Below are 114229 nucleotides of genomic sequence, written 5' to 3'. Positions count from 1 at the left end.
TGTCCGGGGGTGTTTCCAGGAGGTCACGGGGTACAACGCAGTCCCCCTCGCGGCAGACCGCGGCTGTCCGCACTGCTGCTGACAGCAGGAATGTGGACCGGTCCACCGCCGCCCGGCGCGCAACAGCAGCCGATGACGGCCCGGGAGGCGCGGCTCACCAGTGCAGGAAACCCCAGGTCGAAGGGCACGTACCCCCGTCCGGGGGGTGTCTGGTCGGGGCCGCTGCTGCCCCGGTCCGCAGCCCCCGATCACGGTCCGGTCACGACGGGTGGGCCCGTGCCGGTCGGGGTACAGAGCGGCAGCCGTCGGGGGACGGCGGACGACATCAGGAATTCATCGACGACGACGTGTCACGTTCCCCCGCGGACGTCGGTCCGGGCGTGTCGCCCCACCCTCAGGCGCCGTAGAACTCCCGCTCGAAGACCTGGCGAGCGCGCCGTGTGACGCCGAGGTAGTCGTCCTCGAGCCGGGACGCCGATCCGGGCGGGTACTCCATCAGGCGCGCGATGCCCTCGAGCTGCACCCGGTCGACGGGCAGCACGTCGGTCGTCTTCCCGGACCAGAGGACGAGGGCGCTCCGGGTGCGGGACGCGAAGCGCCAGGCGGCGCCGAGGCGGTCGGCGTCCTCCGCCGCGACGAGCCCGGCGGCGGTGGCGGCGTCGAGCGCCTCGAGCGTCGAGGTGGTCCGCAGCCCGGGCACCGTCGTCGCGTGCTGCAGCTGCAGCAGCTGCACGAACCACTCCACGTCGCTGAGGGACCCGCGGCCGAGCTTCAGGTGCCGCGCTGGGTCGGCTCCGCGTGGCAGCCGCTCGGACTCGACGCGGGCCTTGATGCGCCGGACCTCGCGGACCGCCTGCTCGTCGATGTGCTCCGGGTACCGGGTCCGGTCCGCCAGGTGCTCGAAGTCCCGCAGGAGTCCGTCGTCGCCGACGGCACCACGGGCCCGGAGGAGCGCCTGCGCCTCCCACGTCAACGACCACCGGGCGTAGTACGCGCCGTACGACTCGAGCGTCCGCACCACCGGTCCGTTCTTCCCCTCCGGACGCAGGTCGATGTCGAGCTCGAACGGGTGGATGGCGTCGTCGGTCAGCCGCGACAGCTCACGGACGATGCGCTGCGCCGCCCGCGAGGCCTGCTCCGACTCGAGGCCCTCCGGCGCCCGGTACACGTAGAGCACGTCGGCGTCGGACCCGAAGCCGAGCTCCCGGCCACCGAAGCGTCCCATCGCGACGATGCCGAACGCGAGGCCCTCGGGAGCGTCGCGCCGCGCGAGGGTGAGCGCTCCGGTCAGGGTCGCCTCGGAGACGTCGGACAGCGCCGGACCGAGTGCGTCCACGTCGAGGTGGCCCAGCACTGCGGCCATGCCGAGCCGGAGCGTCTCGCGACGTCGGGCGGACCGGACGAGGGCGGCGGCACCGTCGACGTCGTCACCGTGTCGGGCGGTCGTCGCGGCGTGTTCGGCGAGCAGGGACGCCAGCGGTCGGGGCCGGAGGAGCGTCTCCGGTTCGTCGAGCCACGCGACCGCTTCGGGGAAGCGCTCGAGCAACCCGGCGAGGAACGCCGACTCGGACAGCACGGTCGTCAGGGAGTGCGCGGCGCCCGACGAGTCGCGGAGCATGCGGAGGAACCAGCTCGACTCCCCCAGCGTGTCGCTGAGGCGCCGGAACGCCAGGAGCGCCCGGTCCGGAGCCGGCCCCTCGGCCATCCACCGCAGGAGCACGGGGAGCAGGTTGCGCTGGATCGCGGCCCGCCGGCTCGTGCCCTGCGTGAGCGCGCGGATGTGGCCGAGCGCGCCCGAGGGGTCCGCGAAGCCGATCGCGCCGAGGCGGTCGGCCGCCTGGTCGTTCGTCAGGACGATGTCACCGTCGGTCGCGGCCACCGCCGAGAGCAGCGGTCGGTAGAAGAGCCGCTCGTGGAGCCCGCGGACCTCGAGCTTCACGCCGCGCCACCGCTGCTCGAGCGCCGACGCCGAGGTCGCGAGCCCGGTCGAGCGTGCGAGCACCCGGAGCTCGTCCTCGTCGGAGGGCATGAGGTGCGTGCGCTGCAGTCGTCGGAGCTGGATGCGGTGCTCGAGGAGGCGCAGCAGGGCGTAGTCGGGGCCGAAGCGTGCGGCCTCGGGTCGGCCCACGTACCCGGCGGCGGCCAGGGCGTCCATCGCCTCGAGCGTCGAGCGGACCCGCACGGTGTCGTCGTCGCGGCCGTGCACGAGCTGCAGGAGCTGCACGGTGAACTCGACGTCACGCAGCCCGCCCGGCCCGAGCTTGATCTGCCGGTCGACCTCGTCGTCCGGGATGTGCTCGGTGACGCGTTCCCGCATCCGCTGCACCGACTCGACGAACCCGGGCCGGCCGGCGGAACTCCAGACGAACGGGGCGACCGCTGCGGCGTAGCGCTCCCCCAGGTCCCGACTGCCGGCGATCGGCCGCGCCTTGAGCAGCGCCTGGAACTCCCACCCCTTCGCCCAGCGCTCGTAGTACGCCACGTGCGAGTCGAGCGTCCGGACGAGCGCGCCGTCCTTGCCCTCCGGCCGCAGGTTGGCGTCGACCTCCCACAGTGCCGGTTCGGCCGCGAGGTCGGTGATGGCGTGCGTCGCCGCGATCGCCAGCCGCGTCGCGATGAGGACGGCGCGGTCGGTTCCGACGCCGGAGCCGGTCTCGTCGTCACGGGTCGACTCGGTGACGAAGATGACGTCGACGTCGCTGACGTAGTTGAGCTCGCGTGCGCCGGCCTTCCCCATGCCGATCACGGCGAGCGGGGTGGCCTCGACGTCGGCGGCGGGGAACGGGACCTCGCGCCGGGCGACGGCGACCGCCGCCTCGAGCGCCGCGCCGGCCAGGTCGGCGAGCCCCGCGGCGACCGCCGGGAACGCCTCGGTCGGGGCGGGGTGCAGCACGTCGAACAGGGCGATCTGCGCCAGGTGCCGCCGGTAGCGCACCCGCAGCCGGAGGCGGGCGTCCTCACCGGTGGCGTCCGCGACCGCGTCGGCCAGCGACTCCGTGTACGCCTCCTGCGACCACGGCGGGGTGACCGGCTCGAGCAGCAGCGCGATCTCCGCCGGACGACGGTGGAGGAACTCCCCGAGCCCCGTCGACGCACCGAGCAACCGGACGAGCCGCTCGGTGGCCGCCCGGTCCGCCAGGACCGGCCGCAGCTCGTCCGGCGCACGCTCGAGGAGCCGCTCGAGCAGCCGGAGCGCACCGTCGGGATCGGCCGTGGACTCCCACAGGGCCGGGGCGTCGGCGACCGGCACCCGTAGGTCGGGGCCGAACCGGGCCTCCAGGCCGGCGATCCGCTCCAGGCTCTCCGACAGCTCCGCGAAGCCCAGGCGGGCCATCTCGGAACGGGACGTCTTCGTCCGACCGGTCATGGGTGGCGCACCGGGCGGCTGCTAGAGCGCGCCGAGGTTCGTGCGGAGCTCGAACGGCGTGACCTGGTCGCGGTAGGCCTTCCACTCCTGCCGCTTGTTGAGCAGCACGAAGTTGAAGACCTGCTCGCCCAGGGTCTCGGCGACGAGCTCCGAGTCCTCCATCAGACCGAGCGCGTGGTCGAGGCTGGCCGGGAGCTGCTTGTAGCCGAGGGCCTTGCGCTCGGCGTCGGACAGGCTCCAGACGTTGTCCTCGGCCTCCGGCGGGAGCTCGTAGCCCTCGTCGATGCCCTTGAGGCCCGCCGCGAGGAGCAGCGAGTACGCCAGGTACGGGTTCGCGGCGGAGTCGATGCCGCGGTACTCGACGCGGGCAGACTGGCCCTTGTTCGGCTTGTACAGCGGCACGCGGACCAGGGCCGAACGGTTGTTGTGGCCCCAGGTCACGAAGGACGGGGCCTCGTCACCGCCCCACAGGCGCTTGTACGAGTTGACGAACTGGTTCGTCACGGCGGTGATCTCCGGCGCGTGCCGCAGCACACCGGCGATGAAGTGCTTCGCGGTCTGCGACAGCTGGTACTCGCCGCCGGCCTCGTAGAAGGCGTTCTGGTCGCCCTCGAAGAGCGAGACGTGCGTGTGCATGCCCGAGCCGGGCTGCCCCGACAGCGGCTTCGGCATGAAGGTCGCGTAGACGCCCTGCTCGATCGCGACCTCCTTCACCACCGTGCGGAAGGTCATGATGTTGTCCGCCATCGTCAGCGCGTCGGCGTAGCGGAGGTCGATCTCGTTCTGCCCGGGGCCGGCCTCGTGGTGGGAGAACTCCACCGAGATGCCGAGGTCCTCGAGCATGCGCACCGAGCGGCGGCGGAAGTCGTGGGCGCTGCCGCCGGGGACGTTGTCGAAGTAGCCGGCCTGGTCGACGGGCTGCGGGCCGCCGTCCGCCCAGTCGCGGCTCTTCAGCAGGTAGAACTCGATCTCGGGGTGCGTGTAGAAGGTGAACCCACGGTCACTCGCCTTCGCCAGCGTCCGCTTCAGCACGTTGCGAGGGTCGGCGACGGCGGGCTGGCCGTCGGGCGTCGTGATGTCGCAGAACATCCGCGCCGTCGGGTCGACCTCGCCCCGCCAGGGCAGGATCTGGAACGTCGAGGGGTCCGGGTGCGCCAGGACGTCGGCCTCGTAGGAGCGCGTGAGGCCCTCGATCGCGGAGCCGTCGAACCCGATGCCCTCCGCGAAGGCCCCCTCGACCTCGGCCGGGGCGATCGCGACGGACTTCAGCGTGCCGATGACGTCGGTGAACCAGAGTCGGATGAACTTGATGCCCCGCTCCTCGATGGTGCGGAGCACGAAGTCCGTCTGCTTGTCCATGGACGCCCTTTCCGTGGTGCTGCTGGGGCTCCCAGCCTATTGGTCCGCGTCGTCCCAGCGCTCGTTGTTCGCCTTGATGCGGTCCAGGGCGTGTTGCGCGTCCTCGCGGGTGTCGAACGGGCCGATGCGGTCGCGCTGCGGCGACTGCGGGCCCTGCTCCACCTCGTGCGTCTTCTCGTTGAACCACCACTGGGACTCGATGCGTTCGTCGCTCATGGCGCCACCGTACCCACGGCGGTCGGGCGGTGCCCGCGCGCGACGGGTGCGGGGTCGGACCGCGCTCGCGCGCGGCGCGCGGCGGGTGCGCAGCCGAGTCTCGGGCTGCGCGACAGTCTTCGCGCACCGGGGCGCGCGATCGGTCGCTCAGCTCGAGACTCGCGGGGTCGCGGACCGGGAACGGTCGCGGGGAACGGCCGGGCGGTGGGGGTGACCGGCCTGGAGGCGCGGTGCCGGTCCGGCGGGCGGGCACCGCGCCTCCAGGCCGTCGCGGCGGGCGCGGGGCGCTGGGCGGGCGGTCCTGAGGGCGGGTTCGAGCCGGGGCGTCGCCGGTGCCCCGCGCGGCGCCGCGAGACGCCGGCTTCACCGCCGGACGCCCTCGACACCGCGAGACGCCGGCGTCACCGCCGGACGCCCTCGGCACCGCGAGACGCCGCCGGATCTCGCGGCGTCTCGGCACGGACGGGGCGTCTCGCACCGACGCCGGTGTCTCGCGCACGTGTCGGTCGGCGCGGCGTCTCGGCATCGGCGAGGCGTCTCGCACCGACGCCGGCGTCTCCCGCACGTGCCGCGCCTCGCGCACGTGCGGGGCGTCTCGCGCGGCCGCCGTCGTCTCGGCGCCGGCGTGCGGCGGGACGGCGGCCTGCCGCACCCGGTTAGAGTGGTCGGCATGCCCCGGGACGAACACGGACACCTGACCGCCGGCCGGATCTCCCCCCAGCGCCCCGTGCCGAAGGACATCGAGCGTCCCGAGTACGTCGGGCGCGTCGAGCCCCACGAGCACGGACTCGGTGACACGTACACGCCGGACGAGGTCGAGCTGATCCGGGCCGCGGGACGCATCGCCTCGCAGGCCATCGACGCCGTCGGGGACGCCATCCGCCCCGGGGTCACCACCGACGAGCTCGACCGCATCGGCCACGAGTTCGTCGTGTCCCACGGGGCCTACCCCTCCACGCTCGGCTACCGCGGGTACCCCAAGTCGCTCTGCTCGAGCCTGAACGAGGTCATCTGCCACGGCATCCCGGACGACACCGTGCTGCAGGAGGGTGACCTGGTCAACATCGACATCACCGCCTACAAGGACGGCATGCACGGCGACACGAACCGCACGTTCGTCGTCGGGCAGGCGTCGCAGGAGGTGCAGGACCTGGTCGATCGCACCCGCACCGCGCTCGAGCGCGGGATCAAGGCCGTGGCCCCCGGACGGCAGGTCAACGTCATCGGACGAGCGATCGAGGCCTACGCGAAGCGCTTCGGCTACGGCGTCGTCCGTGACTACACCGGTCACGGCGTCGGTCGGGCCTTCCACTCCGGGCTGATCATCCCCCACTACGACGCGCCGCGCTTCGACGACGTCATGGAGCCGGGCATGGTGTTCACCATCGAGCCCATGCTCACCCTCGGCGGCATCGAGGCCGACATCTGGTCGGACGACTGGACCGTCAGCACCCGCGACAAGTCCTGGACCGCACAGTTCGAACACACCCTCGTCGTCACCGAGCGCGGCGCGGAACTCCTCACCGTCTCCTGACGGACACTCTCGAAAGGCACCGCTTCTCATGACCTCCCTCGCAGTCGGCGTCGACATCGGCGGTACGGGCATCAAGGGCGCGATCGTCGACGTCGCCACCGGCGAGCTCACGACCGACCGGATCAAGAAGGCCACCCCCGAGGGCGGCAAGCCGCACGACATCGTCGCGGTCGCGAAGTCGATCCTCGACGAGCTCGCTCCGGCGGCGGACGTGCCCGTCGGGGTCTGCTTCCCCGCGATCGTCCGTGACGGCAAGACCATGTCGGCTGCGAACGTGTCGAAGAAGTGGATCGGCTTCGAGGCCGAGGCGCTCTTCGAGAAGGAGCTCGGTCGTTCCATCCACTTCGTCAACGACGCCGACGCCGCCGGGTTCGCCGAGCAGCAGTTCGGCGCGGCGAAGGGCAAGGACGGGCTCGTGGTCGTCACGACCCTGGGGACCGGGATCGGCACGGCGCTGATCAACGACGGCGTGCTCATCGTCAACTCCGAGCTCGGCCACCTGGAGATCGACGGGCACGACGCCGAGACGAAGGCCTCGTTCGCGGCCAAGGAGCGGGACGAGCTGTCCTGGAAGCACTGGGCGAAGCGCCTGCAGAAGTACTACTCGACGCTCGAGGCCCTGCTCTCCCCCGAGCTCTTCGTGGTCGGCGGCGGTGTGTCGAAGCACCACGAGGAGTTCCTGCCGCTGCTCGACCTGCAGGCGGACATCATCCCCGCGACCCTCCGGAACAACGCCGGCATCATCGGGGCAGCGACCCTGGCGGCGCGCAGCAAGTAGGCGGCGCTGCCGACAGCGCTGCTCCTGCCCGTCCGCCGGCGGCCGGCTCCGGCTGTCCGGCGAGCGGGCAGGACATGCCGCGCGTGCTCCGACGAACGGGTGCGATCGGTCGGGTGTCAGCGTCGAGCGTGACAGATCTGGCCCGCTCGGCGAACGACGGCGGGGCACGAGGAGGCCGGACGCCGGAACCGTCGGCAGCAGGCGGGCGCGGGACGGGGGTCGGCAGCGGTAGACTCGGGGGTGCGAACGGGTCGGTGAGACGGTCGCGTCACTCCCCCGGGAGTGCCGAGGAACGTCCGGGCTCCACAGAGCAGGGCGGTGGGTAACACCCACCCGGAGCAATCCGCGAGACAGTGCCACAGAAAGCAGACCGCCGGCGGCGACGTCGGTAAGGGTGAAACGGTGGTGTAAGAGACCACCAGGGGTCCGGGTGACCGGATCCGCTCGGTAAACCTCGCCCGGAGCAAGGTCAGACAGAGGACGACGAGGCTGCTCGCTGAGTCCTCGGGTGGACCGCTGGAGGCCGGCGGCAACGTCGGTCCGAGAGAGATGGCCGTCACCGCGAGAGCGGGACAGAACCCGGCGTACGGCCGGCCCGTTCGCACACACGACACCACGAGCGCGCCCCGCGCGTCCCCACCGACGACGGACGGGAGGCTCGTGGCGGTGTCGCCACGAGCCTCCCGTCCGGTGGTCCCGCGTCTACAGGCCGGACTCGGCCGTGCGCACCAGGATCGCGTCGCTGTCGGGGCAGAGCACGACGTCGTCGGGCGCGGCCCGACGGATGTCCTGCAGGTCCGAGTTCGTGAGGGTCACGCCCGAGGCGGTCGAGACCCCGCCCTGCAGCAGCGACGCACCGAAGCCGTAGCGGGCACGCTGCCGGTCGTACAGCGCCAGCAGGTCCGCGGGCACCTTCGTGGCGACGGCCGCACGGCTCTGGACCGCCGACTCGCGGTCGGCCTCGGCACGGGCGATCTCGGAGTCACGTTCGGCGACCAGGGTGGCACGGTCCGCCTCGACCCCGGCGAGCTTCGCCTCGATGTCCCCGACGCGAGCGCGGTGCACGTCGAGCTGCTCCATCACCTCGAGCTCGGCGGTCTCCAGGTCGCCGATGCGGCGACGGAGGGATTCCATCTCGCTCTCGAGCCCGGCGGCGTCCTTCGCGCTGGAGACGTTCTGCAGCATCGTCGTGTCGCGCTCGATGCGGGCCTGCGCCGTCGCGGTGTCCGACTCGAGGCGTGTGCGTTCCCGTTCGGCGTCCTCGACCTGGCCGGTCGCGGCGGCGAGTTCGGCGCGCAACGAGGCGGCGGTCGTGCCGAGCTCCGTGAGACGGTCGCCCTTCTGCAGGGCGGTGATGCGGTGCGACAGACGGGTCACGTCGTTGTCGAGGCGCTGGAGGTCGAGGAGGACGACCTGGTCCTCGGGTGCTGCCTTCACGGTCGGTCTCCTTCGGGGGCGGGGGTGGGAGCGGCGGTGCCGGTCGAGCCGGAGCCGTCCGCAGCGGTCGGTCCGGGTGTCGGCTCGGCCGCGGGCAGGACGGCGAAGTCCCAGGGGTCGGTGCGCAGGTCGCTGACGGTCACGCGGACGCCGGCGAGTCGTCGGAGCTGCTCGGCGGCGACGTCGAGCCAGAGCCACTCGGTCGCCCAGTGCGAGGTGTCCACCAGCGCCGGGCCGTCGACGAGCAGGGCCTGCTCGCGGAACTCCGAGGCGGGGTGGTGCCGGAGGTCGCTCGTGACGTAGACGTCGGCGGTGCGGACCGCGGCGTTGCCGAGGTAGGCGTCGCCGGCCCCGGCGCACAGCGCGACCGTGCGGACGGGCCGGTCGAAGTCGCCCGAGACCCGGACCCCGGTCGCCGTCGGCGGCAGGAGGTCGACGAGCTGCCGGGTGAGCGCGCCCAGGGTGGTCCCGTGCGGCAGGACCCCGACACGACCGATGCCGGTGCCGGGATCGGCGCCCGGCTCGAGCGGCCGCTGCTCGGAGAGGCCCAGCCGGTCCGCGAGCACGGCCGAGGTACCGGTCGTCACGACGTCGGCGTTCGTGTGCGCGGCCAGCAGGGCGGTCCCGCCCCGCACGAGTGTCGCGAGGACCCGTCCCTTGGCGGTCGTCTCGTCGATCGTGGTGACGCCGCGGAGCAGGAGCGGGTGGTGGGTGAGGAGCAGGTCGGCACCCACGGCGACCGCCTCGTCTGCCGTGGCCGGCACGGCGTCGACGGCGAGGTGGACGTGCTCGACCGGCTGGTCCGGGTGCCCGGAGACGAGCCCCACGGCATCCCAGGACTCGGCGCCGGCGGAGGGCCACAGGTCCTCGATCACGGCCTGGAGTTCGCGGAGCGTCGGCATCCCGTCAGTCTACCGAGCCGCAGGCGGGGTCCGGGTCGCTCAGCGGCGGCCGAACAGGGACCGCAGACGTGCCACGAGGCGAGCCCACCAGCCGGGTCCGGTGCTGTCCGTCGCCGGCGCGTGCTCGTCGTCGTGGCTCGCCGTGGTCTCGCTCGCGGGCAGGGCCACCGCCTCGGGCAGCACGACCGGCGTGCTCGCCGTCGCACCGGTGTGCGCGGTCAGCGCGGCCGCGAAGGCAGCCCGGTCGATGACGGTGGGCCCGGTGGCCGGCTGGACGAGCGGAGCGGGCCGGGTCGCGGCCGACAGGGGCGAGCCGACCGGGAGGCCCAGCACCGGCCGGACCGGCAGCTCGCGGCCCGGGGTGGTCGCCGCAGCGTCGACGGCACCCGAGCCCGTGGTCGCGAGGACCCCGGTCGTGGTCGGTGCGGTCGTGGCCCGCTGGACGGGTCGCGTCGGGGTCGCGACGTCGGTCCGGGGTGCGGCGGCGCGCGGGGCGGCTGCTGCACGCACCGGCGTCGGCACCGGTGCTGTGGCGGCGCGTCGGGCGGCGGCACGATCACGGCGCGCGACCTCGTCCGCTGCGTCGGCGAGCAGGTCCGCGAAGACGGCGCGGGCGAACGCGCGCGCGGCGTCGACCTCGGCGTCGTCGAGGTGGGCGACGGTGGCCTCCCAGGCGGCGAGGCGCGCGAGGTCCTCGTCGCGGCGGCGGACCTCGTCCTCGAGCAGCACGATGCGGTCGATCGTGGTGCGGCCGCTCGTGGCGGAGACCTCGACCGCCAGGTCCTCGATGCGCAGGGCGATCCGGGCGGGCGGCTCGGGGAACGACGGGGCGCAGGCCGCCACGTGTCGTGCACGGTCACGACGACGGAAGGCGGTGGGCTCCGAGTGCTCGGCGGCGGGCGCGGCAGCGGCGGGTACGAGCGCGGGTGCGGGTGCGTCCGACGCCGACCCGGGCTCGGGCTCGGCAGCAGCCGTACCAGGGCCGACGGGCACGGCGGGCTCGGCGACGGCGTCCGTGGTCACCGGGCGCTGCACCGGACCCGTGACCGGCGGCACCACGAGGTCCGCCAGGTACGGCGTACGGGTGGCCGGGACGTCTCGGAGCCACTCCTCGAGCTCACGACCGAACGGGTCGACGAGGGGGGTGCGCGCACCGGGCTGGGTCTCCATGTGACGCAGGATAGATATCACGCGCGCCGGATGCGGGGAGATCCGCGGTGTGTCGCGCATCCCGCACTCTCGGACGTGACGTACCGGGTCGGAGATGAGCGGCGTGTCAGGGCCTCGGGAGCGACTCCGCGAAGTCGTCGAGCAGGCGCCGACCCTCGTCCCAGGCACCGACACCGCTCGCGACGTTCACGTGCTGCCGGTCCCCCACCCGGACCACCCGGGACCCGAGCGTGCCGGCGAACGCGACGGCTCGGTCGACGGAGCAGTACGGGTCGTCGTCGCTGACCACGAGCACGGTCGGTACCGCGACGGGTCGGCGCGGAGCACGGAAGCCGGCGGCCTCGGCGGGGAACACCGACGCCTCGGGGTCCGGGGCCGCCACCAGGAACGCGCCGACGACCCGCTCGTGAGCGCCGTCGACGACGTGCTCTGACAACCAGTCGGCCACCGCCAGGACGCCCAGGCTGTGCGCGACGAGCACCGGCGGCCGGGAGCAGGCGTCGACGGCCTCGGTGATCGCCCGGCTCCAGTCGCCGGGCTCCGGGTCCGACCAGGACCTCGGTGCGATGCGCACCGCGCCGTCGGCGCGCTCGTCCTCCCAGCGGGACTGCCAGTGCTCGGGGTCCGACCCCCAGATGCCCGGGACGACGACCCAGGGGTGCCGGTCCGCCGGGCGCAGCTGCTCCTCCATCCGGGCAGCGTAGCGGGCATCCGGGCAGCGGAGCGGGCATCCGGGCAGCGGAGCGTGCATCCGGGCAGCGGAGCGGGCAGCCCTGGCGGCGACGGCCGTCAGCTGTGCAGGGTGTCGCGCGGGTACTCGCCGAACCGCGCCGAGTAGGCAGCCGAGAACCGACCGAGGTGCGCGAAGCCCCACCGGACCGCGACCGCGGCGACCGTGAGCTCCCCCGGGGTTCCCCGGTGGAGCTCCTCGCGGACACGGTCCATCCGGATGCCACGGAGCATGGCGTTCGGGGCGGTCCCGACCTGCCGCTGGAACGCCTGCTGCAGCCCGCGGACGCTGAGTCCGACGTGTTCGGCCACGTCGGTGGTCGTGATCGGGGTGTGCGCGTAGGCGTGCATGTACTCGACCGCTTCGCGGACCCGGCTCGTCGCACCCTGCGGCATCGGGACCTCGGGCGCGATCTGCTCGTGCGGGAAGGTCCGCAGCATCGCGAGGGCGGTCTCGCGTGCGGTCTCGGCCATGACGAGCGGTGAGGGAGCCGCGGGGCCGAGGACGACCTGCGCGGCCCGTCGGACCTGTGCGTTCCACACCCGCAGGTCCTCGGCGTGCGGTCTCGCGGTGTGGTCGAAGACGATCGCGCCCGCCTGCCCGCCGTGCTCCTCCGCCGCGATGCCCTCGAGGAACCTCCGGTCGAAGTGCACGAGGTTCTGCCGGACGTCCTCGACCTCGAAGACGAAGGGCCGACCTGCCGGGAACACGAGCGCGTGCCCGGGAGCGAAGGACGCCTCGTCCCGACCGACGTCGACCGTGCCTCCGCCGTCGGTCGTCCACATGACGGCGTAGTCGTCGCCGGAGGACGCCTCACCCGTCGCGTGCGCGTCGAAGTGGGTCGACCGGAACGACATCGACGCGTCACCGACCGCCTTGAAGCGGTACCCGAACGACCGCGCGGTGTGGCGCGCAGCGAAGTGCGCGCCGTCGTACGCGTCCGAGAAGAGCTGGAGCGCCGCGCCGAGGTCGGTCCCCACGGCTTCGTAGCGCATCCGGGTGTCAGCGCGCGTCTCGGTCGTCACCGGACCGAGCGTGGCACGACATCGCCGGTCCCGCATGCGCACCGTCCCGGGGTGCGCGGACCGGCTCCTCCCGTGCGGGAAACGGATGATGCGCGGGCCGGACGCGGAGACCGGTCAGCGGCGGCCGGTCAGCGGCGGCCGCGCCGGACGACCCATCGGTTCCGGTCGTCGACCCGCTCGTAGCGCAGGTCGTCGACGACCATCTGCACGAGCGCGAGCCCGCGGCCGCCCTCGGCCAGCGCGTCCGGCAGGTGCGCCGCCGACGGGTCGACCAGGACCGGCACACCGTCGTCGGACAGCGATACCGTGACCTCGTCCGGGCCGACGTCCATCCGGAGCGAGCAGGACACCGGACGACCGCCGGCTCCGTGCTCGATGACGTTCGAGGCGAGCTCGACGAGGGCGAGTTCGAGCGCCATGCGGTCCTCGAGGGACAGCTCGGGCTCGTGTGCCCACACCGAGGACAGGAACGTGTGCACCGCCGTGACGTCGTCGGGCGGGCAGGCGAGGTCGAGGACGTGCTCGCCGGTGGCCACGGTCATGCCCAGTTCGTCACCGCGGCGTCCCCGTCCGGGTACGTCCGCAGGATCTTGTCGATGTTGGAGAGCTTGAGCACCATCTGCACCTGCTCGGAGGGGGCGGCGAGCCGCAGGTCTCCCCCGGCCTGGCGCGCGGTCTTCAGGCAGCCGACCAGGGCGCCCAGTCCGGACGAGTCCATGAACTCGACGCCGGAGAGCTCGACGACCAGACGCGAGCGCCCGCCCTCGACGACCTTCGCCACGGTCTCGCGGAAGGCTCCCGCGCTCACCATGTTGAGTCGTCCGCTGCACTCGAGCACGGCGGTGTCGTCTGTCGCCTCGTGTACGACGATGTCCATGCAGGGGCCTCCTCGGTTCGGTGCGGGTGCACCCTGCAACCTACCGGGTCTGAGCCGTCAGGCGGTACGGCCTCGCCGCGTCGCGAGGACCTGGACGACGACGGCGGCCGCCATGAGCGTCACCATCACGGCGCCCATCGCGGTCGCGGTCCCGCCGAGCGCACCCGCGAGCGGCGTCCCGAGCCCGCCGAGTCCGAAGGTGAGACCGCCCTGCAGTGCGGCCGCGGTCCCCGGGTGGGCAGCGCCGACGTGCTGCGTCCGGGTCATGGCCACGGGCAGCACGAACCCCCAGGCCCCGGTGACCACCGCGAGCCCGCACCAGACCGGCACGGGTCCCGCTCCGGCGAGGGCAGCGACCAGGACGACCGCGCTGCCGAGGGTCCCCGTGGCGAGCCCCGCGGTCAGCAGGGAGTCCTCGGAGAACCGGCCGACGACGCGGCGGAACACGAGCGTCGTGACGACCATCACCGAGGCGTTCGTCGCGAACACGAGCGTGTAACGCTGCTCCGAGAAGCCGTACTGCTGCTGGAACACGAACGAGCTCGTCGCGATGTAGGCGAAGAAGCCGATCGTCGAGAGCACCCCGGTCAGGACGTAGGCCCGGAAGCGCCCGATCGCGAGCAGGTCCCGGATGCGACGCCCGTTCGCCCGGAAGCCGGTCCCGCCCCGGGCGGCCGGCGGGAGGGTCTCACCGAAGCGCAGGACGACCGTGACGGCGAACGCCGCCCCGAGCACGGCGAGGACGACGAACATCAGGCGCCAGGACCCGACGGTGAGCACGGCGCCGCCGGCCAGCGGTGCGACGACCGGCCCGACGGCGTTGATCGCGGCCAGGGTGCCGAACACCGTCGCCGCCCGTGGCCCCGAGGTCGTGTCGGAGACCATCGCACGACCGGCGACGGCTCCGGCCGCACCGGCGAGTCCCTGCAGCACGCGGGCGGCCACCAGGGTGCCCGCGTCCGGTGCGAGCGCACAGCCGACGGACGCCAGCGCGAAGCCGACGGTCCCGACGAGGAGCAGCGGTCGCCGTCCGGTGCCGTCGCTCACGGGCCCGGCGAGGAGCTGGCCGACCGCGAACGCGACGAGGAAGGCCGTGAGCGACAGCTGCACGACCCCGGGTGTGGTGTCGAGGTCGCGGGCGATCGTCGGGAGCGCCGGGATGTACATGTCGGTGGCGAAGGGCGAGACGCCGACGATCAGTGCCAGTGGGACGATCGGCGGCAGCCGGGTCGTCGCGGTCGTCGGTCCGGTCCCCGCGCGCTCCGTCGTCACCGACGCCACGCTACGCCTGCGCGGACCGATCCGCGACGGCCGTCGGGCACCACGCAGACCCGTGACGGACGGGAGGCGCGGTGCCCGCCGGCACCGCGCCTCCCGTCCGTGACGTGGTCGTTGGCGGATCAGCCCGTGTTCTGCAGACCGGCCGCGACCCCGTTGACGGTGAGCAGGAGCAGGCGGTGGTCGCCGTCCGTCGGGTCGGTGCTGCCGGAGGTCCGGATCGCCCGCAGGGCGCGCAGCTGCAGGTGGGACAGCGCGTCGACGTACGGGCTGCGCAGCCGCACGGCACGCGCGAGCACCGGACGGTCCTCGAGCACGTCGCTCCCGCCGGACACCCGCAGCACCCAGTCGCGGGTGCGGAGCATCTCGTCGAGCACCTTGGCGGCCAGGTCGTCGCGGTCGGCGAGCTCGAGGTAGCGGCGGGCGATCTGCTCGTCGGTCTTCGCGAGCGACATCTCGACGTTCTTGATCATCGCGCCGAACAGCGGCCACTCCGCGTACGCGGCGCGCAGGGCATCGACGTCGCCGACGGCCTCGAGCGCGGAGCCGAGGCCGTACCACCCGGCGAGGTTGATGCGTGCCTGCGTCCACGAGAACACCCACGGGATCGCTCGGAGGTCCTCGAGCGACTCCACGCTCAGGCCGCGTCGGGCCGGGCGGGAGCCGAGCGGCAGGAGCCCGATCTCCTCCATCGGGGTGACGCGGGCGAACCACGGCGCGAAGCCGTCCGCCTTGACCAGGTCGTAGAACGCGCGGCGCGAGACGTCGTCGAGCTGCTGCGCGAGGTCGGCGAAGCGGGTCGCCGCGACGGCCGTGCGCTCCTCGTTCGACGGCGACGACGCGAACAGCGTCGCCGAGGCCATCTGCTCGAGGTGCCGTGCCGCGATGTCCTGGTCGCCGTACTGGGCGAAGATGACCTCGCCCTGCTCGGTGAGCTTGAGTCGCCCGTCGATCGACCCCGGCGGCTGTGCGAGGACCGCCTCGTTCGCCGGGCCACCACCGCGGCCGAGCGATCCGCCGCGGCCGTGGAACAGCGTCAGCTCGACGTCCTGCTCGCGCGCCCAGTCGGCGATCCGTGCCTGTGCGTCGTAGAGCGCCAGGTTCGCCGAGACCGGGCCGACGTCCTTCGACGAGTCGGAGTAGCCGAGCATGACCTCGAGCCGACGCCCGGTCGCCGCGAGCCGCCGCTGGAAGGGCTCGGTGCGCACGGCCTCGTCGAGGATGTCGACGCTCGCGTGCAGGTCGGCGAAGGTCTCGAACAGCGGGATGACGTCGAGCACCGGGGCAGCGTCACCGCAGGCGGCACGGGCGAGCTCGTGCACGTTCGCCAGGTCGGCGGCCGACTGCGTGAAGGAGACGATGTAGCGGTGCGCGGCACGGACGCCGTAGCGCTGCTGCAGGTCCGCGACGGTGCGGAACACCGCGAGGACCTCCTCCGTGGTCTCGCTCAGCTCGCCGCCGGCCCGGATCTCCGCCAGGGCGTTCCGGTGCACCTGCGAGTGCTGACGGACCTCGAGCTCGGCGAGGTGGAACCCGAAGGTCTCGACCTGCCAGACGAGGTTCTGCAGGTCGCCGTTCGCGGTCCGGACGGCACCGGCGGCGACGAGCGACGCCTGGATCACCCGGAGGTCGGCGAGCAGTTCCTCGGGGTCGCCGTACGCCAGGCCCTCCTGGCCGCGGCGCGTCGCGCGGATGCGGGCGGCGACGAAGAGCAGTGCGCGACGGTGCGTCTCGTTCGGGGCACGGACGCCGATCCGCTCGGCGATGCCCGGGTCGAGCTGCTCCTGCGCTGCGACGAGGGCCTGCAGTCCGGCGTCCGCGGGGGTCTCGGCGGCGTCGAGCGTCAGTGCCGAGCCGATGCGGGTGGCTGCGCGGGAGAGGCCGAGCAGGATGTGCTCGGCGGCGATGTCGGCGGCCTGCTTGGTGACGCCGGCGGTGACGTGCGGGTTGCCGTCGCGGTCGCCGCCGATCCAGGTGCCGAAGCGCACGAAGGCCGGTGCGGTCGCCGGGACCCGACCGGCGTCGTCGCCGAGCAGCCGGTCGTCGAGCAGGCGGTAGACCTGCGGCACGATCTCGAACAGGGTCTGGTCGAACACGCTCATCGCCGTGCGGACCTCGTCGAGCGGGGTCGGCCGGGTCGTGCGCAGCGGTGAGGTGCGCAGGAGCGTGGTGATCTCCTCGAGCAGCCGCCGCTCGTTCTCGGCGCGGGCGGTGGCGTTGCGGGAGCGGTCGCGCTCGTCGATGAGGTCGGTGATGCGCCGGACGGCCGTGGTGACCGCGCGACGGCGGGCCTCGGTCGGGTGGGCGGTGAGCACCGGGTGGAACCGCAGGTCGGCCAGGCGCGCGGCGGCCTCGTCGGCGCCGACCTGCTCGACGAGCGAGGCGTACGTCGCGGGGAACGAGTCGCCGGGCAGGCCGCCGTCGTCGCCCCGGGCACGGAGGACGCGCACGCGGTGGTGCTCCTCGGCCAGGTTCGTCAGGTGGAAGTACGTCGTGAACGCCTGGGCGACGGCCTCGGCCCGCTCGGCGGACATGCCGGCCACGATCGCCTCGGCACGGGCGGCGCCCTCGGCGTCGGAGCCCTCGTAGGCGTCGATGACGGCGGCGCGCAGGCTCTCGACGTCGTGCAGCAGCTCGTCACCCCCGGTCTCCCGCAGCACCCGCCCGAGCAGGTTGCCGAGGTACCGGACGTCCGCGCGCAGGTCGCTGTCGACCGCGCCGCTGACGTCGTCCCGTGCGCGCCCGTGGCGCGTCGATCCGTCGATCGCCGTCATGGGTTCCTCTCACGTTGCGCCGGGACCGCGTCCCGGGTCCCCAGCACTGTACCGGCGGACGCGGGCACGTGACGACGACCGTCCGGACGGACCGCGGACCGCCCAGGGCACGACCGGCCAGCGCGCCGACGGACGCGGCGGCGGGCGCAGCGGCGGTCGCGGTGGCGGTCGCGGCGGCGGTCGCGGCGGCGGTCGATCTGCCCCGTCGTCACCGGATCCCGCTCAGGCGGGGAGCACCGGCACGGTCAGGCGGGGAGCAGCGGCACGGTCCGGCCGTCGCCCGCCGTCGGGCGACGCACCGAGGCCACGAGCGCCCGGTCGAGGCCCGCGGCCAGCTCCACCTCGGCCAGCACGGCCTCGCGCTCGGCGTCCGACCACGGGGCCGCGTCGAGCTGGGCCCGGTAGGTGTCCTCGAAGGCGGCGGGGTCGGCCACCTGGTCGAAGATCGTGAAGAGCACGCCGTTCGTGTCGAACCCGAACCGGTCCTCGAGCATCCGGGCCAGGGTGGGGCCGCCCGTCAGGTCCCCGAGGTACCGCGTGTAGTGGTGCGCGACGAACGCCCCGGGCGAGGTCGCCGCGACGGCGCACAGGCGACGGACGTACGCGGTGGTCGCCGCGGTCGGACAGCAGAGCTCGGACCAGTCCGGACCGACGAGGTACTCGAGGTCGGCGCGGATCGCGGGCATCCGGGTGAGCTGCGTCGTGACGAACGGTGCGGCGACCGGGTGGTCCGCCATCCGCTCGGCGGCACGCTCGAGGGCGTCGTACACGACGGCGTACTGGCCGAGCAGGTCGGCGTAGTCGGCGACGTCGCACTCCCCCGCGAGCAGGTCGTGGGCACCGCCGGTCCACACGGCCGGGTCCGCAGCGGTGCGGGAGCGCCGGCGCAGGAGCTCGGAGAACGGCGTCACGGTCGGACTCATGAGGTGAGGCTAACCTCAGTAGCTGGCAAGGTCGAGCACCGGAAGAGGAATCCCAGGATGAGTCCCAAGCGCACCCAGCACGTCTTCGTCGTCGACCGCACGGAGCACCTGTCCCCGCACATGGTGCGCGTCCACCTCGGTGGTCCGGCCTTCCGGGACTTCGTCGACGGGGCCGACCCGGACCGCCTCGCCGCCACGGACAAGTACGTCAAGCTCCTGCTCGCGCCGCCGTCGAGCGGCCTGACCCCGCCGTACGACCTCGAGGCGCTGCGCGAGACCCTGCCGAAGCACCAGCGGCCGGCGCGCCGCACCTACACGGTCCGGTCCGTCGACCACACCGCAGAGACCATCGCGATCGACTTCGTGCTGCACGACGACCACGGGCACGACGACCACGGGCACGACGACCACGGGCGAGACGACCACCGGCCCGAGGACGGGCCCGGCGACCGGGGCCTCGCCGGCCCGTGGGCCGCCGCCGCACAGCCCGGCGACCTGCTCGCCCTGTCAGGGCCCGGCGGCGGGTACGCGCCGTCGACGGACCCGACCGTCACCCACGTGCTCCTCGGCGACGACAGCGCACTACCCGCGATCGGCGCGGCCCTCGCCGCGATGCTCGACGACGCCCGCGGCGTCGCGCTCGTCGAGGTCGGCGGCGCAGCCGACGAGCAGCCGCTCGAGCACCCGGACGGGGTCGACCTGCGGTGGCTGCACCGCGACGCCACCGGCGCCGAGCCGGGCACGCTGCTGGTGGCCGCCGCTCGGGCGCTGCCCCGTGCCTCCCGACCGGTGCAGGTCTTCGCGCACGGCGAGCGGACCGCGGTGAAGGCGCTCCGCCGCGTGCTGCAGGACGAGTGGGGCCTCGAGAAGGCGGAGATGTCCCTGTCCGCGTACTGGGCGCTCGGACGGGCCGAGGACCGGTTCCAGGAGGAGAAGCGCGAGCCGGTCGGCGTGATCTTCGCGGACTGAGCGACCCCGCTCCGTGCGTCGGCCGGGAGGCCCGGTGCGCGTCGGTGGCGCACGCTAGCGTCCGCCGGGTGGTCACCCCTCCTGCCGTCCTCGCCTGCTGCGTCCCCGGTTGCGACGCGCCGTCCGCGGACGGCTTCGCCGCCGTCCTGCCGCTCTGCGGCGGACACGTGACCCTGGTCGCCGAGGTCGCGGCGGAGCACGTCGGAACGGAGGACGCGCTGCCGGGCCCGTGCCCGGTCTGCGGGTCGCGCGTGGGCGTGCGCTGGCCGAGCGCCGTGCTGTGCGGGACGTGCGAGTGGCGGTGGGGCGACGTGCCGGACGGTGAACTGCCACCGCCGCGCGTCGACGTCGTCTACTACCTGCGGCAGCGCGACGACTTCGGCGACCGGGTGAAGATCGGCACGACCGCGAACCCGCGGCGACGGCTCGCAGCGGTGCCGCACCAGGAGCTCCTGGCGTTCGAACGCGGCGACCGGTCCGTCGAGCGACGACGGCACACGGCCTTCGCGGACGACCGGTTCCCGAGGACGGAGTGGTTCCGGACCACGCCCGCGCTGCTCGAGCACGTCGCACGGGTCGCCGCGGGCGTGGACGACCCGTGGGCGCTGCACGCCCGGTGGACGAGCGAGGCACTGGCGCTGCGCGGCTGAGGCCGGCTCCCGGTCCCTGCGCGGCAAGGACCGGCTCCCGTTCCCTGCGCGGACGTGTGCCGTGCGCGACGCGGGTCGTGGAGGTGCTGCGCGGCGGTGCCGCGCAGCACCTCGGGTCAGGCCGCTGCGGCCGTCGCGCGCTGCCGGTCTGCTGCCGGGTCGTCCCGCAGGAACCGGTCGGCGGTGCGCAGGGACAGCGCCATGATCGTGAGCGCGGGGTTCGCGATGACGGCACTCGGGAACACCGAGTTGTCGCACACCCACAGGTTCGGCACGTCCCACGACCGCCCCGCCGGGTCGACGACGGACGACCCGGCGTCGGAACCCATGCGCGCCGTGCCGATCGTGTGGGCGGTGCGTTCGAGCACCCGGACGTCGGTCCCGCCGGCGGCCTCGACGATCGCGGTCATGGTGCGGACGGCGTGGGCGCGGATCGCGTCCTCGTTCGAACCCGGCGAGAACGTCACGCGGGCCCGGGGCACGCCGTGCTCGTCGAGGTCGTCGGAGAGCACGAGCCGGTTGTCGTCGTACGGCAGGCACTCGGCGTTGATCCCGACGCCGGCCGTCCGCGGGTAGTCGCGCATGGCATTGACGAGCTCGGCACCGCGCAGCCCTCCGCCGCGGACCAGCGTGGTCGCGAAGGTCAGCGGCTGGACGCCGAGGCTCTGGATCAGGTACCCACCGGCGAAGTCGGCGTCCGCGGGCCGGACGAAGTCCTCGGTGATGATCGACGACGGGTAGCCGCGGTACGACCGCATCGACTCGTCGAAGGTCGCCCACACCTGGGTCGCCCCGTGCGCCGTGAAGTTCCGACCGACCTGGCCGCTGCTGTTGGCCAGCCCGGTGTGCAGGAGCAGACGCGGCGTCTCCACCCCGCCCGCGGCCAGCACGAGGGACCGGCACCGCTGGCGGCGCTCACGGCCGTCGCGCGTGTAGAGCACGGCGCACACCCTGCCGTCGGCGTCGAGCTCGATGCCGTGCACGAACGACTCCGGACGGATCTCCGCGCCGAAGGCGACGGCGGCGGGCAGGTAGGTCGTGTCCATCGACACCTTCGCCCCGTTGCGGCAGCCCTGGTGGCACGACCCGCAGGACACGCACGCCTGGCGCAGCCCGTGGTGCTCCTGCACCCGGTCCTCGGTGGTCAGGGCGACCGGTGCGTCCGTCGCGGTGATGCCGAGCGCCGCGGTGCCGCGCATCATCATGTCCGACGAGGCGTTCCGCGCGGGCGGACCCATCCGGTACCGGCGGTCCGGGTCCCACGGGTAGTGCGCGGGGCCGGCGACGCCGACCTCGTGCTCGACGCGCTCGATGTACGCGGTGAGCTCGGCGTGGTCGATCGGCCAGTCCTCGCCCTGCCCGCTCTCGGTGCGCAGACGGAGGTCGTGCGTGCTCGGGCGCGGGGTGAAGGCACCCCAGTGCAGGGTGGAGCCGCCGACGCCGGTCCCGCTGTTGTTCGGACCGAAGGCCGTCGGAGCGGCACCACCGCTGATGCGTTCGTCCATCCAGTTGATGTCCGCCGGTGCCTCGACCTCGTCGGGCGTGTGGTCGCCGGGCTCGGTGTTCCGACCAGCCTCGAACGCGACGACGCTCAGGCCCTCGCGGGCGAGGCGAGCGGTCAGCGGGGCGCCGCCGGCACCCGTCCCGACGACGACGACGTCGACGACCTCGTCGTCCTGGTGGTGGCGCTGTGCGTCGAGTCTCATCGTCCTGCTCCCTCGGGTTCCCACGCTTCCCGCTGCCCGGCTCCGAGCAGCTGGAAGCCCTGCTTCCGGACGCCGTCGCCACCGTTGGCGAAGCCGTCGTAGTCGATCTCGGACATCGTGGCGGGGTGGGCGAGCCACTGCTTCACGAGGTCCACGCTGGCGTCCTCGAACCAGACGCGCAGCTGTTCCGCCCCGAGCGGGCCGTCCGACCGGTACCGGCCGGCGGCGACGTCCTCGAGCACCGCGGGCAGGTCGTCGGAACCGACCGTCGCGAGCACGTCCAGCGCGCCGCGGTAGGCGTCGGCGTCCTCCGGCATCCCGTCGGGCCGCCATCCGTCGCCCTGCCCGGCGGCGAGCTGACGGTCGACACGGAGCGCGACGTCCACCTCTCCCGGCCCTGCCTGCGGGACGACGATCCGAGCCACCGCCCGGAGCACGTCGAGCTGCTGCGGGGACAGGGCGTCCGGCGTCGCGGCGGGGTCGTCGGGCAGCGCACGCACCGCGAGCACGCCCCGGGTCCGAGCACTCACCCGCGGCGAGGCGATCACCCGGGCCTGGTCGGCGGGGACGACCGGTCCGTGGGCGACACGCCGCTCCCAGAAGCTGCGCACGAGCGCGGCGACCTCCTGCGGGCGCTCCCACGGCAGCAGGTGCGCGGCGCCCGGTACCTCGTGCAGCTCGGCGGCGGGCCAGTGCGGCATCGTGAGGCGACGCTGCGCTCCGGCCGCCAGGTCGCCGTCCTCGGCGCCGGCGAGCACGAGCGCCGGGACGGGGTTCGGCTCGGCCGTGGTCGACCAGTCCTCCCGACTACCGCGGAGCAGCCAGTCGCGCCAGGCGCGCGGGTCGGTGCGGCGCACGTCCTGGACGGCCTGCTCGTGCCGGTCCGGGGACAGCACGTCGGCGGTGTTCGCGTCGACGAACTCCGCCGCGTGGTCCGGCTCGATCGGCCCGTCCGCGGCCCACGAGAGCATCGCGTCGCGGCGGTCCTCGTCCATCGGCTCGGGAGCGAGGGGCGAGGCGGCGAGGAGGACGACGGCGCGGAGCCCGAACAGGCCGTTCGCGCCCGAGACCGTGCGGTCGGCGACGACCGTCGCGACCTTGCCGCCCATCGAGTGGCCCACGATCGCCCACTCGGTGGCGCCGCTCGCACCGATCGCCCGCTCGACGAGCACGGCCATCTCCTCGACGGTCGTGCCGCCGGAGGCGGGGCTCCGCCCGAAGCCCGGCAGGTCGATGCCGACGAGGTCGAGGGTGCCGGCGAGCTCGGAGCGGAGGAGGGCGAACTCCTCCGAGCTCGAGCCCAGCGCGTGCAGGCAGAAGGCGGTCGCTGTCATCCTTCGTTCCTACCGTCCGGATCGCGCGGGACCCAGGCTCCTGTACCCCTGCGACGTACCCCGGCGGGCGATGTCAGGAGGACGTGCGCGGTTCGTAGACCGAGAGGAGCATCGCGGCACCCAGGCGAGCCACCCGTGCGGGCTGCGCCGACCGCTGCACCGCGGACTCCACCCGGGCACCCTCGACGAGCAACGAGAGCGCCTGCGCCACGTGCGACGGCACGCCGGCACGCGTGCAGAGCTGCGTCAGGTGTGCCTCGACGTCGGCGAAGTGCGCTCGCGCGAGCTCGGCGATCGCCGGGTCGGTGCGCCCGAGTTCCGCGTGCCCGTTGATGAACGCGCAGCCGCGCCAGCCCTCGTCGGCGAAGCACTGCTCCAGGTACCCGAACACCCCGAGGACCTCGTCCCGCGGATCGTCGGCGTCCCGAGCGATGCCGTCGAGTGCCCGTCGCCACGCGCCGTGCCAGCGCTGGAGCACGGCGATGACGAGCTCCCGCTTCGACGGGTACGCGGCAGTGAGCTCGTCGCGCGTGAGTCCGGCCTCGTCCGCGACGTCGTCGAGCGTCACCGGGGTGACGCCGTGCCGTGTGAACAGGGTGTCCGCCGCGGTCGACGCCCGGCGTTGTGCCGGGGACTCACGGACGGTGGGGGTCAGGGTGAGGAGGGTCATGTGCCTTCTGCAGGGTCGGGACCGCGGGTGGCGCGAGCCTACTGGCCCGACACGCGAGCGGCGTCGAGGGCCTCGGCGAGCAGGGCTCGCATGTCGATCGGCTGCGTCGGTGCGTCGGCGGCGGCCGACCGTCGGACCGGCAGCACGGTGTCGGCGACCGAGTGGTCCGCCCCGGGCAGCGCGCGGGTCCCGCGGGAGAGCCGCGACCCGCGGATGCCGAGTTCGTTGCGCGGGATGCTCATGCGGACAGTCCCAGCAGGATCGCTGCGGACGCGGCGACGGTCACCGAGAGCAGACCGGTCGACACCGCGGCGATCTGGAGGCCACGCTGTCGGCGGGCCTCCACCACCTCGGCGAACCGCGGGGTCGTGCGACCGATCCCGGCGGCGCGGGCGGTGGTGGGTCCGGTGTCCAGGTCGGTGGCGATGATGGTCACGGTCGTCGTCCTCGGGTCTCCGGGGGGCCGGCCGATCCGGCACCCGTCCACCGAGGACGCTAGGAGACCGCGGCGCCGGGCGGACGCCGACCGGGCGACGACGACGAAAGACGGACGTCCGGCAGTCCTCGTCCGACGATCTCCGGACATCCCTGCTGTGCGGACCACGTCGTCCACCCCCGGACCGGGGACACCGGTGTCCGGACAGCGCCGCGTCCGGCGGACAGAATGCACGGGACCCATGAACCCGATCACGCCGCCACGCATCGACGTCGAGACCCAGAGCTCCGACCTCGACGAAGCCCGCGACTTCCTCGCGACCGCCTACGCGGGGAACGAGTGGAGCGCCGACGCGACCGGACAGCCGTTCGCGTTCCGCTACTCGGCGGTGGGGGACGCCGCGATGTCGCTGCGGTCGATCCGCTTCGACGGCCACCTCGAGGGCGTCATGACGCCGTCCGACGACTTCGTGGTGCAGTGGACGACCCGCGGCACCGCTGCGATCGGGTCGGGAGACGCCCGGATCGTGATGGAGCCCGGTCGACCGCAGCTCTGGCCGCAGCAGGGCGCCGCGTTCTCGTACGACGACTACGACCAGCGCATCGTCCAGGTCAACCGGAGCGCCCTCGAGGAGGTCGCCGGTGAACGCGGGACCGCGCCCGGGCAGCTCGTGCTCGACCACACCGTCCGACCGGACGAGCGGGCGATGCGCGTCTGGCGGAGCAGCGTCCAGCTCATCTCGCACACCGTCCTCGACCGCCGTGCCTCCCCGCTGCTGCAGGCCGAGATGGGTCGGCTCGGGGCGCTGGCACTGCTGGAGCTGTACCCGATCGTCGACGCCTCGCTGCCGGACGAGCTGCTGCTCCCCCGCAACGCGCACGTCCGACGAGCCGTCGAGTACGTCCACGAGCACGCGCACCTGCCGATCACGAGCACCGACCTGGCGCGGGTCGCGTCACTCAGTCTCCGCGCCCTCCAGACGGCGTTCCAGCGGACCTTCGAGCTCTCGCCGAACGCGTACATCCGACAGGTCCGGCTCGACCGCGTGCGCGAGGCGCTGCTCGCCGGCGACCCGGCGACGACGAACATCGCCGAGGTCGCGCGCGAGTGGGGGTTCGCCCACGCGGGCCGCTTCTCCGCGACCTACCAGCAGCGCCACGGCGAGTACCCGCGTCAGACCCTGCGCCGATCCGGCCGTCAGCGCGCGTAGGCGTCGACGAAGAGCGCTCCGCGGAGGTCCCGCAGGGTGTCGACGAGCCGCTCGATCGTGCGCCCGGAGATGCCGGACACCTCGAGGTCGTACGGACCGAGCGCCGGCAGGCGGCCGGTGCGGATCCGTACGACCTCCCACCCGACGGCGCGGACGGCACGGTCCTTCCGCCGGTCGGTCTCCTGCCGGGGTCCGACGTGCTCGAGCCCGTGTCGGCCCGTGCTGTCGTACTCGATCGCGACGCGCAGCTCCGGGAGCACGATGTCCGGCCAGGCCTCGACGTGGTCGAAGAACGGGCGGTCGAGCCGGATGGCCGTGTGGTCGAACGTGAAGGCGAACTGGTCGCGCAGCGCCTGCCGCAGGTCGGCCTCGACCGCCGACGCCGGCGCGGGGGCGCACACGCTCGTGAAGGAGTCGCCCGACGGGACCCTCGGGGTCTTCGGGCAGATCGACCGCGGGACCGGCTGCGACGACCGTGCACCGCTCGCCCGTGTCGAGCGTGCGCCCGACCGTCCCGCAGCACGAGCCCCCGATCGGGACGACGCCACCGCACCGGTCGGCACCCGGCCCACGCCGGGGACCGGGCCTCGCCCCGGAGCCGACGGGAGCGTCCGGCGGCCGCTGACCCGCTCCGCCCGCTGCGGCGGCGGGACCGCTGCCGGCCAGTCCTCGGGGAGCACCGGCCACCGCTGCGGTGCCGCCTGCAGGTGGCACTCGGGGCACCAGACGGACCGTCGGCGCTCCCGCCCGGGTCGCGACCGCTGCTCGGCGGGCGTTGCGACGAAGACGTGACCGACGTCGCACTCCCACGTCAGCAGGACCTCGGCCGCGGGCGGCACCTGCGTGAGCACCACGCCGTGGTTCCACTCCGGGTGGTACTGCCGCACGAGCACGGGGTACGACGCCCACGCCGAGCGGAACTCGCCGACGGCGTACGGTACGGCGGTGCCCCGCGACCACTGTCGCCGTCGCCACCACGCGTCCACCGGTTCGACCACGCCGTCACCGTAGGGAGCACCTCCGACACCGCGACTGGCGAGCCGTCGGGCGCCCGGGCCTGGTCAGCCGTCGAGCGCGTTCCGGACGTACCCGACGACCGCGTTCGCGTGCCCGTGGCCGAACCCGTGCTCGTCCTTCAGCCAGGCCACCACCTCCGCGTGCCGGTGCCCGTCCAGCTGCTCGGCGACCAGGTCGAGCCAGTCCTGCACGGGGCGCCCGTAGGTCCGCTCGATGCTCGGGAAGTACGAGGCGGGGCCCTTCGGCTTCGACCCGTCCTCCGGCGGCTCCGGAGCGGTCACGCGGCGTGTCGTCATGGCCGCCAGGGTAGCCGTGGTCGCAGGACGTGCGGACGCCGGCGCCGCCGCCGTGGCCTCAGCGGAACCCGTCGTCCCGCCGGCTGCGGTGCAGGGTGTCGCTCGGGTGCTCGCCGAAGCGGTCGGCGTACGCGGCGGCGAACCGACCGAGGTGCGCCCACTGCCACCGGCGCGCGACGTCGGCCACCAGGAGGTCCCCGCCGGACGTCTCGAGCTCCCGTCGGGCACCGTCGAGCCGCTCCGCCCGGAGCCTGGCCATCGGCGACTCCCCGAACCGACGGTGCATCGCGTTCTGCAGTCCCCGCTCGCTGATCCCGACGGCGTCCGCGATGTCCCGGAGCGTGACCGGCTGGTCGGCGTGCGCGCGGATCCACTCCGCTGCGCGCGCGGCGGAGCCACGGCCGGTCGGCGCGACGGCCGGCAGGACCGGGAAGGCCGCCACGACGGCGTCGGCGATCTCCGCGTTGATCGTCTGTCGGACGGCGTCGGCGAGCGCGGCGTCCATGACCGGTCCACCGTGCGCACGGATCACGGCACGCAGGGCCCGCCGCGCGGACTCGTCCGGGGACTCAGGCGCGAGGACCACCGGCCCGGTCGGCAGGTGTCCCCTGCGCACGAGCGCGCGACGGAGCACGCGGTCCGACAGGTGGACCATCGTGATCGTGCGGACGTCCGCCGTGAAGGCGTAGCGACGCGAGGCGGTGAGCAGGACCGGTGCACCCGGCTGCACGGCGAGCGGGTCGCCGCCGTCGAGGTCCTCGATGGTCGCACTGCCGTCCCCGATCCAGAAGACGATGTGCTCGTCGCGCGGCTGCATGACGCCGGCCCGCGTGCCCTGGACCTCGGCCCGGCGGACCGAGACCTCGGCGTCGCCCGCGCCGAGGTAGCGGAAGGTGTCGAGCGCGCTGTCGATCCCGCCGGCGGTCCCGTAGATCTCGTCGAGTTCGTCACCCCGGTGCTCGCTGACCGCCTCCACGCGGAAGCGTCGGAACGTGGGGTGCTCCGTCCCTCGTGCCTGCCCAGTCACGATCGCATGGTCTCAGGACCGGCGGCCGGTGTGCGCTTCCCGGACAGCGTGTCACGGTGTCGGAGTCGCCGTCCGTGCACCTCCGGACGGCCGAGGGCGGACGGCGGACGGCGGACGGCGGACGGCGGACGGCGGAGCGTGCGGACGGGTCACCACCGGATGCGGGCGAACTCCTCGCGCAGTCGCCGCGCGCGACCGGGGTGCACCTGCTCGACCCAGCCGATCCGGCCGAGCAGGTGCGCGCGGAGGTCGGGGTGCCCGGCGCGGTCCTGCGATGCCGGGCCGTGGACGACGCAGTTGTGCAGGACGGCGTGCAGCCGGTCGACCTCACGGCGACCGGGCGACGGCCGCTCGTTGACGACGACCCCCGTGACCGACTGCCGGCTCCCCCGCCTCCGGACCCGGCTCTTGCGGGGGTTGAGCCGGTACCCCTGCTCGGTCACGATCCGCTCGACGCCGCGCAGGAAGGCGTCGGGTCGGGCGGCCAACCGGTGGTCGCCGCTGAAGGTCAGGTCGTCGGCGTAACGGGTGTACCGGGCACCGGTCGCTCCCGCCCAGCCGGCGAGGCGGGCGTCGAGGTGCCGCAGCGCCGTGTTGGCGAGGGCCGGCGACGAGGGCGCGCCCTGTGGCAGGTGGGCGACGGCGAGGGCCTCGCGCAGCGCGGCTCGTTCCTCGGGACTCCCGCCGGCGGGCATCGCGGTGAGGACGTGGGGCGGGACCCGGTGGGTGCAGAGCCCGGTCAGGACGTGCGCGAGCGGTTCCGCGTAGCCGGCGGACCGGAACACGCCGTAGACCGTCGGGGCGGTGACGCTGGCGAAGAACGTGGTCAGGTCGGCGCTGAGCACGACGTGCTGCCCGGTGTGCACCGCGGCGCCGGTGACGACGCTCCGTCCCGCCACGAACCCGTGGGCGGCGTCGTGCACCGGGAGCCGGACCAGCAGGCCGTCCAGGACGGTGCGCTGCGTCCGGCGGAGCAGGTCCATCGGCTTCTCGAGCAGGCGCGGTACCCGTCCGGGCCGGACCACCCACTCGTGCCGGACGTGGTGGAGCGGACTGCCCGCCGGGGCGTGCCGGTTCCACGCCCGGGTGTCGGCGAGCCAGAGCAGCCGACCGACGGTGACGTCGAGCGCCCGGGCGAGCTCCGGGAGCGTGTCGACGAGCAGCGGGCTCTCGGTTGCGGGGCGTGCGCGGACGGCGGTGACCGGACGGGCGAGCACGCGGACCGGACGCCGGGCCTCGCGGGAGCGGTGCAGGGCGGCGAGCCGGGGCGCCGCGGCGAGCACCCGGGCGAGCTGGCGGGGTGCGTCGACGGGCGGTCGCGGGTAGGTGTCGAGCGCCGCCCCGACGGCTCGTCCCACGTAGGCGCGGTCGACGCCGACCACGGCGTAGCCGGCGGCGGTCAGGTCGTCGACGGCCCACGAGTCGGCGGTGAGGAAGGCGTCGGCGAGCGCCGTCGCCACGACCTCGAGGGGCGTGGGGTTCCCGGAGGACCCGTCGGTGCCTCCGTGCGGCGTCGCGCGCGGAGCGCGCCGTCCCGCTCGGGGCGTGTCGTCCTGCTGGTCCTGCGTGCCCCGGGGTGACCCCGGAGAGGTCGACGCGTCGCGCGCGTCGGCCGCCTCCCCCGGGAACTCCACGCGGTCACCCTACGGTGTGCGACCGACGGACGGGAGGCGCGCGGCCGGACCGCCACGCGCCTCCCGTCCGGCTCCGGTCCCGCTAGCGACGTGGGCGGCCGAGCAGGACCGTGCCGACCACCGCGGCGATGCCCGCCCAGACGAGCGGACGCGTCACGCGGCGGCGCTTCGCCACCCAGCCGCCGTCGGTGGCGTTGTGGGCGTCGGCGGGCTCGTACAGGTTGCCGTCGCTCGGCACGCCCTTGCCCCGGAGCGCGAACGTCTCCACCATCGGCTTGGTGATCTTGTGGAACAGTCCCGGGAACACGTACTGCAGCGGCACGAGCGACGCCTGGATCCGCCCGACGAAGCGGTAGCGCTTCGGGTGCAACGCGGCGCGGACGACGGCCCGACCGGCGCGCTCGACCGACACCGTGGGCGGCAGGGGGTGCGAGGTCTTGCCGGTGTAGTTCGCCCCGTTCTGGTAGATCGGGGTGTCGATCGTCGAGGGGAGCAGGGCGGTGAACCGGATCCCGGTGCCCGCGTACTCGTCGCCGAGGACGTCGACCAGACCGAGTGCGGCGTGCTTGCTCGTCACGTACGCCGACTGGTACGGCGCGGAGAGCAGCGACTGGATCGACCCGACGAGCACGTACGTCCCCGTGCCGCGCTGCTTCCAGTGCGGCAGCAGCGCGGAGATCGCGTGGAGGTGCCCGTACAGGTTCGTGTCGACGACGCGCTTGAACGCCTTCGTCGGGGTCTGCTCGAAGAGCCCGTAGACGAAGAGCGCCGCGTTGCCGACGAAGACGTCGATCCGGCCGAACCGTGCGGTGGTGGTGGCGACGAGGTCGCGCACGGCGTGCTCGTCGGCGACGTCGGTCGGGATCGCGACCGCCTCGGCGCCGAGTGACCGGCACTCGGCCGCGGCGGCCTCGAGGCTGTCGTGGCTGCGAGCGGCGAGCACGAGGGTGGCCCCCTGTCGGGCGAACTCGTGCGCCGCGGCCCTCCCGATGCCGCTCGATGCTCCGGTGACGACGACGATCTTCCCGCGGAACCGTTTGGTCATGACCTCGTTGCTACCCGCGACCGGCTGCGACGACGCCCAGGCCGGGTGCGGTCGCCCCACGGCTTCCCGGACGTGCCCGGGGGTGCGACGATGGGCGCATGCCGAAGGACGAGCTGACGGTCGAGGAGGCGACGGCGATCGCCGAGCACGCCCGGTCCGGGGCGCTCCCGCTCGAGGACCCCGAGGTCCGCCGCGTCGTCGAGCAGGCGAACCGGACGCTGGTCCGCGCGCAGATGTGGGGCGAGGACCGCAGCCCGAGGCTCCGCCGTCGTCGGCGGTGGCTCGCCGCGGGCGCGCTGGTGATGGTGCTCGTCTGGGTCGCCGGGCTGCTCGTCCCCCTCGCCTTCCGTCTCGGCCTCTGAGACCGGCGGTCGACCGACGCGCGAGCGCGGGCGCGTCGACCGATCGTCGTGTGAGCCGCGTCGCGTGAGCGCGGCTCAACACGCCCGGCCCTCGGAGTGGGGTTGCCCGGAACACCCCGTCCGGGTTGACTCGACCGCGTGACGAGCACCGCGGACCGCCCCTCGTCGACGCCGACGTGGACGATCAGCGTGCGCGACGACACCGGTCCGATCGTGCTCGGCGGCCTCCGGACGTCGTGGGCTCCGCTGGCGAAGCAGACCATCATCGCCGCGCTGATCGTCGGGGCTGCCGTGGGGAGCACCTTCTCCCCGTGGCTCGAGGTCACCGACGCCCCGCTGATGTGGAGCGGGGTCGCGATCGCCCTCCTCGGCCTGGTCTTCGCCGCCGTGGCCGTGCGCTCGTCCGCGGCGATGCGGGTCGAGCTGCTCGTCCCCGCGATCGACTTCTTCGCGGTCGGCTTCCTGCGCTTCGGCACCGGCGACGCCGCCTCGGTCTTCACCGCGATCGTGGTGCTGCCCGTGGTGTGGGTCGCCGCGAACCCCGGGCGACGGCACGTGGTGTGGCCGGTGCTCGGCACGACCGGCACGCTGCTGCTGTCCTACGCGATCTCCCCGACCGAACCGCGGCCGAGCGAGCTCGTGCGGCTGTTCATCGTCGTGTTCGTGTTCGGGGCGACGGCTGCCGTGACGAACGAGCTCGCGCGGCAGGCCGGCCTCCAGCTCGCCGCGGTGCAGCGCCGGCGTCGGGTGGCCGAGGGCGAGATCGACCGCGCGGCCCTCGTGCAGCAGTCGCTCCTGCCGACGACCGCCGCGGGGCTGCCCGGGGAGCTCCGCGCGGTGGGCGTGTGCATCCCCGCGCGGACGGTCGGCGGCGACTTCTACGACTGGTTCCCCACCCCCGACGGCGCCGCCTTCACCCTCGGCGACGTGATGGGCAAGGGCGTCGGCGCCGGCATGATCGCCGCCGCCGTGCGCTCGCTCATCCGCAGCACCGTCGACGAGTCCGACCCCGCGGTCGCCGTCCGCCGCGCCGCGACCGGGCTCGCGACCGGGACGTCCGACCTGACCAGCGGACAGTTCACGACGTGCTTCCACGTGCGGGTCGACCGTGACGGGCACGCCCGGTGGGTGGACGCCGGGCACGGGCTGACGGTGCTTCGGAGCGCCGACGGCACCGTCCGCCCGCTGCGGTCGGCGCACCTGCCGATCGGTGTCGGCACGAGCTGGACCGCCGAGGACACCTCCCTCGAGCCCGGCGACGTCATCGTGGCCGTGAGCGACGGCGTGCTCGACCTGTTCGGCGGCGACCTCGACTCGCTCGACCGCTTCGAGGCGTGGGTGGCGGAGCGGGACCACCCGCAGCAGGTCGTCGACGGCATCGCCGAGCTCGCGCACGCCGACGAGCACCCCGACGACGTCACCGTGCTGTGCGTCGGCTACGTCCCCTGAGCGGACCGACCCCTCGTCGCGACCGCGGTCCGGCGCGCGTGTCCCTCGAAGTGTGGACTGGTCACCGGACCGATCACGGGGGATGATCGTGCGTCCCGTCCACCGACGGGCACGAGGACAGGGATCCCCCGGATGCTGCACGACCACACGCCGACCGACGCCGCCCACACCGTCGACCGACGCCGCTTCCTGGCGCTCGGGCTGGGCAGCGCCGCAGCCACGACGGCCGCCGTCGGAGCGGCACTGACGCCGGACGACCACGCCGCGGCGGCCACCACGACGTCGTCCGGAGGGGTGCTCCTCGCCGCCGACGAGTTCGACGGCGCCGCCGGCAGCGCCCCGAACCCGGGGATCTGGCGGTTCGACACGGGCGCCGGCGGGTGGGGGAACGCCGAGCTGCAGACCTACACCGACTCGCGACGGAACAGCGCGCTGGACGGCGCGGGCAACCTCGTCATCACCGCGCGACGCGAGGCCGACGGCACGTACACCTCCGCGCGGCTGAAGACCGAGGGCACCTTCACCGCGCAGTACGGCCGGATCGAGGCACGCATCCGGATCCCGCGCGGGCAGGGGATCTGGCCCGCGTTCTGGATGCTCGGCGCGGACATCGGGCAGGTCGGATGGCCGGCCTGCGGCGAGATCGACGTGATGGAGAACGTCGGGTACGAGCCCGGCGCCGTGCACGGCACCGTGCACGGACCTGGCTACTCCGGAGCGCAGGGGATGTCGGCCGCTGCGACGCTGCCGAACGGTGCGGCCTGGGCGGACGCGTACCACGTCTTCGGGGTCGACTGGCGCCCCGGATCGGTCACGTGGCTCGTCGACGGCGTCGCGCAGCGCACGGTCACCCGGGCCGACGTGGGGTCGTCGCCGTGGGTCTTCGACAAGCCGTTCTTCGTGCTGCTCAACGTCGCCGTGGGCGGCACCTGGCCCGGGTCCCCGGACGCGACCACCCGGTTCCCGCAGCAGATGTTCGTCGACTGGGTGCGGGTCTGGCAGCAGGCCTGACGGCGAACGGGACCCGCGGGGCGAGCCCGCCACGCTCCTCCCGTCCGTCCAGTGCTCAGCGCCTCGCGCGTGCCAGCAACCAGAGGTACGTCGCGTGGCCGACCAGCGCCAGGCCGAAGAACACCGCGGCGACCGCGTAGACGCGGTCGAGCTTCCCCTGGCCGATGACGAGCATCACGACGCAGAACACCACGGCCGCGGCGAGCACGCCGACCTGGATCGTCGACCAGATGCGGCGGAAGCGGGGCATGCCGGAGTCGTCCACGACCCCATTCTGCCCGACCGGCATGACGGTCCCGGGTCGCCGCGGCCTACTTCTCCGGGTCGTGGCCCCAGTTCATGAGCGAGTACCGCCACTTCGAGTCGTGGGAGTCGCCCTTCGGCTCCTGCTTCGAGTGCCGCGCCACGTAGCCGACGACCTTCCGCATGTGGGCGTAGTCGTCGTCGGTGTAGTCGCCCTGCTTCTTCTCGAGGATGCGGACGATGTGCCGCCCGCTCTCGTGTCCGGTGGACTCGCCGCCGCCGTCGGACTTCTGTCCGACCTCCTTCGACTCGTCCGTGTCGAGCCACTTCCGCAGTTCGGACGCGGTCATGTTCACCGCGTCGGCGAAGTCGTCGCGCGTCTGCTTCTCGTCGTGCTGGTCGTCGCTCATGGCGGCCAGCGAACGCGCCGGGCCTGGGTGTCCACGCAGCGCTGCGTGTCCCCCGTTCCGGTGCGCTGATCGGACGCCGCTCCGCGTCCGTCCAGCACTGGTCGGGTTGTGTGTCCCCCGAACACCCCCACGACAGGAAGCGAGAGCAACATGCGCGCAGTGGTCTGGCACGGCATCGGGGACATCCGTCTCGACGAGGTCCCGGAGCCCACCATCCAGCACCCGGAGGATGCGATCGTCCGGATCACCCGCAGTGCGATCTGCGGCACGGACCTGCACTTCGTCCGCGGCACCATGGCACCGATGGAGGAGGGCACCATCCTCGGGCACGAGGCCGTCGGCGTCGTCACCCAGGTCGGTGACGCCGTCCGCGGGTTCAGCGCCGGGGACCGCGTCGTCATCAACTCGACGATCTCGTACGGCGCATGCCGGTACTGCCGGATGGGCAAGACCGCGCAGTGCGACGTCGCGAACCCGAACGGCCCGCAGGCCGGCACGAGCTTCTTCGGCGGCCCGCAGTCGACCGGGCCGGTGAACGGTCTGCAGGCGGAGTACGTGCGCGTGCCGTACGCCCGCAACACGATGCACCCGCTGCCCGAGAACGTCAGCGACGAACAGGCGATCCTGCTCTCCGACATCTTCCCGACCGGCTGGTTCGGCGCCGAGCTCGCCGGGGTCACCCGCGGCGACGTCGTGGTCGTGTTCGGCGCCGGCATCGTCGGCCAGTTCGCCGCCGCCTCCGCCTACAAGCTCGGCGCAGCCCGCGTGATCGTCGTCGACGGCGAGGAGACCCGGCTCGCCGCGGCGCTCGCGCAGCACTGCGAGGTCGTCGACTACAACCGCGAGGACCCGGTGCAGGCGATCATGGACCTGACGAACGGCATCGGCGCGGACGCCGTGATCGACGCCGTCGGGGTCGACGCGGAGCGCCCGAAGCAGGGCCCCGCAGCAGTGTCCGACGAACAGGCCCAGCAGTTCGACGCCGAGGTGCAGCAGGTCGCGCCCGACGCCTCGCCGGACGGCTTCGGCGAGCAGCAGCAGTGGAAGCCCGGTGACGGCCCGTCGCAGGTCGCACAGTGGGCGGTCGCGTCGGTCGCGAAGTACGGCCGCATCGGCATCATCGGCGTCTACGGTCCGACCGCACAGTCGTACCCGATCGGCGAGGCGATGAACAAGAACCTGACGATCCGGATGGGCAACTGCGACCACCACTCGGTCACCCCGCCGCTCATCGACCTGGTGGCATCGGGGCAGTTCGACCCGACCGCGCTGATCACCGAGCACGAACCCATCGGCGACGCGATCGCCGCGTACGAGGCCTTCGACCGCCGCGAGCCCGGCTGGGTCAAGGTCGAACTGGAGGCGACACGATGACCACCGCACCGAGCGACCAGTACGCCTTCGGCGACCCGCGCAGCCGCTACCCCGACGTCTCTCCGGAGCCGCAGACCCAGGACGAGCCAGGCCTGCAGTCGCAGATGACCCCCGTCCCCGACCTCGGCGAGTCCAGCTACCGGGGCACGGGGCGCCTCGAGGGCCGGAAGGCCCTCATCACCGGAGCCGACTCGGGCATCGGCGCCGCCGTGGCGATCGCCTTCGCCCGCGAGGGGGCCGACGTCGTCCTGGCCTACCTGCCCGAGGAGCAGTCCGACGCCGATCACGTGATCGAGCAGATCGAGGCGGCCGGGCGGAAGGCGGTCGCGGTCCCCGGTGACCTGCGCGACAAGGCCTACGCGGGGCAGCTCGTCGAGCGCGCCGTCGCCGAGCTCGGGGGCATCGACGCGCTGGTCAGCGTCGCCGGCAAGCAGCGGTGGCAGCCCGACCTGCTCGACATCACCGACGACCAGTTCGAGGCGACGTTCGACGTCAACGTGTTCGGGCTCTTCCGCCTGGTGAAGGCAGCCCTGCCGCATCTGCAGCCGGGGTCGACGGTCACGACGACCGCGTCCATGGAGGCCTACCAGCCCGCGCCGGACCGCCTCGACTACGCGGCGTCGAAGGGCGCGATCAACAACTTCTCCAAGGGGTTGTCGCAGCTGCTCGTCGAGCGCGGCATCCGGGTCAACATCGTCGCCCCGGGTCCGACCTGGACCGTCCTGCAGCCGAGCGGCGGCGTCGACCCGGAGTCGCTGCCCGAGTTCGGCAGCAGCGAGTCGCCGATGGGCCGCGCGGCCCAGCCCGCCGAGCTCGCGCCGGCGTACGTGTTCCTCGCGTCGCAGGAGTCGAGCTTCGTGGCCGGCGAGACCCTCAACGTCAACGGGGGCATGGTCACGCCCTGACCCCGGACCGCCTCGGCTCGTGGAGCGGACACGCTGCTCCCCGAGCGGGAATGCCCGCGCAGCCGCCGACGTCGAACCATCCACACACCACGCGAAGGAGCACACCATGACCCTCGACCTCCACAAGGGGAACAGCGTCGACACCGAGCGTCACTGCCTGCCGACCAGCACCCTGCACGCCCTGCACGACGACCAGCAGGAGCAGACGTTCGGACGCTGGCTCGGCCAGATCAACGGACAGCGCTGAGCGCGTTCGCTGCGCGCTGACGGACGGGAGGCGCGGTGCCGGCTGGCACCGCGCCTCCCGTCCGTTCGTGGTCACGCCGGACACCGCCGGTCACGGCGAGACGCCGTCACGTCGGCGCGGCGCTGCTAGGTTGCAGCTGTGTCGTGGGGTCGGTGGTGGTTCGCGCTGCAGGCGTCGGGCGGCGCCGTCTGGTGGCTGCTGGTCCCCACCGTGCCGATCGTCCGGACCGCGACGCTCGGCTCGCTCGACCCCGTGCCGGTCGCCGCGCTCGACGTCCCGCTGTTCGTCGTCGCCTCGGCACTGGCCGCCGCGGGCCTCCGCTGGTCCGCCGTCGTCGCCACGGGGTGGACGGTGCTCGTGCTGCTCGGGACGGCCGCCTGGGCGACGGTCACCCGTGAGGCGGGCTGGGGTGTCGTCGCGATGACCGCAGCGACCGTCGGCTCCGTCCTCGCGCTGTGCCACGTGCTGCTCGGGCGGGTGCCGACCGAACTCGTCACGTCGGGTCCGCTGCGCTTCCGGACCGCCGACCCGGACGCGGGACCCGTCCGGCACCTCCTCGGGACCGCGGTGCAGATCGTCGTGTTCTGGGGGCTCTTCCTCGGCGTCCTCCCGCTGCTGATCGCCGCCGCCGAGACCCGGTGGCGGCTCCGTCCCCCGCTGCCCGACGCCGTCGTGCAGGTGGTCAGCGGGACCGGTCTCGTCGTCTTCGTGCTGGCGAGCCTGCTCGGCCTCGCCTCGGCGGTGTCGATGTCGACGCGTGGCGGCGGAACCCCGTTGCCGTCGGCGATGCCCAACCGGCTCGTGGTCGCCGGCCCCTACCGGGTGGTGCGGAACCCGATGGCCCTCGCCGGGCTGACCCAGGGCGCTGCGGTGGGGCTCGTCGCGGCGTCCTGGACGGTGCTCGTCTACGCGGTCGCGGGCTCCGTCGTGTGGAACTGCGTCGTGCGCCCGCTCGAGGAGCGCGACCTGGAGCAGCGGTTCGGTGACGACTTCCGCCGCTACGCCGCAGCCGTCCGGTGCTGGGTGCCGCGGTTGCGCCCGGTACCGCGGAGCTGAGCGCGCGCCACGGGACGCAGCACGAGCGCGCGAACCGGATGGTCCGCCCGTCCGCGTCCGGAACACGACCGGACCCGCCGGGTGCCCCGGAGCGCGTGCAGTGTGGACGGAGCCGTCCGACCGGGCGGCACCCCGCTCGCGCAGACCCGCCGGCGAGGACGGCCGGCGGGACGACGCGGGAGGTGCAACGGGTGCGATCGAGACTCTCCGACCTGCACGAGGAACCGGGCGAGTGGCACCGGCGTGGGCTGCGTCACCCGGACGAGATCGCGTCCCTCGTGCACACCCGGCTGCTGGAGAACGTCCCGGCCGACCCCGCGTACCGCGACTTCTTCTCCGCCGAGTGAGCGTCGTGCGTTCCTCCGCTCAGAGCTCCCGGAGCATGCGGCCGGCGACGGCGTCGTTCCAGGACGTGGTGGCCCCGACCTCGGTCGCGGTGTGCAGTCCCCCGTGCCCGTCCTCCAGCCCGCACCGCCACCGGTCGAACACGCTCATGCAGAGCGTCCGTGCCGTGCGCACCGCGCCGGCGACGGGCCGCTGCGGCGCTGCCTGGCGGAGCGGACGCTGCGGCGTCCTGTCGCCGAGCGGGTCCGTGGTCGCGTCGTCGGTCGGCTCCGGTTCGACAGCGGGCAGGGGGGTCGTGGTGGTGTCGTCGTGCATCTCACCAGTGGGACGTCACGAGCAGCGGATCCGTCACGAACTGACGCACCCGACACCACGCGGGCACTCCCCGCGCTGCCGGTGCATGCTCGGTGGAGACCGGTCCACCGACCGGCAGCCCGAGTCGGACGGAAGGCGGGGATGAGCGACGGCACCGCGCTGCAGCACGCGTCCGACGCGACGCTCGTGGCCCGCGCGGCCGACGGCGACGTGCTGGCCTTCGAGGTGCTCGCCCGCCGGCACGGACCGCTGATGCGCGTCTACGCGGAGCAGGTGCTCGGCTCCAACGTCGAGTCCGACGACGTCGTGCAGGAGGCCTTCCTCACGGGGTGGCGGAAGCTCGCGGACCTCGAGGACGCCGAGCGGTTCCGCCCCTGGATCATGCAGATCGTCACCCGCCGGGCCCTCGACCGTCTCCGGCGTCGACGTCACCACGACGACCTGGACGACCACGACGAGGCGGCCGACCCGTCGCAGGCCCCGGAGCGTACCGTCGAGACGCGCATGCAGCTCGACGCGATGTGGGCTGCTCTGGACCGGATGCCGATCGACCAGCGTCGGTGCTGGCTGCTCCGGGAGACCGCCGGGTACAGCTACCAGCAGATCGCCGAGGAACTCGAGCTCCCGACGTCGACGGTGCGGGGCCTGCTCGCACGGGCGCGACGGTTCCTCGCCGCGGAGATGGAGGGATGGCGATGACGACCGACGACCTCCCCCTGCCCGACGACGACCTCGACGGCCACACGATCGAGGAGATCGCGGACTACCTCGACCGCGGTCGGGACCCGATCGACCCGTCCATCGAGGGCTCGGCGGTCTGCCGACTCGCGATGACGAACATGCAGCGCCTGCGCGAGCTCTCCCTCGGCGCGCTCGAGCAGCGCGCCGGTGCCGAGCCCGACCGGGAGACCGCCTGGGTCGACCGGTTGCTCGGGGCGATCCGCGCCGAGGTGCGGCCCGGTCGCGACGTCCCGGTCGCCCACCCCGATCCGCGCCTGCGCCTGGCGGTCACCGAGGCGGCCGTGCGCGGACTCGTGCGCCGCGCCGGTGACACGATGGGCGGCGTCGTGATGGGCCGCTGCGTGCTGCGGGGCGACGTGGAGGAGCCCGGAGCCGCGGTCAGCATCGATGTGACTGCCGGGCTCGTGTACGGCGGGTCGGCCCCGGAGACCGCCGAGCGCCTGCGGGTCACCGTCGCCGAGGCCGTCGAACGGCACACCGAGCTGCGCGTCGAGGCCGTCGACGTCCACTTCGACGACGTCTACCTGCCCTGACGACCACCGCCTGACCACGACCTGCCCGACCGGCGGCGAGACGACCCACCAGCAGCGAGGAGCGCGACCATGGACGACGAAGCGATCTCACGCACGGTGACGGCCGGCATCCGACACGTCCCCGGGGTCACCGGGGTCTACCCGCCCCGCCCCGTCGCCGCCGCGGCCGAGACCGTGGTCGACGCGGTGGTGCCCGTACCGCTCCGTCTGCACGACCCCGACGTCCTGGTCGACGTGGACCGACGCGGCGGCCGCGTGCACGTCGTCACCGGCATCAGCGTCGACGGCGGCCGTCCCGCCGCGGACACCCTCCGCGCGGTGGGCGAACGGGTGCGCGACCTGCTCGACGCCGACACGACCGCGACGGCGGACCTCATCAGCGTGACCGTCCGGCTGGTCGAGGACCCGGTCGACGCGGCCGTGGCGCCTCCCGAGGGCGGGCCGTCGGACGCGACCGCGCTGCCGACGAGCGATGTCTGAGCGCTTCCGCTCGGAACTCCCCCACCCGAACGGTCGTACCGACGCGGCGGGACCGTACACGCTCGTGGTCGGCGAGCACGAGCTGTCGTCCTGGGACCTCGGCCCCACCGGCAGGGCCGGCAGCGCACCGGACGGGAGGCGCGTGGCGGATCAGCGCCACGTCGCGCGTCCGACGCCGCGCCGGTCCGGAGGCACGTGGCCGGCCGGCACCGTGCCTCCCGTGGGTCGCGTCACCGCTGCGAGCGTCCGCCACCCCGACGGCGACGAGCGCGCGCCGCCTCGGCGAGCACCGCAGTGAGCGCCACGAACGCGACCAGGGCGAGCCCTGCCCAGACGGACCGGAAGTCGACTCCACCGCCCTCCGGGGCGAGCAGCACGAGGGCCACGCCCCAGCACGCCGCGGCGAGTGCCCCGACCCCGGCCGCGACCGCGAGTGCGGCGAACGCCGCCGACCACGGGTCCCAGCGCGCGGGCGGGTGCGGCGGCGCGGGGCGACGGTCGCCGTAGGGCGGCTGCGGGTCCATGCGGTGAGCATGCCATGATCCGGAGGTGCGCATCGACGACTTCCCCGTCCCGGAGACCCCGGCCGCCCGAGCGGCTGCGTCGCTCGCCACGCGCTACCAGTCGACGGCGATCACGGCGCACGCCGTCCGGTCCTGGTACTGGGCAGCGGGCTTCGCGGCGCTCGACGGGCTCGACGGCGTCGACCACGAACTGCTGTGGGTCGCGGCCGTCCTGCACGACATCGGCACCGTGACCGAGTTCGACAACCACACGGTGTCCTACGAGCACGCCGGTGGGCACGTCGCCGTCGCCCTGACGACCGGGGCGGGTTGGGCCGTCGAGCGGCAGCAGCGCGTGCTCGACGTGATCGTGCGGCACAACTGGCCGGACGTCGACGTCCTCCTCGACCTCGAGGGGCACCTGCTCGAACGCGCGACCGGGCTCGACGTCTCCGGTGCGGGGGCCGAGCTGCTGCCGGAGTCGTACCTGCGCGAGGTGCTCGCACGGCACCCCCGCGGCTCGCTGGCTGCGGAGTTCGGCGCGTGCGTCGCCGACCAGGCCGCTCGCAAGCCCGACACCGCAGCGCGGCGCCTGGTCGACGGCGGTGTCGTCCGGAAGCTCGCGCAGAACCCGCTCGAGGCGCTGTCCTGACCACGACGCGCGCGCGAGGCTCAGCCGGACGTGTCAGCATCGGATCATGACCACCGCCGAACCCGACGTCCGTCACGTCGTCGAGGCGTCCGGCGACGACCTCGACGCGGCCCGAGCGGTGTTCGAGTCGGCGTACGGTGCCGCCGGGTTCCTGCCCGAGCGGACCGAGCGGGACTTCGGCTACCGGTTCCGATCGGTCGGTGGCGAGGGGATGTCGCTGGACTCGAAGCGCTTCGACGGTCGGATGGCCGGCGAGGTCGACGCGACGAGCCACTACTTCGTGACGTGGGTCAGCGACGGCGGCGGACTGCTGGACATCGACCGCGACGAGGTGGCGCTCGCGCCCGGACGCCCGATCGTGTTCCCGAGCGAGCGCCCGTACCGCTTCGACCTCGCCGACGTCCGGCAGAACGTGGTGCAGTTCGACCGCCGCACGCTCGAGCGCACCGCCGCCGAGCTGCACGGCACGGAGCCGGCGCCGCTCGTGTTCGACCACGCCGCGCTGCCCCGACGGGAGGACGTCCGGACGTGGAACGCCGAGCTGCGGGCCTCCGCGCAGGTCGTCCTCGGTGCCACGCCGCTGTCCCCGCTCGCGATGGCCGAGGCCACCCGGCGCACCGCGCTGGCGATGCTCCGGACCTTCCCGCACACGACCCTCGCGCCGGCCGCGCCGGTGCCCGTCGGCGCACGGGGCCGGGTGCAGCAGGCGATCGAGTACATGCACGCCAACGCCGACGTCCCGATCACCACGACCGACGTCGCCGAACACGTCGGGCTCAGTGTCCGCGGGCTCCAGCAGGGCTTCCAGCGGCAGGTCGGGATGTCACCGAACTCGATGCTCCGCGGGATCCGCTTCGACCGGATCCGGACGGAGCTCCGGTACCACTCGGTGGGCGAGACGACCGTGGCGGACACCGCACGACGGTGGGGGTTCGCACACGCCGGGCGGTTCTCCTCCGCCTACGCGAAGCGGTTCGGGGAGCTGCCGAGCGAGACCCTGCGCGCGCGTCGCTGAGCGACTGCGTGGGCCCTGCCGGGATCGAACCGACGACATCCACGGTGTAAACGTGGCGGACCGCGCAAACGTCCGCAGCGATACGCAGCGCTTCCCAGTGATGGCGCGGAAGTAGCTTGCGGACAACTGCGAACAAAAGCACCCGGCTGCGCGTGGTCACCGGCAGCACACCGGCAGCTTGTGCCGGTCGTCCTCGAGTTCCCCGCCGTGGCGCCGGCCTCCCCTACGCCGACGACACGCACCGCTACCGCCTCGGCCGCCGATATCGCCGCCCAATGAAACGGCGGCTGCCTGGCGACGCTCGGCAGGCGGCGCGAGCACGGCGTACTCCCCCCCCCCGCGGCAAACCGCTAACGTGTGTCGCGCCGTGCACGTAAAGGTCCGCCGCCGAGCAGCTGCTGATGCTTCCGGCCGAGACGACAGGCGCCCACCTCGGAACTACTGGCCGAGCTGTCCGAGCGCCGCTGCGACACCGTCATAGCCGAGAGTGGCCGCGTGTGTGATGGCACCCGTGACCGCAGGGACAATCAGCTTGGCCGCGGCGTCCCGCCATCGGGGACTACGCTCCTCGTCCGCCTGTCCGGCTGCAGCCTGCATGGCAACCCAGAGCCGCTCAGCAGCGCTCGCATAGTCGAAGCCCCCAGCGAGCGTCTCATCCTCCATCGCATCGCGAATCTCGCGCACCAGCTTCACCAAGTAGTAGCGAAGCTCCGCGCTGATGGTCTGGTCTTCCTCAAGGAGGCCAATCGCTTCGTCGACGACGGCACTGAGCCGGTCGAGTCCGCCCGGCGCGATCCTCCCCTTGGTCGCTTCAATGAGGGTGCCCAGCATCTGCAGCTGCCCCATCGCTGCTGAAGGGAATGCCGCGCCAGGGTCGGACTGCTGACCCCAAGTGGTCCCCGCATTGGCCGCCATGCGGCCCCATTGCGGGAACGACTCCCTCGAGACGTAGACGTTGAGACCGTCCGCCTCCATCTCGCTGAGCGCACGATCGATAGCCGTGAGCAGAGCGCTGGTCTCGAGCATCTTTGTAGTCGCAACCATCGGGTCAGCGTTCCAGCCTCGGGCGTCATTTGCGACCACGCCGGCTGCGGCCGCCTCGCGCCACTCAAGGAAGATGTCGTACAGCGCGTATGCGGCGTTGATCATGAGAAGAGCCTAGGTCTCGCGTGGAAGAGAGGCTCGATCGCCGGCATCGGCTTCGGCGCTTACTTCAACATCAATGTTGTCGAACCCGCCGGCTGTGACCCGGACACGATGGGTCGTCACTCCTTGCGGGCTCGTGGGTCTTGAATCTGGAACCCACTGGTACCGGGTCAGGCCTTGCGATGGTGCGCGTCCTTGTGCCCTTGATCCGCGTCGTTCCGCGGTTCTGGCTGGTGTGGAGCATCGTAGCGTTCGCGTCGCTACGCCCTTGATGTGCCCTTCCTGCGCATCGTTTTAGGACCCAAAACGGACCCTGCGGCCCCCCGGCGCGTCGCGGCGTTGTGGCTGTTCACGCTGACTTGCGTGAGAATGCCCCACCCTCTCTTGCGTTCGATCAGCCCAGAGCTCCAACTGGACAGCTGTTCGGCGCTAGCCATTTGGCGCTAGCCGACTGGCTGGGATCATCAGCTCGCAGGTTGACATAGACTGAGAGAACGCTCAGCCCATTCCGGAACTATTACCTCTGAACTGGGATTTTTCTGGCGAGCCCCTCTTCGGGGGACCTGTGCCGGTATTCAGACTTCTTCTAGCCTTCGCGAACTGACGGCAACCCGTGCTGTCAGCTGACCTAGGGGGTCTCGTGCGCACGCTGCTGCACAGGCCGCGCCAGAGGAAGCGCAGCATCGCTGCCGCAACCCTGAGCGCGCTCGCAATCCTTGGCTCGCTGCTGGTCGCAACGCCAGCGCAAGCCCTCAACGACACCGGAACCGGCGGCGTATTCGTCCCGGCAACCGGACGCTTCCTCGACACGGGGAGAAACATCGGCGGCTTCGACACCCCGATGCCTGCCAAGGGCTGGCGCACCGTCCAGGTGACCGGCAAGAACGGCGTCCCGGACGACGGTTCCGTTGGAGCTGTATCCGTCGTTGCGACCGCGGCGAGCATCTCGCATCAGGGCATCCTCTACGGGCGCCCGAACGCAGCCGCGAAGACGACGCTCATGGGTATCTACGGTGGTGAGAGCGAGCAAAACACCTCGTTCTCCGCTGTCCTCGCGGTGAATCCCGACGGCACGATTCAGGTGCAGGCCGAGACCAGCATCCGGCTCATCCTCGACGTGCAGGGCTACTACACCGCCAGCGACGACGGTACTGCCGCCGGCGGCTTCGTCCCGCTGAACGGCTCGCGCATCGCTGACACCCGCTCCGGGCTCGGCTTCCCACAGCAGACCATCGGCGCCGGCGAGCGTGTCGACCTGCAGGTCTCCGGACGCGGCGGCATCCCGAAGGGTGCTTCCGGCGCGATCATCAACATGATCGCCGTCAACCGCACCGCCTCCGTCGGGTACCTCACCCCGTACGCCACGGGCGACACCCGTCCGTCGAACTCCTTCAACTACGCCGGCAACGTGCCGACCTCGATGCAGGCGCAGGTCAAGCTCTCCGCTGACGGCAAGATCACCATCTACAACAACAACAGCACCACCGACCTCGTCGTCGACACCCAGGGTTACTTCACCGCCGCTGGGAAGGGAGGCGCCGTCTTCACTCCCGGTGCTGGCCGTGCGTACGACACCCGCTCCAGCGGCAACACAGTCATGGGAAAGAACGAAACCCGTTCCATCCAGATCGCCGGCAAAGCAGGCGTCCCCGTCATGGGCTCTGGTATCAAGGCCGTTGTCCTCTCGCTCACCTCGCTGAAGTCGACCGCTGGTGCCGGCAATGCGACGGTGTGGGCAGACGGCACAACCCGCCCGAACACGACGTCGATCAATTTCGACGAGACTACGATCCGCACGAACACCATTACGGTACCGCTCGGCGCGAACGGCAAGGTCGCAATCAACAGTGTCGCTGACCCGACCGACTACGTTTTCGACGTCCAAGGCTGGTACAGCAATCCTCAAGCCCCTCGTCTGACTTGCGCCGCTCCGTTCGGGGCTGGAACATGGACCGCTACCACGGGAAGCGATGATATTGCGGCGTCTTGCACTGTAAGCGCGCCTGCTGCAGTCGAGGCTGGGCAAACGGTCGACGTGTACCTGAACGACCTTCCGCTCGAGTCTTATTCACTGAATGACACTACGACGTCCTCGTTCACCTTCACGACTCCACCCTTGTCTGGGCTAGTGAAGCTGCGTGCAGAACTGTCCAGCAGCACGGGGTTGGCGCCCTCCGTGGCCTACGAATTTGGGGTTGGTCAGTGGCAGAACGAGGCATTACAGCCAAGTCTTGCGAACGGGGCAGTGGTGAACCCGGAAGTGGTTTCCCTTTACCCGCTTCCCCAGTCAGGGCTCCTACCTGGCGATGCTGCGATCGCTTATGAGCTCCGCGACCTGACAACCGGCGTCACGCAGGCGACCACTACTGGTAACGTCCCGCTCGGCCTTTACGACCTTCCCCGAGGGCACTCCTACTCATGGAAGGCGAAAGTTTCGGCTGCCACCGCATGGGACGAACGAGGCGATATTCAGACCGCAGATTGGTCGTTCCGAGTCGCGAACGAGGGGGAGGACGTTCCTGACGCCACCGACCCCGAGCCGACCGCGAGTGGGGAGATGACCACTTTCGCTGCACCCAACGGTTGTAGCTATTCGCCCGACACGTGGGGTAAGGCGAAGTTCAGGCCCGCTTGCGACGCCCACGACATCTGCTATGGCAATAAGAAGAAGATTAACCGCCTGACCTGCGACGTCGCGTTCCTCGGTAACCTTACGTATGCTTGCAACAAGGCTTACCCCAAGGGTGCTACGCGAAACTCTTGTGCTGGTGTCGCTGGTGGCTACTACACCGCTGTTCGTGGCGCTGGCTGGGCCTTCTATAAGGGAAACGGACGTAATAACTGATGAGAATGCCAGGGGTAGTCGTTGCTGCAATCGTTCTTCTTGCGGTCGGTTTCGTTGCAACTGCAATCGGCTCTGTATGGACCATACTGAGTCCTCCCGGTGGGGGCGTTAACTTCGCTGCAGGATTGATTTACAACGGAGGAATGCTGGTCGGTCTAGCTGGCCTCGGTTTTGGAGTTGCCGCTGCTGTTACTGCACGTCGTAGGTGAGGTCGTAGGCGCTGATCCGGACGGCGACTAACGACAGGTACGCGTAGATCCTCGAGCATGCCCGATCTTTTCGTAAGTCCCCTCAATACAAGCACCCTCAGCCACTGGACTGAGGGTGCTTGCTTTGAGGGGTGTTCGGTGGACCTAGAGGCTCTTCTTCACTGGGGAAGACAGCGCGATGGCAAACCTGCTGCTGACCTGATCGACCAGAGGCCTACCGGCGCCCCGGACGGCGCGGTCGTGATGCCGATCGACGGCGGTCGATGCAAGACTCCCACGCATGACACTTCCTCTATGGCTGCAAATCGTCACCCTTGCCGTCCCCGTCGCCGTCGCCGTGATCTCCAGCATTCTGGCGTCGCGGGCCGCGGGCAGAGCGCAACACGCAGAGGCGGAGGCTGCACGTCTTAGAGCGCTTGAGGAGCGCACAGCGCAGAAAAAGTTCGAGCTGTATCAGCCCTTCCTCACAACGCTAAACGACCTTCTCACTCCGAATCGGAGCGCGGCCGCTCTGGCCGGTATGGAAGACGTCATTACGAACTTTCAGGGCTTCGTGACGGTTTGGGGTTCGGACGAAGTGATCGAGACATTTTACCGGTGGCGCACTTCAGCCAACTTGAATCCGCCGAACTTGGTGACGATGCGACTCATGGCTGATCTTCTCGTGGCAGTGCGTCGCGACATCGCTTGGCCTGATACCAAGGTGCCGACGCTTTACATGATCGGTCACCGAATCAAAGACATTCACGAACATCCCGAGATGGTAAAGGCGATGACACTGCCACTAGATCAGTTTTTGGCGAGCCAAGATTGGACGCCGCCGTTCACGGTCCCGACAGGCACGGCAGGAAGAAGCCAGCGGTCAGCAGCTAACCCCAAGCGTCTGACTGTTCACGAGTCCAGTAGTGGTCGGGACGAACAGTGAGCCGGCGCTGGCCAACGAAGGAGACGGGGCCTTGCGTCCAGCGGAACTGCACTCGCCAAGACGAACGAGCTGGCTCCGACGCTAACGCGGCGTACTCCTCTTCAGTAAGTGGCACCCTGTGGCCGACCTCACTCTTGGCATCCAAGACCGGAGCGAGGCTCGTCCAGGGCGTCCATCGGGCCTTGCCCTGTCGAGTTCGTACCTTGACGTGCCGCGCTGACCCTGCCCCGAGGTTACGGAAATACAGCGACCAGTAGGGCTTTCCGTACTCGGCCGACACATCGTTACGGATCACGTGCATAAGCGGCACTGGCTCTTTGAAGTAGTTGAACAGCAGCGCGAAGGTCGCAACCAAAGCCGCATAGATGGAGAGAACGAGGGAGAGCATGCCTAGATTCTGGAGGTTGTAGGGTCAACGCAAGGGGCGCCGCTCCGATGCATCATCTGTCGAACCTGACCTTAGCGCGGCTTGCACGGTGAAATTCGATAGGGCCGGGATTGGACCAAGGTCTAGCCAGTAGACCGCCTGTATGACGCGGCTCACCGTCATGGAACTCGATTGTCGACGTACTCGCCCGACTTACACTCCAAGTTCGGCGACTCTTCGCTACCCCTGGCTTGGCACAGCGTCGCTGCGAAGAGGCCATCAGCGTGCAGTCATTGGAGGGCACGATCGCGGCACAATCTCAGGCACCACTTCAAGCGGGCCGAGCGGCGTGCATGCTTCTCCCAGCGTCAACCGCGGCGCGCACACCTCAATCCCCCAGCTCCCAGGTTAGACACCGGCAGCTCACCGGCAGCTGCCCGGATTCTCCTCCCGTCGGCCACACATTATTTCCGCATGGTGGGGCCTGAACTGGGTTTTTCTGGTGGGCCCTGCCGGGATCGAACCGACGACATCCACGGTGTAAACGTGGCGCTCTACCAGCTGAGCTAAAGGCCCCTGGAGTCGATCCTAGACGCTCGGTGGGAACACCCTGTCCACGGTCCTGCGGTGATCGGGGCGGTGTTCCTCGTCGTGGCCACGGCTGACGAGCAACGCCGCCGCCGGGCGGCGCCCGGTCCACGCGCCCGCTGACGTCGGCGACGGTCGGCCGCGAGCACGATCGCGACCGGTCCGGAGCGCGAGCCGCGCTCCGGACCGACGACCCCGCCGCGGGGCGCTCAGCCGAACCGCTCGACGAGCTCCCGCTTGAGCACCTTCCCGCTCGGCCCCAGGGGCAGGGCGTCCACCACGTGCACGACCCGCGGGTACTTGTACACGGCGATCTCGTCGGCGACGAAGCGGATCAGCTCCTCCGAGGTCACCTCGGCGCCCTGACGGAGCACGACCGCCGCGGCGACCTCCTGCCCGTGCACCTCGTGCGGGATCCCGAACACGGCGGCCATCGTGACGTCCGGGTGGGCGGCGAGGACCTCCTCCACCTGCCGGGGGTACACGTTGTAGCCGTTGCGGATGATCATGTCCTTCGTGCGGTCGACGATGGTGAGGTACCCGTCGTCGTCCTTCCGCCCGAGGTCGCCCGTGCGGAACCACCCGTCGACGATCGCCTCGGCCGTGGCCTCGGGTCGGTTCAGGTAGCCGTTCATCAGGTTGTGGCCGCGGATCACCAGCTCGCCGATCTCGCCGCGCGGCAGCAGGACGGTGCGGTCCGTGACCTCGGGGTCGGCGATCTCGATGTCGACACCCCAGATCGGCGTCCCGATGGTGCCCGGGCGCGGGGTGGCCCCGACGTGGTTGAACGACGCCACCGGCGAGGTCTCGGTGAGCCCGTACCCCTCGTGGACCGGCGCGTCGAACACCTGCTGGAACCGTTCGAGCACGGCGAGCGGCAGCGATGCCCCGCCGGAGATCGCGTACCGCAGGTGCGGTCGGGCCTCGGACCGGGTCGCGGCGTCGAGCAGCGCGATGTACATCGTCGGGACGCCCATGAAGATCGCCGTGTCGTGCTCGACCATGGCCGCGAGTGCGGCGTCGCCGTCGAACCTCGGCAGCATGACGATCGTCGCGCCGGCGCGGAACCCGGTGTTCATGGTGCAGGTCTGCCCGAAGGTGTGGAAGAGCGGCAGCGCACCGAGCAGGACGTCACCCCGACGCATGTCGAAGGTCGTGAGCAGGCACGTGTTGACCTGTTCGAGCAGGGCGAAGTGGGAGCCCTCGGCGCCCTTGGGCTTCCCGGTCGTCCCGCTCGTGTACAGGATCGTGGCGGTGTCGAACGGGTGGCGCGGGACGTAGGTGTCGAGCGGTTCGCTCGTCGCGGCGACGGTCTCGAGTCGGTCCGGAGCTCCCTCGGCGTCCGCCGGGGCGAGCACGCTGAGCACGTCGACGCCGGCGGCTGTCGCCCCGGCGCCACCCTCGCCGAGCAGGGGGGCTGCGCAGACGAGCAGTCGGGCGTCGCTGTCGCGGAGCACGAACTCGATCTCCCCGCGCTTGAGCAGCGCGTGCACCGGCACGACCACCGCGCCGAGCGCGAGGACGGCGTAGTAGACGCGCGGGAAGTCGGCGACGTTCGGCACGAGCATCGCGACGCGGTCGCCCTCACGCACACCGCGCGCGCGGAGGCCGCCGGCGTAGGCGAGGGTCTGCTGCCACAGCTCGGCGTACGTGGTCCGCTGGTCCCCCACGACGACCGCGACGTCGTCCGGGAACCGCGCCGCGGACTCGGCGAGGATCGCGGCGACGGAGGCGGTGGCCTGGGTCGTCCGGGCGCCGTGTGCGGCGCCGGGTGCGGGGTGGCTGCTGGTGGTGGTGCTGGTCATGCCGGCCTTCCGTCTCCCGTGACGAGTTCTCCTCACGGAGCCTACGGCGCTCGGGCCTCCTCGGTCCGGACGCGCGATCTCCGGCGCGCCCCGGCGACCGCGTGTCTGGACGTCGGCTGCACGCACTGCGCGCAGCGGCTGTGGGCTTGCGCTCACAGCAGGATCGTGTTCAATCGAGACGTCGTGGTGCGGGTCAGGCACCACGGCACGGGCGGCCGGTCTGTGTTCGGGTCACGGATCGGCCGCCGCACCCGGTCCTCGTCCGCGCGTCGGGACGAGACCGCTGCGGGACGAGCCGCTCCGCGGCAGTGAGCCGGTGCGTGCCGGACGGGAGGCCCGTGGCCGACCCGCCTCGCGCCTCCCGTCCGCCGGGTGGTCCGCTCGAGACCGGTGTCGTGGGTCGCCGACCCTCGTCACGTACCCCGCTGCTCCCCGCGCGCCCGGACCGGCTCGGTACTGTCGGGCGGACGAGGTGAGGAGGCTGCGATGACCGAGGACGGCACGCACGGGACGTCCGGGTACTGGTACCCGGACCGGCCGGCGAGGACCGGTGTCGAACTGCTCACCGCGATGCGGCGCTACCGCGCCGCCGAGGTCGCGATGCGCGAGCGCAAGCGCCGGTCGATGGGGATGAACGCGACCGACATGGAGGCGGTCCGCTTCCTGCTGCGCGCCGCGGAGCAGGGCCGCGCGGTGCGGCCGGGCGACCTGACCGCGCACCTCGGGATCACGTCGGCGTCGACCACGGCCGTCGTCAAGCGACTCGTCGCCAGCGGGCACGCCGAACGCCGGCCGGACCCGGCGGACGGCCGCGGCGCCCTGCTGGTCGCGACCGTGCACAGCGACGACGAGGTCCGGTCCGAACTCACCGACGTGCACGCCCGGATGATCGCCGCGGCCGACCGGCTGTCGCCGCAGACGGTGGTCGAGATGCAGGCGTTCTTCGCCGAGGTGATCGACGCGATGGGCGCCGACTCACCCGCGGACGAGGCCGACGGCGCCGCCCGCCCGGGTGCGATGGCCGATATGCGTACGCATCCACTTCGGTAGTTAGACAAACTAGAGAAATCGGAGCAAGCTGGCCCCAGTCGCCGATCGGCGGCGACCCACAGCACGGGAAGGGCCGGCCATGAGCACCATCGACGCGACGCACTCGCAGTTCTCCGAGGTCCGGGAGGCAGCCCGTGGACGGGTCCTCGCCACCCTGGCGACCAGCCTCGGCATCGTCGCCGTGACCGTCGCCACCGCTGCCGTCACCGTCGTCACCCTCGGGGCGTGAGCACGGTGCGCACCGCGAACGACCTCCGCGAACTCCAGCGCCACCCCCACGAGTGGCACCGCCGCGGCCTGCGGCACCCCGACGAGATCGACGCCCTCGTGCACCACCGCACGCACGGCGACGTCCCGCCCGAGCCGACCTACGGCGACTTCTTCCGCGTCGCCTGAGCCCGTCCCACCGAACGGAGCTCCGGGAACTGGTCGTCCCGCCACTCCCCCTCGACCGACACACCGCCCGACGCCGCGGACTCCTCGCGCTCGCGGAGCTCGACCCGTCGGATCTTGCCCGAGATCGTCTTCGGCAGCTGCCCGAACTCGACCCGGCGGACCCGGGCGTACGCCGGGAGCGCGACCCGTGCGTGCTCGAGCACCGCACGAGCGGTCTCGGCCGTCGGCTCCCACCCGGCCGCGAGCGTGACGTAGGCCTTCACGACGTTCAGCCGTGCGTCGTCCGGTGCGGGGACGACGGCGCTCTCGGCCACGGCGTCGTGCTGCAGCAGGGCGCTCTCGACCTCGAACGGCGACACCTTGTAGTCGGAGGACTTGAAGACGTCGTCGGTCCGGCCGATGAAGGTCAGCTGCCCGTCCGCGTCGCGGACCGCGATGTCGCCGGTGTGGAAGAAGCCGTCCCGCATCGCGTCGGCGGTGCGCTCCGGGTCGCCGAGGTACCCGGCCATCAGGTTCGTCGGCCGCTCGGTCAGGTCGAGGCAGACCTCGCCCTCGTCCCCGACGCGCCCGGACAGCGGGTCGAGCAGCGTCACGGCCACCCCGGGCAGCGGACGACCCATCGCCCCGGGTGTCATCGCCCCACCGGGCACGTTGCCGATGATCGCCGTCGTCTCGGTCTGGCCGTAGCCGTCGCGGATCGTCAGGCCCCAGGCCGCCTGGACACGGGCGATCACCTCGGGGTTGAGCGGCTCGCCCGCGGACACCACCTCGCGCAGCGCGCGCGGCCTCGGTCCGAGGTCGGACTGCAGGAGCATCCGCCAGGCGGTCGGCGGCGCGCAGAACGTGTCGACGCCGGCCTCGTCGAGCTGCGCGAGGAGCCCTGCCGGGTCGAAGCGCGGCGTGTCGTACACGAAGACGGTCGCCTCGGCGATCCACGGCGCGAAGAAGCAGCTCCAGGCGTGCTTGCCCCACCCGGGTGAACTGATGGCCAGGTGCACGTCGCCGGGCCGGAGTCCGAGCCAGTGCATCGTGCTGAGGTGGCCGACCGGGTACGACGCCTGCGTGTGCACGACCATCTTCGGCCGCGAGGTGGTGCCCGACGTGAAGTACACCAGGCAGGGGTCGTCGGTGCTCGTGGTGACCACGGGCCGCACCTCGTCCGCCGGCGCCGGGGTACCGAGGTCGTCCGGGTAGGACGTCCAACCGTCGACCGCTCCCCCGACCACGATGCGCGACGGAGCACCCGTCACCCCGTCGAACTTCGGCGTCTCCCCGTGGTTCGTGACGACGTGCGCGACGCCGCCGCGGTCGATGCGGTCCTGCAGGTCGGCGGTGTCGAGCATGGTCGAGGTCGGCAGGATGACCGCGCCGAGCTTCATCACCGCCAGCATCGTCTCCCACAGCTCGAGCTGGTTGCCGAGCATCAGGAGCACGTGGTCGCCCTTCCGGACCCCGAGCCGGTCCAGGCGGACCGCGAGCCGGTCGGAGCGGGCGGCCATCTCGGCGTACGTCGTGCGCGAGCCGCCGTCCTCGTCGACGATCCACAGCGCCACGCGGTCGTTGCCGCGGGCGACCACGTCGAACCAGTCGGTCGCCCAGTTGAAGGTCCGGCCGAGGTCGGGCCAGCGGAACGCACGTCGGGCGGCCTCGGCACGCTCGGTGTCGTGCTCGTCGAGGACCGCGAGCAGTTCGTCACGGGCGGCGCGGTACACGGCGGTCGGGTTCAGGGAGGACACCGGTCGATCATGCCCCACCGGGCACCCCGCGCGCTCGCAGCGGACGGTCGTCCGTCGCGGGTAGCGTCGTCCTCGTGGACGGTGTCGGTGTGGTGGACGAGTCCGGGCGGCTGCGGCTCCTCGGCAGCGCCGTGGCCGGCGCGGCCTTCGGCGTGGTGCTCGCGGTGCTCGTCGCGTCGTCCTGGCTGACGACCACGACGGCGCTGCTCGTCGGGGTCGGTGTGCCCGCGGGGATCGCCGGTGCGGCCATCGGCGTCTGGACGCAGCTGCGGGCCTGGCGAGCCGCCGGCGGCTACGAGCGATCGGCGGCCGTGCAGCGATGGGTCGCGGAACAGCGTGTGCCGCCGGGGGTCACGGCCGACGAGTGGGTCCCGGCGCTGCAGGCGCAGGCCGACCGCGAGGGCGCCGGTTGGGGCAAGATCGTCCTCTGCGTGCTCTGGACCGCGATGACGCTCTCGATGGCGGACCAGCACGGCCCGCTCCTGACGGGGTTGCTCGTCGCGCTCTGGGTCGGGATCGGCGCGTGGTCCGCGCTCTGGGTCGTCCCCCGCGCCCGCGCAGCGCGGGCACTGCTCCGCCGCGGCGTCGCGACCGAGCCGTACCCGACGGAGTCCCGACCGACCGAGTCCTGAGCCGGCCCTGCGCCGCGGGGATCGTCACGGGACGTCCGCGGCTGCCGTGACTACGCTCGTCCGCATGCAGAGTCGCACCCTCGGCCGCACCGGCCGCTCCGTGTCCGTCGTCGGCCTCGGCACCTGGCAGTTCGGCGGTGACTGGGGTCCCGTCAGCGAGCAGGACGCCGCCGCCGTGATGGACGCCTCGGTCGAGTCCGGCGTCACCCTCTTCGACACCGCCGACGTGTACGGCGACGGTCGCAGCGAGCAGCTCATCGGGGCATGGCGACAGGCCAACCCCGGCGTGCCGCTCACCGTGACGACCAAGATGGGTCGACGCGCCGACCAGGTCCCCGCGAACTACGTCGCGGCCAACTTCCGCGAGTGGGTCGACCGCTCCCGGCGCAACCTCCGGCAGGACACCCTCGACCTCGTGCAGCTGCACTGCCCGCCGACCGCGGTCTTCGAGGACGACGCCGTGTACGACGCCCTCGACGCCCTCGTCGCCGACGGGTCGGTCGCCGCGTACGGCGTCTCCGTCGAGACCGCGGACCAGGCGCTCACCGCGATCGCCCGCCCGCACGTCGCGAGCGTGCAGGTCATCCTCAACGCGTTCCGGCTCAAGCCGCTGGACCGCGTGCTGCCGGCCGCACGAGAGGCAGGGGTCGGGATCCTCGCGCGCGTGCCGTTGGCATCGGGACTGCTCTCCGGGAAGTACACGACCGAGACCACGTTCAGCGAGGGCGACCACCGCAACTACAACCGTCACGGCGAGGCCTTCGACCAGGGCGAGACGTTCAGCGGCGTCGACTTCGCGGACGGCGTGCAGGCCGCCCGGGCGTTCGCGGCGGCGCTGCCCGAGGGCATCTCGGTCCCGCAGGCGGCGCTCGCGTGGATCGTCGCGCAGGACGGAGTCACCGCCGCCATCCCGGGCGCCAGGAACCCCGAGCAGGCCCGCTCGAACGCCGGAGCACCGGACCTGGTCGACGGCGGCGCACTCGACCTCGGCGCCCTCGACAGCACGGTGCACGAGCTCTACGACCGGTGGTTCCGCGCCACCGTGCACGACCGGTGGTGAGCCGCCGGCCCGGCACGCGAACCGGCCGGGCCCCGCGGACGGGCGGTGCGCGGACGGCGCCCCGGAGCGTCGTCGTCACGCTCGTCGCGGCGCTGGCCGTCCTCCTGCTCGCCCTCTGCACGGCGCCGGCGGCGGGGACGACCCGCACCGCGCCTCCCTGGCCGGCACCGACCGACCTGCAGACGCGCGCCGAAGCGGCGGGCCTGCGGAACGTCTGGGGCGAACCGCTCGCCGAGCACGTGCACACGCACCTGACGATCCTGGACGGCTCGACACCGGTGACGGTCCCGGGCGACGTCGGGCACTCGTCGCGGGAGCGGTTCGCCGCCGAGCTCCACACCCACGACACCTCCGGCATCCTGCACGTCGAGTCGCCGACCCGGCAGACGTTCACACTCGGGCAGTTCTTCGACGAGTGGGACGTCTCGCTCGGCGCGGGGCACGTCGGCGGGCTGCACGGGGAGCTGACGACCTGGGTCGACGGACACCGGTACCTCGGCAACCCGCGGTCGATCGCGTTGACGAACCGTCGCGAGGTCGTGCTCGTCGTCACCACGATCGGCGAGGTGCCGCACCTGCCGGCGCCGTTCGACTGGCCGCCGCAGTACCGCTGACGGGGGTCGTCACCGGGGTCGGGGGCGGCTCGCGGCCACGCGGCGACGCCGTGGTGCCACCGCGTGGCTGCGAGCCGTACGCTGCACCCGTGACGACGATCCGGACCGGTACCGACCTCGCGGCGGTCGAGGACGTCGTCGCGGGCATCGCCGCACACGGCGAGCGCTACCTGTCGCGGGTGTTCACCGACCGCGAGCGCGCCGACTGCGGTGACGACCCCGAGCGTCTGGCCGCCCGCTTCGCCGGCAAGGAGGCCGTGCTGAAGCTGCTGCGACCCGCGCCGGGCGACGCGGTCCCCCCGACGGACGTCGCGGTGGTGCTGGACGCCGCCGGCGCCCCGGTCGTCGAGCTCTCCGGCCGCGCCGCCGAGCTCGCCGCGGCGGTCGGCTGCGGACCGGTCGCGGTGTCGTTGTCACACGAACGGGGGCTGGCGCTGGCGACCGCCGTGGCGCTGTCCCGACGCTGACCGACCCGGTCCCGCGTTCCTTGCGGCGCACGTGCGGGATCACGCACGTGCACGGCGGTTTTCCGGGCCCGCATGCTCCCTATCGTTGCTCGCATGCACCAGGACCCGACCTCCGCACCCGCCCCCGTCGCCCTCGCCGCGCCCGGCGCCGAGCAGGCCGTCCGACGGGCCCTCGCCGACCACGGACACCTCACCGTCGACGCGTCCGACATCGCCTCGATCGCCGACCTGTACGCGCTCGGCCTGACCTCGCACGCCACCGTGAACGTGATGCTCGCGGTGGAGAACGAGCTCGACGTGGAGTTCCACGACGCCGTGCTGCACCGCTCGACCTTCGCCACGATCGAGTCGATCGCGGCCGCCGCGGAGGCAGCAGCGTGAGCACCCCCGTCCTGGACGACCCGTCGGTCCCCGTCGGCCCGGACACGACCGGAGCGACCACGCCCGTCGACCGCTTCGCCCTCCGCGCCGCACTCGTCGCCGAGGTCGCCGCCCGGCACGCCGACGAGGTCGACCGCGACGCCCGTCCGCCCCGCGAGGCGATCGCGGCGATGAAGGAGCACGGCCTCCTGGCGGCCGCCGTCCCGACCGCACTCGGCGGCGAGGGAGCTGCCCTCGCCGAGCTGTCGACGATCGCCACGGCCCTCGGGCGGGCGTGCGCCGCGACCGGGATGGTCTTCGCGATGCACCACGGACAGGCGATGGCGCTCTGGCGGCACGGCGGCGTCGGCCTCGGTGTCACCGCGATGACCGAGGCCGTCCTGGCCGGAGCGCTCGTGGCGTCCTCGACGACCGAGAAGGGCATCGGTGGCGACGCGCGCCGGAGCACCTGCGCCATCGAGGTCTCCACCGCTGGTCGCATCCACCTGCACAAGGAGGCGCCCGTCATCTCCTACGCGACCGAGGCCGACGCGGTGTTCGTCACCGCCCGTCGCGACCCCGACGCCGCGCCCTCGGACCAGCGTCTCGTCGTCTGCCTGCCCGAGGACACGACCCTCACGCAGACCTCGACCTGGGACACCCTCGGTCTCCGCGGCACCTGCAGCAACGGCTGGGTGCTCGACGCCGACACCCACGAGGACCGGGTGCTCCGCGACGACTACGCGACGATCTCGGCGCAGACGGTCCTGCCGGTCTCGCACGTGCTGTGGGCGTCGGTCTGGACCGGCATCGCCGCCGGCGCCGCCGAACGCGCCCGGCAGGCCGTGCGGAAGCAGGCGCGGGCCGCGGTCGGGACGACCCCTCCGGGAGCCCTCCGGCTCGCCGAGCTCCTGGTGGAGCTGCAGACCCTCGCGGACGCGGTCCGTCACGCCGCGGAGCGCTTCGACCGGTCCGCCGACGACGCGACGGTGCTCGGCTCCCCCGCGTACGCACTCGCCGCCAACGCCCTGAAGATCGCCGCATCGGAGCGGGTCGTCGACATCGTGACGACCGCGATGCGCATCGTCGGCATCGCCGGGTTCGCCGCGACCGGGCCGCTGAGCATCGCCCGACACCTCCGGGACGCCCACGGAGCCGCCGTCATGGTGAGCAACGACCGGCTCCTGCAGAACGACGCCGCACTGGCACTCATGAGCGGAGCACTCCTGTGACCATCACCGACCACACCACCACGTCCGACCTCGACGCCGCGCGCGCCGACCTGCGCGGACGTCTGCTCACCGACCGGGTCCTCGTCGACCTCGGCTCCCCCGGGCTCTACGGCCGCACCGGCGTCTTCGAGCGCGTGTACGGCGCGGTCGACGCCGCCGTCGTGCGGAGCCAGGCCGACCTCGACGCCGAGGTCCTGCGCTTCCCGCCGGTCGAGCCGCTCGCCGCGTTCGAGCGGACGGACTACATCGCGTCGTTCCCGGACCTCGCCGCGTCGATCTCCGGCTTCACCGGCGACGACCGGACGCACCGCGCACTGCTGGCCGCCCGGGGTCGCGGCGAGCGCTGGGAGTCGTTCCTCGAGCCCGCCGACCTCATGCTGACCCCGGCCGTCTGCCACCCGCTGTACGGGCTGATCGGCGACACGGTGCCGGCCGGTGGTCGGATGTTCGACATCGTCGGCGACTCGTTCCGCCGCGAGCCCTCGCTCGACCCGATGCGACTGCAGGCCTTCCACATGCACGAGTTCGTGCACGTCGGCACCCCCGAGTCGGCGAAGGCGCACCGCGACGGCCGCATCCCGGGCATGCGCGCCCTGCTCGAGTCCTTCGGCCTGGCGATCGACGTCGTCCCGGCGAACGACCCGTTCTTCGGTCGGGTGGGCCAGATGCTCGCCCGGAACCAGGTCGAGCAGTCGCTGAAGTACGAGTTCGTCACCCCCGTGTACGGGCCCGAGCACGAGGCGACGGCGATCTCGTCGGCGAACCTGCACGAGGACCACTTCGGCACGTCGTTCGGTCTCCGCACCGCCGACGGCGAGGTGGCCCACAGCGCCTGCACCGCGTTCGGCCTCGAGCGCATCACGATCGCCCTGTTCGCCGCGCACGGCACCGACCCGGACCGCTGGACGACCGACGTCCGCGCGGCCCTGGCGCTGTGACCACCCACCACGGCTGGTCGGGGTCGCCAGCGCTGCGCCTCGCCGTGCAGCTCCCGCCGACCGCACGCGCCGGCGTGGTCCTCTGCCCGCCGCTCGGGCAGGAGGGCGTCATCGCCTACCGCACGCTGCGGCTGCTGGCGGACGGCCTGGAGGCCCGTGGCGTGGCCTCGGTGCGCTACGACCCGTCCGGACGTGGGGACTCCGCGGACGACGGCGACCCCGACGCGCAGGTCCGGTCCGCTCGCGCCGCCGCGGCGGTGCTGCGCCGGTCGGGGGTCGAGCGCATCGCGTTCGTGGGTCTCGCCTCGGCAGCCCTGGTCGCATTCGCCGCCGTCGGTGACGACGACGCCCTGGTCGTCTGGGACGCCCCGGCGTCCGGACGGGCCTGGCTGCGACGGCAGCGGGCACTCGCGACGATCACGATCGGCCCCGACCGGATCGTGGACGGGGTCGAGTCGCTCGTGGGCATCGACCTCGGACCCGCCGAGACCGCCGTCGTCGGCGCCCTGGCGTACGCGCCACGCTCCGCGACGACGGTCGCCGTCGTCCGCCCTGGTGCCGTCCCGCCGCGCGGACTCGGCCCGGTCGAGGTCCTCGAGGTGGACGGCACCGCCGAGCTCCTCGACGGCACGAGCATCGACGCCCGGATCCCGGCGGACGCCGTCGAGACCGTGGTCGGTCGGCTGGACGCCTGGGCACCCGCCACCGCTGCTCCGACGACCCCGCCCGCGCTCGACGAGGTGCTGGACGTCGACGACCGCGTGTCCGAGCGGGTGCTCCGCATCGGCCCGGACGGGCTCTTCGCCGTCGAGACCGTGTCCTCCGCCCAGGACGAGGACGCCCCGGTGGTGCTGCTCCACAACGGCGGCGCCGAGCACCGGACCGGCGCCGTCGACTACCAGGTCGCCCTCGCGCGGACGCTGGCCCGTGACGGCGCCCGCGTCGTGCGCGTCGACCGGCGGGGTACCGGGGAGAGCTCGGACGTGCGCGCCGACGAGGACGCCTTCCTGTTCGCGCAGGAGTGGGTCGACGACCAGCACGAGGTGGTCGCGGCGTTGCGGGTCCCCTCCGAGCGGCTCGCCATCGTCGGCATGTGCGCCGGTGCGTGGCTCGCCGGCCGCGCGGTTGACGAGCACCCGCGGCTCGTGGTGGAGATCAGTCCGAACGACTACCGCCGCACGCCCGCGGCTCCGGGCTCGTACGCCGGGTCCGCGCAGGCGGTGGCCGACGCGTCCCGGCTCCGTCGCGCGCTCCGCGCTCCCTACAACCGCCTCGTCCCGGCGCGGGTCCGCGACGCGATCGCCCGCCGCGGGGCGCTCGGCGGCGTCGTCGGCCACCTCGGCCCGATCGTCGAGCACGGCACGGACGTCGTCGTGGTCGCGGCGCCGGAGGACATCGAACGCTTCGAGCGGTACGGCGGCCGTCGCGCCGTCCGCCGCTGGGGTGCGAAGGTCTCGGTCGTGGAGGTCCCGGACGGCGACCACGCGCTGTTCTCGCCGGCGATGCGACGCGCGGTGGTGACCGAGGTGCGGTCCCGCATCGCGGAGACGTTCCCCGCCGGGGCAGTGGCGGGCTGAGCGGGGCCGCGCTCGCACGGCCGCGCTGGGGGCGCGGCGCCGTCGGACGACCGCTGCGGAACGGCCCGACCCGTCAGGCCGGTGCGGAGGTGAGTCCGAGGAACGCCGCCACGGCACCGGGGTGCTCGACGTGTGCGAAGTGCCCGCAGTCGTCGAGCACGGCCGTCCGGGCTCCCGGCACCAGGCCGCGCAGGTCGTCGAGGTCGGACACCCGGGCGAAGACGTCCCCGCGGCCGAGCACCGCAGCCACCGGGCAGCCGACCGAGCGCCAGCGGTCGACGTCGTAGCCGGCGGCGTCCCGGGCGGCAGCCGTGAAGCGCTCGGGCCGGAACTCGTCGACGAAGGCGTCGAGGACACTCGGGTCCAGTCGACGGACGTGCGCGAACACGGGTGCGGCGACGAGCGGCAGGAGTCCGACGCGGGCGGTGCCACGGAGGATCGCCCTCGCCCGACGACCCGTCACGAGGAGCCCGGCCCGCAGCAGCGTGAACGCGGGGAGGGACGCGAGCGCACGCCAGGGTCGGCCGGAGGCCCGCACGGTCGCGATCGTCGTGCCCGACACGAGCCCGAGCGACCCGACGCGCTCGGGAGCGACCACGGCGAGGTGGAGCGCGACGAACGCGCCCATCGAGTGCCCGACGACGTCGACCGACCCCACGGCGAGGGCGTCGAGGACCTCCAGCAGCACGCGGACGCCGTCGTCCACGGTGAACGGCCCCGCGGGCGCCGGCGAGGACCCCCACCCGGGCAGGTCGACGAGCACGAGACCCCGCGCGCCGACACCACCGGCGGCGGCCAGCAACGGCGTCCAGGTCGTCCACGACCCCGCCACGCCGTGGAGCAGCAGCACCGGGTCGGCACCGGGACGGTGGTGCACCACCACGGGCCCGCTGCTGGTGGGCACCGTGGTGCTCCGGAGCGACCACGCGGCGGCCGCGTCGGTCACCGGCCAGGGTGCGTAGGGGCTCGCGGGGACGGTCAGGCGACCGGGACCGGCGCGGTGCACGCGGCGAGACGGTCGAGCGCCTCGCGGTACTCGGCGACGTCGCGCTGCAGCCCGGGCTCGGTGATGATCGACGCCTTGATGCGACCGTGCACGTCGATGACGAACGTCGCGCGGGTCGCGAAGCCCTTCTTGTCGAGGAACACGCCGTACTCCTTCGACACCGCGCCGTGCGGCCAGAAGTCGGCGAGCAGCTCGAAGTCGTAGCCGTGCGTCTCGGCGAACGAGCGGAGCGTGGCCTTCGAGTCGACGGAGATGCCGATCAGCTCGACCCGCTGGTCCTCGAACATCGCGATGTTGTCCTGCAGGGTGCAGAGCTCGTTCGTGCAGCCGGACGAGAACGCCAGCGGGAAGAAGACGAGGGCGACCGGGCGGACGCCACGGAAGTCGCTGAGGCGGACGTGCTCGCCGAACTGGTTCGGGAGCTCGAAGTCCGGCGCGAGGGAGCCGATCTCCAGGGCCATCGGTGCGCTGCTTCTTCCTCGGGCGTGGGGTGTGCCCGTGTCGCGTGCGCACGTGCGGGTCGTCCGTGCACGATCGGCAATCGTACGCCGACCGCACCAGGACGCAAGTACCACCTGCACGACACCATCAGCGAAGGCGTCGGTCGTGGGGCCTAAGGTGGTGTGGGCTCCGACCGGTCGTGACCCGACCATCGGTGGCCCCCATGTCCACCACCACGAGAACGAACGAGGTCAAGGGTGACGGTGAACGACCAGGACCCGCGCAGCACCGCAGGGACCGACCAGGACCCGGAGGAGACCGCAGAGTGGCGTGAGTCGCTCGACGGACTCGTCGCGACGCACGGCCACCAGCGGGCCCGCGAGATCATGCAGAGCCTGCTGAAGCGCTCGAACGAGCTGCACCTCGGCGTGCCGATGGTCCCGACGACCGACTACGTCAACACGATCGCGCCCGAGGACGAGCCGGAGTTCCCCGGTGACGAGGAACTCGAGCGCCGCTACCGCCGGTGGATCCGGTGGAACGCCGCGATCACGGTGCACCGCGCCCAGCGCCCCGGCGTCGCGGTCGGTGGGCACATCTCGACGTACGCGTCGAGCGCCGCGATGTACGAGGTCGGCTACAACCACTTCTTCCGCGCGCAGGACCACCCGTCCGGCGGTGACCAGGTCTTCTTCCAGGGCCACGCCTCCCCCGGCATGTACGCCCGCGCCTACATGGAGGGCCGCCTCAGCGAGGACCAGCTCGACGGCTTCCGCCAGGAGAAGTCGCACGCGGGCGGTGGACTGTCGTCCTACCCGCACCCGCGCCTCATGCCGCACTTCTGGCAGTTCCCGACCGTGTCGATGGGCATCGGCCCGATCAACGCGATCTACCAGGCCCAGCAGGCCAAGTACCTGTCCAACCGCGGCATCAAGGACGCCTCCGACCAGCAGGTCTGGGCGTTCCTCGGCGACGGCGAGATGGACGAGGTCGAGTCGCGCGGGCAGCTGCAGGTCGCGGCGAACGACGGGCTCGACAACCTGAACTTCGTCATCAACTGCAACCTCCAGCGCCTCGACGGACCCGTCCGCGGCAACGGCAAGATCATCCAGGAGCTCGAGGCGTTCTTCCGCGGCGCGGGCTGGAACGTCATCAAGGTCGTCTGGGGCCGCGAGTGGGACGACCTGCTCGCCCGCGACACCGAGGGCGCGCTCCTCAACCTGATGAACGCGACGCCGGACGGCGACTACCAGACCTACAAGGCCGAGAACGGCGCCTACGTCCGCGAGAACTTCTTCGGGCGCGACCCGAAGGCGCTCGAGCTCGTCGAGGGCTACACGGACGACCAGATCTGGAACCTCAAGCGCGGCGGGCACGACTACCGCAAGGTCTACGCCGCGTTCAAGGCCGCGACCGAGCACAAGGGCCAGCCGACGGTCATCCTGGCGAAGACGGTCAAGGGCTACGGCCTCGGCCCGAGCTTCGAGGGGCGCAACGCGACCCACCAGATGAAGAAGCTCACGCTCGACAACCTCAAGCAGTTCCGCGACGAGATGCGCATCCCGATCTCCGACGCACAGCTCGACGAGGACCCCTACACCCCGCCGTACTACCACCCCGGTCACGACGACGAGGCGATCCAGTACATGCACGAGCGTCGCCGCGAGCTCGGCGGGTACGTGCCGGAGCGTCGGACGAAGTACACGCAGTTCACGCTGCCGGAGGAGTCGAAGTACCAGGTCGTGAAGAAGGGCTCCGGCAAGCAGGAGGTCGCCACGACCATGGCGTTCGCCCGCCTGCTGAAGGACCTGCTCCGCTCCCCGGACTTCGGCAACCGCGTGGTGCCGATCATCCCGGACGAGGCGCGCACGTTCGGCATGGACGCGTACTTCCCGACCGCGAAGATCTACAACCCGAACGGCCAGCACTACACGTCGGTCGACCGCGAGCTGCTCCTGGCCTACAAGGAGAGCCCGCAGGGCCAGATCATCCACGTCGGCATCAACGAGGCGGGCGCCCTCGCGGCCTTCACCGCCGTCGGGTCCTCGTACTCGACGCAGGGCGAACCGCTCATCCCGGTCTACGTCTTCTACTCGCAGTTCGGGTTCCAGCGCACCGGCGACGCGATCTGGGCCGCCGGTGACCAGATGGTCCGCGGCTTCATGATCGGTGCCACCGCAGGGCGCACCACGCTGACCGGCGAGGGCCTGCAGCACGCCGACGGTCACTCGCCGCTCCTCGCGGCGACGAACCCGGCGGTCGTGTCCTACGACCCGGCCTACGGCTACGAGATCGGGCACATCGTCCGGTCCGGCCTCGAGCGCATGTACGGGACGAACGAGGACGGCTCGCCGTCCCACGACGACCCGAACGTCATGTACTACCTGACGGTCTACAACGAGCCACTCGTGCAGCCCGCCGAGCCCGAGGGCGTCGACGTCGACGGCATCGTCAAGGGCATGTACCTGCTCAAGCCGAGCGAGCACGACGGCCCGAAGGCCCAGCTGCTCGCGTCCGGCGTGGCGGTGCCGTGGATCCTCGAGGCGCAGCAGCTCCTCGCCGAGGACTGGGGCGTGTCCGCCGACGTCTGGAGCGTCACGAGCTGGGGCGAACTCACCCGTGACGGTCTCGACGCCGAGCAGCAGGCGTTCCTCAACCCGAACGAGCAGCCGCGCACCCCGTACGTGACCGAGCGCCTGCTCGGCACCGAGGGGCCGGTCGTGGCGGTGAGCGACTTCATGCACGCCGTGCAGGAGCAGATCCGTCCGTTCGTCCCGACCGACTTCGCGACGCTCGGTGCCGACGGCTTCGGCTTCTCGGACACCCGTCCGGCGGCACGCCGCTTCTTCCACATCGACGGTCCGTCCGTCGTGGTGCGCACGCTGCAGCAGCTCGCGAAGCAGGGCAAGGTCGACCACGCCGTCGTCCAGCAGGCGATCGACAAGTACCGCCTGCACGACGTCAACGCCGGCACGACCGGCAGCGCGGGCGGAGAGGCCTGATCCGCCGGTGAGCACACCCCGCACCGACGCTGCCGTGGGCCAGGAGAGGGACCGCGAACGCGCGCTCTCCTGGCTCCGGCAGGTGTCGGGCGAACTCTCGACCGCCACGATCAAGCGGCTCGAGGACACCCTGCCCTGGTACAGCGAGATGCCCCCGGGGCGCCGGTCCGCCGTGGGCCTCGTCGCCCAGGCGGGGATCACCTCGTTCATCTCCTGGCTCGAGGGCACCGCGTCGACCCCGTGGATCGCCGCCGCCGACGTCTTCGGGTCCGCCCCGCGTGAGCTCCTGCGTTCGGTGAGCCTGCAGCAGACGCTGCAGCTCATCCGCGTCGTGGTGACCGTGGTCGAGGAGCGCGCGAAGGACGACGAGATGCTCCAGGAAGCGATCCTGAAGTACTCGCGGGACATCGCCTTCGCAGCGGCCGACGTCTACGCCCGCGCCGCCGAGGCCCGCGGCCTGTGGGACGCCCGGCTCGAGGCACTGGTCGTCGACTCGATCCTGTCGGGCGAGTACGACGACGAGCTGCCCTCCCGCATCGCCGCGCTCGGCTGGCACGGCCACGGCGAGGTCGCGGTGCTCGTCGGGAACGCACCGAAGCAGCTCGAGGTCGACCAGATCCGCCGCACCGCGCGCCACATGGACGCCGACGTGCTCATCGGCGTGCAGGGCTCTCGGCTCGTGGTCGTCATCGGGCGGGCCACCCCGCGTGACGACGTCCCCGAGGGCGAGGAGCCGGTGTCCTTCACCGCCATCGCCCAGGCCCTCGAACCGTCGTTCGGCGAGGGGCACCTGGTGCTCGGCAACGAGGTCCCCGGGGTCGTCGACGCCTCGACCAGCGCGAAGGGCGCCCTCGCCGGGTTCGCCGTCGCACGTGCGTGGCGCGGTGCTCCCCGTCCGGCACTCGCCGACGACCTGCTGCCGGAGCGGGCCCTGGCGGGTGACCCGCTCGCTCGGTCGGCACTGGTGCAGCGCATCTACGTCCCCCTCAAGGACCAGTCGACCGAGCTCCTGCAGACGCTCTGGTGCTACCTCGACACCGGCCGGTCGCTCGAGGCGACGGCGCGCGAGCTGTTCGTGCACCCGAACACCGTGCGCTACCGGCTCCGCCGCGTCGCCGACGTCATCGGGTGGGACGCCACCCACGCGCGTGACGCCCTGATCGTGCAGTCGGCGCTCATCCTCGGCGCGATGTCCGAGTCGAACGCCGGTCGACGGCGCCTGCCGCCGCGTCGCTGACCCGACGGTAGGGATCGCACAACGTCCCCGCCGGATCGCTGTCGGATGTCCACACGGGCCGACAGCGGCGCGGCGACGAGGATTGACCGGTGATCGTCGTCGTCGCGCCCGGACAGGGCTCCCAGACCCCCGGCTTCCTCGCCCCCTGGCTCGAGGACTCCGCCGTCCGTGACCGCGTCGGAGCGTGGTCCGAGGCGATCGGCGTCGACCTCGTCGAGCACGGCACGAACTCCGACGCGGACACCATCAAGGACACCGCCCTCGCGCAGCCGCTCATCGTGGCTGCCGGGCTCGTCACCGCCGACGCCCTGCTCGCCGACGGCCGTCGTGCCCTGGTCGGTGGCGTCGCCGGACACTCGGTCGGCGAGTTCACCGCCGCCGGTGTCGCCGGGATCCTCGAGCCGACCGACGCCGTCGCGCTGGTCGCCGAGCGCGGCCGGGCGATGGCGGACGCCGCAGCGCTGGAGCCGACGTCGATGGCCGCCGTGCTCGGCGGCGACGCCGACGCGATCGCCGCAGCCCTCGAGCAGCACGGGCTCGTGCCGGCCAACCACAACGGCGGCGGCCAGACCGTCGTCGCCGGTCCCGCCGACGCCGTCGCAGCACTGGCCGCCGATCCGCCGGCTCGCGCCCGGGTCGTGCCGCTCGCCGTCGCCGGCGCCTTCCACACGCGGTACATGGCCCCCGCGGTCGACCGGGTCGCACCGGTCGCGGCCGGGGCGTCGGTGCAGGACCCGACGCTGCCGATCTGGACGAACGCCGACGGATCGCGCGTGGACGACGGCCGACGGTTCGTCGACCTGATGGTCCGCCAGATCGCGAGCCCCGTGCACTGGGACGCCGTCATGGCGTCCTTCTCCGCCGCCGGTGTCACCGGCATCATCGAACTCGCGCCGGCGGGCGCGCTCGTCGGGCTGGCCAAGCGTGGCCTGCGCGGCACGCCCACCGTCGCCGTCAAGACCCCCGACGACCTGCCCGCCGCCGTCGAGCTCCTCGAGCAGGACGCGCGCGCAGCAGCCGTCCCGGACGATCAGCCGGTGGGCCAGCAGCCCGCAGGCGAGGAAGCAGACGCAACCGCATGACCGACGCCACCACGCCGTCCCCCGCAGCCGACGGGACCGACGCGCCCCGCGCCTCCCGTCCGGTGCTGCAGCAGCGTCGCGGCCACGAGTACACCCGCATCATGGCGTTCGGTGCCGCCCGCGGTGAGCACGTCGTGCCGAACGAGGACCTCGTCGGTCCGATCGACTCCTCCGACGAGTGGATCCGCCAGCGCACCGGCATCGTGACGCGCAAGCGTGCCGGCGCCGACGTCGAGGCGGTCGACCTCGCCGAGGCCGCGGCGCGCGAGGCCATCGAGAAGGCCGGCATCACGCCCGAGCAGGTCGGCGTCGTGCTCGTCAGCACCGTCACCCACACCGTGGCGACGCCGTCGATGGCGTCGTTGCTCGCGGAGCGCATCGGCGCGACGCCCGCGGCGGCCTACGACGTCAGCGCGGCCTGCGCCGGCTACGCGTACGGCATCGCCCAGGCCGACTCGTTCATCAAGTCCGGGCTCGCCGACCACGTGCTGGTCGTCGGGGCCGAGAAGCTCAGCGACGTCGTCGACCCGACCGACCGCTCGATCTCGTTCCTGCTCGGTGACGGTGCGGGTGCCGCGATCGTCGGCCCGAGCGACTTCCCCGGCATCGCCCCGACGATCTGGGGCTCGGACGGCTCGAAGTGGGACGCCATCGGCATGACGGCGACGTACAACGAGTGGGCCGCCGGAGCCCCGCGTCCCACGATGCGCCAGGCCGGTCAGACGGTGTTCCGCTGGGCCGTCTGGGAGATGGTCAAGGTCGCGCGGCAGGCGCTCGAGACCGCCGGCGTCCGTCCGGAGGACCTCGCCGCGTTCGTGCCGCACCAGGCGAACATCCGCATCATCGACGAGTTCGCCAAGCAGCTCGGCCTGCCCGAGACGGTGACGATCGCCCGCGACATCACCACCACCGGCAACACCTCCGCCGCGAGCATCCCGCTCGCCACGCACCGCCTGCTCGAGGAGCACCCCGAGCTCTCCGGCGGTCTCGCGCTGCAGATCGGCTTCGGTGCCGGTCTCGTGTTCGGCGCGCAGGTCGTCGTCCTCCCCTAGTCCCCCATCCCGGCTCGGCTCCGGGCACCCGTACCACTCGTGCCCTAGGCTGGTCCACGGTCAAACGACACCCCCCTCAAGGAGAACACCCATGGCCCTGTCCAACGAAGAAGTCCTCGCCGGCCTGGCCGAGCTGATCAACGACGAGACCGGCATCGCGACCGACACCGTCGCCGCCGACAAGTCGTTCACCGACGACCTCGACATCGACTCGATCTCGATGATGACCATCGTCGTGAACGCCGAGGAGAAGTTCGACGTGAAGATCCCGGACGAAGAGGTCAAGAACCTCAAGACCGTGGGCGACGCCGTCGACTACATCACGAAGGCCCAGGCCTGACGCGAGCTTCCTGAGCGCCGCGGACCGCGCACATCCCGCGGGCCGCGGCGCTCACCTCGTCCACCAGCGGTGGAGCTCCCACCGGCGCTCGACCACACCGGACGGGCGCCCACCGGCGCTCGACCACACGGACGGGCGTCCACCGGCGCTCGACCAGTCCACACGAAAGACACGTCGTTCCATGACCAAGAAGACCGTCGTCGTCACCGGGATCGGTGCGATCACACCCCTCGCCGCGACCGCCCCGGAGACCTGGGACGCGCTGCTCGCCGGCGGGTCCGGCATCACCCGCATCGAGGACGAGCGCTACTCGTCGCTCGAGATCCCCGTCGAGTTCGCCGGCCAGGCACGCCGCTTCCTCACGGACCAGCTCACGCGCCCGGAGACCAAGCGCCTCGACCCCTCGTCGCAGCTGTCGCTCGTCGCCGCTCGTGAGGCCTGGGCCGACGCCGGCATCGACCCCGAGACCGTCGTCCCCGAGCGCCTCGTCGTCGACTGGGCGACCGGCATCGGCGGCGTCAACACGCTCCTCGACGCCTGGGACACCCTGCGCGAGAAGGGTCCGCGTCGCGTCATGCCGATGACGGTCCCGATGCTCATGGCGAACGGCCCCGCCGCCGCCATCGAGATGGAGTTCGGCGCGCGCGGCGGTGCCCGCACGTACCTCTCCGCCTGCGCCTCGTCCACCGAGTCGCTGGCCGAGGCCTACCGCCACATCGCCGACGGCGACGCCGACATCGTCATCACCGGTGGCGCCGAGGCCGCACTGCACCCGCTGCCCCTCGCCGCGTTCGCCGCGATGCAGGCACTCTCGCGACGGAACGACTCCCCCGAGACGGCCTCGCGTCCGTACGACGTCACGCGCGACGGCTTCGTGCTCGGCGACGGCGCCGCAGCGCTCATCCTCGAGTCGAAGGAGCACGCGGAGGCCCGCGGCGCGACGATCTACGCCGAGGTCGCCGGTGCCGGGATCACCTCGGACGCCTTCCACATCACCGCGCCGGACCCCGAGGGCAGCGCCGCCGCCCGCGCGGTCATCACGGCGCTCGAGCACGCCGACGCCGCCCGCGAGGACGTCGTCCACGTCAACGCCCACGCCACCTCGACCCCGGTCGGCGACGTGGCCGAGTACCACGCGATGCGCCGCGTCTTCGGCGACCACCTCGACAACGTGGTCGTCTCGGCCACCAAGGCGTCGACGGGGCACCTGCTCGGCGGTGCGGGTGCGATCGAGGCCGCGTTCACGGTGATGGCGCTGCACCAGCGCGTCGCGCCGCCGACGATCAACCTGACCGAGCAGGACCCGGAGATCGTGATGGACGTCGCGACCGCGCCGCGCGAGCTGCCCGCAGGTGACCTGCTCGCGGTGAGCAACTCGTTCGGGTTCGGCGGACACAACGCCGTGGTGGCGTTCCGCACGGCCTGATCCGTCGTCGCCGACCCGTCGTCGGCCTGGAGGCCCGTCCTGCGTCCGCAGGGCGGGCCTCCGTCCGTCACGGGCTGGGTCCGCCCCTCGGCCGCCGGTGCCCGGGCCGTTCCGGTCCCACGACCTGCCGCTCATGTTCCGCGACGACGGCGTGTCCTGCGACCGGGACGTCCGCAGGCGGCACGTCGTGCGACCTGAACGAGGCCAGGGCACAGCTCCTCGACGACAGGCGTGCCGCACGCGGGGACGACGGACGCCGCCGACTCCGGAGGGAGCGGGCGGCGTCCGAGTGGTGCGGAGGGCGCGGGAGGGGTCAGCCGACGCGGTGCAGCCAGACGACGGGGTTGCCCTCGGCGGCGTGCCGGAAGGGCTCGAGCTCGTCGTCCCAGGCCTGCCCGAGGGCGAGACGGAGTTCGCGGTGGAGTTCGAGGGCGTTGCTGCCGGCGACCTCCATGGCGTAGCGCACACGGTCCTCGGGGACGACCATGTTGCCGGACACGTCGGTCTGCGCGAAGAAGACGCCGAGGTCGGGCGTGTGCATCCACCGCCCGCCGTCAGACTGCGCGGTCGGTTCCTCGGTGACCTCGTAGCGCAGGTGCTCCCACCCGCGCAGGGCAGAGGCGATCGCCGCACCGGTGCCGACCTGGCCCGTCCACGTGAACTCCGTCCGGCGGGAGCCGTCGAGTGCGGGCTGGTCGAGCCACGAGAAGTTCACGGCGCGGCTCATCGCGCGACCGGCCGCCCATTCGACGTGCGGGCAGAGCGCGCGTGGTGAGGAGTGCACGTACAGCACCCCTGTCGTCGTTCCGTTCACGATTCCTCCGCTTCGTCAGGTGCGACTTCCCCATCGACCTGTGGTGCGGAGTCCCGGTAGCGGAACCATCGGTATCAGATTGTGATGTCCCTGCGGACACGCCCATTATGCAGCGTCCGCGCTGGGAACGCCACACCCGGCGAGCAGACCGCGCGGGCGGACCGGGCGGGCCTCAGTGCAGGACGGCGCCCTGCTCGTCGACGGGGTGCCGCTCCCCCGCGGTGAGTGCGACCGGGAGGCGGTTCTCCTCCGGGGGCACCGGGCAGGCGTACTGGTACGAGAACGCGCAGGGCGGCAGGACGAGCCGGTCCCAGTCGAGCGCGACCTCGGCCGCGCCGTCGGGCTCGGGCAGGTACAGGAAGCGTCCCATCGAGTACGAGCTGCCCGGGTCGCCCTCGGGCAGGGCGCTGGTGGTGTCCTGCACGATGAGCTGCAACCGCGGCCGGCCCTGGAACGGCGCGGACCGCACCGCGGTGAGCCGCACGGGAACGTCGTCCACCGTGGTCTCGATCGTCCCGGTGACGGGCAGGGGGTCGCCGGCGGCGTCGGTGAGGTGACCGGGTGCCTCCTGACCGGACCAGGGTTCGTACCTGCCGGCCGTGACCCACCCGCCCGGCCGCGGCGCGAACCGCGCGATGCGTGCGAAGCGGGAGACCGCGTCGGAGGCCGGGTCCCAGACGCGGAGCGTGGAGCCGTGCACCGTGCCGGCGAGCCCGTCGGCGAAGGCGACGGTCGACGGCACGACGGCGGTGTCACCGGCGACCAGCACCGTGCCGTCCACCGGGACGCCGTCGACCACGACGCCGTCCGCCGCCGCGGCGGTGACGGTGAGACCGCCGGGGACCGGCGCCCACTGCCCGGCGACCGGCCACACGGGCTGCGGGCGGTCGACGTGCTGCGCGTTCACCAGGGCGAGCGGGCCGCGCGCGCTGCGGGCCCAGGCATCGCGGGCCGCGACGTGCTCGGCCAGGTCCGGGTCGACCGTGCTCACGACTGCTCCTGGCGGGGGTAGATGACCTTCTGCACGATGATGATCACCGACGCGGCGACCGGCACGGCGACGAGCGCCCCGAGGACCCCGCCGATCGTGCCACCGGCGACCGCGGCGATGACCACCAGGGCGCCCGGCACCTGCACCGCGCGCGACATGATGCGCGGGGAGATGAGGTACGCCTCGACCTGCATGTAGACGAGGTAGTAGATCGCGGCCGCGAGCGCCGTGGCCGGCGAGGCGAACAGGCAGAGCAGGGAGATGACGACCGCCGCGGCGAGGGTGCCGACGAGCGGGATGAGCGAGCCCAGGAACGCGAAGGTCGCCAGCAGCACGGGCAGCGGTGCACCGATGATGAGCAGGAACACGAGGCTGAGGATGCCGTTGATCAGCGCCTGGCTGATCTGTCCGACGACGTAGCGGCCGACGGCCTGGGTGATCTGCTCGCTGACGTCGACGAAGTTCTGCCGACGTGTCGCCGGCACGAAGCGGTAGGCCATCGACTTCAGGCCCCGCATCGACGCCAGGAAGTACAGCATCAGGATGATGACGATGATCGCGCCGGTCAGGCCGGACAGGATGCCGCTGCCGACCGCCAGGATCCCGCCACCGAGGCTGAGGAGGTTGCCCGGGTCCTCCACGAAGGACTGCAGCGACTCCAGCGCGTGGTTGACGTCGACGGCGCCGGCGAACTGCTGTGACAGGTCCTGGACCCACTCCTGCTGCGAGATGTCCTGGACGATCTCCGGGAAGTTCTGGACGAGGTTCGTCGCCTGCTGGATGAGGATCGGGACGACCGCGAACACGACGCCGGCGAAGGCGGACAGGACACCCACGACGACGATCGTGATCGCCGACCAGCGCGGGATGAACCGTTCGAGGAAGGACACCAGCGGGTCGATGCCCAGCGACAGGAAGAGCGCGACGCCGATGTAGACCAGGACCGTGCTGAGCTGCTGGACGATCACGCCGGCCAGCAGGGCGATGAGCACGCCCAGGGCTCCCATGAAGCCGATGCGGAACGCGTTCACGCGCACGCCGGTGCCGACGCGGGTCGCCTCGAACGTCACGTTCGGGGTCGGCGCGTGGTCGTCGGGGGTCTCACGTCGTCGCGGCAGGTGCACGTAGGGCGGGCGGGACTTGAACCCGCGATCGTTCGGTTATGAGCCGAGTGCCTTGACCAGCTTGGCTACCGCCCCTCGTCGGGGACCGTCAGGCCACCGACTCCCCACGATACAGCGACTCGAACGTCGCGAGCGTGCGGTTGATGTCGTGTGCCTCGATCATGGCCAGGCTGCGCTCCCGCATCGCCTCGTAGTCGTCGTCGGACGCCTGCAGCACCTGTGCGAGCTTCGCAGCGAGGTCCTGCACGTCGCCCGGCGTGAAGAGGTACCCGTTGCCGTCGATGAGGTGCGGCAGTGCCATCGAGTCCGCGGCGACCACCGGCAGTCCGGACGCCATCGCCTCGAGGGACGAGATGCTCTGCAGCTCGGCGGTGGACGGCATCGCGAAGACGGTGCCGTTCGTCAGCGCCTGGCGCTTCGCCTCGTCCGACACGAAGCCGGCGAAGCGCACCCGGTCCTCGAGTCCGAGTTCCTGCACGAGCGTCTTCAACTTCGGGATCATCTCGCCGCCACCGACGATGGTGAGCGTCGCGTGCAGCTCACTCGGCAGCAGTGGGAGCGCCCGGACGAGCACGTCGAGGTTCTTCTCCGGCGCGACCCGGCCGACGAACACGATGTCGTTCCCCGCGGGGCGACCGCTGCGGGCGCTGTAGCGCGACGCGTCGATGCCGCACGAGATCGCGAGGACCTGCTGCCCGGCGATGGCCTCGCGGAGGTAGTCCGCGGCCAGCACCGTCGGCGTCGTGATGGCGTCGGCGAGCCGGTAGGTCTTGGCGGCGTCGTTCCACGCGATCTTCAGCGCGATCGGCAGCGTGCGACGGCCGAACGGGACGTACTCGAGCAGGTTCTCGGGCATGAAGTGGTTGGTGCCGACGATGCGGATGCCGCGCTCGTGGGCCTCCTGCACGATGCCGCGCCCGATGACGATGTGCGACTGGATGTGCAGCACGTCCGGCTGGACGGCGTCGAGGATCGGACCCGTCCACTTGCGGACGCTCCACGGCCACACGAAGCGGAGCCACGCGTGCCACGGCCACTTGTACGACTTCAGCCGGTGGACGGTGAGGACGACGCCGCGGTGCTCCTCGTCGAACGTGCCGTGGTGGGCGCTCGACGCCGGGGCCACGACGTGGACCTCGTGGCCGCGCTCCGCGAGCCCGACGGCGAGCTGCTCGGCGAAGGTCGCGGCGCCGTTGACGTCCGGCGGGAAGGTGTCGGCCGCGATCATGACGCGCAGCGGTCGGGACCCGCCCGTCGCACCCGTCGACTCGGCGGTGGCGGTGGTGGCGTCCTCTGACACGGCTGGCATCGTCCTCTCGTGGGCGGTTGCTGGTCGGGCCTCGACGGTACCGCACGGGCCCGAGCGCCCGCGTCAGCCGCGCGGACGACGCCGACGGCCGACAGTGACGACCGACGCCGTCAGCGACCGCGTCAGCCGCGCGGACGACGCCGACGGCTGACAACGACGACCGACGCTGTCAGCAACCGCGGACACGACCGCCGACACCGCGAGCCGACCGCGGTCAGCGCCGCGTCTCGGGGTGGTGCTTCGCGAGCAGGAACACGCCCGTGATGGCGATCACCGCAGCGACCAGGAAGCCGACCACCGCGATCCACGGCGCCCCGGCGGCCTCGCCGAGCACGATCACGCCGATGCCCACGGCGACGATCGGGTCGATGACGGTGAGGCCGGCGATCACCAGGTCGGCGGACCCGCTCGAGTACGCGTTCTGCACGAAGTACCCGCCGAGCACCGCGGCGACGATCACCCCGACGACGGCGATCGCGGTCAGCCAGTCGAACGTGCCGTGCAGGAACCGGTTCAGCACGACCTTGGCCAGTGTCGCGACGAAGCCGTAGAGCACTCCGGCCACGACGATGTAGTACATGGCGCTCGCCCGCTTCGCCGCGAAGCGGAACGACAGGAACACGGCCACCAGGACGATCGCCAGCACCACCAGGATCGTCACGAGCTGCTCGTGGGTGATCGCGCTCTCGCGGCCGACGACGGCGGCGATGCCGACGAAGATCCCGACGCCGATGATGCAGGTCCAGACCGCCCGTCGCGCCTGCTGTCCGAGCGGCACCCCGGAGGACCGTGACGAGAACCACGTGGTGATGACGAGCGCGACGGCGCCGAGCGGCTGCACGACGATGAGCGGGGCGTTCGTGATGCTGATGAGCTGGAGCACGACGGCCAGACCGAGCATGAGCGTGCCGAGCACCCACCAGCCGCTGCCGAGCAGCCCGAGCACGTGCCGCACCGACAGCCCCTTCGACTGCCGACCGAGTCGGGCCTCGACGCGCTGCACCCCGCGGCTCTGGAACTGCGCTCCGAGCGAGAGGAAGACCGCACCGACGAGCGCGACGGGGATCATCAGGGCCTGGAACGGGGTCAGGTTGACCGCGTCCGGGATCGGGAGGTCCGTCGTCACGCGACGAGGCTACCGGTCCTCGCCGGATAACCTGGGTGAATGCCCGTCCTCCCCATCCGCATCACCGGCGAACCCGTCCTCCACGAGCGCGCTGCCGAGGTCACCGCGTTCGACGACGACCTCCGCGCACTGGTGCAGGACATGTACGAGACGATGGACCTCGCCCCCGGGGTCGGTCTCGCGGGTCCGCAGGTCGGGGTCGGCAAGCGCCTGTTCGTGTACTCGTGGACCGACGACGACGAGGTCCTGCACCGCGGGGTCGCGATCAACCCGGTGCTCTGGACCACCCCGCCCGTGCCGGAGACGGTCGAGGAGCTCGACGAGGACGAGGAGTCCGAGGGCTGCCTCTCGATCCCGGGTGAGCGCTTCCCGCTGCGTCGGGCCGAGGGCGCCCTGCTCCGTGCGGTCGACGAGCACGGGGAGCCCTTCGAGGTCGAGGCCCACGGGTGGCTCGCCCGCGTCTTCCAGCACGAGTACGACCACCTGGACGGCTACCTCTACGCCGACCGGCTCGTGCACCCGTACGGCAAGCAGGTCGCGAAGGCGATCCGCAAGAGCAGCTGGGGCGGCCCGGGCAAGTCCTGGCTCCCCGGTCGCGACCACCCCGAGGGCTGACCGCGCGGTCGGCTCCGGCGCACGTCCCAGCGCGGCACCGGCGGTCGGCCGGGAGGCCCGGCTCAGCCCCGGTAGGCCGTCAGCGACTCCTGCAGGCGGTCCCGGTCGGGGTGACCGGGGCAGTACGCGACGAGTCCGGCCGCCAGCTCGGCCTGTTCCGGCGTCGAGACGCCGTCACGCCACGGCGACGCTCCGCGCTCCGCGCAGGTCGCCGCGAGCTCCTCGAGCGTGGCGGTACCGTCGGCCGCCCGGACCGCGGCCCGCTGCTGCGCCGACATCTCGGTGCCCGTGATGCGCTCGGCCCGGCATTCGGTGCGCTCGGCCTCCCACACGGCGGCGTACGTCGTGTACGTCTCCCCCGTGCCGTCGGCGTCGTCACCGGTCGTGTCGCTGCCCGCGCCGCTGCTGTCGTCCGCGGCGCCGCTGCACACGAACGCGAAGACGATCGGCGCGCTGCCCGTCGCGGAGACCTCGGACCGTGCTGCGGAGTCGAGCGAGTCCTCCGGCTCCGGTTGCCCGGCGGTGCACGCGGTGAGCGCCACCGCTCCGAGGACGACGAACGCCGCGGCGAGGGTCCGGCGCACGGTGATCACCTGTGAACGCTAACAGCTTGCGACCGGGCGGCGCCTGCGAGCCAGCCGGAAGCCGAACACCGGCCGGTGCCCAGCGCCAGCTCCGCGCGAGACTCGGCCGTGCGGACACGTTCGTGGTCCGGTGCCCGAGAAACCGTCCGCGGAGCCGAGTCTCGCGGTAGCGGCAAGGGCGCCGGACCCCGGGAACGCAAGAGGCCCCCACCCCGGAGGGTGAGGGCCTGTCGCTCCCCGAGTTGGACTCGAACCAACAACCTGCCGGTTAACAGCCGGCTGCTCTGCCAATTGAGCTATCGAGGATCACTGTCCGCTGGCGAATGTGGTGCGAACAACGGGTAACAGCATAGCAGCACCCCGAGCCCGCTCCGCGCATCGGCCGCGCATCCCGGGCGCGCCGCGTCGTCGAGCTCTCCGGCCGGGCCGGGCGCCGTCGGTGCTCAGTAGCCCGCGACGGGGTCCACGACGCCGACGAACCCGTCGCCCGAGCCGGACAGGAACGCGGCGGTGTTCGCCCGGACGCGCTCGGCCAGCAGCGGCGCGACCATGTCCGGGGTGTCGGCCTGGTGCGGCGTGACGACCACACCCGGCTCGTCCCACAGCGGGTGGCCGTCGGGCAACGGCTCCGGGTCCGTCACGTCGAGGCCGGCGGCGGCGATCGTGCCCTCGCGCAGCGCCGCGACGAGCGCGTCGGTGTCGACCAGTCCCCCGCGCGCGATGTTCACGAGACGCGCCGAGGGCTTCATGAGTCCGAACCGACGCGCGTCGAACAGCTTCGCCGTCCCCGAGGTCATGGCCGCCGCGACCACGACCACGTCGGCGTCGGGCAGCACCTCGTCCAGGGCGTCGGTCGTGACCGTGCGGTCGGCTCCCGGTACCGGGTCGTCCGAGCGGCGCACGACCGTCACGGAGACCTCGAACGGGGCGACGAGCCGGATGTACTCCAGGGCGATCCCGCCCGCGCCGATCACCACGACGTTCCGCCCGTAGAGCGACACGCCCTCCGGCTCGGTCGCCCAGGACGTCGCGCGGGCGCGCTTCTGCAGCACCCGGAGCGTCGCGAGCGTCAGCGCGAGGGCGTGCTCGGCGACGGGTTCCGCGTAGGCACCCTTGGCCGATGTGAAGAGCACCCGGTCCCCGTGCTCCTGGATCAAGTGGGCGAAGGCGTCGACGCCCGCGAAGGGCAGCTGGACCCAGCCGACCGAGGGCCCCTGGTCCAACGCCGCCGCGAGCCCGTCGGGGTCACGGGCGTCGAGCCAGACGATCCCCCGCGTGTCCGCGCCGAGGTCGCCGACCGTGCCGCCGGCGGCCCGCACGGCGTCCGCGTGCAGGTCGGCCGCGGTCGGCAGGATCGCGACCGGTCCGGCCGTGGGTGCGTCGACGGGGAGCGGGGCGCCCGCGTCGGTGACGACCGCGCGGTGTCCGCGGCTGCTCGCCGTGTCGTGTGCGGTCGTGGTGCTCATGCGTTCTCCTGACGCTCGGCCCGGGGAGCGGTGCCCGCCCCGGCACCGACCGGACGACGGGGGGCGGACGAGCGCCGCGGGGCGGTGGTCGCGGTCGGACGACGCTTCACCGGGCGCGACGCGGTCGCGGCGAGCGTCTGCACGTAGGGGTCGACGGGGTTGTCGAGGACCTCGTCGAAGGTGCCGAGCCCGACCAGGCGGCTCTCGGCGAGCACACCGACGCGGTCCGCGAGCGCCCGGGCCTCGCGGAGGTCGCTCGACACCACGACGGCCGAGAACTGCCGGCCGCGCTGCAGGTTGGTCAGGGCCTCGAGCACCGACTGACGGACCAGGACGTCGACGCCGCGTGCGGGTTCGTCGGCGACGAGGAGCTGCGGCTCGAGGATGAGCGCGCGTGCGAGGGCGACACGCTGCCGCTGCCCGCTCGACAGCTCCCACGTGTTCAGGCGCATGACGCCGAGGGGCAGGTGCACGGCGTCGACCAGTCGCGCGACCATGAGCCCGGCCTCCTTGCGGTCGAACCGCCGGTCGCGCAGGTAGATCGGTTCGGCGATCGCCTCGCCCACGGTCAGGTCGGGGCTCAGCCGGTCGGCGCCGTCCTGCGGCAGGTACCCGATGCGGCCGGTCAGCCGCTGCGCCTTCCGCGAGGACGGGCGGAGCCCGCGCACGTGCTGACCGAGCACGGTGAGCTCACCGCCGACGATCTGTCGCCGGTGCGCACCCTCGCCCTCGCCGGTCGCACCGAGCTGCCCGGCGATCGCGGCGGCGAAGGTGCTCTTGCCGGAACCGGACTCACCGATGAGCGCGAGGATCTCGCCCTGGCGAACGGTCAGGCTGACCCCGTCGACCGCGCGGATCGGCTCCGATCCGCGCACGCCCCGGTACTCGATCGAGACGTCGTCTGCGACGACCGCCGGGCCGTTCACCGCGATCATGGGTCCCCTTCCGCGCCGCCCCCTGGCGGCGGTTGCGCGACGGACCGGTGTCGCGTCGTCGGTGGTTCGCCGGAGGTGACCGGCCGGGAGGCGCGGCGTGCGTCGACGACGCAACGCCGTGCCTCCAGGCCGGTCGCGTCGGGTCAGGACCCGGCGTTCTCCAGTGCCACCAGCGTACGCCGTCGCTCCGCCTGTTCCGCCGGGTCCGGCACGGGCAGCGACGCGAGCAGCCGCTGCGTGTAGGGGTGCTGCGGCGCACCGAGGACCTCGGCGGTGGTGCCCGTCTCCACCAGGTCGCCGCGGTACAGCACCGCGATGCGGTCCGACAGTGCGCCGACGACCGCGAGGTCGTGGCTGATGAACAGCGACGCGAACCCGAGGTCCTGCTGCAGCTCGAGGAAGAGCTCCAGCACGCGGGCCTGCACCGACACGTCGAGCGCGCTCGTCGGTTCGTCCGCGATGAGCAGCTTCGGCCGGAGTGCGATCGAACGCGCGAGCGAGGCGCGCTGCCGCTGGCCACCGGACAGCTCGTGCGGGTACCGGTCGCCGTAGGACGCCGGGAGCTGCACCATCTCGAGCAACTCGCCGACGCGCTTGCGGGCGGCTCGGGGGTTCCGCACCTCGCCGTGCACGACGAGCGGCTCGGCGACGCACTCGGCGATCGTGAGCAGCGGGTTGAACGAGGTCGCCGGGTCCTGGAACACGAACCCGATGTCCTTGCGGTGCCGCTTGAAGTCCCGTTCGCGGTACCCGAGCATCTCGGTGCCGAGGACCTCGAGCGACCCGCCGGTGACGCGGGTGAGCCCCGCGATGGCCCGACCGATCGTCGTCTTGCCGGAGCCCGACTCCCCCACCAGCCCGAGCACCTCGCCGGGACGGACGTCGAGGTCGACGCCCTTCACGGCCCTGAAGGCGGGCGAACCGAGGCGGCCCGGGTACTCGATCTCGAGCCCCTTGGCGCTGACGAGGGGCTCGACGTCGGTGGCGATCACCGCTCGGCGGGCCGTTCCCGTCGAGGCCTCCAGTCGGGGCACGGCGGCGAGCAGGCGCTTCGTGTAGTCGGCCTGCGGGTCCGCGAAGAGCTGTGCGACCGGTGCCTCCTCCACGACCTCGCCCTGGTACATGACGGCGACCCGGTCGGCCAGGTCGGCGACCACGCCCATGTTGTGCGTGATGATGACGATGGCAGCGCCGAACTCGTCGCGGCAGCGTCGGAGCAGGTCGAGGATCTCGGCCTGCACGGTGACGTCGAGCGCGGTGGTCGGCTCGTCGGCGATGATCACGCTCGGCTCGAGGGCCAGTGCACTCGCGATGACCACGCGCTGCTTCTGCCCGCCGGAGAACTGGTGCGGGTAGTGGTCGACCCGCGTCTCCGGGTCGGGGATGCCGACGCGTCGCAGGTAGTCGATCGCCTTCGCGCGGGCGTCCTTCTTCGAGACGCCGCCGTGCGCCCGGAGGCCCTCGGCGATCTGCCACCCCACCGTGAAGACCGGGTTGAGCGCGGTCGACGGCTCCTGGAAGACCATCGCACCGGCCGTGCCGCGGAGTTCGCGGAGCTTGGCCGACCCGACGCTGACCACGTCGGTGCCGTCGAGGTACACCGCACCCCCGAGCGTCGCCGTCTCGGGCATCAGCCGCAGCATGCTGCGGGCCGTGACCGACTTGCCGGAGCCGGACTCGCCGACCAGCGCGAGGACCTCGCCCGGACGGACGTCGAGACTGACGCCCTTGACCGCGTCGACGGCACCGCCGTCGGTCGCGAAGGTGACGGTCAGGTCGTCGACGACCGCGACCGGTCGGTCCTGCTGGTCGTTCCCTGCGTCGGTCATGCCGTCGCCCCTTCCGTGCTGGCGGCCTGCTTCCGCGAGACCAGCTGCTTCAGCCTCCTGCGGGCGCGCAGGCGCGGGTCCGAGATGTCGTTGAGGCTCTCGCCGATGAAGGTCACGCCGAGCACGAGCACGACGATCGCGACGCCGGGGAACACACCGGTCCACCAGACGCCCGACGCGACGTCCGACAGCGCGCGGCTGAGGTCGTAGCCCCACTCCGCGCCGCTGGTCGGGCCGATGCCGAACCCGAGGAAGCCGAGGCCGGCCAGGGTGAGGATCGCGTCGGAGGCGTTCAGCGTCAGGATGAGCGGCAGGCTCCTGGTGCTGTTGCGCAGCACGTGGCGGGTCATGATGCGCCACGGGTTCGTGCCGATGACCCGCGCGGACTCGACGAACGCCTCGTTCTTCAGGCGCACCGCCTCGGCACGCACGACCCGGAAGTACTGCGGGACGTAGACGACGGTGATCGAGATCGCCGCCGCGACGATGCCGCCGGTGTAGCTCGAGTTGCCGCCGGAGATCACGATCGACACGACGATGGCGAGCAGCAGCGAGGGGAACGCGTAGATCGCGTCGGCGACGACGACGAGGACCCGGTCGAGCCAGCCGCCGACGTACCCCGAGACCATGCCGAGGATGACCCCGATCGTGATCGACACGACGACCGCGACGATGACGACGAGCACCGCGGTGCGCGCGCCGAAGACGACGCGGCTGAACACGTCGAAGCCACCGACCGTGGTGCCCCAGACGTGCTCGGCGCTCGGCGGGGCGGTGCGCGGGAAGCCCTGGCCGTCGGCGCCCTGCAGCTGACCGAAGCCGTACGGGGCGATGAGCGGCGCGGCGAGGGCGACGATCAGGTACAGGGCGCAGATGACCACGCCGGTGATGAGCATGGCGCGCTGCCAGCCGGTGCTCCTGCGGAGCTGGACCACCACGGGCAGCCGCTTCCAGAGCGGCTCGTGGCGGTCGACGAGCGAGGTGTCGGCCATCGCTAGAACCTCACTCTCGGGTCGATCAGCGCCGCGACGACGTCGACGACGAAGTTCGTCACGGCGACGATCACGGCGAGCATCGCGACGATGCCCTGGACCGCGACGAAGTCGCGGGCCGACAGGTACTGGTTGAGCTGGAAACCGAGCCCGCGCCAGCCGAACGTGGTCTCGGTGAGCACCGACCCACCGAGCAGCATGGCGATCTGCAGACCCATCACGGTGATGATCGGGACCAGCGCCGGACGGAAGGCGTGCGTCCGGACGAGCCGGGCCTCCCGGACGCCGCGCGAGCGGGCCGCGTCGACGTACTCGGACCCGAGCGAGCCGATCATGTTGGCACGCACCAGACGCAGGAAGATGCCGGCGGTGAGCAGACCGAGCGTCAGCGCGGGCAGGACGGCGTGCGACAGCACGTCGCCGATCACCTGCGCGTTGCCGGTGCGGAGTGCGTCGATGACGTAGATGCCGGTCGCACCCGGGATGTTGTCGAGGATGAGCGACACCCGGGTGGAGGCGCGGTCGCCGAGCGGCAGCCAGCCGAGCCAGACGGAGAAGACGAGCTTGAGGAGCAGACCGCCGAAGAACACCGGCGTCGCGTACGTCAGGATCGCGAGCGCTCGGAACAGCACGTCCGGCCACTTGTCGCGGACGTACGCCGCGAGCATGCCGAGCGGGATGCCGAGGACGAGGGCGACGATGAGCGCGTAGAAGACCAGCTCCGCGGTCGCGCCGCCGTACGTGACGATGACCTCGGTGATCGGACGGTTGTCGGTCGACGTCGTGCCGAAGTCCCCGCGCACGATGCCGCCGAGGTACTCGAGGTACTGGACGATGACCGGCCGGTCGTAGCCGGCGGCGTGCAGACGTTCCTGGAGCTGCGAGGGCGTCAGACGGCCACCGACCGAGGCGGTGATCGGGTTCCCGATGACGCGCATCAGGAAGAAGACGAGCGTCACCAGGATGAACACCGTCGGGAAGATGAGGAGGAAGCGGACCAGGATGTACCGACCGAGCCCGCCGCCCTGCCCACGGGCACGTCGCTGTGCCTGGGGCTTGGTGGGGTCGGTGGCCAGCTCCGGTGTCGCCTCGGGGGTGCTGAGGGTCACGGGGACGGGTGCCTTTCGGTGCCGTTCGGGACGTGGCCACGGGGGCGCTCCTCGTGGGAACGCCCCCGTGGGCCGACGCCGGTCTTACTTGGAGAGGGTGGCGTAGCGGAACTTGTACGAGGAGTCGAGGGTCAGGCCCTTGACGTCCTTGCCCGCGACCGCCACGGACTTGCCCTGCAGGAGCGGCAGCGTCGAGATCTGCGTGGCCTCGCGCTCCTGCGCCTGCTCGATGAGCTGCGCGCGCTTGTCCTTGTCGGACTCCTGCTGCTCCTCGGAGATCAGCTTCTGGATCTCCGGGTCGTCGTAGTGGTTCTGCACGAAGTTGTCCTTCGTGAAGAACGGCGACAGGTAGTTGTCGGCGTCCGAGAAGTCCGGGAACCACCCGAGCTGGTACACCGGGTAGGAGTCCTTCGTCCGCTCCTGCGCGTAGGTCGTGTAGACCGTCGACTGGATCTTCACGGAGAACAGGCCCGAGTTCTCGAGCTGCGTCTTGAGCTCGGCGTACTCGTCGTCCGACGTCGAACCGTAGTGGTCGGGCGCGTACTGGATGTCGAGCTGCACCTTGCCGGTGACACCGGCCTTCGACAGCGTCTCCTTCGCCTTGTCGACGTCGGGGCCGCCCTTGCCGTTGCCGTAGAGCTCCTCGAACGGCTTCGCGGCACCGGTCAGGCCGTCCGGCACCATCGAGTAGACCGGCGAGTACGTGTTGTTGTAGACGTCCTTCGCGATCTTCTCGCGGTCGACGACGTCGGCCACGGCCTGGCGCACGGCGAGGGCCTTCGCCTCGTCCGCGTCGGACTGGCTCGCGCCGAACGGCTGCGTGTTGAAGTTGAAGACCAGGTAGCGGATCTCGCCACCGGGGCCGTCGGTGACCTTGACGGAGTCGTCCTTGCGCAGGTCGGCGATGTCGGTCGGCGTCAGCGAGCGGTACGCCACGTCGACGTCGCCCTTCTGCACGGCGAGCTTCAGGTCGGTCTCCTTGGTGTAGTAGCTGGCGGTGACCTCCTTGGTCTTCGCCTTGCCGAGGAGCCCGTCGTACTCGGGGTTCGCCGAGTACTGGATGGTGTCGTTCTCCTTGTACGAGGTGATCTCGTACTGCCCGGCGAACGCCTTGCCCTTGACGATGTCCGCCGCCGGGGTGAGCTCGTCCGCCGAGAAGACCTGCTCGTCGACGATCGGGCCTGCGGGGCTCGAGAGCACCTGCGGCCAGGTCTGGTCGGCGTGGTCGAGGTTGAAGACGACCGTGGTGTCGTCCGGGGTCTCGATGCTCTTGAGGTTGGCGAGCAGCGACTGCGGACCGTTCTCGTTGTTGATCTTCAGCTCGCGCTCGAACGAGAACTTGACGTCACTCGAGGTGAGGTCGTTGCCGTTCGCGAACTTCAGCCCGCTCTTGAGCTTCACCGTGTAGGTCGTGTCGTTCGTGAACTCGCCGCTCTCGGCGATGTCCGGCTTGACGTCGGGGCTGCCGACGGGGGTGTTCATCAGGAACGGGAACACCTGGTTCTGCACGGCGAAGGAGCCGTTGTCGTAGGACCCGGCCGGATCGAGGGACGTGACCTTGTCCGTCGTGCCGATGCTCAGGCCGTTGAGGTCGGTGTCGGAGACGCTGCTGCTCGCGCAGCCCGTCAGCACCAGCGCCGTCGCTGCTGCCCCGGCGCCGAGCGCGATGCCGCGCCTGCCCCACTTGGATACGGATGCCATGTCCGCTCTCTCTCTCGGTGATGGTTCGCAAGGGGTCCCGCGGAGGGCGGTGGATCGACTGTGAGGCCCGCCGGGAACGCTCATTGGTACCACCCTGACACGGAAGTCCACGATTCGAGGGACATTTGTTTACACCCTTGTAATGCACGACCGCGTCGCGTGGCGCATGATGCGCGCGTCACCCAGCGGCGTGTCGCGCACGAAAGTTGCGTGGTGCAACGGGGGCCGGAGGTCGGGCCGCTGCCTGCCACCGGGCGGGCGAGCGGCTGCCCGCTGCCCGCTGCCCGCTGCCCGCTGCCGAGCGGGCGAGATCCGTCACGCTCGACCTCCCCGGCCGACACATCCCACCCACCCGACGTCACGCGCGCGGCACGTCCTGCCCGCCCGGCGCCGGTCGGTGGTGCTCGCGTTCGGGTTGCACGACTTGCCGCTCAGTTCGGGCCGCGGCGGCGGGTCGTGCGACCAGGACGACCGCACACGGCACGTCGTGCGACCGGAACGGCCAGTGCGAGTGGCCGGGCCACGGCGGGACACCGAGCGGGCGGAGTACGGCACCCTCGGCGTCTCCGGGCACCGATCCCCACCCGCTCGACGTCGTCCACGCGGCGATCCCTGCCCGCTGCGGCGGCGGCGACGGCGGCGGCGGCGACGGCGACGGCGGATGGTGCTCGCGCCCTGGTCGCGTGACCTGCCGCTCAGTTCGGGTCGCGGCGGCGAGTCCTGCGACCAGATCGACCGCACGCGGCAGGTCGCGCGACCCTGGGGTCCAGCACGAGTGGCCGCGTGACCCTGGGGTCCAGCACGAGTGGTCGCGCGACCCTGGGGTCCAGCACGAGTGGCCGCGCGACCGTGCGGGCCAGCACGAGTGGCCGCGCGACCGAGCGGGCCAGCACGAGTGGCCGGGCGACGACGCGCTGCCGCCCCTCGCGGGACGGCTCAGCCCTGCGCTGCCGCCTCGGCGTCGGCGCGGAGGCGCATCCGCTGCGCGTCGATGTCGACGAGCTGGCGCTGGATCTCGGCGCGCCGGTCGGACTGCTCGTGCGGGTCGGCCCGCTGCAACTGCCCGAGCAGCGAGGCCTTGCGGGCGAGCAGGTCCCGCTCGACCAGGGCCACGACGATGCTCCGGGCGTAGAGCGCCAGGTCCTCGTCGGTGCGAGCCGGGATCGGTGCGAGTGCGAGCTCCTGCACGAGACCGCGGAACGGCGCCGGCACGTCCTGCAGCAACCGGTCGAGCCAGTCCCCCGCGCCGATCGAGTCGACGTTGGCGACCACGGCGTCCCGCACGACCGACAGCATCGGCGCCGAGAACGTCGCGCCGGCCGCGAGCCAGATGAGCGGTGCGCCCACGTACCCGGGCTGCTGCACCATCGCCATCACGGCGTCGCGCTCCATCCGGGTGATCGGGTCGTTCGGCAGCAGCCGCAGACCGGCCACGGGCTCCTCGGGCGGGGCGACCAGCTCACCACCGAGACCGGCCTGACCGACCGGCACCGGGCCTCCCGTCCGGTCGGTGCGCGCTGCGGACGCGCGCTGACGCGCCGAGTCGACCGCCCGCCGGACGTCCGGGATGTCCATGCCGAGCCACCCGGCGAGTTCGCGGACGTACCCCTGCGTGAGGGAGCGGTCGCGGATCCCGGCGAGGACCGGCGCGGCGGCCCGCAGTGCGCTGACCCGCCCCTCGACGGTCTCGAGGTCGTGGCCGTCGAGCGTCCGACGGATCATGAACTCGAACATCGGGCGCTTCGCGCTGACGAGCCGGCGGATCGCGTCGTCGCCTCGCGCGAGTCGGAGGTCGCACGGGTCGAGCCCGCCGGGAGCCACCGCGACGTAGGTCTGCGCTGCGAAGCGCTGCTCCTCGGCGAACGCCCGCGAGGCGGCACGCTGCCCGGCCTCGTCGGGGTCGAACGTGAAGACCACCTCGCCGTTGGCGTTCGGGTCGGCACCGCTGACGTCGCCGAGCATCGGCCGGAGGACCTTGATGTGGTCGACACCGAACGAGGTGCCGCACGTCGCGACGGCGGTCGTCACACCGGCGAGGTGGCACGCCATGACGTCGGTGTAGCCCTCGACGATCACGACCTGCTTGCCCTTGGAGATGTCCTTCCGGGCGAGGTCGAGCCCGTAGAGGACCTGGCTCTTGTGGTAGATCGGCGTCTCGGGGGTGTTGAGGTACTTCGGGCCCTTGTCGTCGTCGAGCAGTCGACGCGCGCCGAAGCCGATCGTCGCACCGGTCACGTCACGGATCGGCCACACGAGGCGTCCGCGGAACCGGTCGTACGGCGAGCGGTCACCCTGTCCGGCGAGTCCCGCCGCGAGGATCTCGTCCATCGAGAACCCACGGCCCCGCAGGTGCTCACGCGTGGCGTCGTACGACTGCGGCGCGAAACCCACGCCGAAGTGCTGTGCTGCGGCGGGGTCGAAGCCGCGCTCCCCGAGGAAGCGTCGCGCGGGCTCGGCAGCCGCCGAGGTGAGCTGCGACTGGTAGAACTCGAGCGCTGCCTCGTTCGCGGCGATCAGCCGCGCGCGCTGGTTGTAGTCGGTGCGCGGGCCGTCGCCCTCTTCGTAGTGGAGCGTGAAGCCGATCTTCGCGGCCATGCGCTCGACCGCTTCCTGGAACGTCGTGTGGTCCATCTTGATGATGAACTCGAAGACGTCGCCGTCCTCGCCGCACCCGAAGCAGTGGTACCGGCCGACCTGCGGCCGCACGTGGAACGACGGGGAGCGCTCGTCGTGGAACGGGCAGAGCCCCTTCAGCGAGCCGACGCCCGCCGACTTCAGCGTGACGTGGTCGCCGACGACGTCGGCGATGTTGACACGCGAGCGGACCTCGTCGATGTCGTTCCGCGCGATCCTGCCAGCCACCCCTCGATCCTAGTTCGTGCGGCCGGTGCCGGAGGACGGTCCGTGTCCGCCTGTGGAGAGCACGACGGCCGGGAGGCGCGGTGCACGATCAGCACGCGCCCCACCTCGGTCGGTGCGCACGTCGACACGCGCGGCGGCCGGGCAGGAGCCACTCCGGTCCCAGCGAGACGGCGCCGTCCGCCCGGGACGGTGCCGGGTCGACGAACCGGACCCAGATCCGACGGCGTCTCGCCCTCACGGCGGCGTCCCGTCCACACGGCGGCGTCTCGCACGCCGGCGTCAGACCGCGATGTGCGTCGTCTCCCGGTCCCCCACCACGAGTCGCTTGTGCCACGCCAGCGCCCCCTGGTCCGTCAGGCTCGCGACCTGGTCGACCACGGCCCGCAACCGCCCGGCGTCGTCGGACGCCGAACGCCAGTCCGCCGCGAAGCCCGGCTCGAGGTCCGCACTGCCCGTCGCCGCCAGGGCGTCGAGCAGCTCGGTGAGCACGCGACGCTGGTCCTCGTACACGGGCTGCCGGTCGCCGTGGGTCATGACGAACGCCGCGACGATGCCCTTGAGCACCGCGATCTCGCCGATGATCTCCGGCGGGGTGACGACCGAGGCCGCGAACCGCACGAGGGACCCGGACGCGTAGGACTCGCGAGTTGCCGCCGTCGCCGTCCGCGCGAACCGTCCGATGAGCTGCGAGGTGAGGTTCTTGAGCCGCGCCATGTCCCGCCGCGACCCGTCGTACGACGTCATCCACAGCGGCAGCGACCGGAGCCGGTCGAAGGCCTCGAGCAGTTCGTCACGGCTGAGGTCCGACCCGACCCAGGCGTGCATGGCGGTGACGATGTCGTTCTCGCCGACCCGGTCGCCCAGGGCCGCGACGTCGATGAAGCCCGCGACGACGGCGTCCTCGAAGTCGTGCACCGAGTAGGCGATGTCGTCGGACAGGTCCATGACCTGCGCCTCGATGCACCGCTGCCGACGCGGAGCACCGCGCCGGAGCCACGCGAAGGCGTCGTGGTCGTCGTCGTAGAACCCGAACTTGGTGCGCCCCGAAGATGCCTCGGCGACGCCCTGCGCCGCCGGCCACGGGTACTTGCAGCTCGCGTCGAGCGAGGCCCGGGTCAGGTTGAGCCCGTACGGGCGCTCGTCGTCGGGTCCGTCGCCGTAGACCTTCGGCTCGAGGCGGGTCAGCAGCCGCAGCGTCTGGGCGTTGCCCTCGAAGCCGCCGATGTCCGCCGCCCAGGCATTCACGGCGGTCTCGCCGTTGTGCCCGAACGGCGGGTGCCCGATGTCGTGCGCCAGGCACGCGGTGTCGACGACGTCGGGGTCGAGCCCGAGGGAGTCGGCGAGCTCGCGCCCGACCTGCGCGACCTCGAGCGAGTGCGTCAGGCGGTTGCGGGCGAAGTCGAGTCCGGTGGTCGGGCTGAGCACCTGGGTCTTCGCGGCGAGGCGTCGGAGCGCGCTCGAGTGCAGCAGGCGGGCGCGGTCCCGGGCGAAGTCGGAGCGACGGTTGCCGTGGGTCTCGGGCAGCCAGCGTTCCGCGTCGGCCGGCCCGTACGAGGCGGTGGCGCTCATCCGCCGCTGTGGTGCAGCTCGGCGGCGGCGAGGACCTTGCGGAACTCGGCGTCCACGTCGCGCGACTCGAGCCAGCGGTCCGGCAGCGCCGTGCGCTTCGGGTGCCCGGCGCGGCCTCGCGGGCCCTCGACGTCCGCACCGGGGTACGGCGCCGACCAGTCGAGCTGCCCGAGCAGGTCGTCGATCTCCTGCAGGCTCGAGGCCATGGAGAGCGCCGAGCGGACGTCGCCGCCGATCGGGTACCCCTTGAAGTACCAGGAGACGTGCTTCCGGGCGTCGCGGCACCCGTGGTCCTCGGACCCGAAGAACTCGACGAGCAGCTCGGTGTGTCGACGGAAGGCGGTCGCGACGTCGCCGAGCGAGGGCATCGCGCGCACGTCCTCACCGCGGAACGCCGCCGCCAGGTCGCCGAACAGCCACGGCCGACCCAGGCATCCGCGGCCGACCACGACACCGTCGCAGCCGGTCTCGTCGACCATGCGCAGGGCGTCGGCGGCGGACCAGATGTCGCCGTTGCCGAGCACCGGGATGTCGGTGATCGTCTCCTTCAACGTGGCGATCGCGGACCAGTCCGCCTGCCCCGAGTAGTGCTCGTTCGCGGTGCGGGCGTGCAGCGAGATCGCGGCGACACCGGCGTCGCGGGCGATGCGTGCCGCGTCGAGGTAGGTCAGGTGGTCGGCGTCGATGCCCTTGCGCATCTTCACCGTGACCGGGACGTCGCCGGCGGCCTTGACCGTCTTCTCGACGAGGTCCTTGAAGAGGTCGGTCTTCCACGGCAGGGCCGCTCCCCCGCCCTTCCGCGTGACCTTCGGCACCGGACACCCGAAGTTGAGGTCGATGTGGTCGGCGCGGTCCTCGCCCACCAGGATCGTCGCCGCCTCGGCCACGGTGTTCGGCTCGACGCCGTACAGCTGGATGGACCGCGGCGTCTCCGACTCGTGGTGCTGGATGAGCTGCATCGACACCGGAGTCCGTTCGACCAGCGCCCGCGAGGTGATCATCTCGCAGACGTAGAGTCCGGCGCCGTACTCGCGGCAGAGCCGGCGGTAGGCCATGTTCGTGATGCCCGCCATCGGCGCGAGCACGACCGGCGCCTCGACCTCGATGGGGCCGATGCGCAGGGGCTTCGCCGTGCGGGGCGCCGTGGTGGGCGCGTCGGTGATCGTCATACGTGCTCCATTCTCCCACGCGTGTCCGCGCCGGTAGCGTTCTCCACATGACCGACTCCGCGATCGCCCGGTTCGACGCCGACGCCGCCGCCCGAGGGCTCGCGGTGGACGTCGTCCAGCGCCCCGCCGCCGACTCCCTCGAGGGTGCCGCCGCCCTGCTCGGCATCGACCCGAGCGACATCGTGAAGACGCTCGTCGTCAAGCGTCACGACGGTGGCTTCCTGCTCGCGCTGGTGCCGGGCGGCCGCAGCATCGCCTGGAAGAAGCTCCGCACCGTCGTCGGCGTCAACAAGCTGTCGATGCCCGACGCAGCGACCGCGCTCGAGGCCTCGGGCTACGAGCGCGGCACGATCACGCCGATCGGCGCGACCGGCGACCTGCCGGTGTACGCCGACGAACGCGTCCTGGGCCGCCGCATCGCGCTCGGTGCCGGCCGGCACGGCGCGAGTGCCTTCGTCGACGGCGACGCGCTCGTCGCCGCCTACGACGCGACCGTCGCCGACATCACCGATGAGGAGCCCGTCCGCTAGCGGACGGCTCAGTCGGGGACCTCGGTCCAGTCGCCCTCGGCACCGGGGACGAAGCAACTGTCACCCTCGCAGACCGGCGCACCGCCGGGCGTGACGAGCGTGAGCAGGGCGGGTCGCGCCTCCCGGTCGTCGGCCTGGAGGCCCGGCTCGACCGGGCCGGTCGTCGTCACGCCGGTCACCGGGTCGCCTCCGCGTCCGCGGTCGCGTCGTCCGCGGCACGCTGCTGCTGCGCCGCGAGCTCCTCGGGCGTCACGTCGCGGAGCGCGACGACCTGGCGGAGCACCTGCTCGAACGCCGCCGGGTCCTGTGCGCCGGAGACGCCGTACTTGCCGTCGATGACGAAGAACGGGACGCCGTTGATCCCGAACGCCTGCGCCTGGGCCTGGTCGGCCCGGACGGCGGCGAGCTGGGCGTCGTCGCGCAGGGTCGCCAGGACCTCGTCGCGGTCCAGACCGATCGAGGCGCCGAGGTCGGCCAGGGACTCGTCCTGTCCGACGTGCTCGCCGCGCTCGAAGTACGCGGTGAAGAGGCGCTCGACCATCTCGAGCTGCTTGCCGTGCTGCTTCGCCAGGTGGATGACCTGGTGCGCCTTGACGGTGTTCGTGTGGCGCAGTGCGTCGTAGTCGTAGTGCAGCCCGACGGACGAGGCGATGCCGGCGACCTGGTCGATCATCTGCTGTGCCTGCTGCACCGGCAGGCCCTTGTGCTGCGAGAGGAACTCGGCCTCGGTGCCCTCGAAGTCGACCGGGGTGTCCGGGCTCAGCTCGAACGAGTGGTACTCGACCTCGACCGGCTGGGCCTCGGGCGAGGAGGCGAACGCGGCGACGCCGGCCTCGAACTTCCGCTTGCCGATGTAGCACCAGGGGCATGCGATGTCCGACCAGACATCGACCTTCACAGACTCGTTCACACGAGGTGCAAGCCCGGCCCCTGCCCGCGCATTCCCGCGGTCACGACCCGCTCCTCGCGCACCGTGTCTCGTGCGCCGTGTCTCGTGCGCCGTGCACAACGAGAGGCACCCCGAACAACGCGATTCCGTGGTTCGGGGTGCTTTCGGTTGTGCAGCGGCAGGTCGCACCGGCGATCGCTGACCGCGGCAGCGGCAGCGGCAGGTGCTGCCGCAGCAGCCGCGCGCGCTACGCGCCGAGGAGGCGCTGCGCCAGGTAGCCCTGCAGCTGGTCGAGCGAGACGCGCTCCTGCGACATGGTGTCGCGCTCACGCACCGTGACCGCCTTGTCGTCGAGCGTGTCGAAGTCGACCGTGATGCAGAACGGCGTGCCGATCTCGTCGTGGCGACGGTAGCGACGACCGATCGCGCCGGCGTCGTCGAAGTCGACGTTCCAGTGCTTCCGCAGGTCGTCGGCGAGCCCGCGCGCCACCGGCGACAGCTGCTCGTTGCGGGACAGCGGGAGCACCGCGGCCTTGACCGGCGCCAGCCGCGGGTCGAGGCGCAGGACGGTGCGCTTGTCGACGCCGCCCTTCGCGTTCGGGGCCTCGTCCTCGTGGTACGCGTCGAGCAGGAACGCCATGAGCGCACGGGTGAGCCCGAACGACGGCTCGATGACGTACGGCACGTACTTCTCGTTCGCGGCCTGGTCGAAGAAGCGCAGGTCCTTGCCCGACGACTCGATGTGGTTGTTCAGGTCGAAGTCGGTGCGGTTCGCGACGCCCATGAGCTCGCCCCACTCGGAGCCGGCGAACCCGAAGCGGTACTCGATGTCCGCGGTGGCGTCCGAGTAGTGCGCGCGCTCGCCGTCGGGCACGTCGAAGCGTCGCAGGTTCTCGGGGTCGATGCCGAGGTCGGTGAAGAACGCCACCGCGTCGGCGATCCACTGCTCGTAGTGGGTGTCGACGTCGGCCGGCGGCACGAAGTACTCGATCTCCATCTGCTCGAACTCGCGCGTGCGGAAGATGAAGTTGCCGGGCGTGATCTCGTTGCGGAACGCCTTGCCGACCTGGCCGATGCCGAACGGGGGCTTCATGCGGCTCGTCGTGACGACCTGCGCGAAGTCGACGAAGATGCCCTGCGCCGTCTCCGGGCGGAGGAAGTTCAGCCCTTCCTCGGACTCGACCGGGCCGAGGTAGGTCTTGAGCATGCCGGAGAACTCGCGCGGCTCGGTCCACTCGCCCCGGGTGCCGCAGTTCGGGCACGGCACCTCGGCCATGCCGCCCTCGGGCGCTCGACCCTTCTTCGCCTCGAACGCCTCGAGCAGGTGGTCTTCGCGGAACCGGTGGTGGCAGTGCAGGCACTCGACGAGCGGGTCGGTGAAGGTGGCGACGTGACCCGAGGCCTCCCACACCTTGCGGGGCAGGATCACGGCGGAGTCGAGGCCGACCATGTCGCCGCGGCCGCGGACGAACCGCTGCCACCACTGGCGCTTGATGTTCTCCTTCAGCTCGACGCCGAGGGGCCCGTAGTCCCACGCGGAGCGGGATCCGCCGTAGATCTCCCCCGACTGGAAGACGAAGCCACGGCCCTTGGCCAGGGCGATGACGCTGTCGAGACGGGAGGACGGTGCCAAGAGGACTCCTGAGTTCGCCGGACTGGGTGCCCGGTGCGGGAACGGTACCGGGCAAGCGTACCGGCCCCGAGGCGACCGACGGACGCCGGTCGCGGCACCCGTGGACGGCCCGGCTCACCCCGCGGGACGGAACCCCTCCACCGCGCCCAGCACCGCGACGACCCGGTCGACGTCGGCGTCGTCGTTCCACAGGTGGAAGGCCAGGCGCAGCCGGCCCGCCCGTCCGCTCGCCGTGACCCCCGCCGCGGTCAGGGCGCGGAGGGCCGACCCGTCCGGGTCGGGGAAGGTCGTGATCGCCTGACCGGACCGGGGCGTCCCGAGCGCGTCGGCGAGCCGGTCCGTGCGACCGGTCGCGTGCCTCCAGGCCGAACCGGCGTCGACGGACGCGAGGTGTCGCAGGGCGGCGACCGCCCCCGGCCACGCCTGCCATGCCGGGGACACGTCGAAACGGCGGGCGTCGTCGGCGAGCTGCATGGTCGGGCCGTAGCACGAGGACCAGACGTCCGCTCCCGCGTACCAGCCGGCCTGCACGGGGCGGACGCGCTCCAGCGCCGCATCGGAGAACGTCGCGAAGGCGACGCCGCGCGGTGCGCACAACCACTTGTAGGCGTGCGTGACCGTGACGTCGAACGGCGCGGCGGACACCGGCAGGACGCCCGCGGCCTGGGTGAGGTCGCAGAGGGTGAGGGCACCGGCGGCGCGCGCCGCGTCGAGGACCGGGGCGGGGTCGGTCACCACGCCGGTGGCGGACTGCACGGCGGACCAGGCGACGAGCGCGGTGCCCGGGCGGACGGCGTCGGCGAGTCGCTCGAGCGGGACACTGCGGACCGTGACGCCGCGGTGCGCCTGCACGAGGAACGGGAAGACGATCGACGAGAAGTCGCCGTCGGGGACGACGACCTCGGCACCGTCCGGCAGTGACGCAGCGACGAGTGCCACCATCGCCGAGGTCTGCGACCCCGTCGCCACCCGTGCGGCGTCCACGCCGACGATGCCCGCGAAGAGCGCACGGCCCTCCTCGACCAGGGCGCCGTACGTCGCGGGCGAGGTCGCGGCGCGCGACCACGCGTCGAGGTCCGCCCGCTGTGCGGCCAGGGTGCCGAGCGTGGGGAGCCCGGCGGTGCAGGCGGCGAGGTAGCCCGATCCGTCGACGAAGGAGTCCATGCCCCCAGGCTCCGACGGCCGGCGCCATCACGCCAGGGCAGGCTTCTTCGGGGACCCATAACATCGTGTTGTGGAGTCCATCGAACCGCAGCTGCTCCGGGTCCTGCTCGCCGTGCGTGACGGCGGGTCGATCAGCCGTGCGGCCGCGGCGCTCGGCTACAGCCAGCCCGCCGTCAGCCAGTTGCTCACACGCGCCGAACAGCGGCTCGGGCACGACCTCGTGCTCCGCGGCGGCCGCGGTGCGACCCTGACGGAGTCCGGGCGCGTCCTCGCCGACCACGCCCTGCACGTCGAGGCGGCCCTGGCCGCAGCACGAGAGGACCTCGACGCGGTCGGCGGTCTCGCCCGCGGGCGGGTGCGGCTCGCCGGCTTCCCGAGCGCGTCGTCGACCCTCGTGCCCCCGGTGCTCGCGGCGCTGGCGACGGACAGCCCCGGGGTGGTGACGTCGTACGTCGAGGCCGAGCCCCCCGAGGCCGTCGAACTGCTCCGGCGCGGCGAGGTCGACGTCGCCCTGACCTTCTCGCATGCACTGCAGGACGACTCCGCGAACGATCCGACCCTGACCACGCGCGTGCTCGGGCGCGATCCGCTCGCGCTCGTCACCGCCGCGGGTGCGGTGCCGCCCGGGGACCGGGCAGCCGACCTCGCCGCGTTCCGGGACGCCCGGTGGATCGGCGGTTGTCCGCGGTGCCGTGGGCACCTGCTCGCGTCGTGCGCGGCGTCCGGGTTCACGCCGGAGATCGTGCTCGAGACCGACAACGCCGCGGCGGTCGTCGGGCTGGTCGCGGCCGGACTCGGCGTCGCCCTGCTGCCCCGGCTGGCGCTGTCGACCACCGTCGTACCGTCCGGTGTGGCGGTCACGCCGGCCGACGACGCGCTGGCACGACGGGTCGAGGTCGTGGTCGCCCGCGGCGCGGACCGCGTGCCGAGCGTGCGGGCGGCGCTGGAGGCGGTCCGTGGGGTGGCGCACCTGCTCACGTGAGGCGCGGCGCGCTGTCCGTGGCACGGGTCTCGTGTCGGCACCGACGGCCGCCCGGCCGGCCGCGGGTCGGACGGGAGGCCCGTGGCGGCGCCGCCACGGGCCTCCCGTCAGGCGGTCGGTGCGTCCACCGCGCCGCCGTAGCGTCGGTCGCGGCGCGCGTACTCCTCGATCGCTCCCCACAGGTCGGTGCGGCGGAAGTCCGGCCAGAGCTGGTCGAGGAACACCATCTCCGCGTACGCGGACTGCCACAGCATGAAGTTCGACGTCCGCTGCTCGCCCGAGCTCCGCAGGAACAGGTCCACGTCGGGCAGCTCGGGCACGTAGAGCCGCTTGGCCAGGGCCTTCTCCGTCACCTGGCTCGGCTTCATCCGACCGGCGGCGACGTCCTCGGCCATGCCCCGGACCGCGTCGACGATCTCGTTCCGCCCGCCGTAGTTGACGCACATCGTGAGGGTGCAGACGTCGTTGTCGGCGGTCATCCGCTCCGCGGTCTGCAGCTCGTCGACGACGCTCCGCCAGAGCCGGGGTCGCCGGCCCGCCCACCGCACCCGGACACCCCACGCGTGCAGCTGGTCGCGACGGCGATGGATGACCTCGCGGTTGAAGCCCATCAGGAAGCGGACCTCGTCCGGCGACCGCTTCCAGTTCTCGGTCGAGAACGCGTACGCCGACACGTGCTTGACGCCGATCTGGATCGCGCCCGCGACGACGTCGAGCAGCGAGGCCTCGCCGGCCTTGTGCCCCTCGACCCGCGTCAGGCCACGCTGGTTCGCCCAGCGGCCGTTGCCGTCCATGACGATCGCCACGTGCTCCGGGACGAACTGCGCCGGGATCGCCGGCGGCTGCTCCCCCGTCCAGTCGACGGGTCGCAGTCCCTCGGACACGGCTTCGGACGCGGACCGGCGTGGGCTCATGCAGGTGTTCCTTCGTGATCGGACGTGACGGGCACGGCGGGCGCCGGGGTGGCGGCCACGGCTGCCGGAACCCCACCGGGGGTCGGTGCGACCGGAGCGGGGTGTTCACTGCGGTCCACGTGGGGCAGTGACCGGAGCGATCGTTCCAGGTGCCACTGGGCGTAGGCCGCCACCACGCCGGAGGCCCGCGACCGCGTCCGCTCGTCGGAGGCGTCGACGGTCGACCAGTCCCCGGCGAGCAGTGCCCCGAGCAGGCCGAGCGTGTCGGTGTCGAGCCGGGGCGTCCCGGGCGGCGCTGCACGGTCCGCCACCACCCCGCCGAGCTGCACGACGAAGGCGGTGTGCGGCCCGGGCTCCCCCGTCACCGCACAGTCACCGAACGACGGCGCCCACCCCGCGATGCTCATCGCCCGGAGCAGGTACGAGTCGAGCGTGGCGCTGACGACGTGCTCGTGCCTGGACAGTGAGCGCAGGGCACCGACGAGCAGCAGGTACTGCTGGAGCCCGGCGTCCGCCTCGCTCAACCGGTCCGCCGTCTCGACCATGGCGCTGGCCGCCGTGTAGGCGCCGTAGTCGGTGACGATCTGGGCACCGTACGAGCCGAGGCTCTCGGCCTGGGTGACGATGTCGAGCGACCGACCCTCGTAGAACTGCGCGTCGACGACCATGAACGGCTCGAGTCGCGACCCGAACTTCGACGCCGTGCGCCGTACCCCCTTGGCCACCGCCCGGATCTTGCCGTGCTGCCGGCTCAGCATGGTGACGATGCGGTCGGCCTCGCCGAGCTTGTGGGTGCGCAGCACGACGCACTCGTCCCGGTACAGCGGCATTGCCCCAGTATCCCCCGCGGCGCTGACACCGGGTGCCGGCGGCGAGGCCGGCGCCGAGCGCGGAGCGGCGTCTCCCGAGCTACGAGCGCCGAGCGCCGAGCGCCGAGCGAGCGAGACGCGCCGCGCGCGGTCTCCCGAGCGGGCAGATCCCGGCGCCGGACGACGCCGAGCGTGACCGAACCCGCCCGCTCGACGCACCGCCGTCGCCGGGCGACGCCGAGCGTGACCGAACCCGCCCGCTCGACGCACCGCCGTCGACGGACGACGCCGAGCGTGACGGAATCCACCCGCTCGCGGCACCGCCGATGCCGCGCGACGACCGGTCGTCGGCGTCCTGTCCGGTCGGCGCCGAGCGGGCACGACACACCGCGTGAGTTCCGTCCGGCGGGCAGATCCCGTCGCCGGACGACACCGAGCGTGACGGGATCCGCCCGGTCGACGACACGTCCACAGACGGGAGGCGCGGTGTGGGACGGACCCGCACCGCGCCTCCCGAGAGCGCTGGCGTCCTACGCCGTGACCAGCTCCGGCGTCCCGGTCGCGGCCCCGGCGCGCACGGCCCGGTTCACCGCGGAGACGATCGCCTTGAGCGAGGCGGTCGCGATGTCGGCGTCGATCCCGACGCCCCACAGCCGGGTGCCGTCCACGTCGAGCTCGACGTAGGCGGCGGCCTTCGCGTCACCCGAGGCGCTCATCGTGTGCTCGGAGTAGTCGTACAGCGTGACCGCGACGCCCTGCTCCCGCATGACGGTGAGGAACGCGTCGACCGGACCGGTGCCGACTGCATCGGCGGCGACGGACCCCTCGTCGACACGCATCGCGACGTGGAGCTCCGTGGTGCCGTCGAAGTCGCTCGACGTCGCCGTCTTCGTGATCTCGTACCGGCCCCACTTGTCCGACTCGTCGTCGGCCGGCAGGTACTCGTCGCGGAACAGGTCCCAGATCCGGTCGGACGAGAACTCACCGCCCTCGGTGTCGGTGCGCTGCTGCACCACGCCGGAGAACTCGATCTGCAGCTTGCGGGGCAGGTCGATCGCGTGGTCGGTCTTGAGCAGGTACGCGACGCCGCCCTTGCCGGACTGCGAGTTGACGCGGATGACGGCCTCGTACGAGCGGCCGATGTCCTTCGGGTCGACGGGCAGGTACGGCACCGCCCAGGCGATGTCGTCGACGGACTTCCCCGCGGCGGAGGCCTTGGCCTGCATCGCCTCGAAGCCCTTGTTGATGGCGTCCTGGTGCGAACCGCTGAACGCCGTGTAGACCAGGTCGCCGGCCCAGGGCTGCCGCTCGGGCACCGGCAGCTGGTTGCAGTACTCGACGGTGCGCTTGACCTGGTCGATGTCCGAGAAGTCGACCTCGGGGTCGATGCCCTGCGTGAACAGGTTCATGCCGAGGGCGACGAGGTCCACGTTGCCGGTGCGCTCGCCGTTGCCGAACAAGCATCCCTCGATGCGGTCCGCCCCGGCCATGTAGCCGAGCTCGGCGGCGGCGACGGCGGTGCCGCGGTCGTTGTGCGGGTGCAGCGACAGGATGACGTCCTCGCGGTGGTCGAGGTTGCGCGACATCCACTCGATCGAGTCGGCGTAGACGTTGGGCGTGGCCATCTCGACCGTCGCCGGGAGGTTGATGATCACCTTGCGGTCGGGGGTCGGCTCGAAGACCTCCAGCACGGCGTTGCAGATCTGCGCCGCGACCTCGAGCTCGGTGCCCGTGTAGGACTCGGGCGAGTACTCGTAGAACACCTGCGTGCCGTGCTGCAGCCGGGCCTCGGCCGCGTTGCACATCCGGGCGCCCGCGACGGCGATGTCGACGACGCCCTGCACGTCGGTGCGGAAGACGACCTCGCGCTGGACGATGGACGTCGAGTTGTAGAGGTGCACGATGGCCTGCTTCGCCCCGTCGATCGCCTCGTACGTGCGGTCGATGAGGTGCTCACGCGCCTGGGTCAGCACCTGGATCGTGACGTCGTCCGGGATCGCGCCGTCCTCGATGAGCGACCGGACGAAGTCGAAGTCGGTCTGCGATGCGCTCGGGAAGCCGACCTCGATCTCCTTGTAGCCCATCCGGACGAGCAGGTCGAACATGGCCCGCTTGCGCTCGGAGTCCATCGGGTCGATCAGGGCCTGGTTGCCGTCGCGGAGGTCCACGGCGCACCACCGAGGCGCCCGGTCGATGCGCTTCGTCGGCCAGGTGCGGTCGGGCAGGTCGACGCGGATCTGCTCGTGGAAGGGAACGTACTTGTGGATCGGCATCCCGGAGGGGCGCTGGGTGTTCTGCATGGTCGTCGCTTTCGTCGTCTCGCCGGCATCGGCGCTGTGGGGGGCCACGACGGACTCCGCGACGAGGTGGGCCGTGTGTCAGGCCTCGTCGCGGCAGCGAAGGAGGAGGAGCGCCGAGTACATCGCTGCCACCGTAGCACTGGTACACCAGCGCGTTGCAAGTGGATGACGTCCCGGACGCTCCTCCCGACCCGTGCGGTCAGTCGACGGCGAGCGCCTCGGTCGGTGACACCCGCATGGCCCGCCGGACCGGTGCGACCGTGGCGACGACCGCGAGCACGAGGGCCCCCACCACCACGACCGCGACGGTCAGCGGCGGCAGCACGGGCGTGACGACCGTCCCGAGCGAGCCGAGCATCGTCTGCCCGCCGACCCAGCCGTACAGGGTGCCGAGGACGAGTCCGGTGACGACCGCGGCGACGACCATCTGCACGGCCTCGGTCACGATCATGCGTCGGACCTGCGCCCCGGTCAGCCCGAGGACGCGAAGCAGGCCGAGCTCACGACGACGCTGGAGCACGCCGAGCGCGAGGGCGTTCACGACGCCGACCGCGGCGATCACCGCGGAGAACCCGACGATCACGCTCACGACGGCGTTCAGCTGCACGAAGAAGTCCCGCTGCGCCTGGACCGCGTCCGCCGGCAGGGAACCGTCGCCCATCGCCGCCATCTGGGTCTCGACCACGTGCTGCATGATCCCGAGCGCGACCGCGAAGGTGACGAGCAGGGTCACGCCGATGACGAGCCCGATGGTGGCCCGTGACGACCGTCCCGGTGCCCGCATCGCGTTGCGACCGGCGAGCAGGACGACCGGGTCACGCGACCCGATCCGGCCGATGAGCTGCAGGACCGGGGGCATCACGATCGTCGCGCCGATCGCGACCCCGGCGAAGGAGACGAACCCGCCGAGGGCCGCCGGCAGGACGGCCGCGGGCGTGGCGGGGCTGAGGACGAGACCGAGCACCATCAGCAGCGCACCGACCGTCATGAGCAGGACCGCCCAGACCGTCCGCGCCCGGCCCGACCGGACGTCGGCGTGGCTCGGCTCGACGGTCGATGACAGCGCCTGCAGCGGCGTGACCGTCAGCACCCGGCGGGACCCGACCGCGAACGCGCCCCAGGTCGCCAGGACCACGGCGACGAGCGGCAGCACGAGTTCCCACGGGACGAGCGTGTAGGTGGTGTCCGGGAGGAAGCCGGTGCTCCGCAGGACCGCGACGAAGCACGCGGACAGCCCGGTGCCGACGACGGTGCCCACCGCGCCGCCGACGGCACCGACGACGAGGCCGGTGCGGGTCGTCCGGGCACGCAGGGTGGCGCCCGTCGCCCCGATCAACCGCTGGAGTGCGATCATGCGGGTCTGCCCCGCGATGATCGTGGCGCAGGTGTTCGCCGTCACGATCGCACCGACGTAGAGGGCGATGCCGAGGAAGAGCCACCCGACGACGGACAGGATCGCCCGGACGGGTGCGAGGTCGTCGAGACCCGCGGCAGCCATCGCCTGGGTCACGATGCCGGGAGCGATGACGAGGGCGGACCCGAACGTCGTGCCGAGGGCTGCGACGAGGACCGTCGGGGCGAACGTGCGCAGGCCGGTCACGCGGCTGCCTCCATCCCGAGCATCGTCGCCGAGATCTCGGCGGCGGTCATCGACGGGCGGTCGTCCACGATCCGCCCGTCGGCGAGGAAGAGGATGCGGTCCGCGTTCGCGGCGGCCGTCGGGTCGTGCGTGACCATGACGACGCTCTGCCCCCACTCCTGCACGGCGCCGCGGAGGATCGCGAGGACGTCACGCCCGGTGCGCGAGTCGAGGGCGCCCGTCGGCTCGTCCGCGACCACCACGGCGGGACGCGACGCGAGCGCACGCGCGATCGCGACGCGCTGCTGCTGTCCGCCGGAGAGTTGGTGCGGCCGGTGGGTCAGACGGTCACCCAGGCCGAGCAGGTCGACGAGCCGGTCGATCCACGCCGACTCGTCCCGGCTCGGCTGGTGCCCACCGAGCAGGAACGGCAGCCGGATGTTCTCCCGCACGTCGAGCGTCGGGACGAGGTTGAAGGACTGGAACACGAACCCGAGCCGGCGACGGCGCAGTTCGGTGAGCTCGCGGTCCCCGAGGCCGGTGATGTCGACCCCGTCGATCGTGACCCGCCCGGTGCTCACCGCGTCGAGCCCCGCGGCGACGTGCATGAGCGTCGACTTGCCGGAGCCCGACGGCCCCATCACGGCGGTGAACTCCCCCGCCCCGATGTCGACGCTGACGTCGTCGAGCGCGGTGACGCGGCGGGCGGCGTCGCCGTGGTGCTTGGACACGTGGTCGAGCCGGATGATCGGGGTGTGGTTGGTGGTCATGCTCCGAGCCTGGCGGCCGGGAGGCGCGTCCCGCGTCCGTCGCGCGGCTCCTGTGGATGGTCCGCTCGGCTCGACGTGCTGTGGAGGGGTCATCCTGTCGGATGACGGCGGGTCGCTCCGCCGGTCGACGCCGGGGTCAGTCGGCCCTGGGCACCAGCCCGTGCTCGTGCGCGAACACGACGAGCCGGACGCGGTCCCGCAGGTCGAGCTTGCTGAGCACGCGCGAGATGTGCGTCTTCACCGTCGCCTCGCTGACGTACTCGTGCTGGGCGATCTCGCTGTTGCTGTACCCGCGTGCCGCGAGGTCGAAGATCTCCCGCTCACGGGGCGTCAGCTCGGCGAAGGCGGCGGGCACCGCGGCGGCCTGGGCCGCGCCGTCGTCGTACCGGCGGAGGAGCTCGCGGGTGGCGGAGGCGGCGAACACGGCGGTGCCGGCGTGCACGGTCCGGACCGCGGCGAGCAGGAACTCCGGGTCGGCATCCTTGAGCACGAAGCCGCTCGCGCCCGCCCGGATCGCCTTCGCGGCAGCCTCGTCGAAGTCGAAGGTGGTGAGCACGAGCACCTTCGCGGCGTCTGCCCCGCCCTGCTCGACGATCCGTGCGGTCGCGGTGATCCCGTCCATCACGGGCATCCGGACGTCCATGAGCACCACGTCCGCCCCGGTGCGCCGCACGAGCTCGGCGCCCTCGGCCCCGTCGCCGGCCTCACCGACGAACTGCAGGTCGGGCTGTGAGTCGATGAGCATCCGGATCCCGGTGCGGAAGAGCGCCTGGTCGTCGACGAGGGCGACCCGGATCGGGCCACCGGTCGGCTGGGACGTGGTCATCTGGTGCGCTCCTGCTCCATCTGGGTGATACGGCCGCGGGGGAACTGGCCGCTCGCGGGGACCGCGGGCATGCGCACGGCCACCACGAAGTCGTCACCGCGGTGCCCAGCCGTCATCGACCCCCCGGTCATCGTCACACGCTCGCGCATGCCGACCAGTCCGTGCCCGGTGCCGGGACCGCTGGAGCCGTCGTCGGCGCGCCGGTTCACGACGGTGATCTCGACGGTGTCGGGACGGTAGGTCAGCGCGGTGTGGACCGGTGTCCCGCTCTCCCCGTGCTTCCACGCGTTCGTCAGGCTCTCCTGGACGATCCGGTACACGGCGAGCTGGGTCGTCGTGGGCAGACCGGTCGGGTCGCCTTCCCGGTCCACACGGACGTCGAGGCCGACCTCGCGCATCTCGGCCACGAGCACCTCGAGGTCGGCTGCCTCGGGCGTCGGGGCGGTCCCCTGCTCGTGCCGCAGGGCGCCGAGCAGCTCGCGGACGTCACCGAGGGCACTGCGAGCGGTGCTCGAGATGGTCTCGAGCGCCTGGTCCGCGATCGCGGGGTCGGTCTTGGCGGCGTAGCGTGCCCCGTCCGCCTGGGCGATGACGACAGCCAGCGAGTGCGCGACGATGTCGTGCATGTCGCGGGCGATCCGCACCCGCTCCTGCTCGACCGCGACCGCACGGTCGGCGCGTGCGGCATCCCGTTCGGCGACCAGCTGGGCCTCCCGGCTCATGCTCGCGGACCGGCGGGCGCGGCGGACGAGTCCGGCGAGCCACGGCAGCAGGAGCAGCAGCAGGACGCCGGCGAACGTCGCGAGCACGACCTGCAGGGTCTCGAGCGTGGGCGACGAGGCGGTCTCGATGCCGGAGCGGCGCTGGTGGTCGTACAGCCCGACGTACGCCGCCGCGACCGCGGATCCGCCGATGGCCGAGACCAGGCCGGCGATGCGGACGCGCTTGCTGCCGTAGGCGCTCGTGGTGAAGAGCACGCCGGCGAGCAGCGCGTTCGAGTAGTCCGGCACCTGCATGGTCACCATCTCGAAGACGGCGATCACCCACGAGAGTGCGAGCGACAGCCCCGGCGACAGTCGACGGATCGCGAGGGCGATGCTCAGTCCGACCACCGTCACCAGCCAGAGGGACGGCAGGTCGGCGGACGCACGCAGGAGCGTCAGCAGCCCGCCGAGCAGCACCGCTGTGGTGACGTCGGTGACGAGCTGCGCGCGCAGCAGGGGGCGGAACACCACCCCACGGTACGACGCGGCCGGAGGACGCGCGTCCGACCAGGGGATGACCCGGATCAGAAGCCCAGACGGCCGAGCTGCTTCGGGTCGCGCTGCCACTCCTTGGCGACCTTGACACGGATGTTCAGGTAGACGTGGCGACCGCCGAGCAGCGACTCGATCTCGGCCCGGGCACGTGATCCGACGTCCCGGAGCCGCTCGCCGCCCCGCCCGATGACGATCGCCTTCTGGCTGTCGCGCTCGACGAACAGGTTCGCGAAGATCCGCAGCGGTCCGTCGGGGTCGTCCTCGTCGTCGGGCTCGACGACGTCCTCGATGACGACCGCGAGCGAGTGCGGCAGCTCGTCGCGGACGCCCTCGAGCGCGGCCTCGCGGACGAGCTCGGCGATGCGGTCCTCGTCGGTCTCCTCGGTGACGGTGGAAGCGTCGTACAGCTGCGGCGACTCGGGCAGCAGCTTCGTGATCTCGGCGAGCAGCACCTCGAGCTGCAGGCCCTTCGTCCCCGACGTCGGGATGATCGTGTCCCACTCCCGCAGCTGGGACACCGCGAGGAGCTGCTCGCCGACGCGGTCCTTCGGGGTGCCGTCGATCTTCGTGACGATCGCGATCTTCCGCGCCCGCGGGTACTGGTCGAGCGACTCGTTGATGAACCTGTCGCCCGGCCCGATCGGCTCGTCGGCCGGCACGCAGAAGCCGATCACGTCGACGTCACCGAGCGTCGACTGCACGAGGTCGTTGAGCCGTTCGCCGAGCAGGGTGCGGGGCCGGTGCACGCCGGGGGTGTCGACGATGATGACCTGGCCGTCGGGCCGGTGCACGATGCCCCGGATGGCGCGTCGCGTGGTCTGGGGCTTCGACGAGGTGATCGCGACCTTCTCGCCGACCAGGGCGTTCGTCAGCGTCGACTTGCCGACGTTCGGACGCCCGACGAAGGAGACGAAGCCGGCGCGGTACGGCTGGCCCGGTGTGTCGGTCCCCGTGGTCGCGTCGGTGTCCGTACCCGTGTCGGTGCCGTGGTCGGGTTCGTGATCGGTCATGCGTTCGGGGTTCCCGTCGTGCTCGGAGTGGTCTCGTCGAGGGCGTCCTCGGCGTCCTGCAGGGCGGCGCTCCGCTCGGCCAGGACGGTGATCAGGTGGCGGCGCTTGCCCTCGACACGGTCGGCGGTCAGCGCGACCCCGGAGACGGTGACCTGCTCGCCGCGGACCGGCAGCCGGCCGAGCTCCTTCGTCAGCAGGCCACCGGCGGTGTCGACGTCGTCGTCCTCGAGCTCGACGCCGAAGAGGTCGCCGAGCTCGTCGATCGGCATGCGGGCGGAGATGCGCCAGACGCCCGGGCCGACCTCGGTCCGGTCGACCACGGTGCGGTCGTACTCGTCGGAGATGTCGCCGACGAGTTCCTCGATGAGGTCCTCCATCGTCACGAGCCCGGCGACGCCGCCGTACTCGTCGACCACGAGCACCAGGTGGTTCTTGGCGACCTGCATGTGCCGGAGGGTGTCGTCCGCGGGCTTCGACTCGGGGACGAACTCGGCCGGTCGCAGCAGCGCCGTCACCGGTTCCCGCTCGCTGCCGGGCTGCTCGTACAGGGCGCGGGAGACGTCGCGCAGGTAGAGCACGCCGAGCACGTCGTCGCTGTCCTTACCGGTGACCGGCATGCGCGAGACGCCGGCGACCAGGAACCGTTCCATCCCCGCGGCCAGGGTGGCCTCCCCGTCGACCGTGAGCATGTCGGTCCGGGGCACCATGACCTCGCGCACCAGGGTGTCGCTGAACTCGAAGACCGAGTGGATGAGCTCGCGGTCGTCCTGTGCGAGCACGTTGCTCTCGGTCGCCTCGTCGACGAGCGAGAGCAGTTGCTCCTCGCTCGACACCGTCGATGCGCTGCGGCCACGGCCGGGGGTCACCCGGTCCCCGATCGCGACGAGGAGCCCGGCGAGCGGACCGAGCACGATCCGGACGGCGCGCACGAGTCCTCCGGTGGCGCCGATGAGGCGCTCGGCGTGTGCGCGTCCGACGCTGCGCGGGCTCGACCCGACGAGCACGAACGACACGGCCGTCATGATCGCAGCGGACACGACCAGGGCCACCCACCAGGTGTCGAACACCGTGACGAGGGCGATCGTGACGAGCACCGCGGCGGCGGTCTCGGCGAGCACGCGGACGAAGTTCAGGGCGTTGACGTGCGCGCCGACGTCGTCGGCCACGGCCTCGATCGCACGACGGTTGCGGCTGCCACGGGCGATCTCGTCGAGGTCGGCGCGGGACAGCACGGTGAGCGCGGCGTCGGACGCGGCGAGCAGACCGCCGACGACGACCAGGACGAACGCCGCCGCGAGCAGGACGGCGACGAGCACCATCAGGTCACCGCCCGCGTCGCTGTGCCGCGAAGGCGGAGAGGATCTCGCCCTGCAGCCCGAACATCTCGGCCTTCTCCTCCGGCTCGGCGTGGTCGAAGCCGAGCAGGTGGAGGATGCCGTGGCACGTGAGCAGCAGCATCTCGTCGGTGGTGGTGTGCCCCGCGGTCTTCGCCTGCTCGGCGGCGACCTGCGGGCACACGACGATGTCGCCGAGCAGCCCGGCCGGTGTCGGCTCGTCCTCGGTCCCCGGACGGAGCTCGTCCATCGGGAAGCTCAGGACGTCCGTCGGACCCGGCTCGTCCATCCACCGGACGTGCAGCTGCTCCATCGCGCCCTCGTCGACCAGGACGATCGCGAGCTCCGCGTCCGCGTGGACGTGCAGCGCGTCGAGCGCGAAGGCGGCGAGGCGCTGGACGGCCTGTTCGTCGACCTCGACACCCGACTCGTTGTTGAGCTCGATGCTCACCGGTTGCCTCCTCGGGCGTCGTTCTGGGGGTACGGGGACTGCTGGCGGTCCTGCGGCGGGCGCCCGCGACGCTCGGCGCGGTTCGCTCCGGCGGGGTTGCCCGTCGGCGCGGTCCCCCGGCCGGCGGGACGGTGCCCGGCCTGCTCCGCCAGACGTTCCTCGTCGTACACGGTGTAGGCGTCGACGATCCGTCCGACCAGGGTGTGGCGGACGACGTCCTCGCTGCCGAGCCGGGCGAAGTGGATGTCGTCGACGTCGCCCAGGATCCGCGTGACGAGCCGGAGACCCGACAGGTTGCCGGGCAGGTCGACCTGCGTGATGTCACCGGTGACGACCATCTTCGAGCCGAAGCCGAGGCGCGTCAGGAACATCTTCATCTGCTCGGGCGTGGTGTTCTGCGCCTCGTCGAGGATCACGAACGAGTCGTTCAGCGTCCGACCGCGCATGTACGCCAGCGGTGCGACCTCGACGGTGCCGGCTGCCAGCAGCTTCGGGACCAGCTCGGGGTCCATCATCTCGTTGAGGGCGTCGTACAGCGGGCGCAGGTAGGGGTCGATCTTGTCGGTCAGCGTGCCCGGCAGGAACCCGAGCCGCTCGCCCGCCTCGACCGCGGGACGGGTCAGGATGATGCGGGTGACCTCGCGCCGCTGCAGTGCCTGGACGGCCTTCGCCATCGCCAGGTAGGTCTTGCCGGTGCCCGCGGGGCCGATGCCGAAGGTGATGGTGTGCTGGTCGATGGCGTCGACGTAGGCGCGCTGCCCGTCGGTCTTCGGCCGCACCGACTTGCCGCGGCTCGCCACGATCGGGGTGCCGAACGTGTCCGAGGGCTTGCGGTCCTCGTCGAGGATCCGCGCCGACGTCGGGATGTCGGCCGGACCGATGTCCTGCCCGCGCTTCACCATGCCGACGAGCTCGTCGACGAGCGCGTGGGCACGGGCGACGTCGCGCTCGGGTCCGGTGAGCGAGACCTCGTTGCCGCGGACGAGCACCCGGACGCCCGGGTACTGCCGCTCGACCGTCTTGAGCAGGCGGTCCTGCGGGCCGAGGAGCTGGACCATCGCGATGCCGTCGACCCGGATGTCGACGACGACGTCGGACGGGTCGGACACGGGTCGGGTCGTGGGTCGGTCCGGTGCGGGCGCGTCGGACGCGGGGTGGACGGAGTCGTCAACCGGCAAGGAGATTCCCTTCGTGCAGATCACCTGCGAGGACGTGCGCGTGCACGTGGAACACGGTCTGACCGGCGGCTTCGCCGGTGTTGAAGACGAGACGGAACTGGCCGCCGGCCCGCTCGTCCGCGATGCGGCGGGCGGTCGCGACGACGTGCGCCAGCAGCTCGGGGTCACCGGCGGCGAGCTCGGTGACGTCGCGGTACTCCTCGGTCTTGGGCACCACGAGCACGTGGACGGGTGCCTTCGGGGCGATGTCCTCGAACGCGATCACCCGGTCGTCCTCGGCCACGATGGTCGCGGGGACCTCGCGCGCGACGATCCTCGAGAAGATGCTCGGCTCGCTGCTGCTCATGGAGACCATCGTAGGACCCGCCTCCGACGCCGCTACCAGCGCCCGAGCATGGTCTGCAGGACGGCCAGGGCGGACGGTCCGGCGGTCGAGGTGCGGAGCACGGTGTCCCCGAGCCGCACGCGGACGGCGCCGGCGGCCTCGAGCCGGTCGAACTCGGGACCGTCGATCCCGCCCTCGGGTCCGACGACCAGGACGATCTCGTCGACGTCGGCCGGCGGCTCCCACGCCGAGAGCCGCACCGCGCCGACCGGGTCCAGCACGACCAGCGCACGCCGCGCCTCCCGGCCGACCGCGGCCAGCTGCGCCGTCGTCACCGGTGCGTCCACCGTCGGGACGCGCGACCGGACCGCCTGCTTCGCGGCCTCCTGCGCGATCGCCGCCCACCGGGCGCGTCCCTTCTCGACCTTCGCGCCGTCCCACCGCGACACGCTGCGCGCTGCCGCCCAGGGGACGATGCGGTCGACGCCGATCTCGGTGGCTGCCTGCACCGCCATCTCGTCACGCCCGCCCTTCGCGAGCGCCTGCACGAGCACCAGCGCCGGACGCGGTTCCGCCTCGACGTCGACGTCGGCGACCGTCAGGGTCAGCGTGTCCTTGCCGGTCGACGCGACCGCGCCCGTGACGACCGTGCCCCGGCCGTCGGAGAGGCGCAGCGTCTCGCCGACGCGGACCCGCGCGACCGAGACGGCGTGTCGGCCCTCCGCGCCGTCGAGCGACACCGCGTCACCGGCGCCGAGGCCGTCGAGGGTCCCCGGACCGACGAGGTAGAGCGATGCCATCAGAAGTTGAAGAAGCGGTCGCGGAGCTTGCCGAACATGCCCTGCTGGAAGCGTGCGAGCTGCGGTCCCGGTGCCTTGTGCGTCTTCGCGAGCTGCTCGACGAGCCCACGCTCCTTGTGCGAGAGCTTGGTCGGGGTCACGACCTGCACGCCGACGCGGAGGTCGCCCCGGCCGGTGCCGCGCAGCTTCGTCACGCCGCGGTCCTTGATGACCAGGACGTCGGCGCTCTGCACGCCCGGACGGATCTCGAGCTCGACCGGCCCGTCGAGCCCGTCGATCGTCGTGTGCGCGCCGAGGATCGCATCGGTCATCTGGACCTCGAGCGTCGCGAGCAGGTCGTCGCCGTCGCGGCTGTAGACGTCGTGGTGGCGCACCTTGACCTCGAGGTACAGGTCGCCGGACGGGCCGCCCGCGGGTCCGACCTCGCCCTGGCCCGGCATCTGCAGGCGCAGCCCGGTCTCGACGCCGGCGGGGACGTCGACGGGGATGGTCCGGCGGGCACGGACGCGCCCCTGGCCCTGGCACGTCGGGCAGGGACTCGGGATGACGGTGCCGTAGCCGCGGCACGTCCCGCAGGGCGCGCTGGTCACGACGTTGCCGAGGAGCGAGCGGACCTGGCGCTGGATGTGCCCGGAGCCACCGCAGATGTCGCAGGTGCGGGGGCTGGTCCCCGGCGCGCAGCACGAGCCGTGGCACGTGTCGCAGACGACGGCCGTGTCGACCTCGACGTCCTTGTGGGTGCCGAAGACGACCTCGTCGAGGTCGACCTCGATGCGCAGCAGGGCGTCCTGCCCGCGCTCGGCACGGCTGCGCGGACCGTTGCCGCGTCCGCCGCCGCCACCCCCGCCGAAGAAGGCGTCGAAGATGTCGCTGAAGCCACCGGCGGCACCGCCGCCGAAGGGGCTCTCCTGCGGGCCGGCGTCGTAGCGTCGGCGCTGCTCCGGGTCGCTCAGCACGTCGTACGCGTGCGTCACGTCCTTGAAGCGCTCGGCCGCGTCCGGGCTCGGGTTGACGTCCGGGTGGAGCTCGCGCGCCAGCCGTCGGTAGGCCTTCTTGATGTCGGCATCGGAGGCGTCCGGCTGGACGCCGAGGACGTCGTAGTGGTCTGCCACGGTTCCCTCAGTCGGTTTCGGTTCGGTCGGTGGGTCGCGGCGGTCGCCGCGGTCCGGTCTGGAGGCGCGGAGCCGGTCCGCTGGACACCGCGCGTCGGGCGCAGGGTCCGGTCAATGTTCGCCCAGCAGCTTGGACAGGTACCGTGCGACCGCACGGACGGCGGCCATGTTCGTGCCGTAGTCCATGCGGGTGGGGCCGAGGACCCCGAGTCGGGCGACCGCTCCGCCGCCGGCGAGGTAGCCACCGGCGACGATGCTCGTCGCGTCGAGGCCGTACTCGGCGTTCTCGACGCCGATGCTCGCGGCGACGGCCACGTCGTCCACCTGCATCTCGCCGAACAGGCGGAGCAGGGTCACCTGCTCCTCGATCGCCTCGAGCACGGAGAACAGTCCGCCGGAGAAGTCGCGTTCGCTCTTCGCCAGGTTCGCCGCGCCGGCCATGACCAGGCGGTCCTGCCGGTTCGCCGCGACCTGCTCGATGAGCGTCGCGACGACGACGCCGCCGAGGGTCTGCGCGTCCGGACGGAGCTGCTGCGGCACCTCGCGCAGGGCACGCGGGACGTCCTGCAGCAGGAGCCCGACGCTCGCCCCGTTCACGACGGTGCGGAGCTCGGTGAGCGCCTCCTCGTCGAGGGGGACGTCCGTCTCGACCACGCGCTGCTCGACCCGGGCGGTGTCGGTGATGAGCACGACCATCAGGCGGGTGTCACCGAGCCGGACGAGCTCGACGTGCTGCACGCGTGCGCGCACCATCGACGGGTACTGCACCAGCGCGACCTGGTTGGTGAGCTGGCTGAGCAGGCGGACCGTGCGACCGAGGACCTCGTCGAGGTCGTTCGGCGTGCCGAGGAAGGTCTCTATGGCGTGGCGCTGCGCGCTCGACAGCGGCCGGGCTGCGGCCAGGTGGTCGACGAAGAGTCGGTACCCCTTGTCGGTCGGCACCCGCCCCGACGAGGTGTGCGGCGCCACGATCAGCTGTTCGTCCTCGAGCTGCGCCATGTCGTTGCGGATCGTCGCGGCGCTGACCCCGAAGGCGTGGCGCTCGACGATCGTCTTCGAGCCGACGGGCTCGCGCGAGGCGACGTAGTCCCGCACGATCGCCTTGAGGACCTCGAGGGAGCGTTCGCTGACCATCCGGACCCCTTCCGTTCGATGCTGGCACTCGGACGTGTCGACTGCTGATCCTACGCCCGACCGCCGACCGACCGGGACCGCCGGGGCCCACGCCGGTACGCTCACGGCATGAGCTACGGACAGCAACCGGGCGGCCCGCAGGACGGCCGCTACGGCCAGCAGCAGGGCGGACCCCAGAACCCGCAGGGACCGCAGTACCCGGCCGGCTTCACGCCGCCCCAGCCGATGTCGCCGGAGGACCAGCGACTCTGGGCGACGCTGACGCACGTCGGCGGCATCTTCTTCAGCCTGGTCGTGCCGATCATCGCCTACCTGGTGCTGCGCGACCGCGGGCAGTTCGTGAAGGAGCACACCCGTCAGGCACTGAACTTCCACATCACGATGGCGATCGCCGGGTTCGTGTGCAGCCTGTTGGCGTTCGTCGTCATCGGACTCGTGCTGCTGCCGATCCTGTACGTGATCGTGATCGTCTTCGCGATCATGGCCGCCCTCGCGGCGAACCGCGGTGACTTCTACCGCTACCCGCTCACCATCGAGTTCATCAAGCAGTAGCGCGCGAGCGACCGCCGGCGCGTCAGTCGAGCAGCTCGCGGACGACAGCGTCCGCGAGCAGCCGGCCCTGCAGGGTGAGCTCGATGCGTCCCCGCACCGCGGCCGTGCCGTCCACGAGGCCACGCGCGATGAGACCGGCGACCCGGCCACGTGCCTCCCGGCCGAGCTCCGCGGTGGTGAGCTCGCCGCGGACGCGCGCGGCGAGCAGCACCCGTTCGACGTACCGGGTGTCGGCGTCGAGCGTCTCGCGCCCCGCCGCGGGCGACTCGCCTGCCAGCACCCGGTTCGCGTACGCGGCCGGGTGCTTCACGTTCCACCAGCGGGTGCCGGCGACCGCGGAGTGCGCACCCGGGCCGACGCCCCACCAGTCGTGGCCCTTCCAGTAGGACAGGTTGTGTCGGCTCGCGTGGCGCTCCGGACCACCGGCCTCGTCGGTGCGCGCCCAGTTCGAGACCTCGTACCAGGAGTACCCGGCGTCGGCGAGGGTCCGGTCGGCGAGCTCGTACATGTCGGCGGCGAGGTCGTCGTCCGGGGCCGGCAGGTCGCCGCGGGCCACCATGCGCCCCATCGCCGTGCCGTCCTCGACGATGAGCGAGTACGCCGACACGTGGTCGGGCGCGCAGGCCAGCGCGGCCTCGAGCGAGGTGCGCCAGTCGTCGAGCGACTCCCCCGGGGTCGAGTAGATGAGGTCGAGGCTGACGTCGAGGCCCTGCTGCTTCGCGAGGTCCACCACGACCGGAACCCGCTCGGGGTCGTGGGTCCGGTCGAGCGTCGCGAGGACGTGCGGGACGGCCGACTGCATGCCGTAGCTCATCCGGGTGAACCCGCCGCGCTGCAGGGTCGCGATCGCGTCCGCGTCCACGGAGTCCGGGTTCGCCTCGGTGGTGACCTCCGCCCCCGGCAGGATGCCCCACGTGTCGTCGATCGCCCGGAGGATCATCACCAGGTCGTCCGCCGGCAGCATCGTCGGCGTGCCACCGCCGAAGAACACCGTCGAGACCGGGCGTCGCGGCACCCCGGAGCGGTCGAGGACCTCGGCCGCCCACCGGATCTCCTGCACCGCGTGGCCGGCGTAGTCGTCACGGCGCACCCCGCGCAGCTCGGACGCCGTGTAGGTGTTGAAGTCGCAGTAGCCGCACCGCACCCGGCAGAACGGCACGTGGACGTAGACGCCGAAGGGGACGTCGCCGGCGCCGGGGCCAGGGGTGAGCAGGCCGTCCGCGGGAGCGGGATCGGCGATCGGGAGCGCACTCGGCATGGACTCCATTCTCGGCCATGATGGAGCCATGGAGCACCACACCGTCCCCACCACGGTGCTGTGGGACATCGACGGCACCCTCGTGCTGAACGCGGCGTCGCCCGGCAACCTGTACCACCTGGCCGTCGAGCGCGCGGTCGGCCGCGACCTCGTGCTGAAGGTCGGACACCAGCACGGCCGGACCGACGCCGGGCTCATCGCGGACCACGTCCGGGCACACGACCTCGACGACGCGCTCATCCCCACGGTCAGCCGGCACCTGCGCGACCTGACCGACGAGCGCTACGGCCGGGGCGAACGCCGCTCCCCCGCCCCCGGAGCCGCCGCGCTCGTCCGCCGGTTCGCCGGACTCGGCTGGCGGAACGGCCTGCTGACCGGCAACTCCGAGCACCGGGCCCGCGTGAAGCTGGGCGGGGCGGGCTTCGACCTCGGCGCCTTCGACTGGGAGCACTCGTACTTCGGGGACGCGGAAGTCGAGCGCACCGGCGTCACCGCACGCGCCGCCGCCGCCCTGTCCGGGGAGCGAGCCGTCATCGTCGGCGACACCCCGCGGGACGGCGAGGCGGCCGACGCGGTGGGGATCCCGTTCGTCGCGGTCGCGACCGGGGTCTACGAGGTCGACGCCCTGCGTGGGACGAGCGCGGTGTGCGTCGCGCGGGACTGCGTGCAGGACGCCCGACTGCTCGAGGAGGCGATCGCCGCGCTGCCGCCGCTGCGCTGAGCGGCGGCGGCGGTGGCGGTCGGTCGGTGCGCCGTACCGAGCACGCGGTCGGACGCCTCGTGTCGACCGGTCAGTCGCCGCGCAGTGCGCTGAGGTACTTCGCTGCCATGACCCGCTGCTGTCGACGGAGCAGCGGCGCCACGAACGCCCACTTCCGGCTCGACGGCTGCGAGAACTGGCGGACCTGCAGCCACACCGAACCGTCGCTCGTGCGCTCGACCACGAAGGACTCCTCGCCGGACAGCGGGTGCCCCTCGAGCGTGCCGTAGGCGAAGCCCTTGCGGTCGGTCTCGTCGATGATCGACACGACGCGGACCGGCGCGTGCACGGTCTGCCCGAACGCGTGCATCTCGAGCGTCGCCGTGGTGCCCGCCGTCAGCAGCGGGGTGCCGTCGGCGGCGAACTTCTCCACCCGGGGCGTGCCGATCGAGGCCGGTGCGATCGGGACACCGTGCTCGTCGAACGTCACCGGGTTGTAGCGGACCTCGTCGTCGTCGGGATGGTCCTCGACCTGCACCCGGATGCCGCTGCGCTCCTGGATCTGCCAGGTCAACGCCTGCGTCACCGCGGTCTCGAACCGGGCGTCGCCGTGGCCGATGCGCGCCCGCGACTCCGCCGGGGTGAAGCCCTCCGGCGGGTAGGTCATGAGGTCCGCCGCCTGCGTGGCACCGACGGCACCGTAGGTCAGGGCGGTCCGGTAGCTGCCGCGGGAACTCATGGAGCCATCGTACCGGGGCCGCTCGGCCCGACCTGTGTCAGCGTGGCGTGACGGCGAGGTTCCGCCACTCGGCCTCGGTGCCCTGCTCGCGGATCCCGACCGCGCCGCTCGTCGACGAGCAGGCACCGAAGGACACGCGACCCTGGACGGGTGTCCCGCCGTCGGCCGGTGACGCGGTGGCCGTGATCGTGCAGCCGACCGCCTCGACGGTGAGGTGCCACCACTCCTCGGCCTGCACCGTCCGACCG

The 114229-nt window shown here is 72.3% G+C and carries 111 protein-coding genes, 4 tRNA genes and 1 other RNA gene (1 of these 116 only partly in view); 43 read left to right on the top strand and 73 right to left on the bottom strand.

All coding sequences use genetic code 11. The features are described from left to right. Positions 1-394 precede the first annotated feature (394 nt). The 3 genes from NI26_RS07105 to NI26_RS07095 are packed head-to-tail and all read right to left on the bottom strand — an operon-like array spanning position 395 to position 4942. The gene (locus NI26_RS07105) at positions 395-3367 is read right to left on the bottom strand and encodes a bifunctional [glutamine synthetase] adenylyltransferase/[glutamine synthetase]-adenylyl-L-tyrosine phosphorylase (RefSeq protein ID WP_066654030.1); all 2973 of its coding nucleotides are present in this window, start codon (positions 3365-3367) and stop codon (positions 395-397) included. A gap of 21 nt (positions 3368-3388) precedes the next feature. Then, a complete protein-coding gene (gene glnA / locus NI26_RS07100) occupies positions 3389-4726 on the bottom strand; it encodes a type I glutamate--ammonia ligase (protein WP_066654028.1) in 1338 nt (445 codons plus the stop codon). Positions 4727-4762: 36 nt separating this feature from the next. Then, positions 4763-4942 carry an SPOR domain-containing protein gene (locus NI26_RS07095; protein ID WP_066654026.1) on the bottom strand — a complete coding sequence of 60 codons (180 nt, stop codon included), beginning with the start codon at positions 4940-4942 and terminating at the stop codon, positions 4763-4765. Positions 4943-5612: 670 nt separating this feature from the next. Between NI26_RS07095 and map the strand changes: the two genes are divergently transcribed. The 3 genes from map to rnpB all read left to right on the top strand — a co-directional run bounded on the left by map (position 5613) and on the right by rnpB (position 7856). Then, positions 5613-6476: a type I methionyl aminopeptidase gene (map, locus tag NI26_RS07090; RefSeq protein WP_066658125.1), complete on the top strand. Its 864-nt coding sequence runs from the start codon at positions 5613-5615 to the stop codon at positions 6474-6476. 28 nt (positions 6477-6504) lie between these two features. After that, positions 6505-7254, top strand: coding sequence for a polyphosphate--glucose phosphotransferase (ppgK, locus tag NI26_RS07085; RefSeq protein WP_066654024.1), 750 nt, complete (start codon positions 6505-6507; stop codon positions 7252-7254). A gap of 247 nt (positions 7255-7501) precedes the next feature. After that, positions 7502-7856, top strand: an RNA gene (gene rnpB / locus NI26_RS07080) — RNase P RNA component class A. 100 nt (positions 7857-7956) lie between these two features. Here rnpB and NI26_RS07075 read toward each other — a convergent pair. The 10 genes from NI26_RS07075 to NI26_RS07030 all read right to left on the bottom strand — a co-directional run bounded on the left by NI26_RS07075 (position 7957) and on the right by NI26_RS07030 (position 18370). Beyond that, entirely contained in the window at positions 7957-8691 is a 735-nt protein-coding gene (locus NI26_RS07075; RefSeq protein ID WP_066654022.1) for a zinc ribbon domain-containing protein, read from the bottom strand. After that, positions 8688-9593: a Nif3-like dinuclear metal center hexameric protein gene (locus NI26_RS07070; RefSeq protein WP_066654021.1), complete on the bottom strand. Its 906-nt coding sequence runs from the start codon at positions 9591-9593 to the stop codon at positions 8688-8690. Before NI26_RS07070 ends, NI26_RS07075 begins: the two co-directional genes overlap by 4 nt. 39 nt (positions 9594-9632) lie before the next feature. Then, positions 9633-10763 (bottom strand): hypothetical protein, encoded by a 1131-nt coding sequence (locus NI26_RS07065; protein ID WP_066654019.1) that lies wholly within the window; start codon positions 10761-10763, stop codon positions 9633-9635. 106 nt (positions 10764-10869) lie between these two features. Beyond that, the gene (locus NI26_RS07060; RefSeq protein WP_066654017.1) at positions 10870-11454 is read right to left on the bottom strand and encodes an RBBP9/YdeN family alpha/beta hydrolase; all 585 of its coding nucleotides are present in this window, start codon (positions 11452-11454) and stop codon (positions 10870-10872) included. 98 nt (positions 11455-11552) lie between these two features. Then, complete coding sequence (locus tag NI26_RS07055) at positions 11553-12518, bottom strand: helix-turn-helix transcriptional regulator (protein WP_066654015.1); 966 nt, start codon at positions 12516-12518, stop codon at positions 11553-11555. A 128-nt stretch (positions 12519-12646) separates the two neighbouring features. Beyond that, positions 12647-13060, bottom strand: coding sequence for an ATP-binding protein (locus NI26_RS07050; protein WP_066654013.1), 414 nt, complete (start codon positions 13058-13060; stop codon positions 12647-12649). Continuing rightward, positions 13057-13395: an STAS domain-containing protein gene (locus NI26_RS07045; RefSeq protein ID WP_066654011.1), complete on the bottom strand. Its 339-nt coding sequence runs from the start codon at positions 13393-13395 to the stop codon at positions 13057-13059. Before NI26_RS07045 ends, NI26_RS07050 begins: the two co-directional genes overlap by 4 nt. 57 nt (positions 13396-13452) lie before the next feature. Next, the gene (locus tag NI26_RS07040; protein ID WP_235426574.1) at positions 13453-14667 is read right to left on the bottom strand and encodes a multidrug effflux MFS transporter; all 1215 of its coding nucleotides are present in this window, start codon (positions 14665-14667) and stop codon (positions 13453-13455) included. 128 nt (positions 14668-14795) lie between these two features. Next, positions 14796-17447: a phosphoenolpyruvate carboxylase gene (locus NI26_RS07035; RefSeq protein WP_066654008.1), complete on the bottom strand. Its 2652-nt coding sequence runs from the start codon at positions 17445-17447 to the stop codon at positions 14796-14798. A gap of 245 nt (positions 17448-17692) precedes the next feature. After that, positions 17693-18370, bottom strand: coding sequence for a biliverdin-producing heme oxygenase (locus NI26_RS07030; RefSeq protein ID WP_066654006.1), 678 nt, complete (start codon positions 18368-18370; stop codon positions 17693-17695). A 57-nt stretch (positions 18371-18427) separates the two neighbouring features. Between NI26_RS07030 and NI26_RS07025 the strand changes: the two genes are divergently transcribed. Both NI26_RS07025 and NI26_RS07020 read left to right on the top strand, forming a co-directional pair. Beyond that, positions 18428-19339, top strand: coding sequence for a siderophore-interacting protein (locus NI26_RS07025; protein ID WP_066654004.1), 912 nt, complete (start codon positions 18428-18430; stop codon positions 19337-19339). A gap of 68 nt (positions 19340-19407) precedes the next feature. Continuing rightward, positions 19408-19989, top strand: a complete 582-nt coding sequence (locus NI26_RS07020; protein WP_066654002.1) for a GIY-YIG nuclease family protein — start codon at positions 19408-19410, stop codon at positions 19987-19989. Positions 19990-20105: 116 nt separating this feature from the next. Here the strand turns inward: NI26_RS07020 and NI26_RS07015 are convergent, their stop codons facing one another. The 5 genes from NI26_RS07015 to NI26_RS06995 form a co-directional block, all read right to left on the bottom strand. Beyond that, complete coding sequence (locus NI26_RS07015) at positions 20106-21695, bottom strand: GMC family oxidoreductase (RefSeq protein ID WP_066654000.1); 1590 nt, start codon at positions 21693-21695, stop codon at positions 20106-20108. Further along, entirely contained in the window at positions 21692-23029 is a 1338-nt protein-coding gene (locus NI26_RS07010; protein WP_066653998.1) for an alpha/beta fold hydrolase, read from the bottom strand. The genes NI26_RS07015 and NI26_RS07010 overlap by 4 nt, the downstream gene beginning before the upstream one ends. A 73-nt stretch (positions 23030-23102) precedes the next feature. Next, positions 23103-23699 (bottom strand): TetR/AcrR family transcriptional regulator, encoded by a 597-nt coding sequence (locus tag NI26_RS07005; RefSeq protein ID WP_066653996.1) that lies wholly within the window; start codon positions 23697-23699, stop codon positions 23103-23105. A gap of 38 nt (positions 23700-23737) precedes the next feature. Next, on the bottom strand, positions 23738-23941 hold the full coding sequence (locus tag NI26_RS07000; RefSeq protein WP_066653993.1) for a hypothetical protein: 204 nt from the start codon (positions 23939-23941) through the stop codon (positions 23738-23740). Next, complete coding sequence (locus NI26_RS06995; RefSeq protein WP_066653991.1) at positions 23938-24135, bottom strand: hypothetical protein; 198 nt, start codon at positions 24133-24135, stop codon at positions 23938-23940. The genes NI26_RS07000 and NI26_RS06995 overlap by 4 nt, the downstream gene beginning before the upstream one ends. Positions 24136-24376: 241 nt before the next feature. On the opposite strand from NI26_RS06995, the gene NI26_RS06990 reads away from it, so the two are divergent. Then, on the top strand, positions 24377-25345 hold the full coding sequence (locus NI26_RS06990; protein WP_066653989.1) for a helix-turn-helix transcriptional regulator: 969 nt from the start codon (positions 24377-24379) through the stop codon (positions 25343-25345). Here NI26_RS06990 and NI26_RS06985 read toward each other — a convergent pair. The 5 genes from NI26_RS06985 to NI26_RS06965 all read right to left on the bottom strand — a co-directional run bounded on the left by NI26_RS06985 (position 25333) and on the right by NI26_RS06965 (position 30364). Further along, positions 25333-26343 (bottom strand): hypothetical protein, encoded by a 1011-nt coding sequence (locus NI26_RS06985; RefSeq protein WP_066653987.1) that lies wholly within the window; start codon positions 26341-26343, stop codon positions 25333-25335. The genes NI26_RS06990 and NI26_RS06985 overlap by 13 nt on opposite strands. A gap of 63 nt (positions 26344-26406) precedes the next feature. Further along, complete coding sequence (locus NI26_RS06980; RefSeq protein ID WP_066653985.1) at positions 26407-26658, bottom strand: DUF4287 domain-containing protein; 252 nt, start codon at positions 26656-26658, stop codon at positions 26407-26409. A 58-nt stretch (positions 26659-26716) separates the two neighbouring features. Next, positions 26717-27685, bottom strand: a complete 969-nt coding sequence (locus NI26_RS06975) for a helix-turn-helix transcriptional regulator (protein ID WP_144411287.1) — start codon at positions 27683-27685, stop codon at positions 26717-26719. Positions 27686-27834: 149 nt separating this feature from the next. Further along, complete coding sequence (locus NI26_RS06970; protein ID WP_066653981.1) at positions 27835-29319, bottom strand: reverse transcriptase family protein; 1485 nt, start codon at positions 29317-29319, stop codon at positions 27835-27837. Between the two features lie 82 nt (positions 29320-29401). Next, a complete protein-coding gene (locus tag NI26_RS06965) occupies positions 29402-30364 on the bottom strand; it encodes an SDR family NAD(P)-dependent oxidoreductase (RefSeq protein ID WP_066658122.1) in 963 nt (320 codons plus the stop codon). Between the two features lie 98 nt (positions 30365-30462). Between NI26_RS06965 and NI26_RS06960 the strand changes: the two genes are divergently transcribed. From NI26_RS06960 to NI26_RS06950, 3 genes are all read left to right on the top strand, one after another. Further along, positions 30463-30726 carry a hypothetical protein gene (locus NI26_RS06960; protein ID WP_066653980.1) on the top strand — a complete coding sequence of 88 codons (264 nt, stop codon included), beginning with the start codon at positions 30463-30465 and terminating at the stop codon, positions 30724-30726. A 138-nt stretch (positions 30727-30864) separates the two neighbouring features. Beyond that, positions 30865-32175: a PP2C family protein-serine/threonine phosphatase gene (locus NI26_RS06955; RefSeq protein ID WP_066653979.1), complete on the top strand. Its 1311-nt coding sequence runs from the start codon at positions 30865-30867 to the stop codon at positions 32173-32175. A 132-nt stretch (positions 32176-32307) separates the two neighbouring features. Further along, positions 32308-33186 (top strand): glycoside hydrolase family 16 protein, encoded by an 879-nt coding sequence (locus NI26_RS06950; RefSeq protein ID WP_066653978.1) that lies wholly within the window; start codon positions 32308-32310, stop codon positions 33184-33186. 55 nt (positions 33187-33241) lie between these two features. On the opposite strand, the gene NI26_RS06945 is transcribed toward NI26_RS06950, so the two are convergent. Continuing rightward, positions 33242-33451 (bottom strand): hypothetical protein, encoded by a 210-nt coding sequence (locus NI26_RS06945; RefSeq protein WP_058729470.1) that lies wholly within the window; start codon positions 33449-33451, stop codon positions 33242-33244. Positions 33452-33497: 46 nt separating this feature from the next. Further along, a complete protein-coding gene (locus NI26_RS06940) occupies positions 33498-33839 on the bottom strand; it encodes a DUF3140 domain-containing protein (RefSeq protein WP_066653974.1) in 342 nt (113 codons plus the stop codon). A 150-nt stretch (positions 33840-33989) separates the two neighbouring features. Here NI26_RS06940 and NI26_RS06935 point away from each other — a divergent pair, with 150 nt between their 5' ends. From NI26_RS06935 to NI26_RS16860, 5 genes are all read left to right on the top strand, one after another. Further along, positions 33990-35213 carry an alcohol dehydrogenase catalytic domain-containing protein gene (locus tag NI26_RS06935; RefSeq protein WP_066653972.1) on the top strand — a complete coding sequence of 408 codons (1224 nt, stop codon included), beginning with the start codon at positions 33990-33992 and terminating at the stop codon, positions 35211-35213. Continuing rightward, a complete protein-coding gene (locus NI26_RS06930) occupies positions 35210-36118 on the top strand; it encodes an SDR family oxidoreductase (RefSeq protein ID WP_066653970.1) in 909 nt (302 codons plus the stop codon). Before NI26_RS06935 ends, NI26_RS06930 begins: the two co-directional genes overlap by 4 nt. A gap of 106 nt (positions 36119-36224) precedes the next feature. After that, entirely contained in the window at positions 36225-36365 is a 141-nt protein-coding gene (locus NI26_RS16865) for a hypothetical protein (RefSeq protein WP_158407748.1), read from the top strand. Between the two features lie 138 nt (positions 36366-36503). Beyond that, positions 36504-37421 carry a methyltransferase family protein gene (locus NI26_RS06925; protein WP_066653968.1) on the top strand — a complete coding sequence of 306 codons (918 nt, stop codon included), beginning with the start codon at positions 36504-36506 and terminating at the stop codon, positions 37419-37421. A 191-nt stretch (positions 37422-37612) separates the two neighbouring features. Continuing rightward, positions 37613-37768 carry a hypothetical protein gene (locus NI26_RS16860; RefSeq protein WP_158407747.1) on the top strand — a complete coding sequence of 52 codons (156 nt, stop codon included), beginning with the start codon at positions 37613-37615 and terminating at the stop codon, positions 37766-37768. A 19-nt stretch (positions 37769-37787) separates the two neighbouring features. Here NI26_RS16860 and NI26_RS06920 read toward each other — a convergent pair whose 3' ends face one another. After that, positions 37788-38081, bottom strand: a complete 294-nt coding sequence (locus tag NI26_RS06920) for a hypothetical protein (RefSeq protein WP_066653963.1) — start codon at positions 38079-38081, stop codon at positions 37788-37790. Between the two features lie 141 nt (positions 38082-38222). Between NI26_RS06920 and NI26_RS06915 the strand changes: the two genes are divergently transcribed. From NI26_RS06915 to NI26_RS06905, 3 genes are all read left to right on the top strand, one after another. Next, on the top strand, positions 38223-38780 hold the full coding sequence (locus tag NI26_RS06915; protein ID WP_066653961.1) for an RNA polymerase sigma factor: 558 nt from the start codon (positions 38223-38225) through the stop codon (positions 38778-38780). Next, positions 38777-39355 carry an Asp23/Gls24 family envelope stress response protein gene (locus tag NI26_RS06910; protein ID WP_144411286.1) on the top strand — a complete coding sequence of 193 codons (579 nt, stop codon included), beginning with the start codon at positions 38777-38779 and terminating at the stop codon, positions 39353-39355. Before NI26_RS06915 ends, NI26_RS06910 begins: the two co-directional genes overlap by 4 nt. A gap of 69 nt (positions 39356-39424) precedes the next feature. After that, positions 39425-39835 (top strand): hypothetical protein, encoded by a 411-nt coding sequence (locus tag NI26_RS06905; protein ID WP_066653959.1) that lies wholly within the window; start codon positions 39425-39427, stop codon positions 39833-39835. Between the two features lie 230 nt (positions 39836-40065). On the opposite strand, the gene NI26_RS06900 is transcribed toward NI26_RS06905, so the two are convergent. Further along, positions 40066-40359, bottom strand: a complete 294-nt coding sequence (locus NI26_RS06900; RefSeq protein WP_066653957.1) for a hypothetical protein — start codon at positions 40357-40359, stop codon at positions 40066-40068. Positions 40360-40384: 25 nt separating this feature from the next. Between NI26_RS06900 and NI26_RS06895 the strand changes: the two genes are divergently transcribed. Both NI26_RS06895 and NI26_RS06890 read left to right on the top strand, forming a co-directional pair. Beyond that, positions 40385-40990 carry an HD domain-containing protein gene (locus NI26_RS06895; RefSeq protein ID WP_066653955.1) on the top strand — a complete coding sequence of 202 codons (606 nt, stop codon included), beginning with the start codon at positions 40385-40387 and terminating at the stop codon, positions 40988-40990. A 46-nt stretch (positions 40991-41036) separates the two neighbouring features. Then, positions 41037-42005, top strand: a complete 969-nt coding sequence (locus NI26_RS06890) for a helix-turn-helix transcriptional regulator (protein WP_066653953.1) — start codon at positions 41037-41039, stop codon at positions 42003-42005. Between the two features lie 9 nt (positions 42006-42014). Here the strand turns inward: NI26_RS06890 and NI26_RS06885 are convergent. Further along, positions 42015-42101, bottom strand: a tRNA-Val gene (locus NI26_RS06885). 342 nt (positions 42102-42443) lie between these two features. Further along, on the bottom strand, positions 42444-43154 hold the full coding sequence (locus NI26_RS06880; protein WP_066653951.1) for a hypothetical protein: 711 nt from the start codon (positions 43152-43154) through the stop codon (positions 42444-42446). A gap of 637 nt (positions 43155-43791) precedes the next feature. Between NI26_RS06880 and NI26_RS06875 the strand changes: the two genes are divergently transcribed. Both NI26_RS06875 and NI26_RS16490 read left to right on the top strand, forming a co-directional pair. Continuing rightward, positions 43792-45996, top strand: coding sequence for a phospholipase A2 (locus NI26_RS06875; RefSeq protein WP_066653949.1), 2205 nt, complete (start codon positions 43792-43794; stop codon positions 45994-45996). A 489-nt stretch (positions 45997-46485) separates the two neighbouring features. After that, entirely contained in the window at positions 46486-47130 is a 645-nt protein-coding gene (locus tag NI26_RS16490; RefSeq protein ID WP_144411285.1) for a hypothetical protein, read from the top strand. A gap of 867 nt (positions 47131-47997) precedes the next feature. On the opposite strand, the gene NI26_RS06870 is transcribed toward NI26_RS16490, so the two are convergent. Both NI26_RS06870 and NI26_RS06865 read right to left on the bottom strand, forming a co-directional pair. Beyond that, positions 47998-48073 (bottom strand) — tRNA-Val (locus NI26_RS06870). A 221-nt stretch (positions 48074-48294) separates the two neighbouring features. Next, the gene (locus NI26_RS06865) at positions 48295-49890 is read right to left on the bottom strand and encodes a long-chain-fatty-acid--CoA ligase (RefSeq protein WP_081984815.1); all 1596 of its coding nucleotides are present in this window, start codon (positions 49888-49890) and stop codon (positions 48295-48297) included. Positions 49891-50376: 486 nt separating this feature from the next. Between NI26_RS06865 and NI26_RS06860 the strand changes: the two genes are divergently transcribed. From NI26_RS06860 to NI26_RS16850, 3 genes are all read left to right on the top strand, one after another. Then, positions 50377-50940, top strand: coding sequence for a MarR family winged helix-turn-helix transcriptional regulator (locus NI26_RS06860; protein WP_066653947.1), 564 nt, complete (start codon positions 50377-50379; stop codon positions 50938-50940). Between the two features lie 79 nt (positions 50941-51019). Next, entirely contained in the window at positions 51020-51169 is a 150-nt protein-coding gene (locus NI26_RS16855; protein WP_158407746.1) for a hypothetical protein, read from the top strand. Continuing rightward, complete coding sequence (locus NI26_RS16850) at positions 51166-51336, top strand: hypothetical protein (RefSeq protein ID WP_158407745.1); 171 nt, start codon at positions 51166-51168, stop codon at positions 51334-51336. Before NI26_RS16855 ends, NI26_RS16850 begins: the two co-directional genes overlap by 4 nt. Here NI26_RS16850 and NI26_RS06855 read toward each other — a convergent pair. Further along, complete coding sequence (locus NI26_RS06855) at positions 51309-53063, bottom strand: AMP-binding protein (RefSeq protein WP_066658117.1); 1755 nt, start codon at positions 53061-53063, stop codon at positions 51309-51311. The two genes, NI26_RS16850 and NI26_RS06855, sit on opposite strands and share 28 nt — an antisense overlap. 83 nt (positions 53064-53146) lie before the next feature. Between NI26_RS06855 and NI26_RS06850 the strand changes: the two genes are divergently transcribed. The 8 genes from NI26_RS06850 (at position 53147) to NI26_RS06815 (ending at position 59952) form a co-directional block, all read left to right on the top strand. Continuing rightward, a complete protein-coding gene (locus tag NI26_RS06850) occupies positions 53147-53704 on the top strand; it encodes a hypothetical protein (protein ID WP_066653945.1) in 558 nt (185 codons plus the stop codon). Between the two features lie 64 nt (positions 53705-53768). Next, entirely contained in the window at positions 53769-54764 is a 996-nt protein-coding gene (locus tag NI26_RS06845; protein ID WP_066653943.1) for an aldo/keto reductase, read from the top strand. After that, positions 54761-55378, top strand: a complete 618-nt coding sequence (locus NI26_RS16845) for a hypothetical protein (RefSeq protein WP_158407744.1) — start codon at positions 54761-54763, stop codon at positions 55376-55378. The genes NI26_RS06845 and NI26_RS16845 overlap by 4 nt, the downstream gene beginning before the upstream one ends. Positions 55379-55467: 89 nt before the next feature. Further along, entirely contained in the window at positions 55468-55845 is a 378-nt protein-coding gene (locus tag NI26_RS16840; protein WP_081984813.1) for a holo-ACP synthase, read from the top strand. Between the two features lie 93 nt (positions 55846-55938). Then, a complete protein-coding gene (locus tag NI26_RS06830) occupies positions 55939-56226 on the top strand; it encodes an acyl carrier protein (protein WP_066653940.1) in 288 nt (95 codons plus the stop codon). After that, positions 56223-57437: an acyl-CoA dehydrogenase family protein gene (locus NI26_RS06825; RefSeq protein ID WP_200884141.1), complete on the top strand. Its 1215-nt coding sequence runs from the start codon at positions 56223-56225 to the stop codon at positions 57435-57437. Before NI26_RS06830 ends, NI26_RS06825 begins: the two co-directional genes overlap by 4 nt. Beyond that, on the top strand, positions 57434-58375 hold the full coding sequence (locus NI26_RS06820; RefSeq protein WP_066653939.1) for an amino acid--[acyl-carrier-protein] ligase: 942 nt from the start codon (positions 57434-57436) through the stop codon (positions 58373-58375). Before NI26_RS06825 ends, NI26_RS06820 begins: the two co-directional genes overlap by 4 nt. Next, positions 58372-59952, top strand: a complete 1581-nt coding sequence (locus tag NI26_RS06815) for an alpha/beta hydrolase (protein ID WP_066653938.1) — start codon at positions 58372-58374, stop codon at positions 59950-59952. Before NI26_RS06820 ends, NI26_RS06815 begins: the two co-directional genes overlap by 4 nt. A 73-nt stretch (positions 59953-60025) precedes the next feature. On the opposite strand, the gene NI26_RS06810 is transcribed toward NI26_RS06815, so the two are convergent. Together NI26_RS06810 and NI26_RS06805 are read right to left on the bottom strand one after the other, a co-directional pair. Beyond that, entirely contained in the window at positions 60026-60898 is an 873-nt protein-coding gene (locus NI26_RS06810; protein ID WP_235426572.1) for an alpha/beta fold hydrolase, read from the bottom strand. 32 nt (positions 60899-60930) lie between these two features. Further along, positions 60931-61419 carry a peroxiredoxin gene (locus tag NI26_RS06805; RefSeq protein ID WP_066653934.1) on the bottom strand — a complete coding sequence of 163 codons (489 nt, stop codon included), beginning with the start codon at positions 61417-61419 and terminating at the stop codon, positions 60931-60933. A gap of 237 nt (positions 61420-61656) precedes the next feature. Between NI26_RS06805 and aceE the strand changes: the two genes are divergently transcribed. From aceE to NI26_RS06775, 6 genes are all read left to right on the top strand, one after another. Continuing rightward, positions 61657-64401 (top strand): pyruvate dehydrogenase (acetyl-transferring), homodimeric type, encoded by a 2745-nt coding sequence (aceE, locus tag NI26_RS06800; protein WP_066653932.1) that lies wholly within the window; start codon positions 61657-61659, stop codon positions 64399-64401. Positions 64402-64435: 34 nt separating this feature from the next. Beyond that, complete coding sequence (locus NI26_RS06795; protein WP_200884165.1) at positions 64436-65638, top strand: PucR family transcriptional regulator; 1203 nt, start codon at positions 64436-64438, stop codon at positions 65636-65638. An 89-nt stretch (positions 65639-65727) separates the two neighbouring features. Next, positions 65728-66720, top strand: a complete 993-nt coding sequence (locus NI26_RS06790) for an ACP S-malonyltransferase (protein ID WP_235426569.1) — start codon at positions 65728-65730, stop codon at positions 66718-66720. Next, a complete protein-coding gene (locus NI26_RS06785) occupies positions 66717-67772 on the top strand; it encodes a beta-ketoacyl-ACP synthase III (RefSeq protein WP_200884140.1) in 1056 nt (351 codons plus the stop codon). Before NI26_RS06790 ends, NI26_RS06785 begins: the two co-directional genes overlap by 4 nt. A gap of 91 nt (positions 67773-67863) precedes the next feature. Then, positions 67864-68112 carry an acyl carrier protein gene (locus tag NI26_RS06780; protein ID WP_058729431.1) on the top strand — a complete coding sequence of 83 codons (249 nt, stop codon included), beginning with the start codon at positions 67864-67866 and terminating at the stop codon, positions 68110-68112. Between the two features lie 181 nt (positions 68113-68293). Then, on the top strand, positions 68294-69538 hold the full coding sequence (locus NI26_RS06775) for a beta-ketoacyl-[acyl-carrier-protein] synthase family protein (protein WP_066653928.1): 1245 nt from the start codon (positions 68294-68296) through the stop codon (positions 69536-69538). Between the two features lie 313 nt (positions 69539-69851). Here the strand turns inward: NI26_RS06775 and NI26_RS06770 are convergent, their stop codons facing one another. The 6 genes from NI26_RS06770 to NI26_RS06745 form a co-directional block, all read right to left on the bottom strand. Further along, positions 69852-70331 (bottom strand): DUF3145 domain-containing protein, encoded by a 480-nt coding sequence (locus NI26_RS06770; protein ID WP_081984811.1) that lies wholly within the window; start codon positions 70329-70331, stop codon positions 69852-69854. 193 nt (positions 70332-70524) lie between these two features. Beyond that, positions 70525-71343: a DUF1684 domain-containing protein gene (locus NI26_RS06765; RefSeq protein WP_066653927.1), complete on the bottom strand. Its 819-nt coding sequence runs from the start codon at positions 71341-71343 to the stop codon at positions 70525-70527. After that, positions 71340-72461: an AI-2E family transporter gene (locus NI26_RS06760; RefSeq protein WP_200884164.1), complete on the bottom strand. Its 1122-nt coding sequence runs from the start codon at positions 72459-72461 to the stop codon at positions 71340-71342. Before NI26_RS06760 ends, NI26_RS06765 begins: the two co-directional genes overlap by 4 nt. Positions 72462-72468: 7 nt before the next feature. Continuing rightward, positions 72469-72542 (bottom strand) — tRNA-Ile (locus NI26_RS06755). A gap of 13 nt (positions 72543-72555) precedes the next feature. Next, positions 72556-73776 (bottom strand): glycosyltransferase, encoded by a 1221-nt coding sequence (locus NI26_RS06750; RefSeq protein WP_200884139.1) that lies wholly within the window; start codon positions 73774-73776, stop codon positions 72556-72558. A gap of 214 nt (positions 73777-73990) precedes the next feature. Beyond that, a complete protein-coding gene (locus NI26_RS06745) occupies positions 73991-74902 on the bottom strand; it encodes a DMT family transporter (protein ID WP_174234721.1) in 912 nt (303 codons plus the stop codon). 39 nt (positions 74903-74941) lie between these two features. On the opposite strand from NI26_RS06745, the gene def reads away from it, so the two are divergent. After that, positions 74942-75517, top strand: a complete 576-nt coding sequence (def, locus tag NI26_RS06740; protein WP_066653925.1) for a peptide deformylase — start codon at positions 74942-74944, stop codon at positions 75515-75517. A 62-nt stretch (positions 75518-75579) separates the two neighbouring features. On the opposite strand, the gene NI26_RS16835 is transcribed toward def, so the two are convergent. The 11 genes from NI26_RS16835 to dusB all read right to left on the bottom strand — a co-directional run bounded on the left by NI26_RS16835 (position 75580) and on the right by dusB (position 89733). Beyond that, positions 75580-76110: a hypothetical protein gene (locus NI26_RS16835; protein ID WP_066653924.1), complete on the bottom strand. Its 531-nt coding sequence runs from the start codon at positions 76108-76110 to the stop codon at positions 75580-75582. Between the two features lie 224 nt (positions 76111-76334). After that, a tRNA-Asn gene (locus NI26_RS06730) sits at positions 76335-76407 on the bottom strand. 137 nt (positions 76408-76544) lie between these two features. Further along, positions 76545-77567 carry a D-isomer specific 2-hydroxyacid dehydrogenase family protein gene (locus NI26_RS06725; protein WP_081984809.1) on the bottom strand — a complete coding sequence of 341 codons (1023 nt, stop codon included), beginning with the start codon at positions 77565-77567 and terminating at the stop codon, positions 76545-76547. Then, a complete protein-coding gene (locus NI26_RS06720) occupies positions 77564-78502 on the bottom strand; it encodes an ATP-binding cassette domain-containing protein (RefSeq protein ID WP_081984807.1) in 939 nt (312 codons plus the stop codon). Before NI26_RS06720 ends, NI26_RS06725 begins: the two co-directional genes overlap by 4 nt. 143 nt (positions 78503-78645) lie before the next feature. Further along, positions 78646-80331 carry an ABC transporter ATP-binding protein gene (locus tag NI26_RS06715; RefSeq protein WP_066653923.1) on the bottom strand — a complete coding sequence of 562 codons (1686 nt, stop codon included), beginning with the start codon at positions 80329-80331 and terminating at the stop codon, positions 78646-78648. Beyond that, positions 80328-81323: an ABC transporter permease gene (locus NI26_RS06710; RefSeq protein WP_066653922.1), complete on the bottom strand. Its 996-nt coding sequence runs from the start codon at positions 81321-81323 to the stop codon at positions 80328-80330. The genes NI26_RS06715 and NI26_RS06710 overlap by 4 nt, the downstream gene beginning before the upstream one ends. 2 nt (positions 81324-81325) lie before the next feature. Continuing rightward, entirely contained in the window at positions 81326-82432 is a 1107-nt protein-coding gene (locus tag NI26_RS06705) for an ABC transporter permease (protein ID WP_066653921.1), read from the bottom strand. An 84-nt stretch (positions 82433-82516) separates the two neighbouring features. Beyond that, on the bottom strand, positions 82517-84133 hold the full coding sequence (locus NI26_RS06700; protein ID WP_066653919.1) for an ABC transporter substrate-binding protein: 1617 nt from the start codon (positions 84131-84133) through the stop codon (positions 82517-82519). Positions 84134-85069: 936 nt separating this feature from the next. After that, complete coding sequence (gene dnaG / locus NI26_RS06695; RefSeq protein WP_066653917.1) at positions 85070-86995, bottom strand: DNA primase; 1926 nt, start codon at positions 86993-86995, stop codon at positions 85070-85072. Positions 86996-87274: 279 nt separating this feature from the next. After that, a complete protein-coding gene (locus NI26_RS06690) occupies positions 87275-88564 on the bottom strand; it encodes a deoxyguanosinetriphosphate triphosphohydrolase (protein WP_066653914.1) in 1290 nt (429 codons plus the stop codon). Beyond that, complete coding sequence (gene dusB / locus NI26_RS06685; RefSeq protein ID WP_066653911.1) at positions 88561-89733, bottom strand: tRNA dihydrouridine synthase DusB; 1173 nt, start codon at positions 89731-89733, stop codon at positions 88561-88563. Before dusB ends, NI26_RS06690 begins: the two co-directional genes overlap by 4 nt. A gap of 47 nt (positions 89734-89780) precedes the next feature. On the opposite strand from dusB, the gene NI26_RS06680 reads away from it, so the two are divergent. Continuing rightward, positions 89781-90263, top strand: coding sequence for an aminoacyl-tRNA deacylase (locus NI26_RS06680; protein ID WP_066653909.1), 483 nt, complete (start codon positions 89781-89783; stop codon positions 90261-90263). 8 nt (positions 90264-90271) lie between these two features. On the opposite strand, the gene NI26_RS16830 is transcribed toward NI26_RS06680, so the two are convergent. The 4 genes from NI26_RS16830 to NI26_RS06665 form a co-directional block, all read right to left on the bottom strand. After that, positions 90272-90442, bottom strand: coding sequence for a hypothetical protein (locus NI26_RS16830; protein WP_158407743.1), 171 nt, complete (start codon positions 90440-90442; stop codon positions 90272-90274). Then, positions 90439-91173 (bottom strand): DsbA family oxidoreductase, encoded by a 735-nt coding sequence (locus tag NI26_RS06675; RefSeq protein WP_066653907.1) that lies wholly within the window; start codon positions 91171-91173, stop codon positions 90439-90441. Before NI26_RS06675 ends, NI26_RS16830 begins: the two co-directional genes overlap by 4 nt. 226 nt (positions 91174-91399) lie before the next feature. Then, complete coding sequence (locus NI26_RS06670; RefSeq protein WP_066653905.1) at positions 91400-92785, bottom strand: glycine--tRNA ligase; 1386 nt, start codon at positions 92783-92785, stop codon at positions 91400-91402. Between the two features lie 114 nt (positions 92786-92899). After that, entirely contained in the window at positions 92900-93949 is a 1050-nt protein-coding gene (locus NI26_RS06665) for an aminotransferase class V-fold PLP-dependent enzyme (protein ID WP_066653903.1), read from the bottom strand. A 70-nt stretch (positions 93950-94019) separates the two neighbouring features. Here NI26_RS06665 and NI26_RS06660 point away from each other — a divergent pair, with 70 nt between their 5' ends. Next, positions 94020-94931: a LysR family transcriptional regulator gene (locus tag NI26_RS06660; protein ID WP_066653900.1), complete on the top strand. Its 912-nt coding sequence runs from the start codon at positions 94020-94022 to the stop codon at positions 94929-94931. Positions 94932-95038: 107 nt separating this feature from the next. Here the strand turns inward: NI26_RS06660 and NI26_RS06655 are convergent, their stop codons facing one another. From NI26_RS06655 to hrcA, 15 genes are all read right to left on the bottom strand, one after another. Further along, entirely contained in the window at positions 95039-95845 is an 807-nt protein-coding gene (locus NI26_RS06655; protein WP_066653897.1) for an isoprenyl transferase, read from the bottom strand. Further along, complete coding sequence (recO, locus tag NI26_RS06650) at positions 95842-96675, bottom strand: DNA repair protein RecO (protein ID WP_066653894.1); 834 nt, start codon at positions 96673-96675, stop codon at positions 95842-95844. Before recO ends, NI26_RS06655 begins: the two co-directional genes overlap by 4 nt. A gap of 509 nt (positions 96676-97184) precedes the next feature. Then, positions 97185-98954 (bottom strand): 2-isopropylmalate synthase, encoded by a 1770-nt coding sequence (gene leuA / locus NI26_RS06640; protein ID WP_066653887.1) that lies wholly within the window; start codon positions 98952-98954, stop codon positions 97185-97187. A 199-nt stretch (positions 98955-99153) separates the two neighbouring features. Beyond that, the gene (locus NI26_RS06635; RefSeq protein ID WP_066653885.1) at positions 99154-100554 is read right to left on the bottom strand and encodes an ABC transporter permease; all 1401 of its coding nucleotides are present in this window, start codon (positions 100552-100554) and stop codon (positions 99154-99156) included. Continuing rightward, positions 100551-101303: an ABC transporter ATP-binding protein gene (locus NI26_RS06630; protein ID WP_066653884.1), complete on the bottom strand. Its 753-nt coding sequence runs from the start codon at positions 101301-101303 to the stop codon at positions 100551-100553. Before NI26_RS06630 ends, NI26_RS06635 begins: the two co-directional genes overlap by 4 nt. Positions 101304-101439: 136 nt before the next feature. Then, complete coding sequence (locus NI26_RS06625; RefSeq protein ID WP_066653881.1) at positions 101440-102129, bottom strand: response regulator transcription factor; 690 nt, start codon at positions 102127-102129, stop codon at positions 101440-101442. Beyond that, a complete protein-coding gene (locus NI26_RS06620; RefSeq protein WP_144411283.1) occupies positions 102126-103361 on the bottom strand; it encodes a sensor histidine kinase in 1236 nt (411 codons plus the stop codon). The genes NI26_RS06625 and NI26_RS06620 overlap by 4 nt, the downstream gene beginning before the upstream one ends. A gap of 56 nt (positions 103362-103417) precedes the next feature. Then, on the bottom strand, positions 103418-104398 hold the full coding sequence (gene era, locus NI26_RS06615) for a GTPase Era (RefSeq protein ID WP_066653875.1): 981 nt from the start codon (positions 104396-104398) through the stop codon (positions 103418-103420). After that, positions 104395-105717, bottom strand: coding sequence for a hemolysin family protein (locus NI26_RS06610; RefSeq protein ID WP_066653872.1), 1323 nt, complete (start codon positions 105715-105717; stop codon positions 104395-104397). The genes era and NI26_RS06610 overlap by 4 nt, the downstream gene beginning before the upstream one ends. A 4-nt stretch (positions 105718-105721) precedes the next feature. After that, positions 105722-106183, bottom strand: coding sequence for an rRNA maturation RNase YbeY (gene ybeY / locus NI26_RS06605; RefSeq protein ID WP_066653869.1), 462 nt, complete (start codon positions 106181-106183; stop codon positions 105722-105724). After that, positions 106180-107241: a PhoH family protein gene (locus NI26_RS06600; protein ID WP_235426623.1), complete on the bottom strand. Its 1062-nt coding sequence runs from the start codon at positions 107239-107241 to the stop codon at positions 106180-106182. Before NI26_RS06600 ends, ybeY begins: the two co-directional genes overlap by 4 nt. A gap of 109 nt (positions 107242-107350) precedes the next feature. After that, the gene (locus NI26_RS06595; RefSeq protein WP_066653863.1) at positions 107351-107707 is read right to left on the bottom strand and encodes a histidine triad nucleotide-binding protein; all 357 of its coding nucleotides are present in this window, start codon (positions 107705-107707) and stop codon (positions 107351-107353) included. Between the two features lie 32 nt (positions 107708-107739). After that, positions 107740-108486: a 16S rRNA (uracil(1498)-N(3))-methyltransferase gene (locus NI26_RS06590; protein ID WP_066653860.1), complete on the bottom strand. Its 747-nt coding sequence runs from the start codon at positions 108484-108486 to the stop codon at positions 107740-107742. After that, positions 108486-109598, bottom strand: coding sequence for a molecular chaperone DnaJ (gene dnaJ / locus NI26_RS06585; RefSeq protein WP_066653858.1), 1113 nt, complete (start codon positions 109596-109598; stop codon positions 108486-108488). Before dnaJ ends, NI26_RS06590 begins: the two co-directional genes overlap by 1 nt. Before the next feature lie 111 nt (positions 109599-109709). Then, the gene (hrcA, locus tag NI26_RS06580; protein ID WP_066653856.1) at positions 109710-110732 is read right to left on the bottom strand and encodes a heat-inducible transcriptional repressor HrcA; all 1023 of its coding nucleotides are present in this window, start codon (positions 110730-110732) and stop codon (positions 109710-109712) included. Between the two features lie 108 nt (positions 110733-110840). On the opposite strand from hrcA, the gene NI26_RS06575 reads away from it, so the two are divergent. Further along, the gene (locus NI26_RS06575) at positions 110841-111284 is read left to right on the top strand and encodes a DUF4870 domain-containing protein (protein WP_235426567.1); all 444 of its coding nucleotides are present in this window, start codon (positions 110841-110843) and stop codon (positions 111282-111284) included. Positions 111285-111306: 22 nt separating this feature from the next. Here NI26_RS06575 and hemW read toward each other — a convergent pair whose 3' ends face one another. Then, a complete protein-coding gene (hemW, locus tag NI26_RS06570; RefSeq protein WP_066658103.1) occupies positions 111307-112542 on the bottom strand; it encodes a radical SAM family heme chaperone HemW in 1236 nt (411 codons plus the stop codon). Positions 112543-112570: 28 nt separating this feature from the next. Between hemW and NI26_RS06565 the strand changes: the two genes are divergently transcribed. Then, positions 112571-113263, top strand: coding sequence for an HAD family hydrolase (locus NI26_RS06565; RefSeq protein WP_066653854.1), 693 nt, complete (start codon positions 112571-112573; stop codon positions 113261-113263). 70 nt (positions 113264-113333) lie between these two features. Here NI26_RS06565 and NI26_RS06560 read toward each other — a convergent pair whose 3' ends face one another. Both NI26_RS06560 and NI26_RS06555 read right to left on the bottom strand, forming a co-directional pair. Then, complete coding sequence (locus NI26_RS06560) at positions 113334-113981, bottom strand: DUF1990 family protein (protein ID WP_066653852.1); 648 nt, start codon at positions 113979-113981, stop codon at positions 113334-113336. Between the two features lie 37 nt (positions 113982-114018). Then, positions 114019-114229 carry the end of a family 16 glycoside hydrolase gene (locus NI26_RS06555; protein WP_158407742.1) on the bottom strand. It continues 1097 nt past the right edge of the window, so 211 of the gene's 1308 nt are visible here — the last part of the coding sequence; its start codon lies beyond the right edge, outside the window; it ends in the stop codon at positions 114019-114021.

It is taken from the genome of Curtobacterium sp. MR_MD2014, from assembly GCF_000772085.1.
In the GTDB taxonomy this organism is placed as follows: domain Bacteria; phylum Actinomycetota; class Actinomycetes; order Actinomycetales; family Microbacteriaceae; genus Curtobacterium.
This window is presented reverse-complemented; position numbering and strand designations above follow the sequence as displayed.

Coding starts and splice junctions, on each gene's coding strand:
- NI26_RS16490 (WP_144411285.1), top strand. CDS start 46,486: ATGACACTTCCTCTATGGCTGCAAATCGTCACCCTTGCCGTCCCCGTC.
- NI26_RS06990 (WP_066653989.1), top strand. CDS start 24,377: ATGAACCCGATCACGCCGCCACGCATCGACGTCGAGACCCAGAGCTCC.
- NI26_RS07015 (WP_066654000.1), bottom strand. CDS start 21,695: ATGAGACTCGACGCACAGCGCCACCACCAGGACGACGAGGTCGTCGAC.
- NI26_RS06575 (WP_235426567.1), top strand. CDS start 110,841: ATGAGCTACGGACAGCAACCGGGCGGCCCGCAGGACGGCCGCTACGGC.
- NI26_RS07050 (WP_066654013.1), bottom strand. CDS start 13,060: ATGACCGTGGCCACCGGCGAGCACGTCCTCGACCTCGCCTGCCCGCCC.
- NI26_RS07045 (WP_066654011.1), bottom strand. CDS start 13,395: ATGGACATCGTCGTACACGAGGCGACAGACGACACCGCCGTGCTCGAG.
- NI26_RS06940 (WP_066653974.1), bottom strand. CDS start 33,839: ATGAGCGACGACCAGCACGACGAGAAGCAGACGCGCGACGACTTCGCC.
- NI26_RS06785 (WP_200884140.1), top strand. CDS start 66,717: ATGACCGACGCCACCACGCCGTCCCCCGCAGCCGACGGGACCGACGCG.
- NI26_RS06900 (WP_066653957.1), bottom strand. CDS start 40,359: ATGGACCCGCAGCCGCCCTACGGCGACCGTCGCCCCGCGCCGCCGCAC.
- NI26_RS07025 (WP_066654004.1), top strand. CDS start 18,428: ATGAGTCCCAAGCGCACCCAGCACGTCTTCGTCGTCGACCGCACGGAG.
- NI26_RS06930 (WP_066653970.1), top strand. CDS start 35,210: ATGACCACCGCACCGAGCGACCAGTACGCCTTCGGCGACCCGCGCAGC.
- NI26_RS06860 (WP_066653947.1), top strand. CDS start 50,377: ATGACCGAGGACGGCACGCACGGGACGTCCGGGTACTGGTACCCGGAC.
- NI26_RS06950 (WP_066653978.1), top strand. CDS start 32,308: ATGCTGCACGACCACACGCCGACCGACGCCGCCCACACCGTCGACCGA.
- NI26_RS06780 (WP_058729431.1), top strand. CDS start 67,864: ATGGCCCTGTCCAACGAAGAAGTCCTCGCCGGCCTGGCCGAGCTGATC.
- NI26_RS06710 (WP_066653922.1), bottom strand. CDS start 81,323: ATGGCCGACACCTCGCTCGTCGACCGCCACGAGCCGCTCTGGAAGCGG.
- NI26_RS06915 (WP_066653961.1), top strand. CDS start 38,223: ATGAGCGACGGCACCGCGCTGCAGCACGCGTCCGACGCGACGCTCGTG.
- NI26_RS06750 (WP_200884139.1), bottom strand. CDS start 73,776: ATGCCAGCCGTGTCAGAGGACGCCACCACCGCCACCGCCGAGTCGACG.
- NI26_RS06830 (WP_066653940.1), top strand. CDS start 55,939: ATGCACCAGGACCCGACCTCCGCACCCGCCCCCGTCGCCCTCGCCGCG.
- NI26_RS06905 (WP_066653959.1), top strand. CDS start 39,425: ATGGACGACGAAGCGATCTCACGCACGGTGACGGCCGGCATCCGACAC.
- glnA (WP_066654028.1), bottom strand. CDS start 4,726: ATGGACAAGCAGACGGACTTCGTGCTCCGCACCATCGAGGAGCGGGGC.
- NI26_RS06565 (WP_066653854.1), top strand. CDS start 112,571: ATGGAGCACCACACCGTCCCCACCACGGTGCTGTGGGACATCGACGGC.
- NI26_RS06845 (WP_066653943.1), top strand. CDS start 53,769: ATGCAGAGTCGCACCCTCGGCCGCACCGGCCGCTCCGTGTCCGTCGTC.
- NI26_RS06865 (WP_081984815.1), bottom strand. CDS start 49,890: ATGACCAGCACCACCACCAGCAGCCACCCCGCACCCGGCGCCGCACAC.
- NI26_RS07065 (WP_066654019.1), bottom strand. CDS start 10,763: ATGGAGACCCAGCCCGGTGCGCGCACCCCCCTCGTCGACCCGTTCGGT.
- NI26_RS07035 (WP_066654008.1), bottom strand. CDS start 17,447: ATGACGGCGATCGACGGATCGACGCGCCACGGGCGCGCACGGGACGAC.
- NI26_RS06655 (WP_066653897.1), bottom strand. CDS start 95,845: ATGAGCCCACGCCGGTCCGCGTCCGAAGCCGTGTCCGAGGGACTGCGA.
- NI26_RS07000 (WP_066653993.1), bottom strand. CDS start 23,941: ATGAGCATCCCGCGCAACGAACTCGGCATCCGCGGGTCGCGGCTCTCC.
- recO (WP_066653894.1), bottom strand. CDS start 96,675: ATGCCGCTGTACCGGGACGAGTGCGTCGTGCTGCGCACCCACAAGCTC.
- hemW (WP_066658103.1), bottom strand. CDS start 112,542: ATGCCGAGTGCGCTCCCGATCGCCGATCCCGCTCCCGCGGACGGCCTG.
- NI26_RS06960 (WP_066653980.1), top strand. CDS start 30,463: ATGCCGAAGGACGAGCTGACGGTCGAGGAGGCGACGGCGATCGCCGAG.
- NI26_RS07005 (WP_066653996.1), bottom strand. CDS start 23,699: ATGACCCTCCTCACCCTGACCCCCACCGTCCGTGAGTCCCCGGCACAA.
- NI26_RS07095 (WP_066654026.1), bottom strand. CDS start 4,942: ATGAGCGACGAACGCATCGAGTCCCAGTGGTGGTTCAACGAGAAGACG.
- NI26_RS07010 (WP_066653998.1), bottom strand. CDS start 23,029: ATGACAGCGACCGCCTTCTGCCTGCACGCGCTGGGCTCGAGCTCGGAG.
- NI26_RS06590 (WP_066653860.1), bottom strand. CDS start 108,486: ATGGCATCGCTCTACCTCGTCGGTCCGGGGACCCTCGACGGCCTCGGC.
- NI26_RS07070 (WP_066654021.1), bottom strand. CDS start 9,593: ATGCCGACGCTCCGCGAACTCCAGGCCGTGATCGAGGACCTGTGGCCC.
- NI26_RS07030 (WP_066654006.1), bottom strand. CDS start 18,370: ATGAGTCCGACCGTGACGCCGTTCTCCGAGCTCCTGCGCCGGCGCTCC.
- NI26_RS07060 (WP_066654017.1), bottom strand. CDS start 11,454: ATGGAGGAGCAGCTGCGCCCGGCGGACCGGCACCCCTGGGTCGTCGTC.
- NI26_RS06935 (WP_066653972.1), top strand. CDS start 33,990: ATGCGCGCAGTGGTCTGGCACGGCATCGGGGACATCCGTCTCGACGAG.
- dusB (WP_066653911.1), bottom strand. CDS start 89,733: ATGACGATCACCGACGCGCCCACCACGGCGCCCCGCACGGCGAAGCCC.
- NI26_RS07105 (WP_066654030.1), bottom strand. CDS start 3,367: ATGACCGGTCGGACGAAGACGTCCCGTTCCGAGATGGCCCGCCTGGGC.
- ppgK (WP_066654024.1), top strand. CDS start 6,505: ATGACCTCCCTCGCAGTCGGCGTCGACATCGGCGGTACGGGCATCAAG.
- NI26_RS06700 (WP_066653919.1), bottom strand. CDS start 84,133: ATGGCATCCGTATCCAAGTGGGGCAGGCGCGGCATCGCGCTCGGCGCC.
- NI26_RS06665 (WP_066653903.1), bottom strand. CDS start 93,949: ATGGACTCCTTCGTCGACGGATCGGGCTACCTCGCCGCCTGCACCGCC.
- def (WP_066653925.1), top strand. CDS start 74,942: ATGCCCGTCCTCCCCATCCGCATCACCGGCGAACCCGTCCTCCACGAG.
- NI26_RS06805 (WP_066653934.1), bottom strand. CDS start 61,419: ATGGCCCTGGAGATCGGCTCCCTCGCGCCGGACTTCGAGCTCCCGAAC.
- NI26_RS06600 (WP_235426623.1), bottom strand. CDS start 107,241: ATGGTCCAGCTCCTCGGCCCGCAGGACCGCCTGCTCAAGACGGTCGAG.
- NI26_RS06775 (WP_066653928.1), top strand. CDS start 68,294: ATGACCAAGAAGACCGTCGTCGTCACCGGGATCGGTGCGATCACACCC.
- NI26_RS06610 (WP_066653872.1), bottom strand. CDS start 105,717: ATGGTGCTCGTCGCCGTCCTGCTCGCGGCGGCGTTCGTCCTGGTCGTC.
- NI26_RS16855 (WP_158407746.1), top strand. CDS start 51,020: ATGAGCACCATCGACGCGACGCACTCGCAGTTCTCCGAGGTCCGGGAG.
- hrcA (WP_066653856.1), bottom strand. CDS start 110,732: ATGGTCAGCGAACGCTCCCTCGAGGTCCTCAAGGCGATCGTGCGGGAC.
- NI26_RS06910 (WP_144411286.1), top strand. CDS start 38,777: ATGACGACCGACGACCTCCCCCTGCCCGACGACGACCTCGACGGCCAC.
- NI26_RS06715 (WP_066653923.1), bottom strand. CDS start 80,331: ATGACCGACGCAGGGAACGACCAGCAGGACCGACCGGTCGCGGTCGTC.
- NI26_RS06595 (WP_066653863.1), bottom strand. CDS start 107,707: ATGAGCAGCAGCGAGCCGAGCATCTTCTCGAGGATCGTCGCGCGCGAG.
- NI26_RS06965 (WP_066658122.1), bottom strand. CDS start 30,364: ATGACCAAACGGTTCCGCGGGAAGATCGTCGTCGTCACCGGAGCATCG.
- NI26_RS06920 (WP_066653963.1), bottom strand. CDS start 38,081: ATGCACGACGACACCACCACGACCCCCCTGCCCGCTGTCGAACCGGAG.
- NI26_RS06625 (WP_066653881.1), bottom strand. CDS start 102,129: ATGACCACGTCCCAGCCGACCGGTGGCCCGATCCGGGTCGCCCTCGTC.
- map (WP_066658125.1), top strand. CDS start 5,613: ATGCCCCGGGACGAACACGGACACCTGACCGCCGGCCGGATCTCCCCC.
- NI26_RS06690 (WP_066653914.1), bottom strand. CDS start 88,564: ATGAGCGCCACCGCCTCGTACGGGCCGGCCGACGCGGAACGCTGGCTG.
- NI26_RS06880 (WP_066653951.1), bottom strand. CDS start 43,154: ATGATCAACGCCGCATACGCGCTGTACGACATCTTCCTTGAGTGGCGC.
- NI26_RS06720 (WP_081984807.1), bottom strand. CDS start 78,502: ATGATCGCGGTGAACGGCCCGGCGGTCGTCGCAGACGACGTCTCGATC.
- NI26_RS06630 (WP_066653884.1), bottom strand. CDS start 101,303: ATGACCACCAACCACACCCCGATCATCCGGCTCGACCACGTGTCCAAG.
- leuA (WP_066653887.1), bottom strand. CDS start 98,954: ATGCAGAACACCCAGCGCCCCTCCGGGATGCCGATCCACAAGTACGTT.
- era (WP_066653875.1), bottom strand. CDS start 104,398: ATGACCGATCACGAACCCGACCACGGCACCGACACGGGTACGGACACC.
- NI26_RS16865 (WP_158407748.1), top strand. CDS start 36,225: ATGACCCTCGACCTCCACAAGGGGAACAGCGTCGACACCGAGCGTCAC.
- NI26_RS06725 (WP_081984809.1), bottom strand. CDS start 77,567: ATGAGCACCACGACCGCACACGACACGGCGAGCAGCCGCGGACACCGC.
- NI26_RS06890 (WP_066653953.1), top strand. CDS start 41,037: ATGACCACCGCCGAACCCGACGTCCGTCACGTCGTCGAGGCGTCCGGC.
- NI26_RS06560 (WP_066653852.1), bottom strand. CDS start 113,981: ATGAGTTCCCGCGGCAGCTACCGGACCGCCCTGACCTACGGTGCCGTC.
- NI26_RS06980 (WP_066653985.1), bottom strand. CDS start 26,658: ATGACGACACGCCGCGTGACCGCTCCGGAGCCGCCGGAGGACGGGTCG.
- NI26_RS06680 (WP_066653909.1), top strand. CDS start 89,781: ATGACCGACTCCGCGATCGCCCGGTTCGACGCCGACGCCGCCGCCCGA.